The sequence below is a fragment of the Paenarthrobacter sp. TRD_SC_7 genome (assembly GCF_056156245.1).
The window spans coordinates 2,891,823-3,007,165 of sequence record NZ_CM149587.1 but is presented as its reverse complement, the minus strand read 5'-3'; the positions used below and the strand labels follow the sequence as shown (position 1 = coordinate 3,007,165).

General features: G+C 61.8%; 87 protein-coding genes, 1 tRNA gene and 3 pseudogenes (2 of these 91 cut by a window edge). 57 read left to right on the top strand and 34 right to left on the bottom strand.

From position 1 onward, the window contains the following. The 7 genes from trpC to pyk form a co-directional block, all read left to right on the top strand. A protein-coding gene (gene trpC, locus AC0J5Z_RS14520; RefSeq protein WP_475033440.1) for an indole-3-glycerol phosphate synthase TrpC crosses the window boundary here: on the top strand, nucleotides 1-764 show its 3' portion. 55 nt of this gene lie to the left of the window's left edge; only the last 764 of its 819 coding nucleotides appear in the window; its start codon lies off the left edge, out of view; its stop codon occupies nucleotides 762-764. Between the two features lie 114 nt (nucleotides 765-878). Beyond that, entirely contained in the window at nucleotides 879-2,255 is a 1,377-nt protein-coding gene (gene trpB, locus AC0J5Z_RS14515) for a tryptophan synthase subunit beta (RefSeq protein WP_475033438.1), read from the top strand. Beyond that, nucleotides 2,255-3,067 carry a tryptophan synthase subunit alpha gene (gene trpA / locus AC0J5Z_RS14510; protein ID WP_475033436.1) on the top strand — a complete coding sequence of 271 codons (813 nt, stop codon included), beginning with the start codon at nucleotides 2,255-2,257 and terminating at the stop codon, nucleotides 3,065-3,067. The genes trpB and trpA overlap by 1 nt, the downstream gene beginning before the upstream one ends. A 21-nt stretch (nucleotides 3,068-3,088) precedes the next feature. After that, entirely contained in the window at nucleotides 3,089-4,243 is a 1,155-nt protein-coding gene (lgt, locus tag AC0J5Z_RS14505) for a prolipoprotein diacylglyceryl transferase (RefSeq protein ID WP_475033434.1), read from the top strand. A 259-nt stretch (nucleotides 4,244-4,502) separates the two neighbouring features. Next, nucleotides 4,503-9,116, top strand: coding sequence for a glutamate synthase large subunit (gene gltB, locus AC0J5Z_RS14500; RefSeq protein WP_475033430.1), 4,614 nt, complete (start codon nucleotides 4,503-4,505; stop codon nucleotides 9,114-9,116). Next, nucleotides 9,109-10,566, top strand: coding sequence for a glutamate synthase subunit beta (locus tag AC0J5Z_RS14495; protein WP_475033427.1), 1,458 nt, complete (start codon nucleotides 9,109-9,111; stop codon nucleotides 10,564-10,566). Before gltB ends, AC0J5Z_RS14495 begins: the two co-directional genes overlap by 8 nt. Nucleotides 10,567-10,621: 55 nt before the next feature. Beyond that, on the top strand, nucleotides 10,622-12,115 hold the full coding sequence (pyk, locus tag AC0J5Z_RS14490) for a pyruvate kinase (RefSeq protein ID WP_475033425.1): 1,494 nt from the start codon (nucleotides 10,622-10,624) through the stop codon (nucleotides 12,113-12,115). 125 nt (nucleotides 12,116-12,240) lie between these two features. Here the strand turns inward: pyk and AC0J5Z_RS14485 are convergent, their stop codons facing one another. Beyond that, complete coding sequence (locus AC0J5Z_RS14485) at nucleotides 12,241-12,846, bottom strand: ANTAR domain-containing response regulator (RefSeq protein WP_011774540.1); 606 nt, start codon at nucleotides 12,844-12,846, stop codon at nucleotides 12,241-12,243. 198 nt (nucleotides 12,847-13,044) lie between these two features. On the opposite strand from AC0J5Z_RS14485, the gene AC0J5Z_RS14480 reads away from it, so the two are divergent. The 5 genes from AC0J5Z_RS14480 (at nucleotide 13,045) to AC0J5Z_RS14460 (ending at nucleotide 21,602) form a co-directional block, all read left to right on the top strand. After that, a tRNA-Leu gene (locus tag AC0J5Z_RS14480) sits at nucleotides 13,045-13,126 on the top strand. 1,081 nt (nucleotides 13,127-14,207) lie between these two features. Continuing rightward, the gene (locus AC0J5Z_RS14475) at nucleotides 14,208-14,882 is read left to right on the top strand and encodes a hypothetical protein (protein ID WP_475033423.1); all 675 of its coding nucleotides are present in this window, start codon (nucleotides 14,208-14,210) and stop codon (nucleotides 14,880-14,882) included. A gap of 245 nt (nucleotides 14,883-15,127) precedes the next feature. Next, the gene (locus AC0J5Z_RS14470; protein WP_089593717.1) at nucleotides 15,128-15,409 is read left to right on the top strand and encodes a pyrophosphorylase; all 282 of its coding nucleotides are present in this window, start codon (nucleotides 15,128-15,130) and stop codon (nucleotides 15,407-15,409) included. A 136-nt stretch (nucleotides 15,410-15,545) separates the two neighbouring features. Further along, entirely contained in the window at nucleotides 15,546-21,197 is a 5,652-nt protein-coding gene (locus AC0J5Z_RS14465) for a DUF6531 domain-containing protein (RefSeq protein WP_475033421.1), read from the top strand. 24 nt (nucleotides 21,198-21,221) lie between these two features. Continuing rightward, the gene (locus AC0J5Z_RS14460; protein ID WP_475033418.1) at nucleotides 21,222-21,602 is read left to right on the top strand and encodes a hypothetical protein; all 381 of its coding nucleotides are present in this window, start codon (nucleotides 21,222-21,224) and stop codon (nucleotides 21,600-21,602) included. A 1,343-nt stretch (nucleotides 21,603-22,945) separates the two neighbouring features. Here the strand turns inward: AC0J5Z_RS14460 and AC0J5Z_RS14455 are convergent. Genes AC0J5Z_RS14455 through AC0J5Z_RS14440 form a run of 4 tightly spaced genes read right to left on the bottom strand, consistent with a single transcriptional unit; the run spans nucleotide 22,946 to nucleotide 27,288 of the window. Next, on the bottom strand, nucleotides 22,946-24,328 hold the full coding sequence (locus tag AC0J5Z_RS14455) for an MFS transporter (protein ID WP_475033416.1): 1,383 nt from the start codon (nucleotides 24,326-24,328) through the stop codon (nucleotides 22,946-22,948). Nucleotides 24,329-24,371: 43 nt separating this feature from the next. Beyond that, nucleotides 24,372-25,610, bottom strand: coding sequence for an NAD(P)/FAD-dependent oxidoreductase (locus tag AC0J5Z_RS14450; protein ID WP_475033414.1), 1,239 nt, complete (start codon nucleotides 25,608-25,610; stop codon nucleotides 24,372-24,374). 3 nt (nucleotides 25,611-25,613) lie between these two features. Next, complete coding sequence (locus AC0J5Z_RS14445; protein ID WP_475033412.1) at nucleotides 25,614-25,937, bottom strand: 2Fe-2S iron-sulfur cluster-binding protein; 324 nt, start codon at nucleotides 25,935-25,937, stop codon at nucleotides 25,614-25,616. A gap of 34 nt (nucleotides 25,938-25,971) precedes the next feature. Next, nucleotides 25,972-27,288 (bottom strand): cytochrome P450, encoded by a 1,317-nt coding sequence (locus AC0J5Z_RS14440; protein ID WP_475033409.1) that lies wholly within the window; start codon nucleotides 27,286-27,288, stop codon nucleotides 25,972-25,974. A gap of 114 nt (nucleotides 27,289-27,402) precedes the next feature. Between AC0J5Z_RS14440 and AC0J5Z_RS14435 the strand changes: the two genes are divergently transcribed. Beyond that, a complete protein-coding gene (locus AC0J5Z_RS14435; RefSeq protein ID WP_475033406.1) occupies nucleotides 27,403-28,335 on the top strand; it encodes a LysR substrate-binding domain-containing protein in 933 nt (310 codons plus the stop codon). Nucleotides 28,336-28,543: 208 nt separating this feature from the next. Here the strand turns inward: AC0J5Z_RS14435 and AC0J5Z_RS14430 are convergent, their stop codons facing one another. Continuing rightward, nucleotides 28,544-29,305, bottom strand: a complete 762-nt coding sequence (locus tag AC0J5Z_RS14430) for a DeoR/GlpR family DNA-binding transcription regulator (protein WP_475033402.1) — start codon at nucleotides 29,303-29,305, stop codon at nucleotides 28,544-28,546. A gap of 47 nt (nucleotides 29,306-29,352) precedes the next feature. Here AC0J5Z_RS14430 and AC0J5Z_RS14425 point away from each other — a divergent pair, with 47 nt between their 5' ends. The 3 genes and pseudogenes from AC0J5Z_RS14425 (at nucleotide 29,353) to AC0J5Z_RS14415 (ending at nucleotide 31,366) form a co-directional block, all read left to right on the top strand. Continuing rightward, nucleotides 29,353-29,745: a DUF4406 domain-containing protein gene (locus AC0J5Z_RS14425; RefSeq protein ID WP_475033400.1), complete on the top strand. Its 393-nt coding sequence runs from the start codon at nucleotides 29,353-29,355 to the stop codon at nucleotides 29,743-29,745. Beyond that, on the top strand, nucleotides 29,742-30,422 hold the full coding sequence (locus tag AC0J5Z_RS14420) for an NUDIX domain-containing protein (RefSeq protein WP_475033398.1): 681 nt from the start codon (nucleotides 29,742-29,744) through the stop codon (nucleotides 30,420-30,422). The genes AC0J5Z_RS14425 and AC0J5Z_RS14420 overlap by 4 nt, the downstream gene beginning before the upstream one ends. Next, nucleotides 30,395-31,366 (top strand): annotated as a pseudogene (locus tag AC0J5Z_RS14415) (PhzF family phenazine biosynthesis protein). The gene AC0J5Z_RS14420 and the pseudogene AC0J5Z_RS14415 overlap by 28 nt, the downstream one beginning before the upstream one ends. Nucleotides 31,367-32,315: 949 nt before the next feature. On the opposite strand, the gene AC0J5Z_RS14410 reads toward AC0J5Z_RS14415, so the two are convergent. Together AC0J5Z_RS14410 and AC0J5Z_RS14405 are read right to left on the bottom strand one after the other, a co-directional pair. After that, a complete protein-coding gene (locus AC0J5Z_RS14410; RefSeq protein WP_475033394.1) occupies nucleotides 32,316-33,833 on the bottom strand; it encodes an aldehyde dehydrogenase family protein in 1,518 nt (505 codons plus the stop codon). A 67-nt stretch (nucleotides 33,834-33,900) separates the two neighbouring features. Next, nucleotides 33,901-34,992 carry a zinc-binding dehydrogenase gene (locus tag AC0J5Z_RS14405; protein WP_475033392.1) on the bottom strand — a complete coding sequence of 364 codons (1,092 nt, stop codon included), beginning with the start codon at nucleotides 34,990-34,992 and terminating at the stop codon, nucleotides 33,901-33,903. Nucleotides 34,993-35,320: 328 nt separating this feature from the next. Between AC0J5Z_RS14405 and AC0J5Z_RS14400 the strand changes: the two genes are divergently transcribed. After that, complete coding sequence (locus AC0J5Z_RS14400; RefSeq protein ID WP_475033390.1) at nucleotides 35,321-36,919, top strand: sigma-54-dependent Fis family transcriptional regulator; 1,599 nt, start codon at nucleotides 35,321-35,323, stop codon at nucleotides 36,917-36,919. A gap of 145 nt (nucleotides 36,920-37,064) precedes the next feature. Here the strand turns inward: AC0J5Z_RS14400 and AC0J5Z_RS14395 are convergent, their stop codons facing one another. From AC0J5Z_RS14395 to AC0J5Z_RS14370, 6 genes are all read right to left on the bottom strand, one after another. Next, nucleotides 37,065-37,655, bottom strand: a complete 591-nt coding sequence (locus AC0J5Z_RS14395; protein WP_475033388.1) for an adenylate kinase — start codon at nucleotides 37,653-37,655, stop codon at nucleotides 37,065-37,067. Between the two features lie 32 nt (nucleotides 37,656-37,687). Then, nucleotides 37,688-37,918, bottom strand: a complete 231-nt coding sequence (locus AC0J5Z_RS14390; RefSeq protein ID WP_475033386.1) for a hypothetical protein — start codon at nucleotides 37,916-37,918, stop codon at nucleotides 37,688-37,690. A gap of 142 nt (nucleotides 37,919-38,060) precedes the next feature. Next, complete coding sequence (locus AC0J5Z_RS14385; protein ID WP_475033384.1) at nucleotides 38,061-39,197, bottom strand: bifunctional 2-methylcitrate synthase/citrate synthase; 1,137 nt, start codon at nucleotides 39,195-39,197, stop codon at nucleotides 38,061-38,063. 31 nt (nucleotides 39,198-39,228) lie between these two features. Then, a complete protein-coding gene (gene prpB / locus AC0J5Z_RS14380) occupies nucleotides 39,229-40,134 on the bottom strand; it encodes a methylisocitrate lyase (RefSeq protein ID WP_475033382.1) in 906 nt (301 codons plus the stop codon). Beyond that, nucleotides 40,135-41,655, bottom strand: a complete 1,521-nt coding sequence (locus AC0J5Z_RS14375) for an MmgE/PrpD family protein (RefSeq protein ID WP_475033380.1) — start codon at nucleotides 41,653-41,655, stop codon at nucleotides 40,135-40,137. Nucleotides 41,656-41,695: 40 nt separating this feature from the next. Further along, nucleotides 41,696-42,352: a GntR family transcriptional regulator gene (locus AC0J5Z_RS14370; protein WP_475033377.1), complete on the bottom strand. Its 657-nt coding sequence runs from the start codon at nucleotides 42,350-42,352 to the stop codon at nucleotides 41,696-41,698. A 184-nt stretch (nucleotides 42,353-42,536) separates the two neighbouring features. Between AC0J5Z_RS14370 and AC0J5Z_RS14365 the strand changes: the two genes are divergently transcribed. Next, nucleotides 42,537-43,898, top strand: a complete 1,362-nt coding sequence (locus tag AC0J5Z_RS14365; RefSeq protein WP_475033373.1) for an MFS transporter — start codon at nucleotides 42,537-42,539, stop codon at nucleotides 43,896-43,898. 159 nt (nucleotides 43,899-44,057) lie between these two features. On the opposite strand, the gene AC0J5Z_RS14360 is transcribed toward AC0J5Z_RS14365, so the two are convergent. From AC0J5Z_RS14360 to AC0J5Z_RS14330, 7 genes and pseudogenes are all read right to left on the bottom strand, one after another. Further along, nucleotides 44,058-44,918 (bottom strand): helix-turn-helix transcriptional regulator, encoded by an 861-nt coding sequence (locus tag AC0J5Z_RS14360; RefSeq protein WP_475033372.1) that lies wholly within the window; start codon nucleotides 44,916-44,918, stop codon nucleotides 44,058-44,060. A 5-nt stretch (nucleotides 44,919-44,923) separates the two neighbouring features. Further along, nucleotides 44,924-45,350 (bottom strand): annotated as a pseudogene (locus tag AC0J5Z_RS14355) (enoyl-CoA hydratase-related protein); the annotation flags it as partial. Beyond that, nucleotides 45,329-46,336, bottom strand: a complete 1,008-nt coding sequence (gene mmsB / locus AC0J5Z_RS14350) for a 3-hydroxyisobutyrate dehydrogenase (RefSeq protein WP_475033367.1) — start codon at nucleotides 46,334-46,336, stop codon at nucleotides 45,329-45,331. The pseudogene AC0J5Z_RS14355 and the gene mmsB, both read right to left, overlap by 22 nt. A 47-nt stretch (nucleotides 46,337-46,383) precedes the next feature. After that, complete coding sequence (locus tag AC0J5Z_RS14345) at nucleotides 46,384-48,273, bottom strand: propionyl-CoA synthetase (RefSeq protein ID WP_475033365.1); 1,890 nt, start codon at nucleotides 48,271-48,273, stop codon at nucleotides 46,384-46,386. Between the two features lie 8 nt (nucleotides 48,274-48,281). Beyond that, nucleotides 48,282-49,382, bottom strand: coding sequence for an enoyl-CoA hydratase/isomerase family protein (locus AC0J5Z_RS14340; protein WP_475033361.1), 1,101 nt, complete (start codon nucleotides 49,380-49,382; stop codon nucleotides 48,282-48,284). 2 nt (nucleotides 49,383-49,384) lie between these two features. Continuing rightward, nucleotides 49,385-50,887: a CoA-acylating methylmalonate-semialdehyde dehydrogenase gene (locus tag AC0J5Z_RS14335; RefSeq protein WP_475033358.1), complete on the bottom strand. Its 1,503-nt coding sequence runs from the start codon at nucleotides 50,885-50,887 to the stop codon at nucleotides 49,385-49,387. A gap of 210 nt (nucleotides 50,888-51,097) precedes the next feature. Further along, nucleotides 51,098-52,003 carry a LysR family transcriptional regulator gene (locus tag AC0J5Z_RS14330; RefSeq protein ID WP_475033355.1) on the bottom strand — a complete coding sequence of 302 codons (906 nt, stop codon included), beginning with the start codon at nucleotides 52,001-52,003 and terminating at the stop codon, nucleotides 51,098-51,100. A 164-nt stretch (nucleotides 52,004-52,167) separates the two neighbouring features. Between AC0J5Z_RS14330 and AC0J5Z_RS14325 the strand changes: the two genes are divergently transcribed. Then, nucleotides 52,168-53,382, top strand: coding sequence for an acyl-CoA dehydrogenase family protein (locus AC0J5Z_RS14325; protein ID WP_475039708.1), 1,215 nt, complete (start codon nucleotides 52,168-52,170; stop codon nucleotides 53,380-53,382). A 366-nt stretch (nucleotides 53,383-53,748) separates the two neighbouring features. Here the strand turns inward: AC0J5Z_RS14325 and AC0J5Z_RS14320 are convergent, their stop codons facing one another. From AC0J5Z_RS14320 to AC0J5Z_RS14300, 5 genes are all read right to left on the bottom strand, one after another. Further along, the gene (locus AC0J5Z_RS14320) at nucleotides 53,749-54,684 is read right to left on the bottom strand and encodes a glycosyl hydrolase family 18 protein (protein WP_475033353.1); all 936 of its coding nucleotides are present in this window, start codon (nucleotides 54,682-54,684) and stop codon (nucleotides 53,749-53,751) included. Between the two features lie 106 nt (nucleotides 54,685-54,790). Continuing rightward, nucleotides 54,791-57,826, bottom strand: a complete 3,036-nt coding sequence (locus AC0J5Z_RS14315; protein ID WP_475033351.1) for an alpha-mannosidase — start codon at nucleotides 57,824-57,826, stop codon at nucleotides 54,791-54,793. 182 nt (nucleotides 57,827-58,008) lie between these two features. Beyond that, entirely contained in the window at nucleotides 58,009-58,929 is a 921-nt protein-coding gene (locus AC0J5Z_RS14310; RefSeq protein ID WP_475033349.1) for a carbohydrate ABC transporter permease, read from the bottom strand. Beyond that, entirely contained in the window at nucleotides 58,926-59,804 is an 879-nt protein-coding gene (locus AC0J5Z_RS14305) for a carbohydrate ABC transporter permease (protein WP_475033347.1), read from the bottom strand. Before AC0J5Z_RS14305 ends, AC0J5Z_RS14310 begins: the two co-directional genes overlap by 4 nt. A 15-nt stretch (nucleotides 59,805-59,819) precedes the next feature. Next, the gene (locus tag AC0J5Z_RS14300) at nucleotides 59,820-61,088 is read right to left on the bottom strand and encodes an ABC transporter substrate-binding protein (protein WP_475033345.1); all 1,269 of its coding nucleotides are present in this window, start codon (nucleotides 61,086-61,088) and stop codon (nucleotides 59,820-59,822) included. A gap of 215 nt (nucleotides 61,089-61,303) precedes the next feature. On the opposite strand from AC0J5Z_RS14300, the gene AC0J5Z_RS14295 reads away from it, so the two are divergent. The 3 genes from AC0J5Z_RS14295 to AC0J5Z_RS14285 all read left to right on the top strand — a co-directional run bounded on the left by AC0J5Z_RS14295 (nucleotide 61,304) and on the right by AC0J5Z_RS14285 (nucleotide 67,046). After that, on the top strand, nucleotides 61,304-62,341 hold the full coding sequence (locus AC0J5Z_RS14295; RefSeq protein WP_475033343.1) for a LacI family DNA-binding transcriptional regulator: 1,038 nt from the start codon (nucleotides 61,304-61,306) through the stop codon (nucleotides 62,339-62,341). Between the two features lie 210 nt (nucleotides 62,342-62,551). After that, a complete protein-coding gene (locus AC0J5Z_RS14290) occupies nucleotides 62,552-63,832 on the top strand; it encodes a glycoside hydrolase 5 family protein (RefSeq protein ID WP_475033340.1) in 1,281 nt (426 codons plus the stop codon). 124 nt (nucleotides 63,833-63,956) lie between these two features. Continuing rightward, entirely contained in the window at nucleotides 63,957-67,046 is a 3,090-nt protein-coding gene (locus AC0J5Z_RS14285) for a GH92 family glycosyl hydrolase (RefSeq protein WP_475033337.1), read from the top strand. A gap of 96 nt (nucleotides 67,047-67,142) precedes the next feature. Here the strand turns inward: AC0J5Z_RS14285 and AC0J5Z_RS14280 are convergent, their stop codons facing one another. Beyond that, the gene (locus AC0J5Z_RS14280) at nucleotides 67,143-67,556 is read right to left on the bottom strand and encodes an ROK family protein (RefSeq protein ID WP_475033333.1); all 414 of its coding nucleotides are present in this window, start codon (nucleotides 67,554-67,556) and stop codon (nucleotides 67,143-67,145) included. A gap of 280 nt (nucleotides 67,557-67,836) precedes the next feature. Between AC0J5Z_RS14280 and AC0J5Z_RS14275 the strand changes: the two genes are divergently transcribed. The 8 genes from AC0J5Z_RS14275 (at nucleotide 67,837) to AC0J5Z_RS14240 (ending at nucleotide 78,244) form a co-directional block, all read left to right on the top strand. After that, a complete protein-coding gene (locus tag AC0J5Z_RS14275; protein WP_475033331.1) occupies nucleotides 67,837-68,937 on the top strand; it encodes a ferredoxin reductase in 1,101 nt (366 codons plus the stop codon). Between the two features lie 13 nt (nucleotides 68,938-68,950). Further along, nucleotides 68,951-70,111 carry a fatty acid desaturase family protein gene (locus AC0J5Z_RS14270; protein ID WP_475033327.1) on the top strand — a complete coding sequence of 387 codons (1,161 nt, stop codon included), beginning with the start codon at nucleotides 68,951-68,953 and terminating at the stop codon, nucleotides 70,109-70,111. Between the two features lie 135 nt (nucleotides 70,112-70,246). Next, entirely contained in the window at nucleotides 70,247-70,447 is a 201-nt protein-coding gene (locus tag AC0J5Z_RS14265; RefSeq protein WP_475033325.1) for a hypothetical protein, read from the top strand. Nucleotides 70,448-70,462: 15 nt separating this feature from the next. Then, nucleotides 70,463-71,497 (top strand): AAA family ATPase, encoded by a 1,035-nt coding sequence (locus tag AC0J5Z_RS14260; protein WP_475033323.1) that lies wholly within the window; start codon nucleotides 70,463-70,465, stop codon nucleotides 71,495-71,497. 265 nt (nucleotides 71,498-71,762) lie between these two features. Beyond that, nucleotides 71,763-72,812, top strand: coding sequence for an iron ABC transporter substrate-binding protein (locus AC0J5Z_RS14255; RefSeq protein ID WP_475033321.1), 1,050 nt, complete (start codon nucleotides 71,763-71,765; stop codon nucleotides 72,810-72,812). A 4-nt stretch (nucleotides 72,813-72,816) separates the two neighbouring features. Then, a complete protein-coding gene (locus AC0J5Z_RS14250; RefSeq protein ID WP_475033319.1) occupies nucleotides 72,817-74,415 on the top strand; it encodes an ABC transporter permease in 1,599 nt (532 codons plus the stop codon). Beyond that, nucleotides 74,412-75,578 (top strand): ABC transporter ATP-binding protein, encoded by a 1,167-nt coding sequence (locus tag AC0J5Z_RS14245; protein ID WP_475033316.1) that lies wholly within the window; start codon nucleotides 74,412-74,414, stop codon nucleotides 75,576-75,578. Before AC0J5Z_RS14250 ends, AC0J5Z_RS14245 begins: the two co-directional genes overlap by 4 nt. A gap of 71 nt (nucleotides 75,579-75,649) precedes the next feature. Continuing rightward, nucleotides 75,650-78,244: an AMP-binding protein gene (locus AC0J5Z_RS14240; protein WP_475033313.1), complete on the top strand. Its 2,595-nt coding sequence runs from the start codon at nucleotides 75,650-75,652 to the stop codon at nucleotides 78,242-78,244. A gap of 41 nt (nucleotides 78,245-78,285) precedes the next feature. On the opposite strand, the gene AC0J5Z_RS14235 is transcribed toward AC0J5Z_RS14240, so the two are convergent. Both AC0J5Z_RS14235 and AC0J5Z_RS14230 read right to left on the bottom strand, forming a co-directional pair. Continuing rightward, nucleotides 78,286-79,326, bottom strand: a complete 1,041-nt coding sequence (locus tag AC0J5Z_RS14235; protein ID WP_475033310.1) for a DUF808 family protein — start codon at nucleotides 79,324-79,326, stop codon at nucleotides 78,286-78,288. A 174-nt stretch (nucleotides 79,327-79,500) separates the two neighbouring features. Beyond that, nucleotides 79,501-80,280: a type 1 glutamine amidotransferase domain-containing protein gene (locus AC0J5Z_RS14230; protein WP_475033308.1), complete on the bottom strand. Its 780-nt coding sequence runs from the start codon at nucleotides 80,278-80,280 to the stop codon at nucleotides 79,501-79,503. Nucleotides 80,281-80,385: 105 nt separating this feature from the next. On the opposite strand from AC0J5Z_RS14230, the gene AC0J5Z_RS14225 reads away from it, so the two are divergent. Next, the gene (locus AC0J5Z_RS14225; RefSeq protein ID WP_475033306.1) at nucleotides 80,386-80,517 is read left to right on the top strand and encodes a hypothetical protein; all 132 of its coding nucleotides are present in this window, start codon (nucleotides 80,386-80,388) and stop codon (nucleotides 80,515-80,517) included. A 66-nt stretch (nucleotides 80,518-80,583) separates the two neighbouring features. Here the strand turns inward: AC0J5Z_RS14225 and AC0J5Z_RS14220 are convergent, their stop codons facing one another. Next, nucleotides 80,584-81,240 carry an ATP-binding cassette domain-containing protein gene (locus tag AC0J5Z_RS14220; protein ID WP_475033304.1) on the bottom strand — a complete coding sequence of 219 codons (657 nt, stop codon included), beginning with the start codon at nucleotides 81,238-81,240 and terminating at the stop codon, nucleotides 80,584-80,586. A gap of 54 nt (nucleotides 81,241-81,294) precedes the next feature. On the opposite strand from AC0J5Z_RS14220, the gene aztB reads away from it, so the two are divergent. The 14 genes and pseudogenes from aztB to AC0J5Z_RS14150 all read left to right on the top strand — a co-directional run bounded on the left by aztB (nucleotide 81,295) and on the right by AC0J5Z_RS14150 (nucleotide 96,858). Further along, nucleotides 81,295-82,179 (top strand): zinc ABC transporter permease AztB, encoded by an 885-nt coding sequence (gene aztB, locus AC0J5Z_RS14215; protein ID WP_475033302.1) that lies wholly within the window; start codon nucleotides 81,295-81,297, stop codon nucleotides 82,177-82,179. A 2-nt stretch (nucleotides 82,180-82,181) separates the two neighbouring features. After that, entirely contained in the window at nucleotides 82,182-83,429 is a 1,248-nt protein-coding gene (locus AC0J5Z_RS14210; RefSeq protein ID WP_475033299.1) for an ABC transporter, read from the top strand. Continuing rightward, nucleotides 83,426-84,337 (top strand): zinc ABC transporter substrate-binding protein AztC, encoded by a 912-nt coding sequence (gene aztC / locus AC0J5Z_RS14205; protein WP_475033297.1) that lies wholly within the window; start codon nucleotides 83,426-83,428, stop codon nucleotides 84,335-84,337. The genes AC0J5Z_RS14210 and aztC overlap by 4 nt, the downstream gene beginning before the upstream one ends. Nucleotides 84,338-84,386: 49 nt before the next feature. Further along, nucleotides 84,387-85,616: a zinc metallochaperone AztD gene (gene aztD, locus AC0J5Z_RS14200; RefSeq protein ID WP_475033295.1), complete on the top strand. Its 1,230-nt coding sequence runs from the start codon at nucleotides 84,387-84,389 to the stop codon at nucleotides 85,614-85,616. Nucleotides 85,617-85,868: 252 nt separating this feature from the next. Further along, nucleotides 85,869-86,246: pseudogene (locus AC0J5Z_RS14195) on the top strand (ATP-binding cassette domain-containing protein); the annotation flags it as partial. A gap of 172 nt (nucleotides 86,247-86,418) precedes the next feature. Beyond that, entirely contained in the window at nucleotides 86,419-86,823 is a 405-nt protein-coding gene (locus AC0J5Z_RS14190; protein WP_475033290.1) for a tautomerase family protein, read from the top strand. A 160-nt stretch (nucleotides 86,824-86,983) separates the two neighbouring features. After that, on the top strand, nucleotides 86,984-88,018 hold the full coding sequence (iolC, locus tag AC0J5Z_RS14185; RefSeq protein WP_475033288.1) for a 5-dehydro-2-deoxygluconokinase: 1,035 nt from the start codon (nucleotides 86,984-86,986) through the stop codon (nucleotides 88,016-88,018). Then, nucleotides 88,015-88,977 carry a Cgl0159 family (beta/alpha)8-fold protein gene (locus tag AC0J5Z_RS14180; protein ID WP_475033285.1) on the top strand — a complete coding sequence of 321 codons (963 nt, stop codon included), beginning with the start codon at nucleotides 88,015-88,017 and terminating at the stop codon, nucleotides 88,975-88,977. Before iolC ends, AC0J5Z_RS14180 begins: the two co-directional genes overlap by 4 nt. Before the next feature lie 6 nt (nucleotides 88,978-88,983). Then, nucleotides 88,984-90,930, top strand: coding sequence for a 3D-(3,5/4)-trihydroxycyclohexane-1,2-dione acylhydrolase (decyclizing) (gene iolD / locus AC0J5Z_RS14175; RefSeq protein ID WP_475033281.1), 1,947 nt, complete (start codon nucleotides 88,984-88,986; stop codon nucleotides 90,928-90,930). A gap of 28 nt (nucleotides 90,931-90,958) precedes the next feature. Continuing rightward, nucleotides 90,959-92,470 carry a CoA-acylating methylmalonate-semialdehyde dehydrogenase gene (locus AC0J5Z_RS14170; RefSeq protein WP_475033279.1) on the top strand — a complete coding sequence of 504 codons (1,512 nt, stop codon included), beginning with the start codon at nucleotides 90,959-90,961 and terminating at the stop codon, nucleotides 92,468-92,470. A 36-nt stretch (nucleotides 92,471-92,506) separates the two neighbouring features. After that, nucleotides 92,507-93,424, top strand: a complete 918-nt coding sequence (locus AC0J5Z_RS14165; RefSeq protein WP_475033276.1) for a sugar phosphate isomerase/epimerase family protein — start codon at nucleotides 92,507-92,509, stop codon at nucleotides 93,422-93,424. 55 nt (nucleotides 93,425-93,479) lie between these two features. Next, entirely contained in the window at nucleotides 93,480-94,493 is a 1,014-nt protein-coding gene (locus tag AC0J5Z_RS14160) for a Gfo/Idh/MocA family protein (RefSeq protein WP_475033272.1), read from the top strand. Between the two features lie 12 nt (nucleotides 94,494-94,505). Next, the gene (locus tag AC0J5Z_RS14155; RefSeq protein WP_475033270.1) at nucleotides 94,506-95,378 is read left to right on the top strand and encodes a sugar phosphate isomerase/epimerase family protein; all 873 of its coding nucleotides are present in this window, start codon (nucleotides 94,506-94,508) and stop codon (nucleotides 95,376-95,378) included. Between the two features lie 25 nt (nucleotides 95,379-95,403). Next, a complete protein-coding gene (locus AC0J5Z_RS14150) occupies nucleotides 95,404-96,858 on the top strand; it encodes a sugar porter family MFS transporter (RefSeq protein ID WP_475033268.1) in 1,455 nt (484 codons plus the stop codon). Nucleotides 96,859-97,207: 349 nt separating this feature from the next. Here the strand turns inward: AC0J5Z_RS14150 and AC0J5Z_RS14145 are convergent, their stop codons facing one another. After that, nucleotides 97,208-98,227, bottom strand: a complete 1,020-nt coding sequence (locus AC0J5Z_RS14145) for a sugar phosphate isomerase/epimerase family protein (protein ID WP_475033266.1) — start codon at nucleotides 98,225-98,227, stop codon at nucleotides 97,208-97,210. Further along, nucleotides 98,224-99,402 (bottom strand): Gfo/Idh/MocA family protein, encoded by a 1,179-nt coding sequence (locus AC0J5Z_RS14140; protein WP_475033262.1) that lies wholly within the window; start codon nucleotides 99,400-99,402, stop codon nucleotides 98,224-98,226. The genes AC0J5Z_RS14145 and AC0J5Z_RS14140 overlap by 4 nt, the downstream gene beginning before the upstream one ends. Before the next feature lie 150 nt (nucleotides 99,403-99,552). Between AC0J5Z_RS14140 and AC0J5Z_RS14135 the strand changes: the two genes are divergently transcribed. The 7 genes from AC0J5Z_RS14135 to AC0J5Z_RS14105 all read left to right on the top strand — a co-directional run bounded on the left by AC0J5Z_RS14135 (nucleotide 99,553) and on the right by AC0J5Z_RS14105 (nucleotide 106,987). Further along, nucleotides 99,553-100,566, top strand: coding sequence for a LacI family DNA-binding transcriptional regulator (locus AC0J5Z_RS14135; RefSeq protein ID WP_475033260.1), 1,014 nt, complete (start codon nucleotides 99,553-99,555; stop codon nucleotides 100,564-100,566). A 144-nt stretch (nucleotides 100,567-100,710) separates the two neighbouring features. Continuing rightward, the gene (locus AC0J5Z_RS14130; RefSeq protein WP_475033257.1) at nucleotides 100,711-101,706 is read left to right on the top strand and encodes a substrate-binding domain-containing protein; all 996 of its coding nucleotides are present in this window, start codon (nucleotides 100,711-100,713) and stop codon (nucleotides 101,704-101,706) included. Between the two features lie 64 nt (nucleotides 101,707-101,770). Next, nucleotides 101,771-102,829, top strand: a complete 1,059-nt coding sequence (locus AC0J5Z_RS14125) for an ABC transporter permease (RefSeq protein ID WP_091467185.1) — start codon at nucleotides 101,771-101,773, stop codon at nucleotides 102,827-102,829. Nucleotides 102,830-102,841: 12 nt separating this feature from the next. Beyond that, nucleotides 102,842-103,768 carry an ATP-binding cassette domain-containing protein gene (locus tag AC0J5Z_RS14120; RefSeq protein WP_475033254.1) on the top strand — a complete coding sequence of 309 codons (927 nt, stop codon included), beginning with the start codon at nucleotides 102,842-102,844 and terminating at the stop codon, nucleotides 103,766-103,768. A 135-nt stretch (nucleotides 103,769-103,903) separates the two neighbouring features. Continuing rightward, nucleotides 103,904-104,902, top strand: coding sequence for a Gfo/Idh/MocA family oxidoreductase (locus tag AC0J5Z_RS14115; protein ID WP_475033252.1), 999 nt, complete (start codon nucleotides 103,904-103,906; stop codon nucleotides 104,900-104,902). Beyond that, nucleotides 104,899-105,960, top strand: coding sequence for a Gfo/Idh/MocA family protein (locus AC0J5Z_RS14110; protein ID WP_475033250.1), 1,062 nt, complete (start codon nucleotides 104,899-104,901; stop codon nucleotides 105,958-105,960). Before AC0J5Z_RS14115 ends, AC0J5Z_RS14110 begins: the two co-directional genes overlap by 4 nt. Further along, on the top strand, nucleotides 105,953-106,987 hold the full coding sequence (locus AC0J5Z_RS14105; RefSeq protein ID WP_475033247.1) for a Gfo/Idh/MocA family oxidoreductase: 1,035 nt from the start codon (nucleotides 105,953-105,955) through the stop codon (nucleotides 106,985-106,987). Before AC0J5Z_RS14110 ends, AC0J5Z_RS14105 begins: the two co-directional genes overlap by 8 nt. Before the next feature lie 70 nt (nucleotides 106,988-107,057). Here the strand turns inward: AC0J5Z_RS14105 and iolB are convergent, their stop codons facing one another. Next, entirely contained in the window at nucleotides 107,058-107,951 is an 894-nt protein-coding gene (gene iolB / locus AC0J5Z_RS14100; protein ID WP_475033243.1) for a 5-deoxy-glucuronate isomerase, read from the bottom strand. A gap of 19 nt (nucleotides 107,952-107,970) precedes the next feature. Then, complete coding sequence (locus AC0J5Z_RS14095; RefSeq protein WP_017199821.1) at nucleotides 107,971-108,711, bottom strand: GntR family transcriptional regulator; 741 nt, start codon at nucleotides 108,709-108,711, stop codon at nucleotides 107,971-107,973. A 168-nt stretch (nucleotides 108,712-108,879) separates the two neighbouring features. Between AC0J5Z_RS14095 and AC0J5Z_RS14090 the strand changes: the two genes are divergently transcribed. The 5 genes from AC0J5Z_RS14090 to AC0J5Z_RS14070 form a co-directional block, all read left to right on the top strand. Beyond that, nucleotides 108,880-109,305: a ChaB family protein gene (locus AC0J5Z_RS14090; protein ID WP_475033239.1), complete on the top strand. Its 426-nt coding sequence runs from the start codon at nucleotides 108,880-108,882 to the stop codon at nucleotides 109,303-109,305. Nucleotides 109,306-109,456: 151 nt separating this feature from the next. Continuing rightward, complete coding sequence (locus AC0J5Z_RS14085) at nucleotides 109,457-110,479, top strand: 3-oxoacyl-ACP synthase III (RefSeq protein WP_475033235.1); 1,023 nt, start codon at nucleotides 109,457-109,459, stop codon at nucleotides 110,477-110,479. Continuing rightward, nucleotides 110,473-113,169 carry an alpha/beta fold hydrolase gene (locus AC0J5Z_RS14080; protein ID WP_475033231.1) on the top strand — a complete coding sequence of 899 codons (2,697 nt, stop codon included), beginning with the start codon at nucleotides 110,473-110,475 and terminating at the stop codon, nucleotides 113,167-113,169. Before AC0J5Z_RS14085 ends, AC0J5Z_RS14080 begins: the two co-directional genes overlap by 7 nt. Continuing rightward, entirely contained in the window at nucleotides 113,166-114,146 is a 981-nt protein-coding gene (locus AC0J5Z_RS14075) for an NAD-dependent epimerase/dehydratase family protein (RefSeq protein WP_475033229.1), read from the top strand. Before AC0J5Z_RS14080 ends, AC0J5Z_RS14075 begins: the two co-directional genes overlap by 4 nt. Nucleotides 114,147-114,284: 138 nt before the next feature. Further along, nucleotides 114,285-115,343: the 5' portion of an APC family permease gene (locus AC0J5Z_RS14070; RefSeq protein WP_475033225.1), read on the top strand. The gene runs 435 nt beyond the window's last position; 1,059 of the gene's 1,494 nt are visible here — the first part of the coding sequence; it begins with the start codon at nucleotides 114,285-114,287; its stop codon lies off the right edge, out of view.

The window sequence follows — 115,343 nt, the reverse complement described above, 5'->3', positions numbered from 1 at the left end:
GCGGCCTTGTGTCCCTTGCGGAGTTGAAGGAGCGTGCCGCAAACGCTGCTCCCGCTCGTGATGCGTGGGCGGCCCTTGGCGGCACGTCATCCATCCGCAACGACCTCAAAGTCATCGCTGAAATCAAGCGCCGCAGCCCCTCCAAGGGTGATCTCGCATCCATCGTTGATCCCGCGTCGCTCGCGGTGCAGTACGCCGACGGTGGAGCTTCGGTCATCAGCGTCCTCACTGAACAGCGCCGGTTCGGCGGCTCGCTGGCAGACCTCGACGCGGTGCGCGCCGCCGTCGAAACGCCGTTGTTGCGCAAGGACTTCACCGTTGACGAGTACCAGATCTGGGAAGCCCGTGCCCATGGCGCCGACCTCATCCTCCTCATCGTCGCGGCATTGTCCGACTCGGAGCTTGCCGACTTCAGTGCGCTGAGCCATGAGCTCGGGATGAACGTGTTGGTGGAAACCCACACTGAGGATGAAATCGAGCGCGCAGTTGCGGCGCAGGCCAGGATCATTGGCATCAATGTCCGCAACCTCAAAACGCTCGACGTCGATCGTTCCGTTTTCGGATCGTTGGCCGGTCTCATTCCGGCTGAGTCCGTCATCGTGGCGGAATCCGGTGTCAGGGGTCCTGAGGACGTCTCGAGTTATGCCGCGGGTGGTGCCAACGCCATTCTGGTGGGGGAAGCGCTGGTCAGCGACTCCACGCCGCGCGAACGCATCACTGAATTCAAGGCAGCTGGAGCTGCCGCCATCGCCGTCAGGAACTGAGGCAGTAACTGAATCACGGCGAATAATTGCAAGGCAGCCCGGGCAGAAGCCTGCGGCTGCCTTGTGGCACGTGGAACTACCCAATGAACTAACTGGAACAGGACGGTGAGACTGATGGTCGACGCGCCAACAGCCGGCTCAGAAGAGAATGCGGCGGACGCATTCCTCCAAGGTGGCCCTTCGCTGCGGAACGCATCGGGGCCCTACTTTGGCAGCTATGGCGGACGCTGGATGCCCGAGTCGCTCATCGCCGCACTTGACGAAGTCCAGGACACTTTTGAGAAAGCCAAAGCTGACCCCGATTTCATCGCGCAGCTGAAGGACCTCAACAAGAACTACTCCGGCAGGCCTTCCCTGCTGACCGAAGCCAAGCGCTTCTCGGAGCACGCCGGGGGAGCACGTATTTTCCTCAAGCGCGAGGACCTGAACCACACTGGTTCCCACAAGATCAACAACGTCCTGGGCCAGGCACTCCTCGCGAAGCGGATGGGCAAGACCCGCGTTATTGCGGAGACGGGTGCGGGTCAGCACGGCGTGGCAAGCGCGACGGCCGCAGCACTGCTGGGCCTCGAGTGCGTGGTGTACATGGGTGCTGAGGATTGCCGTCGGCAGGCTTTGAACGTGGCCCGCATGCAGTTGCTCGGCGCCACGGTGGTTCCGGTGACCAATGGTTCCCAGACCCTCAAGGACGCCATCAACGATGCCCTCCGGGATTGGGTCTCCAACGTGGAGCACACCCATTACCTTCTGGGTACTGCGGCCGGTGCGCACCCGTTCCCCGCCATGGTCCGCTACTTCCACGAGGTTATCGGTGAAGAAGCGCGCAGCCAGATCCTGGAGCAAACGGGCCAGCTCCCCGATGCCATCGCTGCATGTATCGGTGGTGGCTCGAACGCGATCGGTTTGTTCCACGCTTTCCTTGATGACTCGTCCGTGAAGATCTTCGGCTTCGAAGCCGGCGGCGAAGGTGTAGAGACCGGCCGCCACGCTGCAGCCATCTCCCTGGGCCGTCCCGGCGTACTCCACGGTGCCCGCTCATACCTCATGCAGGACGAAGACGGCCAGACCATCGAATCCCACTCCATTTCGGCCGGCCTGGACTACCCGAGCGTCGGTCCGGAGCACTCGTACCTGGCCGACATTGGGCGTGTAACCTACGAGGCCGTTACTGACACGGAGGCCATGGACGCGTTCAGCCTCCTCTGCCGAACCGAAGGCATCATCCCCGCCATTGAGTCCTCGCACGCCTTGGCCGGTGCCATCAAGATCGGCAAGCGGCTCACCGAGGACAAGGCGACTCCCTCGGACGTCACGGTGATCGTGAACCTGTCCGGACGTGGCGACAAGGACGTGGAGACTGCCGCTGCCTGGTTCAACATGTTGGACGAGGAAGGGCACGTCAAGGGCACTACGCTGTCCACTCGAAAGCCAAAGGGACCGGCTGAGCGCACGTCAGAAGCAGCCGTGGATGTCAACGAGGACCAGAACTGATGACTGAAGAATTCGCCAGCAAATCCGCCGCCGCCATTGACCGCGCCAAAGCAGAAGGACGCGCCGCCTTGGTGGGCTACCTGCCCGCGGGCTACCCCACGGTCCAGGAGAGCATTGAGGCCGGCATTGCCCTTGCCCGCAACGGCGCTGACCTCATCGAAATCGGGATCCCGTACTCCGACCCCGTGATGGACGGCCCGGTCATCCAGGCCGCCACAACCGAAGCGATTTCCAAAGGATTCCGCGTCGCGAACGTTTTTGACGTCGTTGCGGGCATTACTGCTGCTACGGATGCGGCAGTTCTGGTCATGACGTACTGGAACCCGGTCATGCGCATGGGCGTCGACGAGTTCGCCCGGCGGCTGGCCGAAGCCGGGGGAGCAGGGCTCATCACCCCGGACCTGGTCCCTGACGAGGCTCATGAGTGGTTCGAAGCCTCAGACAGGTACGGCTTGGACCGGGTGTTCCTTGTGGCACCCTCGTCCACCCCGGAGCGACTGGACATGACGGTCAAGGCAAGCCGTGGATTCGTCTACGCAGTCTCGATCATGGGTGTCACCGGAACGCGCACCTCCGTCAGTAGCAGTGCCGAAGACGTCGTGGCCCGCGCCCATGCGGCCGGTGCCGAGCGGGTCTGCGTCGGTTTGGGCGTTTCCAACCCGGACCACGTCCGCGAGATCGCTGCCTATGCGGACGGCGTGATCGTCGGCACCGCTTTGGTGGCGGCCCTCCGCGATGGCGGCGTAGACGCCGTCGGACAACTCACCAAGAACCTCAGCGCCGGCCTGGGCCGCGCAGCTGCAGAAGCCTAGGAAAAGGAAACAGCGAAGCGAATGCAGACCGTCCTCCACGCTGCGGCAATGGTCCCCTTGAGTATCCCGAGCCCATCGTGGTCCGGTTTCGACATTCCGCTGCCGTGGGGGACGTTGCGCATCCACGCTTACGCCCTTTGCATCCTGGCGGGCATCATCGTTGGATTGTGGCTGACCTCTGCCCGTTGGAAGCGTCGCGGGACGCCTGAAGGCAGCCTTTGGGACATCGCCATCTGGGCGATTCCGTTCGGAATCATCGGCGGCCGCCTCTACCATGTGTTTTCTTCACCGGATGCGTACTTTGGTCCAGGTTTTGACGGCACAGGGGACCTCTCCCTGATTCCGCAAATTCAGCGTGGTGGTTTAGGTATTTGGGGTGCCGTGATCCTCGGTGCCGTCGGTGCGTGGATCGGCTGCCGGCGAGCCGGCGTCAAGTTGACCGCGTTCCTCGACGCAGCTGCTCCCGGACTCCTGTTGGCCCAAGCCATCGGCAGATTGGGTAACTGGTTCAACCAGGAACTTTTCGGTGCCCCAACCACACTGCCGTGGGGTCTCGAAATTGATCCGGCCAACGCGAACTTCCCGGCCGACATGGCGGCAGGCACCCTTTTCCACCCGACGTTCCTGTACGAGATGCTGTGGAACCTCGCGGGTGTGGCCATCCTGCTGCTGCTGGACAAGAAGTTCAACTTCCGCTGGGGCCGGCTCTTCTGGCTGTACGCCGTGTACTACACCCTCGGCCGCGTGTGGATTGAAGCGTTGCGTATTGACGATGCAGAACAGATCAGCCTCTTTGGTATCACTACCAGGCTCAATGTGTGGACCAGCATCTTCGTCTTTATTGCCGCGCTGGCGATCTTCTTCATCCTTGGCAGGCGGGGTCGCCCGGTGCCCGACACTCCCTATTTGCCGGGCCGGGAGCCGGAAAAGAAGACGGAAAGCGACCCCGTTGCGGTGACGAGCGTCACCAGTCATGATGTGGACGCATCTGTCTCAGATACTGGTTCGCGTGGTAATCTCCCAGATAACCAAAGCGATCCGGGCCACGTTGACGAGCCGCAGGAATCAGCAGGGGATGCGGGTAAGGACAGTAAGTCCAGCACGGGTTCCACATCTGCTGCCACTGCCGCAAGGAAGGCCCCCGGATCCACGCCGAAAGCAGACGACACCAAGTAGTCGCGTTCGGTAAAGGGGCAACAGAGTCACCGCTCGTAGGGCCCAGTCCACAGCGTCGTGGCACCCCGGAAACCGGATCGCAGCATACCGATGTTCACTGGTCAAGCCGGGGCCAGAGATCTGCGTAACTGTTCGTTGCGCTGGATCGGCTGGCCTACAATTCCAATTACTAGCGCTTTGTTGTGCCCGTCACAGGGCAGGCAAGGTGGGGCCAACGTTGTCCCTTCCATACGCACGATCTCGAGGAAGGACGTCTCCCATGACCCATCTTCATAACCCCGGTTGGTCCGAAAATATCGAACCTCAGGGTGCCATGTCTCCGTTCAAGCGCTTTGCTGCGCTCCCGGAGGCCCAGGGTCTTTACAACCCTGATAAGGAGAAGGACGCCTGCGGCCTGGCTATTATTGCCACGCTCCGCGGGGAACCGGGATACGACATCGTGGAAGCGGCACTGACTGCCCTCCGCAATCTCGAACACCGCGGCGCCGTGGGCGCCGATGAAGGTACCGGCGACGGTGCGGGCCTGCTCATGCAGGTTCCGGACGAGTTCTTCCGGGCCGTCACCGAATTCGAACTGCCTGCCCCTGGCCAGTATGTGGTTGGCACCGCCTTCCTTCCCGCTGAGTCCCGCGAAGCAGAGACCGCGAAAGCCGGCATTGAAGCACTAGCAGCTGACGAGGGCCTGACGGTCCTTGGCTGGCGTGAGGTTCCCGTTGTCGCCGACCTCGTAGGGGCTATGGCGCGGGCCTGTATGCCGTACTTCTCGCAGCCTTTCTTTGCCTCAGCCACCGGTGAGCAGCTTGAGCACAATGAGCTGGATTCCCGCGCCTGGCGTATCCGCAAGCGTGCCCAGAACAAGTTCGGCGTGTACTTCCCGTCGCTGTCCTCGCGCACCATTGTGTACAAGGGCATGCTGACCACCGCCCAGCTGGAACCGTTCTACCCGGACCTTTCGGACAAGCGCTTCAAGACGAAGCTGGCAATCGTCCACTCGCGCTTCTCCACCAACACGTTCCCGTCATGGCCATTGGCGCAGCCTTTTCGTACCATCGCGCACAACGGTGAGATCAACACCGTCAAGGGCAACCGCAACTGGATGCGTGCCCGCCAGTCGCAGCTGGCCAGCCCCCTTTTGGGCTCGGTTCCCGAAGAGCTGTACCCGATCTGCACCCCGGGAGCCTCGGACTCGGCTTCCTTCGACGAGGTAGCGGAGCTCCTCTGGCTGTCCGGCCGCCCCATCACGCACTCCATCATGATGATGATCCCGGAAGCGTGGGAGAACCACGCCACCATGGATCCCGCCCGCCGTGCGTTCTACGAGTACCACTCCCTGCTCATGGAGCCGTGGGATGGTCCTGCCGCTGTCTCCTTCACTGACGGCAACCTCGTCGGCGCAACGCTGGACCGCAATGGCCTGCGCCCGGGACGCTACTGGATTACCGAAGACGGCCTGATCATCTTCGCCTCCGAAGTTGGCGTGATCGAGGTGGAGCCTTCCAACGTGGTCAAGAAGGGCCGTGTTGCCCCAGGCAAGATGTTCCTGGTGGACACTGAAGCCGGCCGCATCATCGATGACGTCGAGGTCAAGGCGGAGGTCGCTGCTGCCAATCCTTGGGCCGAGTGGCTCAAGGACAACCTGATCGACATCAACGAGCTTCCCGAGCGCGAGCACGTGGTCCACACGGCTGCCTCCGTGAACATCCGTCAGCGCACCTTCGGTTACACCACTGAAGAACTGAAGATCCTGCTCGGCCCGATGTCCCGCACCGGTGCAGAGCCCTTGGGAGCCATGGGTTCTGACACGCCTGTTGCTGTGCTTTCCAAGCGTCCGCGACTGTTGTTCGACTACTTCGTGCAGTCCTTCGCCCAGGTCACCAACCCGCCGCTGGATGCCATCCGCGAAGAGTTGGTCACCTCCCTGAAGTGCGCCATCGGCCCCAACGGCAACCTTTTGGATGGCAAGCAGGTCCGCCAGCCGCAGATCTCGCTGCCGTTCCCCGTGATCAACAACGATCAACTCGCCAAGATCGCGAACATCGAAAGCCCCGACGGCGACCGCATCGCCATGAAGGTCCGCGGCCTTTACCGCCCCGAGGGTGGAGAAGCGGCACTCCGTGCACGCCTGACCGAGATCTGCGAGCAGGTCTCCGGTGCAATCAACCGTGGCGTGCAGTACGTTGTGCTGTCCGACCGTGACTCGAACGCGCAGTGGGCTCCGATCCCTTCGCTCCTTCTGGTCAGCGCAGTCCACCACCACCTGCTCCGCAGCGCCAACCGCACCAAGACCGCGCTTGTGGTGGAGGCCGGCGACGTCCGCGAGACGCACCACGTGGCAGTCCTCATCGGTTACGGTGCATCTGCCGTCAACCCGTACCTGGCCATGGAATCGGTGGAACAGCTGATCTCCAACGGCGATGTGGTGGGCGTAACTCCGGAAGACGGCGTTTACAACCTCATCAAGGGCCTTGGCAAGGGTGTCCTGAAGATTATGTCCAAAATGGGCATCTCCACTGTGGCTTCATACACGGGCGCACAAACTTTCGAGGCACTGGGCCTGTCCCAGGAACTCGTGGACGAATTCTTCTCCGGCACGCACTCCCAGTTGGGTGGCGTTGGCTTGGACGTCATTGCTGCCGAAGTTTCGGCGCGCCACCAGATGGCGTACCCGGAAGGTGGCATCGAGCACCCGCACCAGCCGCTCCTCGGCGGCGGCGAGTACCAGTGGCGCCGCGACGGCGAACCGCACCTCTTCAACCCGGAGACGGTGTTCCGGCTGCAGCACGCCACCCGCGAACGCCGCTACGACATTTTCAAGTCCTACACCAAGGGCATTGACGATCAGTCCGAGAACCTGATGACCCTCCGTGGCCTCCTCAAGTTCAAGGATGGCGTCCGCCCGGCCGTTCCGCTCGAGGAAGTGGAGCCGGTTTCCAGCATCGTCAAGCGTTTCTCCACGGGTGCCATGAGCTACGGCTCCATCTCCAAGGAAGCGCACGAGACTCTCGCTATTGCCATGAACCGTCTGGGCGCCAAGTCCAACACCGGTGAAGGTGGCGAGGACGTTGACCGCCTGCTGGATCCGGAACGCCGTTCTGCCATCAAGCAGATCGCTTCCGGCCGCTTCGGTGTCACCAGCCTGTACCTGACCAACGCCGACGACATCCAGATCAAGATGGCACAGGGCGCCAAGCCCGGCGAAGGTGGCCAGTTGATGGCCCAGAAGGTTTACCCCTGGGTAGCCCGGACGCGTCACTCCACCCCCGGCGTAGGGCTCATTTCCCCGCCCCCGCACCACGACATCTACTCGATCGAAGACCTCGCGCAGCTCATCTATGATGCCAAGCGTGCCAACCCTTCAGCTCGTGTACACGTGAAGCTGGTTTCGGAAGTCGGGATCGGCACGGTGGCGTCCGGCGTCACCAAGGCGAAGGCCGACGTCGTGCTTGTATCAGGTCACGACGGCGGTACCGGCGCCTCGCCGCTGAACTCGCTGAAGCACGCGGGCGTGCCCTGGGAGCTCGGCCTTGCCGAGACCCAGCAGACCCTCATGCTCAACGGTCTTCGTGACCGTGTGGTGGTCCAGGTTGATGGCCAGCTCAAGACCGGCCGTGACGTCGTCATTGCTGCCTTGCTGGGTGGCGAAGAGTACGGCTTTGCCACCGCCCCGCTGGTGGTTTCGGGCTGCATCATGATGCGTGTCTGCCACCTGGACACCTGCCCTGTGGGTGTTGCCACGCAGAACCCGGAACTCCGCTCCCGGTTCAACGGAAAGCCCGAGTTCGTGGTCAACTTCTTCGAGTTCCTCGCAGAAGAAGTCCGCGAAATTCTTGCCGAGCTCGGTTTCCGGAGCCTGGAAGAGGCAATCGGCCATGCCGAGGTCCTCGACACCCGCGAAGCTATCGATCACTGGAAGGCCGAAGGCCTGGACCTCGACCCCATCCTGCACGGGCTGGAGTTCGACGACGATGTGCCGCTGCGCAACATGACCGGCCAGAACCACGAGCTGGACAAGCACTTTGACCAGCGGCTGATCACCATGGCGCAGGAAGCGCTCAGCGACCGTATGCCCGTCAAGATCACCCTGGACGTCATCAACACGGACCGTTCCGTGGGGACGATGCTCGGCCACGTGGTGACCAAGACGTTCGGCACCGATGTCCTGGCGACGGACACCATCGACGTCACGTTGAACGGTACCGCGGGCCAGTCCCTTGGCGCCTTCCTGCCTGCCGGCATCACGCTGCGCATGTTCGGCGACTCCAACGACTACGTCGGCAAGGGTCTCTCCGGTGGACGCATCATAGTTCGGCCGGACCGCACCAACGTGTTCCAGGCGGAGCGCAACGTCATTGCCGGCAATGTCATTGGTTATGGCGCCACCAGCGGCGAAATGTTCCTGCGGGGCCAGGTTGGCGAACGCTTCCTCGTCCGCAACTCCGGTGCGACCGCCGTCGTCGAAGGCATTGGCGATCACGGTTGTGAATACATGACCGGTGGCCAGACGCTGATCATTGGCCGCACCGGCCGCAACTTCGGTGCCGGCATGTCCGGTGGTACCGCCTATGTGCTGGACCTGCAGCCTGAGCGCGTCAACAAGATGGCCCTCGATACCGGCGAACTCCAGCTCTTGGAGCTCGACGCCGAGGATCGCGACATTGTCCACGGCCTGCTGACCAAGCACGTGGAGGAAACCGAATCCGTCCTGGCCGGCCGTCTGCTCGAAAACTTCGACGACACCGCCGCCCGCATCACCAAAGTACTGCCGCGTGACTACGCCGCAGTCCTGCAAACCCGTCTCGACGCGATCGAAGAGGGCCTTGACCCCGATGGCGAAGAAGTATGGTCTCGAATCCTGGAGGTAACCGGTGGCTGATCCACGCGGATTTCTGAAAGTCCGGCAGCGCGAGACGCAGCCACGCCGTCCCGTTCCGGTCCGCATTATGGACTGGAAAGAAGTTTACGAAGCCCAGGAAAAGGGCGTCCTGAAGAGCCAGGCCGGACGCTGCATGGACTGCGGCGTTCCGTTCTGCCACCAGGGCTGCCCGCTGGGTAACCTCATTCCCGAGTGGAACGACCTCGTATGGCGGGACAAGGGCGAAGAAGCGATTGAGCGCCTTCACGCCACGAACAACTTCCCGGAGTTCACGGGCCGGCTGTGCCCTGCACCCTGCGAAGCGTCCTGCGTGCTGGGCATCAACCAGCCTGCCGTGACCATCAAGCAGGTTGAGGTCTCGATCATCGACCAGGCCTTCGACAACGACTGGGTCCAGCCCCTTCCGCCGACGCGCCTCACCGGCAAGACTGTCGCCGTCGTGGGTTCCGGCCCCGCCGGCTTGGCCGTTGCGCAGCAGCTGACGCGCGTTGGACACACTGTTGCCGTGTACGAACGCGACGACAAGATCGGCGGCCTGCTCCGCTACGGAATCCCCGACTTCAAGATGGAAAAGGAACAGGTTGACCGCCGCCTGGAGCAGATGAAGGCCGAAGGCACGCGCTTCCGGACCGGCGTCGCTGTTGGTACGGACGTGACCTGGGAGCAGTTGCGGCGCCGTTACGACGCCGTTGTAGTCGCCACCGGGGCTACGGTCCCGCGTGACCTGCCCATCCCGGGCCGTGACCTTGAGGGCGTCCACTACGCCATGGATTACCTGGTTCCGTCCAACCGCAAGGTGGCGGGGGAGAGCCCTGAGAACCACATCGATGCCCGCGGCAAGCATGTTGTCATTCTTGGCGGCGGCGATACCGGTGCTGACTGCATCGGCACCGCCCACCGCCACCAGGCTGCCTCGGTGACCACGCTCGCGATCGGCAAGCAGCCGCCCGCCGAACGTGCCGCCCACCAGCCGTGGCCGACTTTTCCCACCCTTTTCGAGGTCGCCAGCGCCCACGAAGAAGGCGGCGAGCGTACTTACCTGGCATCCACCGTTGAGTTTGTTGGAGAAAACGGCAAGCTCACCGGCGTCAAAGTTGCTGAAACCGAGTTCGTGGACGGCAAACGCCTGCCCAAGGCCGGTACAGAACGAGTCATTCCAGCTGACCTTGTGTTCCTGAGCCTGGGCTTTACCGGTGCCGAGCCGGCGGGCATCACAGAGCAGGTCAGTGCAGAATTCGACGGTCGGGGCAACGTTGCCCGCGACGGCTACTACATGACGAACACCGAGGGCGTGTTTGTTGCCGGCGATGCCGGGCGTGGCCAGTCTCTGATTGTGTGGGCCATTGCGGAAGGCCGTGCCTGCGCGGCCGCAGTGGACAAGTTCCTGATGGGAAGCACCATTCTCCCGGCACCGGTCGCCCCCACCGACCGGGCGATAGCGGTCTTATAGCGCCGGCAGGAACAATCTTTAACTCAATCAGCATGACACTACTTAGGGTAGGTATATGAGACGCGCGAAAATTGTGGCAACTTTCGGCCCGGCTATCTCCAGCTTCGACAACACCCTCGCGGTGCTGGAGGCCGGCGTCGACGTTGCTCGCATGAACATGAGCCACGGCGACTACTCCGTGCACGACAACACTTACGAGAACGTCCGCAAGGCTGCCGCCCAGCTCGGCAAGCCTGTGGCCATCATGGCCGACCTTCAGGGACCGAAGATCCGCCTGGGTCGCTTCGTTGACGGCCCCCACGACCTGGCCGTCGGCGACACGTTCACCATCACTACCGAAGACGTCCCTGGCACCAAGGACATCTGCTCCACCACGCTGAAGAGCCTCACCGAAGACGTCAACGTGGGCGACGCCCTGCTCATCGACGACGGCAAGGTGGCTCTGCGAGCCCTCCAGGTAGACGACGTCAAGGTTGTCACCACCGTCACGGTTGGTGGCAAGGTCTCCAATAACAAGGGCATCAACCTGCCCGGTGTTGCCGTCAACGTCCCCGCATTGAGCGAAAAGGACGAGGACGACCTCCGTTGGGCCCTCAAGCGCGGCGCCGACCTCATTGCCCTCTCGTTCGTGCGTGATGCCTCCGACATCAAGCGCGTCCACGAGATCATGGATGAAGAAGGCCGCCGTGTGCCGGTGATCGCCAAGATCGAAAAGCCGCAGGCCGTGGAGCAACTCCACGAAATCATCGACGCGTTCGACGCCATCATGGTCGCCCGTGGCGACCTCGGCGTTGAACTGCCGCTTGAAGAGGTGCCGATCGTCCAGAAGCGGGCCATCGAGCTGGCACGCCGTTGGGCCAAGCCGGTCATCGTGGCCACCCAGGTCCTCGAATCCATGATCGACAACCCGCGTCCGACGCGGGCCGAGGCTTCCGACTGTGCCAACGCAGTTCTCGACGGCGCCGACGCAGTCATGCTGTCCGGCGAAACCTCGGTGGGCCAGTACCCGATCGAAACCGTCAAGGTCATGGCACGGATCATCGAGTCCACTGAAGTGCATGGACTCGAGCGCGTTCCCCCGCTGGGCACCAAACCCAAGACCCGCGGTGGCGCCATCACCCGTGCCGCCGTCGAAATCGCGGACCAGCTGGACGCCAAGTTCATCTGTACCTTCACGCAGTCCGGTGACTCGGCACGACGTCTCTCGCGCCTGCGCCCGGTCAAGCCGGTCTTCGCCTTCACCCCGGTGGAGCACGTCTGGAACCAGCTCGCTCTCACCTGGGGCATTCAGCCGGTACTGGTCCCCACTGTGGGCCACACCGACGAAATGACCGCGCAGGTTGACCGCAGCCTCCTGGACATGAAGATCGTTGACGAAGGCGACCTCGTGGTCATCGCAGCCGGTTCCCCTCCAGGACAGGCCGGTTCGACGAACTCGCTGAAGGTCCACAAGGTGGGTGACCTCGCCGATACCTCCAAGACCGACGACGGTTCGCGCAAAGAACCTGTTGGCCCGTGGCCTGAGAAGAAGTCCAAGGCCAAGAGCTAAGTTTCCTGGTTTCCTGGGTGCGGGCCCCGCCGTTGGCGGGGCCCGCATTTTTGTTTCCTGGTGAGTACGACGGCGGCCGCGAACCTCGTGTGAGGTGCGCGGCCGCCGTCGTGCGTTGCTTTTTGTTAGTTGACCTGGTTGATGATGGTTTCGGCAACCTCACGCATGCTGAGGCGGCGGTCCATGGAGGTCTTCTGGATCCACCGGAAGGCTTCCGGCTCCGTCAGGCCCATCTTGGTGGTCAGGAGGCTCTTGGCGCGCTCTACAAGCTTGCGCGTGGCGAACTGCTCCTGAAGGTCGGAAACCTCGTTCTCGAGCGCCTTGATTTCCTCGTGGCGGGAAAGGGCGATCTCAATGGCCGGGATAAGGTCCGCGGGGGAGAACGGTTTGACGACGTACGCCATGGCACCGGCGTCGCGTGCGCGCTCCACCAATTCCTTCTGGCTGAAAGCGGTCAGTAGCACAACAGGTGCAATGCGCGCCTTGACGATCTTCTCAGCAGCCGAGATGCCGTCCATAACGGGCATCTTGACGTCCATGAGGACAAGGTCAGGCTTGAGTTCCTCGGCAAGCTGCACGGCTTTCTCGCCGTTATCTGCCTCGCCGACGACGTCGTACCCTTCGCCCTTCAGGATCTCGATAATGTCCAGGCGGATGAGGGTCTCATCCTCGGCTACGACAACGCGTCGGGCCGGCTGGGCTGTGGACGTGGACTCCGTCTGTTCGGTCACGGGATCTCCTTGAAAAGGTTCGGCGGGTTCATGTCCATCTTAGTGTGGACTCTTTGATGGCTGGTTTTTGTTGCATCAGCGCGCCCGGTTCTTTGAATCAGCCTATCTGCATGTAGAGTAGTTTCGCGTGCTGGGAAAGGATCGCGTTGCTCACAGAAATGAGGGCAGTCAGCGAGAGTTAACTTCCCGGTAATCCGCGCCCGAGTGGCGGAATTGGCAGACGCGCTGCACTCAAAATGCAGTATCGAAAGGTGTGTGGGTTCGAGTCCCACCTCGGGCACGGCATACCCCCTCGTCAGAGGGGGTTTTTGCTTTAACGTGTTTACATTCTGGTTGGCAGGTCCCTCTGACACTGGCCGCGGGGTGTGCCTGGCGCCGCGGGTCGCCTGTTTGGTTGTGGGGGAGCGGGTTCAGGGTCGTGGCTGGTTGGCCCTCCGCTGGCTGTGAGCTGGGGTTATGGGTTCCTTTCTTGGTTCGTTCGGTAGGTCGTGGTTGGCCTACCCGCCTTCATGGGTAGGGGTGGTGAGCGCAACATGACTTCGAGGTCCTGCGTCAAGGTTCTTGTTTTTTGGCTCGTTGCTGGAGTTCAGAGGCTTGACTCAGGAGAGCTTTGTCAGGCCAAAGGGGGTGTGGACATTGTCCACACTTAAATCTTCTTTATTGAGCCGGATCACGGGTATTTCCTTTCACTTGTTCGGCCTACGTCCACTCATCGCGTGTAAGGGGCCCGAGCGACATGGCGCCCGTTCGCAAGCGCACCATCTGCAGGGCCGCAGCGACGTGTGAGTCCAGCCGCCACGGGCGACCGGGTGCTTTGGGGAGGTCTCTTCGGTGTCCTCGACGCGTAACTACGACTAAATGGGGGAGTGCCCGGCGCGGATTGCGGTCCCTTCCAAGGTCGCCGAGCATTTGGAGTTCACACGCTTGTCGGGGCGTTCATGTCGAAGCCGACCAGTTTGCCGAAAGGGCCCCTTAGGTCGTTGTAACGAGGTTATTCGCGTTTTCTGCGAGTACGTCCACCTTTGGTAACGACAATTCAGAAGATGATATCCAGCACTAGCTGTGTGAAAGTCGAAGCGCCCCCTCATTCACCATTTTTGGATCCTGTTCCACCGCAGGCCGATCCTTCTACAACCGCGCCGGCTACAAAGTATTCGACGCAGCAACCTCGTTACGGCTCCCCTTCGGCAACCGTGCAACCCTGCACAGCAACAAGGCGGCGTACCCGTGCTGGTTCACGAAGACAATTATCTGAAAAGATCCGGCCCTCTGGTTATAGGACGTGTGACAAAGGGTTGTCGTATCCGGCCCGTAGTCTCTGGAGAGACCTTCCAATGATCATGTACGAGAGAGACCGGATTATGCCCCACGAATTCGCCCAGCAGCCCCACGCTACGCCACCCAACTATCCCAACCACGAGTCTGACGACGGACAGGAAGAGGGACCATTTTTCTTCCCTGACCTGGAGGGCGCCGCGTTGAGGTCCAAAGCGACAACCTTTGCCGTCATCGGAATTTTCTTTTTCGGCGTCATCTTTGGTCCCCTGGCGATCAGGAATGCCGCCAAGGCCGAGGCCCTGGGCGTGCGGGCTCCATTCGGGAGAATCTGTGGCTGGATTGTCCTTGTTGGGAACGGCCTGAACATTTGCCTCTTCATACTCGGAGCCGTTCTCGCCTTGTCCGGAGCCTTTGACCGTTCATCCGAATCGGTCGAGAGCAAAGTTGAATCCGTTGTCAAGGAAGCGCGCGATCTTCAGGGGGAGTTCCCGATGCAAGTGGACTCTGTCACCTCATTGACTGGAATCGAGGCCGAAGGCCATGCGATCCGTTACGACTACGTCGTCTCATCCAGTGTCGACCCGTCCACGGTCAGCGCAGACTCCCTACGCAGCATGGTCCTTCCGACCGTGTGTGCGGCCACATCGACGAAAGACATTCTTGATGCCGGTATCAAGATGAGGTACGCGTACACATTCGAGGGAAGCACCCAGAGTCTGGACTTCACCGTCACCAAGGCGGAGTGCGCAACTCTATGAGCAAGCGCGGGAGTATGACTTCGCGCGGCGCGACGGCAACCGAGTCAGTAGAGTGATCCCATGATTACTTCTCGGTAGCCGTATCCCACATCTACGGCAGGGAGCGATCAATGAAAATTGGCCCTTGCTTGACAGAAGTTATTACTCTGTTTGTTGGATTTATTCCTTGGTGTTGGTAGTTTGGGCAGCGTCTGGTCGCCGGGGTTTTCCGGTGTTGCGGTTGTTCTTATTGGGAGGAAAGTTCTATGTCGCGTGTGTTGTCTACTGAGCAGGCCAAGGCTGCTATTGGTCAGGTGCAGTCGATTATTACTGGTGGTTTCACGGATCAGATTTCGGCGTTGGATGCGCAGGGGCGTTTGTTGTCGGATCCGAATGTGTGGGATGGGCCGTTGGCTGCTGAGTTCCGTGGTTCGACGTGGCCGGAGACGAAGGCTGCGTTGGATAAGGCCAAGGAAGAGTTGGAGCAGTTGCGGGGTCAGTTGCAGAAGATCTCGCAGGATATTTTCTCTGCTGGTGGCGGGGCCTGATTCTGTTTGTTTGAGTGTGGGGGCCGGGTGATCGTGCCGCGTTAGTGCGGTGTGGTTGCCCGGCCGTTGCGCTGTGTTCGTGGGTTGTGGGTTGCTGGGTTTTGTTCGCGTTCTTGTTCTGTGGGGGGCTTTGGTTGTGACCGAGTTCGTTGAGATGCCGTTGTTGCCGGATTCCGATGCTGGCCATGGTGGCCGGTTTGTGTATGGGGTTGCCGAGTCGGTGAAGGGTGCTTTTGAGTCCGCAGCGTCGCGGGTTGATGAGCATTCGGGTTCGCGTGCTCCGTTGGTGACCGGGGCGGGGGAGGATTTCCGGGGGCATTTTTCGGAGGTGTTCGCGGCGAACGCGGCCACGGCGGCCAGGGACGCGTCGGGGTTGGCGGCGGCGTTGCGGACGGTGGCCGGGTATGTGGGCACCATGATCGAAAAGGCGCGGGAGGAGGATGACCGGCGGCGGCGGAATAACGAGTGGGTGCGGCGGCATAACAACCGGAATCTTTTCGAGCAGGGCGTGGACATGGTTTTTGGTGAGGAGGCCCGGCCGAACATGGAGCCGGGGAGTGCGCCGTCGTTCCCGTCCGAGTCCCCGGCGTCGGGGTCGCGGGAGACCCCGGGCCCGGGTGGCGGGTATGGGGGCGGGGTGTCTTCGGCGCGTCCGGAGTCGTTGCGGAGTTTCGCTGCCGGGTCCCGTGGCCTGGATGATGGGGTCGCGTCGGTGCCGGGGTCCTTGGAGGGGGAACTGTCGTCGTTCGCGGACCGGTGCGGGTGGGGCCGGTTGGATGCTGCGGGTGTGGTGACGGCGTTCCGGCAGTATTTGCGGGCTAATGAGAATGACGCGGCGTGGGCGGTGGTGGTCGCGGACGCGTTCGCTGCTGCCGGGGCTGAGGGGGCGGTCTCGACCCTGTCGGACGCTGCGGTGAACGAGGCGTTGGCAGCGGCGGGGGTCTCGGGGCACCGGACGGGCCTGGTCATTGATCCGCCCACGGCGGCCGGGGCGATGCCCACGAGCGGGTATGCGAATGATCCGGTGAACACGGCGACGGGGAATTTCATTGAACCCGAAACCGATCTGGGGTTCGCCGGGGCGTGCTCGGACCTGGTGCTGACGCGGATGTATAACTCGTTGGGCTCTGGCCTGGACACCCCCGGGGTGTTTGGTCCGGGGTGGGCGTCGGTGTTGGACCAGCACCTGGTCTTGTCGGATGAGGGTTGCCGCTGGGTGATGGCTGATGGCCGGGCGGTGGATTTCCCCCGTGAGGGTACCGGCTGGGCCCGTGCGGTCGGAGAGAACTTCTGGCTCACCCGGCACCCGGTCACGGCGCCGTGGTTGGCGGAGCTGTCCTCCGTCCCGGAGGGTGTCACTGAGGTGTTGGTGGTAACGGATAACCAGGGCGGTTGGTGGGCTTACACCACCGCCGGGGTGTGGCTCGGGACCGGGGCAGGCCCAGGCCGGACCGTCTCGGCCCACCGCCACACACCATCAGAGACCGTGTCCGGTGTTGTGGATCCCGGTAGCGCGGATGCCAGCGCGGACGCCACCGGTGAAGCGGTCGGGGGCGGGGCTGGTGTGGTGCACCGGTTGGTGCATGTGCGGGGCCGGTTCCTGGAGATCGATTATGTCGGTGGTGTGGTCGCGGTGGTCCGTGGTTCGGACGGGCGCCGGGTTCAATACGGCTACGATGCCGCGGGCCGTTTGGTCACGGTGGGCACGGAGACCGGTACGAGGGTGTATCGGTGGAACGAGCAGGGCCTGATCGCCTCGGTGGTCTCGGCTGCGGGTGTGGTGGAGGCCGAAAACAGCTATGACGAGCGTGGCCGTGTGGTTTTGCAGGTCACACAGCATGGGCGGCGGACGAGGTTCGCGTATTTGCCGGGCCGGGTCACGGTGGTTTCGGATGAGGACGGGTCCCGGTCGAATTCGTGGGTCGCCGATTCGAAGGGCCGTCTGGTGGGGGTGCTGGACGCGGAGGACCAGCGCCAGTCCATGGCGTATGACGGGCACGGGAACCTGGTGTCTTTGACCGAGCGTGACGGTGCGGTCACGGTCCACGGCTACGACACCCGCGGCCGGAAGATCCGCACGCTCACCCCGGAGGGCGCGGACCTGACCTACGGGTGGGACGGGCAGGACCGCATCACTACCCTGGTCACCGCGTCCGGTGCCGTGGTGACGTATGAGTACGCCGATGAGGTCTCGAGGGACCCGTCGGTGATCCTGGACCCGCTGGGTGGCCGGACCGAGCTTCAGTGGCGGGACGGGCTCCTGGAACGGGTCACGGACCCGGCCGGGGTCACGATCGGTTTTGAGTACGACGAGTTCGGGGACTTGATCGCAACCCGCAACGCCGCAGGAGACGTGGCGAGGATCATCCGGGACCAGGCCGGCAGACCGGTCACCGCGTACACCCCCTCGGGGGCCGCGACCCGGTTCAGTTATGACGGTGCCGGGGTGTTGGTCCGGCGGGTGGACCCGGACGGGGCGGTGTGGGCGTTCGAGCATGACCCCGCGGGACGGGTCACCGCAATGGTTGCCCCGGATGGGGGTCGGACCGTGTTCGAGTACGCCCCCAACGGTGAGCTGGTCCGGACCACCGACCCGCTGGGCCGGGTCGTGGAGCGGGTCTTTGATGAGCTTGGGAACCTCACTGGTGCGGTGTTGCCGGACGGGGCGAGGTGGGGGTTCACCCATGACAACCTCTCCCGGCTCGTGGGGATCACGGATCCTGCCGGTCATGACTGGGTGCGGGAGTACGACACGGTCGGCGCCCTCACGGGGGTTGTGGACCCGACCGGGGTCCGGACCGGAGCGGTCACCGACCGATCCAACGGGACGGCGTCCCTGACCGATGCGTTCGCCACGAATACTTACAGTTTTGATGAGTACGGCCGCCCCACGAAAGTGGAGGCCGCGGACGGGTCCGCGGAGCTGGTCAGCTATGACGCGGCGGGGAACCCGGTCGAGTTGGTCGATGGTGAGGGCGGGTTGACGGTCCTGGGCCGCGACATTGCCGGGAAGATCACCTCGATCACCTCCCCGGCCGGGGCGGTGACCCGCTTCGAATACGACCACTGCGGCCGCCCGTTCCGCAGTATTGACCCGGTCGGGGCGGTCACGGAACTGGCCTACGACCCCGATCAGCGCCTCACCTCCCGGACCCTGCCCACCGGCGAGGTCGAAACCTTCGCCTACGACGCGTGCGGGCGGTTGACCGCCCGGCACACCCCGGGGGACGGGACGGCCCGGTACGGGTACGACAAGGTTGGGCGGCTGAGCTTCGCCCAGGATTCCTGGTACGGGACCCGCCGCTTTGAATACAACGTGGCGGGGGAACTGACCGGGACCATCAACGGGGTCGGTGGCAGGACCCGGTTCGAGTACGACACCCGCGGCCGCCTGGTCCGGATCACCGACCCTCTGGGTGGGGTCACCACCCGCACCTACACGGCCACGGACCAGGTCGATAGTGTCACTGACCCGCTCGGGCGGGTCACCACCGCCACCTACGATCCCGCGGGGCGGCAACTGTCCCAAACGGACCCGGACGGGCACACCACCACCTGGACCTACGACCGTGCGGGCCGGGAAGCGACCACCTCGGTGGACGGGACACTGATCGCCGCCATCGAACGCGACGTTACCGGCCGCCGGGTCGTCATCACCGATCACACCGGCGGGGCCGGGTACGCGGTGGAGCACGAACTGTGCTTTGACCGGCGCGGGCTCCTCACCAGCCGCACCAACGGGAACGGGACCGGGACTGGGACGTTGTCGTGGGAGTACGACGGCGACGGGAACCGGACCGCGATCACCGACCCCACCGGGACCACCACCCGCTACACCCGCGACCCCGCCGGGCGGGTCGTGAAGGTCTCCAACCCGTTGCTCGGGGACGCGTCCTTCACCCACGACCCCTCCGGTCGGATCGTTTCGGCGACCGCCGGGAACTACACCCAGGAATGGGTGTACCGGAACGGGAACCTCGTAGAGCACACCCGCACCCACACCGGTAACCCGGGTGTGGCTGATGTGACCCTGATCGGTCGTGAGGATGGTGGGCGGATCACCGCGCTGACCCGGAACGGGGTCGTGACCCGGTACGGGTACGACACCGCCGGGCAACTGACCACCTCCACCACCACCACCATCACTGCCGAAACGGGAACGCCCGCTTCGGTGTCGGGTTCGGTGTTGGGGTGGGAGTACGACGCCGGTGGGCGGCTTCTCCGCGAAACCACCGGCACCGGGGCCCGCACCTACAGCTACGACGCCGCAGGCCAGCTCCTTACTGTCACGGAACCTGATGGTTCCGGGACTGAGTATGTGTATGACGGGCTGGGTCGCAGGGTCCGGGTGATCGGGGCGGACGGGTCCTGGACCGAATACGCCTGGGCCCCCACCGGGTACCTGGCCGGAACGGTCGAAAAGGACCCGGACGGGGCCGAACGCAACCGGCACCGGCTCCACGTCGACGCGCTCGGTGAACTCGCCACCGTGGACGGGACACCGTTGTGGTGGGACACCGCAGCACCCGTGCCGACCCTGGCCGGGATCAACACCACCCAGGTAGTGTCCCTGCCCGGCGGAGTCACAGGTATCGGGCAAGCGTGGACCGCGCCGGGCTGGCGTGCCGCCCGCCCCACCGACCAGCACGACCCCTGGGCCGTCCTCGGAACCCCCACCACCCCCACCCCAGACAGCCCTGCAGCTGCTAATGCGGGTGTGGGCGGTGTGTTGCCCGCCGGGGTCACCCTGACCGCCGGCGGCGGGATCGACATCGCCGGACTCGAATGGCTCGGGGCCAGGGCGTATGACCCCACCACCCGGGGCTTCCTCTCCACCGACCCCCTCGCCCCCGTCCTCGGAGCCGGCTGGGACGGCAACCCCTACGCCTACGCCGGAAACAACCCCCTCAACACCACTGACCCCACCGGCCTGCGACCCCTCACCGACGCCGACCTGAAAGCCTACGACGGCTCCTCCCGCGGCGCGTTCGCCGCAGCAGGAGACTGGCTCGGAGACAACTGGGAATACGTCGTCGGCGGCCTTGCCGTCGTGGGCGGGGCGGCGTTGATGTTCGTCCCCGGCGGCCAGATCGTCGGTATGGGATTGATGAGCTTCGGCGCCGACGTCGTCATCCAAAAAGCAACCACCGGCGAAGTCAACTGGGGTGAAGCTGCCGTCTCTGGTGTCGTCGGTATGGTTGGTGGCGGGGCCGGGATGATCGCCGGCAAAGTCGCGACTAAGGTAGCGACGAACCCGGTGGTTCGCGAAGCCATCGTCAACGGCGTCGACGGAACCGTCTCGAACGTTGCCGGCTACGCCACCGCGCCCGGCCCCCACACTGTCGCCGGATTCCTCAAATCCGGAGCCGAAGGCTTGGTCACTGGTGGAATCCCACTCAAAGGTGCCAACAAGGTTGACCTTCCGTCTCCAGCGATCAGCAAGCTTGGTGACTTGCCGCCAAGACCAATGCTAGTTATAGACTCGGCTAAGATGCCCAATATCGCTGAGAACATCCAGACTGCGATAGATGGCGGCCATCCGTCGACGCTCTCGCGTATCACGGACCGCGATATGATCCGAGCCAATAGAAAGTCGGCTACGCAAGGATTCGATGGACCAGGCAGCCCCGACGAGTACCCGTTTGCCTCGACGGCTCAAGGTGGTAGTGGCGCTCAGATCCGTGGCGTTCCCATCGCTGAGCAAAGAATTCAAGGCGGCGTTATGTCGAACTTTTATCAGAAAAATGGGATAGGAGACGGAGACTTCTTCGACGTTGAGGTTCGATAAGCTAAATAGCAGATGATCGATGGGATGAATATGTCAATTAATGCGGTAACGGTGATGCCTCTTGGCGCCCAAGTAGTTTTTTTTACTGAGCAAACAGAGAGCTTAGCTGAGTGGGAGACCGGTACCGAGGCTGCCGTCTCAAACTCCAATTCGATCCTTATCGCCACCCAAGAGGATCTCTTGGGAGATGTTGAGCTTCAGGTGAATGAGGGAGAGGGGCAACCCGAAGGGAAGACGTTAGCTTACGAGTGCGAGCTTGATCTAGGAGAGGGACAAGTCAAGTTCGGAAGTATTCTGTCGAGTCAGGTCGCCTCAGCCACTCTTCAGGCGATGGGGCGTCACCAAATTCAGGTCTACGTCGATCCGGCGGAAGCTCCATCTTCAGTTGAAGTCTGGATTCGGTGACTCAAACAGTACAGTTGCCTCTTTCGCCCCAAGCTGCATGGAGAACTTGCCATCACCAAAGCCAGTGGTCGTCTGGTCTCGGTTCGGCCCCGAGGGCTGAGTTTGAACAACTCTTAGCCCTTTGCTCTCAAAGATTTCCTTTACCGTCTTATGTATTGCTTCAGCCTGATCTTCTGAGATCGCACCGTGCGTACTGTCGAAGCTGAATTGAGCCCCTTTGAATGCCCAGAGGCAGATCGCAGACGTCCCCCTGTGTGTCTGGTGTGACTTTCGTCCAGTCGCCAGAGGCTAGAGCTTGAATTTGGGTGAAGATGTCGAGGTATTCCTTGCGGGCCTCTTCTGGTCCCATAGTTTGCTCCACGGTGCTGGTAGGGGAATCCGTGCCCGGAGTGGTCCCGCACCCTGTAAGGGCAGCGAGGACGGCAATGACAAGGCCTTGGATGAGAAATCTTCGCGAAGACATGGTGGTCATCGTTTCACGTTCGTGAGTTGGTCACTCAAGCCGAGGGCGATCTTGGCTTGGTTGCTGGTTGACTCGGTGCTGCGATCAAAGTACCCATAGATACCGTCCTGGCCACCGGTTTGTCCGTCATGGGTTTTCGTTGGCTGCTCGATGGTGCCATCGGGCGCGGTGGTGCCGTCCGTGCCGAAAGTGACGGCACCGAACCCGGAGTCGTCGGCGCTTTTACGTTGCCAGCCGAGCCCATGCCCGACTTCAGCTACATGGTCCCAGCCGTAGCTTCCCCGGTAAACGGCGCCGGGGCGGCCGAGGTGCGGGCTGTTAGTCGTTGGCAGGGGCTGTGGAGGTTGGCCGGGTCACGCGCTTGACGGCTGAGCATGGGCGGCCTGCCGTTTGCCGCACATAAGGGTCCATATGTCGCGCTGCCGACAGGGCAAGTCAGTGGTGTCGGGTTGCGTTCAGAGAATTCCTTGAGCATCTGTCAGTGAAAGAGGAATCGGGCCCTATTTTGAGGGCCCTCGGCCACCTGCCTGGCGTCAGGTTGAGGTGTGTCCTGACCCGACGGACCTGATAGCTCCGGTTATTCGAGGGCCCGTCAGAGACTTGGAGCCCGCCCCAAGGCTCTTGGATGCACCGCTTCAATTCCACCCTCTAGCTCACAGTTTCGCTCCGAAACTTGCCCGGCAAATGGGAAAGGACTGCTGCAACTTCGAGTTCCTCGGCCTCTTTGCAGAGATCGCCAAACACGACCTGGAGAACGCGCTCACGACTCGCATCACCGGAGATCCTCCGCGAAATGGCTCCAGGTACTGCAACCTTGCAAAGCCCTGCGGGCTCCCGTCATTGTGAGGAGAACCCGCAGGGCCTGGTGTGCTTGTAATTGCTAGAGGGTCGCTTTTTCGTAGGCCCGTTCCCGACGCTGGTCGAAGATTGTGGCTCCGACTTCTTGTTCGGCTTGGTTGTTGATGGAGAGGTCTATGCCTGGTCTGTCCCGCAGGATCAGGACCGCGATGATGGACAGTATGGTCATGCCGAGCAGGTACAGCGAAACCGCGGCGCTGCTTCCGGTGGATTGTATGAGTGCTTGGGCAATGGTCGGTGCGAATGCCCCTCCCAGGATGGCGCCTATCGCGTATGAGATGGATACGCCGGAGAAGCGGACTGACGCGGGGAATATTTCGCTATACCAGGCTGCCTGTGGCCCGTAGCTGAGTCCCAGACCGATGGTGAACAGGCCTAGCGCGAGGTAGAGCATGGGCAGTGAGCCGGTGTCGATGAGCCAGAACAGCGGGAATACCATGAGTGCCTGAGAGGCGAAGCCGATCAGGTAGGTGCGTTTGCGACCGATCTTGTCTGCGAGGTAGCCGGAGAGAAGTGTGAAGAGGAACCACATGGCAGCGGCGAACGTGATCGCAAGGAGTACGTCCGTGCGGTCCAGGCCTACCTGACTGGTGGCATAGCTGGGGATGAATCCTCCGGTAGCCATGTAGCCTGCTGCGTTGTTTCCTGCGAAGACGAGTGCGGCGAGCAGGACCAATAGCCAGTGTTTGCGGAACAGTTCGGCTGCCGGGATTTTCGTCTGCTGCTTTTTGGTGGCGATTTCCTGGAACACGGGGGATTCGTCGACGGCGCGCCGGACCATGTATCCGACGGCGATCAGAACGATGCTGAGCAGGAAGGGCACGCGCCAGCCCCATTCGATGAAGGCTGTTCCGGGGGAGACCCATCCGGTCATAACGGCTGTGACTCCGGAGGCCAGGAGCATGCCCAGCGGCACTCCGAGTTGGGGGAAGGCTCCGGCGCGGCCGCGGTGGTCCCGTGGGGCGTGCTCGACGGCCATGAGTACTGCGCCTCCCCATTCGCCGCCTGCTGAGATGCCTTGGAGGATTCTGAGCAGCAGCAACATGACGGGGGCCAGGATTCCTGCAGTTTCGTAGGTTGGCAGGATTCCGATGAGTGTGGTGGCGGCTCCCATCAGGATGAGGGTTAGGACTAGCATCGGACGACGGCCGATGCGGTCGCCAAAGTGTCCGGCTAGGAAGGCTCCGAGCGGGCGGAAGAGGAAACTTATCCCTACGGATGCGAATGCCAGCAGAAGCCCGATCGACTCACCCGCGGGGGCGAAGAACACTTGGGCAAAGACGAGTCCTGCGGCTGTGGCGTAGATGAAGAAGTCGTACCACTCGATGGTGGTTCCGACGATGGTGGCGAATGCCACGCGGCGTTGCGTATTTTTCGCCGCGGCGTCGGTTGCTGCACTGGGCATGGTTTCTCCTGCGTTGGGTGAAGGCGGTGTTTAGGGGAGAGCGCTAGGCGGGGTTTAGCAGTGCCTGCTTTGTATGTGCTTTCAGGCTGAAGCCTGGAGCCTGGGCTTCTTCGGGTGACAGTCCCAGGCCTGCGGACAGAAGTTTCCGGGCAGCCATATGGTCTGCTGCGGCATTTACGGATTCGACTGCTACGAGTTGGCCATCCCGGTGGCAGAGGACCGAGAATTTGCCTGCAGCGGGGTCGCCGATGAGTGTGGCCGTGTCATCGGCGCTGGACATTCCGGCCATTTGCAGGCGCAGTGTGCCTTGTGTTGACCAGAACCAGGGTGTTTCTTCGTAGTGGTCCGTTGCGCCTAGGACGACCTGTGCTGCGTGTCGCCCGTGCGCCGCAGCGTTTTGGACCGACTCGAGCCGGGTTCTGGTCCGGGTATGGGGGTTCGGGTAGTTTGCGCAGTCGCCGATGGCCAGAATCCGGGGGTCTGAAGTTCTCAGGGACTGGTCCACCACGATGCCGTTGTTTGTTTCCAGTCCGGACCTGGCGGCAATCTCGTCGTTGGGTATGACGCCCACACCGACAACAATGAGATCAGCCGGGTAACGCCGGTTTGTGGTGGAGTGGGCGGCACAGACCGCGCCATCAGGGCCAGCTTCAAAATGGCTGATGCCTTCACTGAGTCGAAGCTCGATACCGTTCTGTCGGTGCGCGTCGGTAAACCATTCGCTCATAGCAGGAGTCAGGGCCCGGGCCATGGGCCGGGGGGCATATTCCAGCACTGTCACGGAGCATCCGTGCACTCTAGCGGCTGCGGCGAATTCCAAGCCAATAAATCCTGCTCCAATGACAATGACGTCCCGGGCTTGGGTGAGAGCCGCGTGGAGGTCTTCTGCGTCCTGCAGCGTTTTCAGGCTGTGAATGCCTGTCGCTTCCGCTCCGGGGCAGGACAGTTTGCGGTTGCGGGAACCAGTGGCCAGGACAAGGTGGTCGTAGGGAAGCGCAGTCCCGTCTGAGATGGTGACGGCCTTGTTGTCCCGGTCGATGTCCGTTGCGGAGACACCGGTGCGCAGGTCAATGTCGTTGTCGGTGTAGAAGGAGGCCGGCCGGAGCGGCAGGGGCCCAGGGCGGCCACCCGGGGCCAGGTAGTCCTTTGACAGCGGCGGGCGCTGATATGGCAGACCCTCTTCGTCGGCGAGGATGGTGATGCTGTCGGTATATCCGCCGGCGCGGAGGGAGTCGGCCGCTTGAATGCCGGCTTGGCCGCCTCCGATGATGATGACCCCCATGGTTTAGACCTGGTCCGTGGGGACGTCGACGATGATTGCGTCGAGATGTGCACCGACGCTCACCTGGCATCCAAGGCGGGACTGGTTTGTCCGCTCTGCCGTGGTGCAGTCGAGCATTTCGTCTTCGTCCTCGCTGAGCTCGGGCAGTGCGTCCTCGAACTCGGGGCGCACATACACATGGCAGGTGGCGCACATGGCTTGGCCGCCGCATTCGCCGACAATTCCTTCAACGCCGTTGGCGACCGCGGCGCGCATGAGAGACGTCCTTTCCTCCACAGAGACGGTGTCGGATTTTCCGGTGGGTTGTACGAAGGTGATGGTTGGCATGGTTCTTCCTTGGAGTGCTTGGTTGGGGCTGGTTTCAGTTCCAGAGGACTGGCATTTTGGTCAGTCCGCGGAATACCCAGCCGGCGTCGATAGAGGGGTTATCAGGGTCCAGCCGCAGACTGGGCAGCCTGTCGAAGAGCGCGGGCATCGCCACTTGGGCCACCTGGGCGCGGGCGACCCAGGTTCCGGCGCAGAAGTGTGCGCCTCCACCGAAGCCAAGGTGCGGCTTCTTAGGGCGATGGATGTTGAACGTTTCCGGGTCAGTGAACACGGCAGGATCGCGGTTTGCGGCGCCGAGCACGACGCCCAGCCGTGCTCCGGCGGGGAGGCGCACACCCTGGAGGACTGTTTCGCGGGTCGTCTGGCGCGGGTACATCCCAATGGGCGCGACCCAGCGGACGGACTCTTCGAAAGCGACGGAGAACAATTTCGGGTTTGCCAGCACGTCGTCCAGTTGGTCCGGGTTGGCCAGCAGGGCCCAGACCGTTGTGGCCAGCACGTCGCGGGGCTCGTTGAGGCCGCCGCCGATGGTCATCTTGAGGTTGGCCTTGATGGACTCAAATGGAATGGGCATGGAGGCCAGCCCGGAAAGCAGCGATGGATCGGGGTTCTTGCGCAGGTACGGGATCATGTCCTCAATGGCCGCGTCTACCTCTTTGGACGATGCTTCACTCTTGGCCCACACGGAGGGGTCGTCGGCGTAGTTGCCGGTGCCATCGATCATCGTCTGGCTCCAGCGCTGGAAGTCCTCCTGGGAGGAGTTGTGGAAGCCACAGATCAGCCTGAGGTTCTCTGCCGCGTAGGGGGCGGCATAGTCCCAGACGAAATCAGCGCCCGGGCCCTTGGCGGCGAGCTCTTCCAGGTACTTGGTGTTGTTCTTTGCGAAAATCGACGCCCAATGATTCTTGATCATTCCGGGGCGCAGCGTGCTGCCGTAGGAGTCCCGGTCCACTTTGTGTTCCGGGTCGTCTTTGCGCAGCATTGAGTGGCCCATGGCCCGCTTCATCAGTGAACCGGATTCGTTGGCGGAAAACGTGTCCGCGTCCTGTTCAATGGTGTGGCAGGCAGCATAGCTAGTGACCATGTAGCGGTTCACTGCCGGCACCCAGTGCACTGGGGCCTCTTCACGCATGCGCCGGTAAATAGGGAACGGGTTGCGGTAGAGGTCGGGAATGGTTACCCAGTCTGCTACCGGGGCCTCAACGAATGCCTCAGCCGCTGGGGAATCCGTGGCGGCACCGTGGTCTGCTGGAACTGAGGCAAGCAGGGCATTCCGCTCCGCTGTATCCTCCGGGAGTGCCCCCGTGAACGGGCAGTGTGGGGCTTTGGGGGTTCCCTGGGTGATCATCATTGGTCTCCTGAAGTCGTGGGCAACTTTGCCTGAGACTCAGTGTGGAACAGAACACATCCCCGGTAAAGTACAAGTATCTGCGATATATCCACGGTTTTTGCGAGGAGGTAACGGGTGGCTCGATACACACTGCGGCAGCTCGAAATTTTTGTTAACGTGGCGGAACACGGAACCATGACGGCAGCTGCGGACACCCTGCTTATTTCGCAATCGGCAGTGGCAGGAGCAATCAACGCACTCGAGCGAGCATTCGGAGCACAGCTGACCATAAGGCGCAAAGCTCACGGCGTGGTACTTACTGCGGCTGGCCGATACGTCCTGGACCGCGCCAAAGGGCTGCTCCATGCGGCCACCGATTTGGAGCTTCACGCCGCAGACGCCGGAGCCGAGTTGCGTGGGTCCCTGACACTGGGCTGCTACGGGACACTGGCGCCTACCGTACTGGCCGCGCTCATCGACAACTACAGTAAGCGGCACCCCTACGTCGACCTCGACTTCTTCGTCGGCCCGCAATCAGACGTGCAGGAAGGGCTCAAGTCCGGAACCTTGGACCTGGCCATCGCCTACGACCTGTCACTGCCCAATGGACTGCGGAGCCAACGGCTCTTCGACACTTCGCCCGCCATCGTCTTGGCCGCGGACCACCCACTCGCCAGGCGCCCGACGCTGGGACTGGAGGATGTGGCTGACGAGCCGATGATTCTTTTGGACGTCAACCCAAGCCGCGAAAACACGATGATGATGTTCTCCAGCGCGGGTCTGGATCCCAACATCCGGTTCAGGACCTTGGACTACGAAGTGACCCGATCGCTGGTAGGACGCGGAATGGGCTATGCCATCCTCGTGCAGCAACCCGCCTCCAACCAATCCTATGAAGGGCGACCACTCGCAGTTCGACCCATAAACCCCGCAGTGCGCAGTGTCCCCGTTTCCATCTCCTGGCCAGCCGCTATCAAACAGTCTCAGAGCGTCGAAGCCATGATCACACTCGCGAGGCAGCTGTACACACCACCCGCCAACGCTGGTTCGGAACACGGAGACATCTGAACGCAAGGTTTGGAGATATTATCCGTCGGACAGCTCCCGGACCTTCCGCTGCACAGCTTCACGCAAGGATCGCGGATCGGATTCACTCTCCAACCGGCGCCCAGCCCGGGGCTCTTCCAAGCACCCTCTTTCGCGGGGGCAGTGAGGCCCAGGCTCGCCCGCCGGATCTCGCCAGCGTCAAGAAGCCGCGGGGACGCCGAGGCGGGCCTCAAGCGTTCGCGTCTATGAGGGTGGTGCCGTTCCTTTCGAGCTCGCTGAGGGTTGGGTCCTGGGGTGCACGGTCGGTGATGATTCCTGCGATCTCGTTCATGGGCAGGACCCTGTACCGGGAGGCAACGCCGATCTTTTCCGCGCTGGCCAGTACGTAGGTGTCGGCAGCCCTGCCGGCCAGTGCCCGCTTCATGGCGGCCTCGTCCACGTCGCCCGTGGTCAGCCCCTCTGTGGCATGCACGCCGGCCACGCCGAGAAGGAACAGGTCGGCCGAGATCGTCTGCGCGGCCTCGACAGCGGCAGCACCACAGGTGACGGCCGAATGTTTGAACAGGCGCCCTCCTAGGAGAAAAACGTCTATGCCTGCATGCGGCACGAGTTCGGCAGCGATCGTGGGACTGTGTGTTATGACCGTGCACGACAGGGAAGGCGCGAGAGCCCGGACAACCGCGAGGGTTGTGGTGCCGCCGTCGAGGATGACGGTACAGCCCGGATCGATGAGGCGGGCGGCACAGCGGGCCACCAGATTTTTGCTTTCGGGCTCAACTATGGCCCGGGCGGCGTAATCGGCGATTGCCGGCGAGACCGGCAAGGCGCCACCGTACACGCGCTGGCACAATCCAGCGGCGGCAAGTTCCCGCAGGTCGCGGCGGACACTGTCGCCGGACAGACCCAGCTCAGCGGCAATGTCCTTCGCGACGAGCTTGCCTTCCTCTGCGAGGCGGGTGAGGAGTAGGGCGTGGCGTTCTGCAGCAAGCATTCGCATTCCTTCCGAGTCTTTCATGTTTGTGCACTATTCTAGAGGCCATGAAGACTTCCATGATGATTCTGATCGCGGGCCCCTACCGTTCCGGCACTGGAGATGAACCGGAATTGCTACGCCGCAATCTCGCTCGGCTCGAGCAGGTAGCGTGGCCCATTTTCCAGGCAGGCCATTTACCGATGATCGGCGAGTGGGTTGCGCTGCCGGTCCTCAAGAGTGCCAGCGTGAACGACCTTTCTGACCCGCTCGCCGGTGAAGTCATGTACCCGACGGCCCAACGCCTGCTCGATCGATGCGACGCCGTCTTGCGGTTGGCTGGGGAGTCCCGGGGCGCCGACCAGGACGTCGCGATCGCCCACGCAAAGGGTCTACCTGTCTACTACCGCCTCGATGAGGTCCCCGGCGTCGACATGTCACACTCGGAAGTGTTCTCGTGACAGTAACGCAAGAGAATCCTCTTTCCCGGCAGCCTGGGACAGACGTCCCGGATGGCAGGGGCCGTACCGGCCTGGACAGCATCGGCATGGGTATGAACCGCAATCCGGATGTAGGTATCACCCGGGTCGAGGTGACGTCGGATGGGTGGCACGTCCTGCGTCGAACAACCTTCACTTATCGCCGGCGCGATGGGCGCCAGGTTGTCCAGCAGCGGGAAACCTACGACCGGGGCAATGGCGCCACGATTCTTCTCTACGATGCCGTCAGGGGAACCGTCCTGCTCACGCGGCAGTTTCGGCTGCCCGCCTATGTCAATGAGCACGTTGACGGGATGCTTATCGAAACAGCCGCCGGCCTCCTCGATGATGACGATCCAGAGGTGGCCATCCGCCGAGAAGCCAGCGAAGAACTCGGCGCCACCGTCGGGGGACTGCGGCATGTTTTCGACCTCTACATGAGCCCCGGGTCTGTCACCGAACGCGTCCATTTCTATGCCGCGCCCTACGGCCCGAGCGATCGGACAGCGGCCGGAGGCGGCGTGACGGAAGAAGGTGAAGACATCGAAGTGTTAGAGATTCCCTTTGATGAAGCACTTGCCATGACGGCCGATGGCAGGATCGTCGATGGTAAGACGGTCATTCTGCTCCAATGGGCAGCCATGAACCACCTCCTATGACCCGTCTCGCATGTCGAGCCTATTTTTTTCGCTTCGCCCTGCTGGTCTCCACACACCCGTTTTCACAACTCACCGAGGATATAGCAATGAATCAGACTCCCGACGTACTTCGTTATGCCGCCTTTGCCACCACGCCTGGCGGAGGCAACCCGGCCGGAGTGGTCATGGATGCGTCCCGTCTCGACGAGGTGCAGATGCAGGTCATCGCGGCCGATGTCGGGTATGCCGAAACGGCATTTATCACCGAGGCTGCCGTCAACGGAGACTCACGTCGAAACCGTGTGCGGTACTTCTCCCCGATTGCCGAAGTACCGTTCTGCGGCCATGCCACAATTGCCCTCGCGGTCGCGCTTTCGAGGCTTCACGGTACGGGAACCTTTATGTTCGATACGTCCGTGGGTCCGGTTTCGATCGAATCCACGGGCCAGGGGGCTCACATCACGGCATCCTTCACGAGCGTGGAACCCCGCGTGGCCGAGTTCCCAATAGGTGTTCTGGACACTCTGCTCGGGTTGCTCGGCGTGGGTCGGGACGAATAGCACCCCCAATATCCTCCCCTGCTCGCCTTTGCTGGAAACTGGCATCCGATGCTGGCCTTCGCTGCCCGAGAGACCTTTGATTCATTCGTGTTCGACCCGGAGACCATGCGCACCCTAATGGACTCCCAAGGCTGGGCCGGTACCGTAACGACGTTCTGCGAGATCGGTGCGGGCGAGTTCGACTCGCGCAATCTCTTCCCGGTAGGCGCCATCACTGAAGACCCAGCGACCGGTTCGGCTGCCGCCGCTTTCGGTGGATACCTCCGCCTGCTTTCGCTTGTGGAACCACCCAGCCGGGTGGTGGTGCACCAAGGCAGCCACGTCGGCCGCCCGAGCAGACTCACCGTTGATATTCCACAGCTCGGCGGGATCACAGTACGCGGAGAAGCCGTCGAAATCGCTTGAGCCGCTCGGGACTCCAACCTCGGTATGGTTTGGAGCGCCGAACATGGACGATACGTCGCCGGCATGTATCCGAACTCTAGAACCTTCGTTGCCAAGTGTTATTGCGCTTGCCGCGCTGGCAGTTACGTCTTTGTGCAGCGCCGGCGCAACCCGATAAAGCTGCGCCTTCTTCTCATGGTGCTGCAAGTACCACAACCAACGATAGGGGCAACGTTCCCAAACAGTTTGGTGATACGGCCGCTATCGGTTGCGATACCCCAGAGAACTCCGCAGCGCGATTCAAAGTGACGGGTATGGAGCCCTTCCGGTCGAAGCGGTCGACGGGAGTTGCGAGCTTGGGGGACCAACGGCCTGCGGTTGTTTGGTATGAGCTTGCCTACCTTATGGCCACCGGTCCCATCGGCATTGCCAAGCAAGAAGCTGGGAAGGCGTCCCTGGAATGTAAGGATCGGGAAGTCGCGCGGACATGGCAGGTGCGGTCTCGCACGAACTAGAAGGGTCACTGAACGTTTCCAACGTTGACTGGGGAGAGATTTCGCCGATACTGAGGACGGTGCTCTGAGGCTTTTGCTGACAATTTCTATGACGGAGATCCAGCCGACTCAGCATTTTACGTGGATATAACGGGTCTGGGTATCGGCAGCAATCGAAGCGAAACGGTTCGTGCTCACGCATGTCGCTACGAACACGACCCACGGCTCGATGTCCTCCGCAGCCGCCGTGAAGCCATGAACATCGGTGTAAATGTTCAGGCGGCCGTTGGTCTACGAACGTTGAGTTCAGCAGGACGGTCCGCAAGTGCTGCGGTCCACGCACCACCTGCGTGCCCATGCTGGACTTAAACAACGTGGACGAGCCGCTCCGGCTCGTCCACGTTGGGTAAACTGACGACCGCCTCATCCGCTTGCCCGGAGAGGCAGGGGGTGGTGGGTAACCCTCGACCGTGGCGTCAGAGCGCGATGGTCACCGACTTCACCTGGGTGTACAGATCGATGCTCTCGGGTCCAAGTTCCCGCCCCCACCCTGACTGGTGATATCCACCAAAGGGCAGTGCGCTGTCCAAGGCGTGGTAGGTATTGACCCAAACAGATCCTGCGTTCAGGCGGCTCGCCACACGGTGTGCCCGGCTTAGGTCCTGGGTCCACAGTGCGGCGGCGAGTCCGTACTCCGTGTCGTTGGCAGCCTGAATCACTTCCTCCTCCTCGGAGAATGGAATCGACACGGCGACCGGCCCGAAGATCTCTTGACGCACGATGGACATGTCCGGCGTCGTGTCGACGAAAACCGTCGGTTCCACGAAGTACCCCGAGTCTCCCCACCGATTGCCGCCCACCAGGGCTCGGGCGCCCTCGCGCTTGCCGGCGTCGAGGTAGCCCATCACCCTCTCCAACTGTTCCTCGGAGACCAGCGGGGTGATGTCAGACGCGGGGTCGTTGCCGGGTCCCATCGTGAGGGCCCGGACTTGTTCGGCCAGAGCGGCGTTGAACTCGTCATAGATGTCCTCATGGACATAGACGCGCGTGCCGGCCTCACAGGCCTGTCCCGAGTTCAGTGTGAATCCCTGGATTGTGCCGGTCACGGCGCTCGGGATGTCCGCATCCGCGAACACAATGTTCGGAGACTTGCCCCCCAGTTCCAGGGACACCTTCTTCAGATTGCCCCTGGCCGCTCCAACGATCTTCTTTCCGACTTCTGTTGACCCGGTGAACGCCACTTTATCCACGTTGGGGTGCCCGGACAGGACCGCGCCGGCGTCTCCGAAGCCGGTGACGATATTGACGACACCCGCCGGAACCCCGGCCTCCACAAGGACGCGACCCAGCAGAAGAGCGGTCAACGGAGTTTGTTCGGCCGGCTTGAGGACCACGGTGTTGCCGGTGGCCAGCGCGGGTGCGATCTTCCAGGCAGCCATCAGTAGCGGGAAGTTCCATGGGATGATCTGAGCGCAGACTCCCACGGGCTCCCTCCGCGTGTAGGAGTGGAACTCGCCTTCTGGCGGCGCCAACAGCATGGAAGGGTTGTTGGTCGCCCCCTGCAGCTTCGACGGCCAGCCGGCGTAGTACCGGAAACAATCCGCTGCGGACCGGACGTCGAAGGCCCCAGCGATGCCAATGGGCTTGCCGTTGTCGAGAGACTCCAGTTCTGCGAAGTCATCGGCGCGCTCCAAAATCAGCTGCGAGATCCGCCACAGCAAGTCCTCGCGCAGGTTCGGTCGCATCCGGACCCAGGAACCCTCATTGAAGGCCGCCCGTGCCGCGGCGACAGCGGCATCAATGTCCGCAGCCTCTCCCTGCGGCACCTCTGCAAGAACCTCGCCGCTAGCTGGATCATAGGTGGCGAAGGTCTTGCCGGAGACGGCATCTACCCACTCCCCATTGATCAGCATCTGCTGAGAACCTGTGAGGAACTCCTTCAATTGCGTGGAGGAAATGGTTGAAGTGGTGTCGGGATCAACGGTGATGCTCATGATCGTTCCTTCCTGGCTGACGCAGGGGTCAACCTGATGATGGTGATAAGGAGTGTGATGCCGGTGCTCAAAAAGATGTGATGACCGAGCGGATGACTTCACCCTTCTTCAACTTCTCGTATCCCTCGTTGACCTGGTTCAGACTGATCTCCTGGCTCACCAGGCTGTCCAGTTCGAACCGGCCTTGGACGTACATGTCGGCGTAGAGCGCGATGTCCCGCTTAACGTTCGAGGAACCCATCAGCACGGCGTGCAGTCGCCGCTGCGCGAACAGCGCGTCCAGGGACGCGTCGAAAGTCGTGGTCGCGCCGGGAGGTGCGATGCCGATGAGATACGCCGTCCCGCCAGGGCGTGTCATCTGTTGAACCTGTTTCTGTGTGGCCTCCAAACCAATTACTTCGAAGGCGTGGTCGACTCCGCCTGTCAATTCGCGGACGGCCGCGACGGGGTCGGTTTTCTTGGAGTTAATGAGGTCGGTAGCGCCGAACTTTAGAGAGGCCTGCAGCTTAGTGTCATCAATGTCCACCGCGATGATGTGCTTGGCACCGCAGAGACGGGCGCCGCTGATGGCATTGAGTCCGATGCCGCCCGTACCGACCACCGCCACCGTGTCACCCGGACGAACGTGGGCAGTGTTGATCATGGCACCGGCGCCGGTCACCACGGAGCAGCCGAGGAGGGCGGCCTGGGGAAACGGGATCTCTTTGTTCACCACGGCCAACTGGTTCTCATGGACGAGCACTTGCTCGGCGAAGCCACCGACGTGGACGGACTGGGCCACGGCAGTGCCGTCCGGGAGGGAGATACGAGGCTTCTGGTCTTGTGTGCGGGAGACGGCCGTGGGGTTCAGGCAGAGCGTGCTCCGACCGGACAGGCATTCGGCGCAGGCACCGCAGTAGGGAATCAAACAGGCCACCACATGGTCCCCCACCTGCATGCTCGTCACGCCTGGGCCGACGGAGCGCACCACACCGGAGATCTCGTGGCCACCGACGGCGGGCAGCGGCAGGCCGAAGTCGTTCTCGATCAGGTGGAGGTCGGAATGGCACAGCCCCGATGCCTTGACGTCGAGGAGTACCTCCCGTCCGATCGGATCATCGATCCGCACATCGTGGACGGTGAACCCCTGGCCCACCACGGTTGCTAATGATGCTTTCATAAACTTCCTTTCTCAGCCCTGGGCGCGCCACTACTGAATGTGACGCAGATCCCCTCGGAACTTCAGGCTAGGTGGGAAGCGGGTGCAGCAAGTGTGCAGATCTGGCACACTGCGGCCACCCTTGCTCCTTATTTGCCCGGATGGGATCTCTCTGATCAGGTCAGGGGCTCGCGGGCGGCGCCGCGCCGTTGTGTTAACAAGCGACCTGGGCTACTTTTGTGGGGCACCAGGAGCGACGGAGCTTCTGGGCAATGGAGGTACAGTGTCTCGACTCGCCGCGGAGAAGACAGACGTATTATCGGCTTGGAAACGGTCAAAACTGTACGGCGTGACCCCTCACCACGTCCCCGCCGTACCCCATCATCTGGCGGCAGGACAACCGGCCACTGCGCTGCTACGGGCGGCAGCGCCCGCGCTGAGCGCAGCGGGTGAAGACCTGTCCGGGCTCGAAGTGTCGTTGCTCCTGGCCAACCGCTCAGGACGCCTGGTCCAGACCGTCGGTGACAGGCAGTCGCACATCGGCGACCAGGTCAAAAGGCGAGGACTGTCCGTCGGCACTGACCTGACCGAAGAGACGGTGGGCTTCAATGGCGTGGGCACCGCTCTGGAGGTGAGTCGTGGCATTGCCGTCAATGGCAATGAGCACTTCATCGAGGCGTTCCGGACATTCTCCTGCTTCGGCGCTCCAATCGTCCATCCTGGGAGTGGACGCATCGAAGGTGTCCTCAATGTCACGGCGCTTGCGGACTCTACGCCCTCGCTGCTGGAGGGCTTTGCACGGAGCATGGTCCGCCAGATTGAACACCAGCTCATGCAGAATACGTACGCCGACGAATACCGGCTGATGACGGAGTTCCGACGAGCCTCCGGCCGAACGCGAGACGCCGTCTGCGCCTTCGGTGACGAGGTGGTGATGAGCAATCAGCAGGCGGAGAGCCTATTGGAGCACATCGACTACGACACTCTGCGGCGCATCGTTGCTGACGCCCGTCCGAATCATGCGACGACGACCTCACTGGAAATCAGCCCGGAGCGGATAGTGTCTGTCGAAACGCGTCTGGTCCCCTCAGGCGGAGCCATCCTGACGCTGCGCCCGCAGTGGCAGGGAACCATGAAAACCACCCGGGGCCGACCTCGACCGGATGGCTCGGGACACGTCTGGGGCTCCCGCTTGAGGTCGGTGCAAGGGAAAGCCGGCTCGGTGGCGGTGATCGGCGAACCCGGTTCCGGCAGGACCACAGCGGCACGGGAGATCGGCGCTTCCCACGAGCCCATCGTGATCGATGGTGTCGACGCCCAGCTTGACGGCACACAAGCGTGGTCTCAGCGGCTCCTCTCGTACACCCGCAGCAGCGCCGAGCTACTCATTATCGACAACATAGATCTGCTACCACCCCCGCAGCTGGCATTGATCCGCCAGCTCCTTACCAGCGACGCCGCCGGCCCTCAGATCATCATGACGTCCACCGCGGAGGCGGTGGCCAGCGACGTCTGCGTGCGGTCGGTGATCGCCCTGGCTGATAACACACTGGAGATGCCGCCACTGAGGGCGCGCGTCGCGGACTTCCCGGCTCTGCTCGACGCCCTCGCGCGAAGAATCTCCGGGGGCGCCTCCTACACCTTTTCCCCGGCCGCGTTACAGGCACTGGCCACACAGCCTTGGCCCGGGAATTTGGCCGAGCTCCACAGGGTCCTCACGCAGGTGCTGTCCGAGCGAAACGGCGGGAGGATCGCTGTTGCTGATCTTCCCGAGTCGCATCGAGGGGACAGGACGCAGCCCCTTCTCGGCCGGGACCGTGCTGAGCGTGCGGCGATCGTCGAGGCACTGGAGGCCGCCGCAGGCAACAAGATCCAGGCCGCCGCGGCCCTGGGCATTAGTCGCACGACGCTGTACCGCCGGCTGCGGGCCCTGAAGATCGCCCACTAGCGTCGGTCTCGACGGGTTGGCGTTTTGTGACTAAATGGCACAAGCCTCGGCCGTCAATACAACCGGGGCCAAGCACAGCTTGGACGGGTATCGTTGCTCAGTCGGGCCGCGGGTAGCGCCTTGTAGAGTGCAGAACGACGTGCTGTCACACCATCGACGGTGTGCCTGAACTGGCCGCTGTGATGGCGTGCAGCGCACGTTCCAGGACACCGCTGATGGAACCGGTGCCATTGGCTTTGACCAGGATGCCGCGCTCGGAGTAGCGCGAGACAACCCGTTCAGTTTGCTGGTGGTACAGCTCGAGTCGATGCTTGATGACTTGTTCTGTGTCGTCGGTCCGTCCCGATTCGGCCGCACGGGCCAGTAGACGGGATACGAGCTCGTCGTCGGGGACGACAAGCTGCAGTACGGCGCTGATTCCCGGTTTTTCGGCATTGAGAATACCATCCAGGTAGTCAGCTTGAGCCACTGTCCGCGGGTAACCGTCCAGGAGGAATCCTTGTTCGGCATCGTTTTCGCGCAGGCGCTCCCGGACCATCTCGTTCGTGATCGCGTCGGGCACGAAGTCCCCGCTGTCCATGAAGTTCTTGGCTTTTTGCCCTAACGGGGTCAAGTTCTTGACGTTCTCCCTGAAGATATCACCGGTGGATATCGCGGGGACTCCCAACTCTTCCGAGATGAGGGCAGCCTGCGTGCCCTTTCCGGAGCCCGGGGCGCCAATAATCAACAGTTTCATGTCAGTCGTCCTTAGGTGTGTGTTGATGGTGGTCAAGGGTGTGCTGTTTTCGGGACATCCCACTCATAGCGGGCGAAGACCTCCCTGCTGCCTGACTTTTCGACCATTTCCCGGAGCCATGGCCCCTCGGCTGAAAGCCAAATGATCGAGTCGTCGGGCATCACGGCATCCACGATGCCGCTTCGGACAAAGTGTCCACCCTGGCGGATTTCCACGTGCTGGCCCAGGAGTCGTCCCCAGTCCGGTTGTAGGTGCAAGTCCACGGGTTGGCTCCTCTTCATTAGGGGCTCAGGCTGCGAGGGCAGGATCAAAAGCGGGGGTGAGGCACCGAAACGTTGCGATAGATGTGATGATCCGGGTGATCATCCGGTGCCCCACCACCAGTTCAGGGGCTCGACGGCGACATCACAGTGAGCGTTGTTCCGCACCGTTGTATTCGCTCAGCGGGCGGATCAGTGAGTTCGAGGCCAGTTGTTCCATGATGTGGGCGGTCCAGCCGGTGATGCGGCTGGCGACGAAGAGCGGGGTGAACGTCTGGGTGTCGAAGCCCATGAGGTGGTAGGTGGGTCCGGCCGGGTAGTCGAGGTTGGGCTTGATGGCCTTGGCCTCGTCCATGGCCTGCTCGAGCCCGTTGTACAGGCCCAGGAGTTCGGGTCGTCCGTAGTGGGCGATCATCTTGTCCAGGGCGGCTTTCATGGTGGGCACGCGGGAGTCGCCGTGCTTGTAGACGCGGTGCCCGAAGCCCATGACCTTCTTCTTCTGGGCCAGGGCGTCTTCCATCCAGGCCCGGGCGCGGGTGGCGGCTTCCTCGAGGGATTCTTCGCTGCGGATGCCGATCTCGTCGAAGGTGTGCATCACGGCTTCGTTGGCTCCGCCGTGCAGCGGACCCTTCAGTGCGCCGATCGCCGCGGTGACGGCGGAGTGCAGGTCAGCGAGCGTGGAGGTGACGACGCGGGCGGTGAAGGTGGAGGCGTTGAAGGAGTGCTCCGCGTACAGGATCATCGAGACGTTGAACGCCTCCACCACCTCCGGAACCTGTTCTTCGCCGAAGGTCATCCACAGGAAATTCGCTGAGTAGCCCAAGTCATCCCTCGGCGGTACAAGATCCTGTGCGCGGCGGCGGCGCTGGTCGTAGGCCACCACGGCGGGCATGGCAGCCCACAGGTCGATGGCCTTCTTCATATTCGCTGCGGGGGAGGAATCTTCAGCCCTGGGATGCAAGGTCCCCAGAACGGAAACGGCCGTTCGACACACATCCATGGGGTGCGTAGTTTTGGGCAGTTCATCAATCACCCGCTGGAGGACTGGATTAAGCTCACGGCCGCTGCGCTCATGTCCCTGCAGTTCAACCAGCTGGGCTGTGCTCGGCAGTTCGCCGTTCCACAGGAGGTAGGCGACCTCTTCGAAGCTGCACTTGGCGGCCAGTTCCTGGACTGGATACCCGCGGTACAGCAGAGAGTTGGTGTCCGGGTTGACCTTCGAGACGGCGGTGTAGTCCACCACGACGCCGGCAAGGCCCCTGCGGATTTCTGATTCAGGCATGTTTGAACTCCTTTGTTCTGTGTCGAATGCGTTACCGGACGCCCGGTACTGCGAAGTTGAAAACGCCGGTATCGAATTGGTTGTATGCCTCGTAGTCGACGAGTTCGTAGAGCCGGGCACGAGTGAGCATTTCCCCGACCCGTACCTCTTGTGTGCCCAGCCGTTGGATTGTCTCGAGGGTTTCCTCTGCAGCGCGCATGGCAATGCGGAGGAGGGTGACGGGGTAGATGATCATGTTCACGCCGACGGTTTGGAGTTGGTTGACGGTGAAGAGTTCGCTTTTGCCGAATTCGGTCATGTTGGCGAGGATGGGCACGTCGACGGCGTCGCGGATGGCTTGGAACTCGTCCAGGTCGCGCATTGCTTCGGGGAAGATCGCGTCGGCGCCGGCGTCAACCAATGCTTTGGCGCGGTCTTGGGCTGCCTGGATTCCATCTGTGGCGCGGATGTCGGTGCGGGCCATGATGAGGAAGTTCGGGTCGCGGCGGGCGTCTGCTGCGGCGCGGATGCGTTTGGTGGCGGTGTCGATGTCGACGACGTTTTTGCCGTCCAGGTGGCCGCAGCGTTTGGGGTTGAACTGGTCTTCGATGTGGCAGCCGGCCAGGCCGGCGTTTTCGAGTTCCTGGATGGTCCGGGCCACGTTCATGGGTTCACCGAAGCCGGTGTCGGCGTCCACGAGGGAGGGCAGGTCGGTCATGCGGGCGATCTGCCCGGCCCGGGTGGCTACCTCGGTGAGGGTGGTCAGGCCGATGTCGGGCAAACCCAAGTCGTTGGCGAGGACGGCGCCGGAGATGTAGACCCCGGCGAAGCCCTTTTCCTCGATCAGCCGGGCGGAGAGGGGGTTGAACGCGCCCGGGAATTGCTGCACGGTCCCGGAGGCCAGCAGCTCCCTGAGGCGCAGCCTTTTCTGTTCGGGTGTGGTTGTGGAGTACAGCATTTAGAACAGTCCCTTCGGAGCTGCTTCGAGGTTGATGATGCCGGGGGCGGCGGTGATGTTCAGTTGGTCCAGTTCACCTGTCCCGAGTTCGGGGAGGCGTTCGACGGCGGTGAGGAACCGTTCGATTTCGGCGTCCTCGACGAGACCGGCGGCGAGGGTGCGGAACTTGTGGATGTACTGCTCCCGGGCGAAGGGCCGGGCACCGAGCGGGTGCGCGTCGGCGACAGCGATGTCATCGGTGATGACGGTGCCGTCGGTGAGGGTGATTTCGACGGTGCCGCCGAAGGCTTTCTCGGAGATGTCCAGGGAGTGGTAACGGCGGGTCCATTCCGGGTCCTCGACCGTGGTGACCTTCTGCCAGAGGTCCACGGTGTCCGGACGGGTAGCCCGTTCGGGGGCGTAAGAGTCCACGTGGTGCCAGGTACCGTCTTGGAGGGCGACGGTGAAGATGTACGGGATGGAGTGGTCCAGGGTTTCGCGGGACGCGGTGGGGGAGTATTTCTGGGGGTCGTTCGCGCCGGAGCCGATGACGTAGTGGGTGTGGTGGCTGGTTTTGATCAGCACGGAGGCCACGTTGGCGGGGTCGGTGGTTTCGGGGTGCTCGCGGTTGAGCTTGCGGGCGAGGTCGATCCAGGCCTGGGCCTGGTACTCGGCGGAGTGTTCCTTGGTGTAGGTGTCCAGGATGGCGCGCTTGGCCTCGCCGGGCAGGGGCAGGGGGACTTCGTAGGAAGCGTCCGGGCCGTCGAGCAGCCAGGCGATCACGCCGTCTTCGCCTTCGTAGATCGGCACGGGGGAGGTTTGGCCGCGCATGGAACGGTCCACGGCTTCGACGGCCATTTTGCCCGCGAACGCCGGTGCGTGGGCTTTCCAGGTGGAGATTTCGCCCTTGCGGGATTGCCGGGTGGCGGTAGTGGTGTGCAGGGCCTGGCCCACGGACTGGAAGATCGTCTCAACATCCAAACCCAACAACGTGCCGATCCCGGCCGCGGCCGAGGGGCCGAGGTGGGCGACGTGGTCGATTTTGTGCTGGTGCAGGCAAATGGCTTTGACCAGGTTCACCTGGATCTCGTACCCGGTGGCGATGGCACGGACCAGATCCTTGCCGTTGGAACCGACGTGCTGGGCGACGGCCAGGATCGGCGGGATGTTGTCCCCGGGGTGGGAGTAATCCGCAGCCAGGAACGTGTCATGGTAATCCAGTTCCCGCACCGCCACCCCGTTCGCCCAGGCAGCCCATTCGGGGGAGACCTGATCGGTGATACCGAACACGCGGGCGCCTTTGCCGTTCGCGGACGGGGCGTGGGTCAGGGCCTGGGCGCGGGCTGCGACAATCGGGGCCCGGTTCAGCGAGGCGATGGCGACGGAGGCGTTGTCGATGATCCGGTTGATCACCATGTCAGTGACCTCGGGCGTCACTTCGACGGGGTCGGCGGCGACCACGGCGATCTTGTGCGCCAACTGCTCCTCGCGGGGCAGGTTCTCTTCGGACTTGTAGACGCGGACGTGGTGGTTCTTGACCATGATGCTCCTTCTCGGCAGTGGTGTTTCCAGGCAGGTGACGCTAGGCAGGGTGTTTGAGGGCAGTGCTGTGGGTGGCTTTGACGTGGGTGAGGCTGCGGTGCAGGTGGACGGTGGTGGCCGCCTCGGCCAGCCGCGGGTTGCCCGCGGCGATGGCCTCCGCGATCGCGGCGTGCTCCGCTGCGGCGGCGTGGAGCCGTGCGGCGTCATCGGCCGCGAGCCTGCGGACCCGGACCAAATGGACCCGGAGGCTCCGCATCGCCTGGGCCAGGTAGGAATTGGAGACCGCAGCGTCAATCGCCTCATCCAGGCGGCCCACCAAGGCGTAGTACTCGTGCCGTGCCGGGTCGTCGTCCCGGAGCAGTTCAGGTGCCAGCAGCAGTTGGGTATGCAACTCGGCGAACACACCCGGCTCGCCGCGCTGGGCAGCCAGGGCAGCGGCCCTGACCTCAAGGGTTTCCCGCAGCTCGAACAACTCGTCGATGCTCTCCAGCGAAATATCGGTCACGACGACCCCGCGGCCCCCTGCCGCCGTCGTCAACCCCTCAGCAGTCAGCCGGCCCAACGCCTCCCGCACCGGCGTCCGGGACACCCCAAGACGCTCGGACTGCTCCACCTCCGCCAAGACGCTACCCGGCCGCAGGCGCCACTCAATGATGTCCTCACGAAGGGCCGCATAGGCCCGATCACTGGCACGCATGCCCACACTGTATACATGGATGCGACATAATGGCAATAACAAGAGCAATTGGCCGTCCTATGTATACATTGATGCAATATTCATGAGTACCTCCTTCGGGAGGTAGTTGGATGTCCTCGCTTCTCGCTAAGGTGCTCTGCATCACATTGTGAGAAAAACGAGCCGGACATCAAAGGAGATTCCCATGAGCTCAGCTTCATCCCATGCATACTCACCGCCTCACAGCCGCAAGACGCTCAGGAAAGTAGCGTTCGCCAGTGCGGCCGGCACCACGATCGAGTTCTACGACTTTTTCATCTACGGAACGGCAGCGGCCTTGGTCTTTCCGGTAGTTTTCTTTCCCGCCTTAGGTGCCGCCGCCGGGACTGTCGCATCTTTCGGCACCTTCGCCGTCGCGTTCATCGCGCGGCCGGTGGGGGCAATCATCTTCGGGCACTATGGCGACAGGATCGGACGCAAAAAGACGCTGATCACAACCCTGCTGATGATGGGGATCGCCACGGTGATGATCGGCCTGATCCCGGATGCCAGCACCATCGGCATTGCAGCGCCGATCCTGCTGGTGGTACTTCGATTCGTACAAGGCTTGGCTGTCGGCGGGGAATGGGCGGGGGCCACCCTGCTGACGGCCGAATACGCGCCCCAAGGCAAACGAGGACTGTTCGGCTCCTTCCCGCAGCTCGGTCCATCGGTGGCTTTCGCGCTGGCCAGCGGCACGTTCCTGGTTACCAGCCTCACCCTGGGCGATAAGTCCGAGGCATTTATCACCATCGGCTGGCGGGTGCCCTTTATTCTCAGCGCCGTCCTGGTTCTGGTGGGCTTCTGGGTGCGGACCAGCATCGAGGAAACCCCGGTGTTCAGGAATGCCAACCGCCCCGAAACGACTGCCAAGCTGCCCATCGTGGAATCCATCAAGGGCCAGCCCAAAGAAATTCTTTTGGCCGGCGGTTCCCTGACGCTGCTGTTTGCCCTCTTCTACATCGGAACGGCGTTCCTGACCAGCTACGCCACAAGTCCCACCGGTCTGCAGTTGAGCCGTCCAGTTGTCCTTACCACTGGAATCATCGCCTCAGTCTTCGTCGCCGCCGCTACGCTGGCCTCCGGCATTCTTTCCGATCGATTCGGTCGCAAAAAGGTCATCGCAGCGTCCTGCATTTTCGCTGTGCCGTGGTCCCTGGTGCTGTTCCCATTGCTGAACACGGGCACTGTTCTGGCCTTCGGCATAGGCCTCACGGTCACTCTTGTGATTTTCGCGATCGCCTACGGCCCGGCAGGTGCTCTCCTTCCCGAGCTGTTTGAGACAAAGTACCGCTACACCGGTGCCGGCATGGGCTACAACCTCGCCGGCGTCTTGGGCGGTGGAATTGTTCCGCTCGTCGCCGCACAGCTGATTACCAGCACAGGAGGCTGGGGCATCGGTGTTCTGCTCGCCGCGATTGGCGTGTTCAGCATCGCTTGCACCATGGCCCTGCCCAACAAGGAAAAGTCGGGACTTGAAGAACGTCCCGGTGCAACCCTGACGGAAGACCGTACGACGGTGGTATAGATATCCCACTGGACGAATCGGGGCTGCCGACACATAGGCGGCCCCGCATTCGTTGATGCTTGAATGCTTCACGGAGGTCCCGGGAACCAGGGGCCGAAACAGGAACGTCCTCCCGGGAATCCGGGAGGACTTAGGGACAGCCGTTTCGGCGACTAACTACTACGGCAGCAGACCGAGCCTCCGTGCCGCCGACACCGCTTCGAGCCGGTTACGTACCGAAAGCTTGGCCATGGCGTTTTGAAGGTAACTCTTCACGGTGACAGGCTTCAGACTCAGCCTGTCTGCCGTTTCGGCATAGGAGCAGCCCAGGGCAATCTGAGCCAGCACATCCAGTTCCCGTGGTGCCAGCCTCACGAGGGGCTCCTTCCCGCTGGCGGGTGACGGGGCCAAACGCGCGCCGATGCCATCGAGCTGCTGCGCCAGGTGTACATCCGTGACAATGCTGGCAAGTGACCGCAACTCAGCGTGTGCCTGCCGGACTTCCTCCAGCCAGTTGAGGTCGTACGCCAAGGATGGTTCGGCCTGGACATGGTTCATGACGGACACTCGCCGGTCCACCTCATCCCTGATGCGGAGTTCCGAAGCGATTGCCGTGGCCGCAGCCATGGCATTCTCCATGGCGCGCTCACCGAGGGGGGTGCTCTCGCGGCTTCCGACGTACAGCACGGAGCGCGGCTCGCCCCGTACTAGAACCGGGACCGCGGTCAGCGACCTAATGCCCTCGTCTTTGACCGCAGCATCGTATTCGTGGGTAATCCGATCGGAACCGATGTAGTCGGTCACAAGGTAGGGCTGGCGCTGACTGACAACCCGGCCACCCAGACCAGTGCCAGGAAAAACACTGACGTTGCGCAGGCTGGCCGTCGTCGTGCCGAGGAAATCCGAGAGCTGGAGGCTGTTGCCGGCCACCATTCCACCGAACAACACTGCAGGGCGGAATTGATGGGCCAGTTCGCGCATCGCAGCGCGGAGCAACTCACGGTCATCGGGGCGGTAATAGTCGTTAGGCTGCATGACCATACCCGCTACTGGTGTAGGAAGCTCGGCGGAAGCTTCTCAATAAAGGCGTGCATACCTTCTTTTTGGTCCGTCGTGGAAAACAGTGAGTGAAATACGCGTCTCTCAAAGCGGATGCCAGCTTCCAGACTTGTTTCAAAGACCATATTGACCGAATCCTTTGCCAAAGCGGCTGCGGGGGCCGAGAGATTGGAGATGGCGGTTGCTGTCTCCGGAGCCTGCGACATGAGTTGCGCCGCTGGCACAACCCGGCTCACCAAACCTGAACGTTCAGCTTCTTCTGCCCCAATCATACGACCAGTGAGTATCATGTCCATGGCCTGGAATGACACCCAAGTTGATCTCAGGCTGACCAAATTTGGCAGTATCGGCGTCCGCGTCCAGTTTTTCGGCTGCTGCAACGACGTCGTGCATCATGCCCAGGTTGAGGCGCCCGTTGCAGTGACCGTGGGCTGATCGGCGAAGTCTGATTCGGCTGCCTTGGCCCTAATGGCGTTGATGATTGCAGAAAAATCCTGTTCTGCACCCCCGCCGTCGGAAAACGCGCGATACATGTCGGCAGCCCTTCCCCCAAGCCCAACGTCCTGCAGGCCGACGTAAGCCTGCGCGTCGGCTGCCAGGTCCAAGTCTTTGGCCATGAGGGCACTCGCGAAACCAGGGCGGAAATCGCGGTTCGCCGGGCTGGCAGGCACAGGACCTGGTACGGGGCAGTTGGAGGTCAGCGCCCAGCACTGACCGGACGCATTTGCCATCACATCGAACAGTGCGTCGTTGCCAACCCCAAGTTGCTCACCCAAGACAAAGGCTTCGCTGACGGCGATCATAGTGATGCCCAAAATCATGTTATTGCAAATTTTGGCTGCCTGGCCGGCTCCGGGCCCGCCGCAGTACACCTTCCGTTTGCCCATGGTATCGAGCAGCGGGCCCGCTTGGGCAAAGTCAGAGGCAAGTCCTCCAACCATGAACGTCAATGTGCCGGCAGCGGCGCCGGCGACTCCGCCGGAAACAGGAGCCTCCAGGCACCGTTGGCCAGCCGAAGCCGCCAACTCGTGTGCGGACAGGGAATCTCCCACCGCAATGGTGGAGCAGTCAATAAAGAGGGTGCCGGGGGAGGCTGCCGACAACAGCCCGGCAGAATCAGCTGTCCCTGAGTAAAGTTCCAGAACATGGCGGCCCGCTGGGAGCATCGTGATGACCACATCGGCAGCCTCAACGGCCGATACCGCGGATTTCGCAATTCTGATCCCGTTGGTGCGGGCCTGATCGAGGGAGGAAGCTGCCAGGTCAAACCCGGTTACCTCATATCCGGCCTGTGCCAGATTGGCTGCCATTGGACCACCCATGTGGCCCAGTCCGATAAAGGCGATTCGTGTTGTCATAAGTTTTTCCTCGCGTTTCGATGAGTGCTTGTGGTCTCGCATTGGGGCAGAGCCCGTGACCCATCGGAAGGGTCTCCAAGCTCGATCGACTAATTGTTGGCGGGCTTACCTTGAAGTATTGGGCTAAGCGAAGTGAAGATTTCGGGATTCTCGATGGTCGCGGGCAGCGCTTCATCGCGCCCTTCGGCGATTGCGCGCATGCTGCGGCGCAGAATCTTCCCCGAGCGCGTCTTGGGGAGGCCGTCCACGACGTAGAGTTCGCGAAAGGCCGCAACCGGTCCGACCTCTGCGCGGACAGAGGCGATGATCTGTTCCCGCAAAGTGCCCTCCGCGATGCTGGCCCCGGCTTTCAAGACCACGAAGCCCCGAGCCACCTGTCCCTTCAACGGGTCCGGCACTCCGATGACCGCGCATTCGGCGACGGCCGGATGAGCAGCCAACACCGCTTCCAAGACCCCAGTGGACAAACGGTGGCCGGCAACGTTGATGACGTCATCAGTGCGGCCCATGACAAACACGTATCCGTCCACGTCGATCAGGCCGCTGTCGCCGGTGAGGTAGTACCCGTCAAACTGGCTTAAGTACGCCTTGCGATAGCGTTCCTTGTCTTTCCAAAGGGTGCTCAGCATGCCCGGGGGTTGCGGCAACTTGATACAAAGCATTCCCTCCGTGCCGGCCTCCACCGGATTGCCGACCGAGGAGAGCACTCGAATGTCGAACCCGGGAACAGGAACCGAGGGCGACCCCGGCTTGAGGGGCATAGGTTCCAGACCTCGGAGGTTCGCGCATGCAGGCCATCCGGTTTCCGTTTGCCACCAGTGATCGACCACCGGAACGCCCAGGATGGTGCCGGCCCACGAGTAAGTGTCTGGATCAAGCCTTTCGCCTGCGAGGAACAGGGTCTCCAGACTGCTGAGGTCGTACCCGGCCAAACACTTCCCCTCGGGGTCAACGCGTTTGATTGCCCGGATGGCCGTGGGTGCAGTGAGCAGTACTTTGACTTTGTACTTCTCGATGATGCGCCAGAACGCACCGGCGTCGGGAGTTCCAACAGGCTTTCCCTCGAACATGACAGTAGTGGCACCGCAAATGAGTGGCCCGTACACCGTGTAAGTGTGGCCGACCTGCCATCCGACATCTGAGGCCGCCCACATGGTCTCCCCTGGTTGAACGTTGTAGACGTTGGGCAGGGACCAGGCCAGTGCGACGGCGTGGCCGCCGTTGTCCCGGACTACACCTTTGGGTTTTCCGGTGGTTCCAGAGGTGTAAAGGATGTAGAGGGGATCGGTCGACATGACCGGTTGGCATTCGGCCGGTTCGGCAGCGGAAATGACTGCATTCCAATCGAATTCGCCTTCTCCCAGTTCCGACATCGACTGTTCACGTTGAAGGATGATCGTGGAATCGGGACGGTGGCGGGTCTTTTCCAATGCAGCCCGGATGATCGGGGTGTATTCCACAACACGGCCTGGCTCCAGTCCACAGGATGCAGCCACGATGACTGTTGGCTCGGCGTCGTCGATTCGCGAGGCAAGTTCAGGAGCGGCAAAACCTCCAAAGACCACGGAATGAATCGCGCCGAGCCGAGCACATGCCAGCATCGCAATGGCGGCTTCGGGCACCATCGGCATGTAGATCAGCACGCGGTCTCCGCGACCAACGCCCAAGTTGCGAAGGGCGCCTGCGAACCGGCTGACGCGGTCAAGGAGTTCGGTGTATGTATAGCGTTCTGTTCGGTTGGCCATGGCCGATTCCCAGACGAGGGCCAGCCGGTCACCTTTCCCTTGGGCCACGTGGCGGTCCAGCGCGTTGTAACACGTGTTGAGTACGCCGTCCGGGAACCAGGTGAAGAATGGAGCCTCGGAGTCGTCGAGCGCGCGATGGGGTTTTTCATACCAGTCGATCGCGTCGGCGGCTTCGAGCCAGAACGATCGGGGGTCGGCCATACTGCGTGAGTAAGCGTCAGCGTATGCAGACATGGAATGCTTCACACTCCTGAAAAAGTTGAAAATTGGTGGGTTGCTGGCTTCGGAGGCGTCAACTGGTTGCCAAGCCCGAGCTCACGCCGGCCGAGGGAGGCGAAGCATGCCGCAACCATCTCCTTGGTCACATCGGCCGTGGCTGTTGGGTTCCAGCGGGGACTCCGGTCTTTATCGATGACTTGTGCGCGAATGCCCTCTCGGAAGTCATTGCCTTCCAGAAGACGGAGAGCGATGCGGTATTCCATGTCCAGCGCTTCCTCAAGAGCCAGGTCCCGTGCCCGCGCAAGTCTTAGTGCCTGAAGTGTGACTTTGAGCGCCGTCGGTGACTTGGCCTCGATAGTGTCCGCTGCGTGGGCCGCTTTCGGTACAGATGCGGTCCGTAGACGACGCACGATTTCGCCGACGTCGTCGGTCGCGTACGCCTTGTCTATCCAGGTTCTCTCCGCCGCGAGGCTGGAGGGCGGCGGCTCCTGGACGAAGTAGGCGACGGCGTCGTCGGCGGCTTCCTCTGCCAGCGCCGTCGCAAGTGCGTCCAGCCTGTCGCTCGGAACGAAGTGATCAGCGAGGCCAAGGTGCAGGGCGTCGGCGCCGTCGAGGTGGGCACCTGTCAGGGCCGCATGTGTCCCTGACTCCCCGGGGGCTGCCGCGAGCAAGTAGGTGCCCCCGACGTCGGGAACGAAACCTATCGTTGTCTCCGGCATGCCCATCCGTGTTCGTTCGGTGATGATTCGGTGGGAGCCGTGGGCCGAGATGCCCACACCACCGCCAAGTACCAGACCGTCCATAAACGCCAGGTACGGTTTGGGGTAGCGGCCGATGAAGGAGTTGAGACGGTACTCCCTGGCCCAGAACTGCGCAGTGGCGCTGCCGCCGTCGTCGAGCATGTCTCGGTAGATCGCCACGATGTCGCCGCCGGCGCAGAAGCCGCGTTCCCCGGTTCCCCTCACCAGGACCGTCTTAACTGCGTCGTCTTCGGCCCATTCCCCAAGCTTGGCGAGCATGGCTTCCACCATCTGCGGGGTCAGCGCGTTGATGTTCCGCGGCCGGTTGAGCAAGATGGTGCCGAGCTGGCCTCGACGTTCGAAGAGGACTTGGTCGGTGGGCATGGTCAGCTTCCGGCAGGCATGACGAAGCTGGCGCCCCCGCGGATGCCCGACGGCCAACGGCTGGTGACAGTCTTGGTCTTGGTGTAGAACCGGAACGCATCCGGTCCATGCTGGTTAAGATCGCCAAAGCCCGACGACTTCCAGCCGCCAAAGGTGTAGTAGGCAATCGGGACCGGCAGCGGCACGTTGATGCCCACCATGCCGACTTCTACCCGGCTGGAAAAGTCGCGCGCCGCATCGCCGTCGCGTGTAAAGACCGCGACGCCGTTGCCGAACTCGTGCTCGTTGCACAAGCGCAGTGCTTCGTCGTAGTCCTCGGCACGGACAACGCTCAGCACGGGACCAAAGATCTCCTCTTTGTAGATGCTCATGTCGGGCGTCACGTGGTCGAACAGGGTGGGGCCCACCCAGAATCCCCCTTCGTAGCCCTCCACGGTGGGCCCGCGGCCGTCAACCACCAGTGTCGCTCCTGCGTCCTGGCCCGCGGAGATGTAGGACTCGATGCGTTCCTTCGCTGATCCAGCAATGACTGGACCGAAGTCGCTGTCCTTGTTCATGCTGTGGCCGACAGTGAGCTTGTTGATACGCTCTGTGAGCTTGGCAACAAGCGCGTCGGCCGTTTTTTCGCCCACCGGCACTGCGACTGATATCGCCATGCAGCGTTCGCCCGCGGAGCCGTAGGCCGCGCCGATCAAGGCGTCAGCTGTCATATCCAGATCGGCGTCCGGAAGGATCACCATGTGGTTCTTGGCGCCGCCGAAGCACTGGGCGCGCTTGCCCTGAGCGGCGGCGGTAGCGTAGATGTACTGGGCGATCGGTGTTGAGCCGACGAAGCCAATTGCCTTGACGCGCGGGTCCTCAAGGAGCGCATCCACGGCTTCCTTGTCGCCGTTGATCACATTGAACACGCCGTCCGGCAACCCTGCTTCGGTGAGTAGTTCCGCCAGACGAAGAGGAACGGAGGGATCGCGTTCGGAGGGTTTGAGGACGAAGGCGTTGCCGGCCGCCAACGCGGGTCCGGCCTGCCACAGTGGGATCATTGCCGGAAAATTGAATGGACTGATGCCTGCAACGACACCGAGCGGTTTCCGCAGAGAGTGGACGTCGATTCCCGTCCCGACACTGTCGGAGAACTCACCCTTCAACAAATGAGCAGCGGCTCCAGCTGAGAATTCCACGACCTCGAGGCCGCGCTGGATGTCCCCCTTCGCATCAGCAAAGGTCTTGCCGTGCTCGGAAGAGAGCAATTCCGCGAGCTCGTCCAAATGATCATTGACGAGTCCCACGAACTTCAGCAGGATTCTGCCGCGGCGCTGCGGATTCATGGCCGACCATTCCGCGTGGCCCTTTTCGGCGTTGGCCACAGATTCACCTACCTCTGCGGGGGTAGCAAGCGGGACACGTGACTTCACCTGGCCTGTGCAGGGGTCATAGACGTCGCTAAAGCGCTGGGACGTGCCTTCCGTGCGGGTTCCGCCAATGTAGTGCGTGAGTACGTTGACCATGTAGTGCTCCTTTGCTTGTGGATCACGCGGCCGAGGTTCTATTGGGCGGGGTGATCCATCATGTGGTCGAAGGTCAAGGGGTTCCAGCTGTCTGCTGAATCGCTGATTTAGCGTCCCACTGCCTCAACGGTGCAAACAAGGACAGTTAAAGCAGATGCCATGTGCATGCATGCACATGGCATCCGTGACGGGTTGGCCTTGTTGCGACCGCTAAGACAGCATCTCGTCCTGGCGGCTGCGGACTTCGGACAGAACTGCTTTGATGACGGCCTGGACCGCAGGGGAGCGAAGTGATTCTGGTCTGGCCGCGGCCCAGAAGCTCACCCGTCGTTCAAAATCGTGCGGCAGTACCGGGACGAAACCAGGCAGGCCATAGACCATGAAGGAGGGTAGGAGGCCGATTCCGCCGTTATGACGAACCGCTTCCAGCTGGGCAAAAAGGCTGGTCGCCTGAAAGTTGGCCGGAGTGTCTGTCAGGGTTTGCGAACGGTGCCCTATTTCGACAACTTGAAGAAGCGACTCCACGTAGGACACGAACCTGTGGCTTTGAAGCTCTGGAAGTGTTTGGGGCGTCCCGCGCTCTTTCAGGTAATTTGGGCTGGCATAAAGGCGGAGGACGTAGTCGGCAAGGAAGATTGTCTCGGTTCTCCCCGCCTCGACGATGCCGGCGACAATCTCAAGATCCACTCCCGACCTGTTCCGGCTGAGCTTGCGTGTAGCATTGAGCATTTCGATCCGGAGCAAGGGGTTTCTGCGCTGAAGCCGCACGAGCGCCGGCGTCACGAACATGGGTCCGAATACGTCGGGGGTGCTGATCCTGACCAAACCCGAGAGTGAATCGGCAGTACGATCCAAACTGGCCGCAAGGCCTCCCAAGCTTCGCTCAACGCCCTCTGCCGCAGCGACCGCCTGTCGTCCCAACTCGGTAAGCTCCCAACCATAGGGGGTGCGTTCCAGGGTGCGGCCGCCCAGACGTTTATCCAAGGCGATGATCCGCCTTGAGATGGTGGTGTGTGTGGTTTCCAGCGCTTCAGCGACCGCGTTGAATCTACCCAATCGGGCAACAGTGAGCAGGACGAGAAGATCATCTGCGCTTGGAAGTCCTTTAAAGTCCAACGTTTCGCCTCCTGTGCATCAACGCACACTATGTCTGCCTAAACAGGCTTTTAGTAGGACTTCCTAGTATCTACTAGAAAGTCCTACCATGAGTGCATGGTGCGTTTCTGCTGCCAGTAAGCCCAGTCAAGCTACTCCTGTCAAGGATGAAGGGACACATGCTCATGAAACTGGAAGAAAGAGTTCGCAACCTGCCCGACGAAGCGGCGCCAACCACACCGCCGCCTTTCCCTGATGGCGACATGATGCATATCTTGGATCTGCTCCCACCCGCCGAGCGTTCCCGGTTGTTGGACATCCGTAGATTTCTCCAGGAGGACGTCCGGGCAGCAACCATTGACTACTGGAACAGGGAGGAGTTCCCGTTCGAGCTATTGGCCAGGCTCGGAGCCTATGGCTTGGGAGGCTTGCAAACAGATGGAACGTCAGTCCTGTTTAAGGGACTCGTATATGTTGAGGTCGCACGGGCGGACGTCTCACTGTCAGCCCTGGTAGGCATTCACAACGAACTCATCGTGGGAATGATTAGTGCATTGGGATCGCAGGCCCAAAAAGACCGTTGGCTCCCTGGCCTGACCTCATTCCGGCAACTCGGCGCCTTTGCCCTCACGGAGCCGGACCATGGTTCGGATATCGCCGGCGGCGTTGAGACTACGGCCCGCCTTGAAGGCGGGGAGTGGGTCATCGATGGTGCAAAACACTGGATAGGCTCGGGAACCATTGCCGACTTCGCCTTGGTCTGGGCCCGGGATGTCGCGGACGGGCAGATTAAAGGCTTCATTGTTGAGACGGATCGCCCTGGATACTCAGCAACGAAAATCTGCAACAAGATAGGTTTGCGGATCATGCAAAACGCCCACATTGAACTGAAGTCAGTCCGGATTCCCGAAGCAAACCTCCTGCCGGGAGCGACCAACTTCTCCAAAGCAAACGACCTCTTGCGGGATTCCCGGGCATGGGTAGGGTGGCAGGCCGCTGGCATCCAACTCGCGGCGTTTGATATCGCCCGCGCCTACTCGTTGAAGCGAAAGCAGTTCGGTCGGGAACTCGCGAAGTTCCAATTGGTACAGCAACAGTTAGCCGAGATCATTGGGAACGCCACCGCATCCCTCGGATTAATGGCACACCTGGCGAGGATACAGACCGATGGAAAGCTGGAGATGGTCCAAGCTGCCATGAGCAAGGCAACCACCACTCGAATGGCAAGGGCTTCGGTAGCCATGGGCAGATCCCTGCTCGGCGGAAACGGGATAAGCAGCGACTATGAAATGGGCAAGCTGCTGGGGGACGCCGAAATCCTGTACACCTACGAGGGGACCTATGAGATCAATTCCCTCATTGTCGGCCGTGCCGTCACCGGCAAATCCGCATTCGTCTAACCCTGATCGGATCGCACTAGACGTAGCCGGCGGCATTCACGGTAAGCGTTAGACAGGCCAATGGCATTAGGGGCCTTATCAGGGCGGAGAGCGCTTCGGCGTCCGCATCCGTGTTTATGCCGCCGGCACCGACATGCAGGGTTGTCTGCTCCCCGTATGCCGTGAAACAGGCGTGCCAGATTGGTTTGGGCTTCGGCGACCGGGACGTTTTGTACGTTGACGCTGCCAACTGTGATGTCTGCCTTGACGGTGCCGTCGCGCCACATAAGACCGCGGGTCCTGGATCCGCCGATGTCAACACCGATGATAGTTTTTGTTGTCCCGGGGCCTGCTGGCACGCCTGTTTCCTTCCTCATTTTGCTTTGATTACGGCTTCATGGCGCGGCTGACATGTGCCGCCCATTTCCAAGGTGCACTCGTTCCTCCGGGCAGGGAGTTGAAATACTCCCAGGAGGCGACTCCGCCGAAGTGCGGGTAGGTGCGTGTCAGAGATTTTATCGTCTTTGTAAGTGTGGCCATGGGAACATATCCGGAGCATCCTTCCGTGGTGGTGTAGGTACCCGCGACCACCTTGCTGGCAGGAATTATTCCGCGATTGATGATTGCTTCATATCCCTCCGGGGAGGCCAGATTGCCCCATCCGCAGTAGAACTGTGTGTTGAACCAGCTGATGGAGCGGCCGTGGGTGGAGTAAAGTTCCTCGTAATTAAACCCGGACAAGTTCCCGCCACCGCTGAGGGCCGTGGCTACTGGGGCCATGGTGATGATGAAGCCCTCGCCGAAGTCGGCTTTAAGTGAGTCGATGAGGTGCCGGATGCCGGCAATGGACATGTCCTCTTCAACATCCAGGTCGATACCGTCCAGTTTGTACTTGGCGATCATCTCCCTCAGAGCCGGGTAGTAGGTATCGAAGGTTTCCGGTTCCAGTCTCTGATAGGTCCCTTGGGCGGCTCCGCCGAGCATTCCAAGAACTCTGACGCCCTTGAGCTTCATCTCCTCGAGTTCCTGCCACATCGGGTCGAACTTTGGGTCCGAGGGGACGTCGTCGTTTAGCCGGATGTCCCCGGGAGTGCTGTTGACGTGAATCGCGGCAACGATCATGTCCGTCAGACCGGTCTTCTTGTCGGTCAACGGCTTGGGGGAGACATAGCGATCGTCATGGTATTGCGTCTGGTAGTAAACCACCACGCGGTGCTCGTCGGCGGTGGCGGTTGCTGGCGGTGCCACCATGAGGCCCGCGGCGACCGCAACTGCTGCTGCGAGCGTGGCCAGCCGCCAACGGCTTCTAAAGTTTGCTTTCATGTGCATGCCTGTCCTTTGTTGTGTGGATAGTGCTCTCTGAAAACGCGAAGGCACGGTTTCGTCTTTCGGTCGAGGAGATACGTGTTCGCAGGTGCCCAACGCAGGATTATCCGGAGAGGCGGAACCGGAAGGTGCGCACCTCAAAAGCAGTAAGTGTCACCGGTATGTTCCCGCTGCTGTCGGCGGCAACGGTAGTGGCACTGTCGAGTTCTTCTTCCAGCAGGGTGACGGTTGATGCCTGGCAGAAGGGGGTGTGTACGGTCAATTTTCCGTGTGTCCGCCTCCCTTCGGACTCGTAGAGCCGAACTACCAGGTCCCCTGTCCGATCAGCTGCCAGCTTTACGCTTGATAACACGAGGCCCCTGCCGGTCACTGAGACAAGGGGAGTGAATCCGTGGTTTCCTTCCATCCGGCGTTCAGGCGTGTTGAGCAGGGCGCCTGCCTCCGTTGCGCTGGCGATGTCCGCACCGATGACAAGGCCGTAGCCGTGGGTCTGTCGGCCCTGGTCCGTTTCCGGGTCCGGGAATCGGGGGGCGCGCAGCAGTGACAGGCGAATGTTGGTTGTTACTCCGGTCTCGGCGGAATCGCGGGTGACGTCGAAGCCGTATGTTGAGTCGTTCACCAGCGCGGCTCCAAATCCGGGTTCCTCCGCGAGGATGAAGCGGTGCATGGAGGCCTCAAATTTCGCTGCTTCCCAACTTGTGTTGGTGTGGGTGACGCGCTTGTGATGGCCGAACTGAGTTTCGGCGATGGTGTGTTCGGCGCGGACATCCAAGGGGAAAGCAACTTTGAGGAATTTCTCGGTTTCGTGCCAATCCGTCACCTGGTTGATCTGAAGCACTCGTGATCCGGGCGCGAGGATGAGTTCCTGCCGAACGGAGGAGTTCGAAAAGCTACGCTCCACGACGACACGAGCGGTCCCATCGTTTCCGACGGACGCCGCGATAGCATCGGTGTCCCGAAGATCGGTGACGGTGTTGCGGTAGTACCGGTCGACGTCCCAGGCGTCCCACATATTGGGGAAGTCCTGGTGCAGCTGCAGCAGGTTTCCTTCGAGACCCGGCGCGATCACATTCCGCCCGCTCTTATGGTCAAAGGCGGAGGTGATGAGCCCCTGAGGGGAGATGGTTACAGTGACTAAATCGTTGGTCATGACGAAGCCGCCTTCGACCTCGGACACGTGCACAACACCTGAATCGGGGAAGTCCTCGATGGGAACCACAGCTCCGCCGCCTGCCGTGACACCGTCCCGGTTGAACGGAGCGCCGTTAAGAGCAACCGTGCGGTCTCCCTGTCCGATGAGTGCCCGCACTGCACGGACGATGATCTGCTCGGTTGCACGGCGGATGCGTTCGTACTCGGTAACAGCTTCGCGGTGGACCCAGGCGATGGAGGTGCCAGGGAGTATGTCATGGAATTGTTGCAGCAGGACTTGCTTCCACAGGGCGTCAATCTCGTCGTAGGGATACTCGAAGTCTGCCTGGACCGCAGCGGTGGACGCCCACAGCTCGGCCTCGACAAGCAGGTGCTCGCTGCGCCGGTTGCCTTGCTTTGTTTGATGCTGGGACGTGAGGGTCGCTCTGTGGAGCTCAAGGTAGAGTTCTCCTACCCAGACAGGCGGGTGGGTAAGTTGGTCCTTTGCGCGTTCGAAAAAGGCATCGGGGTGCTCCCATCGGACTTTCGCACTGCCTTCGAGGTTGGTGAGCCGACGGGCTTTTCCCGTCATTTCACGCGTCGTGCCCCCTCCGCCGTCGCCCCATCCCACGGGTGCGATGGATCCGGAGGCAAGACGGTTCTCGCGGAATTGATGCGAGGCCTTAGCAACCTCCTGTCCAGATAGCTGGGAGTTGTAGGTGTCCATGGAGGGAAAATGGCTGAAAACGCGGGAGCCGTCAATGCCTTCCCACAGGAAGGTGTGATGTGGGAATTTGTTCACTTGGTTCCATGAAATCTTCTGGGTGAAGAACCATTTGAAACCCGCGCGGCGCATCAGCTGTGGCAGCGCAGGTGAGTAGCCGAAGCTGTCCGGCAACCACACACCTTGGCTCTGAATGCCGAATTCTTCCTTGAAGAACTTCTGGCCGTACAGGAACTGTCGAACCAGGGACTCTCCAGACGGCATGACGGTGTCGCTTTCGACCCACATCCCGCCCAGCGGAAGGAATCGTCCGGCTGCGACGGCTTCCTTGACCCGTTTGTAGACTTCGGGGCGGTGTTCCTTGAGCCATGCGTATTGCTGTGCGCTGGACATGCCAAAGAGGAAATCCTCGTCCTGATCGATGAGTTCGGTCATCGACGACGCCGTGCGGGCCACTTTTCGGATGGTCTCGCGAACGGGCCACAGCCAGGCGGAATCAATGTGGGCGTGTCCGATGGCGGAGATCTCGTGGGCGCTTTCGTGAGCGCTCTTGCTCAGGACTTCGACCAGGGCGTCTCGGGCATCCTGAGCGGTCTCCGGTATGCGTTGGAGGTCGAGCCGGTCAAGGGCATCGTCCAATGCCTGCAGGATCTTCATCCGGCGTGGCCCTGCTGGCAGTTCGGCCTGAAGTTCGAGCAACACCTCGATATCGAGTCCCAGCTCGTGTACTTCGTGCTCGACCAGGGCGAGGTCCATCCGGCGCGTCGTATATAACTTTCGAGGGGACGATGTTTGGATGTCACCTTCACGGGTGGGCAGGAAAGGGTGGTAGTCGAGCAGCACCGGGTTGGCTGCGGCCTCAAGGAAGTACTCGATTGTTTCGCCACCGTGGGCGGCGCCGGAGACTTCAATCCACTGGTTTCTGGGGTTGAGCGACTTTACCGGGGTTCCGTCCGGGCGGTAGACAAGACCCTCGCATTGAAAACCTGGCATGTTTTTGTCAAACCCAAGGTCAACGATGGCTTCCACCTGCCGGCCTGCCCATTCAGGAGGGATCATGCCTTGCAACCGGAACCAGGTGGTGCCCCATGCCGCTCCCCATGGTTCGCCTACCTTGTAGGCCGTATAGTCCAGATCCATTGCTGCCGTGGCAGAAATGGGTTCTCCGGGTAGTTCGTTCCAATCGACGGTGAGCGGGACCGAGACCGAGTGGATGGCCGGGAGGATCCGCTCCTCCAGAACGCGCTTGGCGCGGCCGATGGTCAGTGGGATGTCGTCATGCATGAATGCCTTTCGCCCGGGTTAGCCCGGTTCACTTTTCAAGTAGTAGGTGTTTAGCCTCATGCGGTGGTGTTTTTAGCTCACGCATGGGTCTAAAGGTCAGATGCCTGTCCCTTGTCGGCACGCGTCTGAAGAGCAGGCCTGGGCAGGCCAATCGTGGGGGCGCTGTGTCGTTGATCCCACCCTCATCCTTTGATGGCTCCTTCTCCTACTCCCTTAAAGAACCACCGCTGCACGGCGGCGAAGACAACCGCGACCGGGATGAACGCAATCATCGTGCCGGCTGCGATCATTCGTTGGTCGGTGCCGAAGGTACTTGCCAGGTACTGCAGCCCAATGGTTAGGGTGAAGTTCTCGGGGTTCGTCAGGACGATGAGTGGCCAGAGGAAGTCATCCCATGCACCGATGAAGGTGAAGATGATGATCACCGCCAGCGTGCCCTTAACCGAGGGCAAACCTATGTAGCGCAATCGTTGCCAGACGTTGGCGCCGTCCATGATGGCCGCTTGGTCGATTTCCTCTGGCAGGGACCGGAATGCGTTGTACATGAGCAACACGTTCAGCGTTGCGATCATCCCCGGCAGGGCCACACCTAACAGAGTGTCCGCGAGGCCCAGATCCCGGATGGTGACGAACTGCGACACGATGGTAGCTTCGCCAGGCAGGATCAAGGTTGCGAGGAAAAGGCCGATCACTGTCTTCCGGAAGCGGAATTTCAAGCGGGCCATGGCGAAGCCTGCCAGAGTGGCACCCACCACATTCCCGGTGATGCACAGCGCGGCCACCACCAAGGAATTTCCGATGTAGCCAAGGACCGGAATGGCGTCAGAGACAGCACCATAGTTGGCCAGAGTGGGCTGCTCGGGGATGAACGACGGGGCCGCGGTGTAGATGTCTTCCCCGGAGTCTTTCAGGGAGGTGGAGAGTTGCCAGAGGAAAGGTCCGATGCAAATGAACAGGACGAACACCAACAGGGTGTAGCGGACTACTACCTCCTGCCAGGATGTGCTGTTGAAGCCGCGTCCGCGCCGACGCCTGGTCCGGGTTATCGTATCCGTCCCCTGCAGGGGCGGCGGTGCGGGCTTCTGAAGGCTTTGCAGGCTCATGATTCGTTCGTCTTCCTGTTGATCCTGGCAAGAACGAGCATGGGGACGATCGTTACGAAGAACAACACGATGCTCAGGGCGGAGGCGTAACCCAGGTCGCCGTAGAAGCCCCTGGCGTACTGCTGGATGAGCATGACGACGGACATGTCCTGGCCGCCGGGACCGCCCGTGGAGCCGGTGAGGATGTAAAGCTCGGAAAACACCCGCAGCGCTGAGATCGAGACCAGGATGCTGACAAGAACGATCGTGTTTCGCAAGCTGGGCAACGTGACGCTGAAGAACCGGCGCACCGCCCCTGCCCCGTCTACCGCCGCGGCCTCGTGCAGCTCATTAGGCACGTTGCCTAGGGCGGACACGTAAATGATCATGTAGTACCCCAGGCCTTTCCAGACCGTGAGGCTGATGGCGCTGAACAACACCAGCCAGCGGTCCGTCAGGAAGGGCAAAGGTCCTTGGAGGACACCCAGGCTGGTGGCCATATTGTTGATTAGTCCGCGGTCATCCAGCAGCCAGGTCCAGATGAGGCCGACGACCACTGCGGAAGCAATCACGGGGGTGTAGAAGGCCGTACGGAAAAAAGTGATGCCGGGCAGCTTCTTTTGGATCAGGATGGCAATCAGTAGCGGCCCGATAGTCAGCAGCGGCAGGCAGAGGATCATATAGATCCCGCTGTTGAGCAGGGCGTTAGCGAGCTGGCTGTCCTGAAGTAGGTCCTGATAGTTGCGGAGCCCCACGAACTCGCCGCCGCCCAGAGGCTTGCTGTTCGTGAATGACAGCCTGACGGTGTTCAGTGAAGGCCAGATACTGAAAACCAGCAGCCAGAGCAGCGCCGGTACTATCAGCACCCAGGGAGTGAGGAGACGGTGCGATTTCATGGTGTTTCCGCCCGCCTATCCACGGGCAAGCATCTTGTTGATCCGCTCGGCTGCGTCATCAAGGGCCTTCTTACTGGGCACGTCGCCCCGGATTGCCAAGGCGATCTGCTGGCTGAGGATGTCGCTCATGGCTTCATTGATTTCGTACGGTGTCAGGTTCTTTGCCGTGTCCAATGTCTTGAACGCCAAGACTTTGGCGTCGCTGGCGGGCGTGCCGTCGCTTTGGGAGAAATAGGGGTCGCTGGAGGATGACTTGGTGCTGGGGAAGATGTTCACCAGATGGGCGAACTTGCCCTGGTTCTCGGCGTTCGTCATCCATTGGGCCAGGGCCACAGCCGTAGGCAGGTTTTTGCTCTTGGCGTTTACGCCCATGCCCTGGACGTACAGGGGAGGCACGTCCAGCGACTGGGTGGCGATGACTTTGCCTTTAAGGCTTGGGTTGTCCTTTTCGAAACTGGGGATGCTGTTGCCGCCACCCGTGGTCCAGGCGACCTTGCCTTCCGTAAAGAGCTGGGAATTCCCCAAATAGTCGTTGTTGAGCACCGTAGGGGGCATGTAGCCAGCCTTGAAGGCGTCCCGGTACCGGTCCAGCAGGGCGGCGGCGTTGTCAGTGTTGAAAGCTACGCTCCGACCATCATCGGCGAGAACGCTGATCCCTGCGCGGGTGAAGTCCTCAATTCCAGGCTTTCGGCTGAGCAAGTACTCCTTGCCCTCTGATGCGTCGTGCATGATCTTTGCCTGGGCGAACAATTCGTCGGTGGTCCGGGGCGGTTTTGCAGGATCCAGACCGCTGGCGGCGAATTTCTCGGTGTTCCAGTAATTGACGTCCGTATTCAGGTACCAGGGATACCCGAAGGTGCCGTCCAGTCCCTTGTACTTGAAAGCATCCAACCCGCCCTGAACATACGTGTCCTCCAGAGTCTTGTCGACAATTGAAACGTCCAACAGCATGTTTTGGCGGGCCAGCGGCAGTGCGAAATCAGGCGGGATGTTCACGACGTCGGGAAGCGTGCCGGAGCTTGCCTGGGTGAGGACCTTTTCTGCGTATCCGTCGCCTGGCTGGTCCACGAGCGTGACCTTCGTGCCAGGATACTTGGCCTCAAAACCCTTGATGACCTCGTCAAGATAGGCGGTGAACTTGGGCGTCAGGGACCAGGTCTGCAGGCTGACTTCGCCGGTGATGGGGCCGGACGCCGGCTGCGCCGCCGGAGCCTGGCTGCCGCAGCCAGCCAATGCCAAGGACGCGGCAGCCAATACTGCCAGTCCGGGTACAAGTTTGCGCATATATACTCCTCAAAGGATGTCTTGCACATGGTGGAAGATTTTCGAATCGGCTATTTACTAAACCGATATAGTAGAAGATAACCAACCATTTCCATGAGTGCCTGTCAAGAGGGTCGCGACATCGGTCGTGCTTGCAGGTCGCGGCGGCGAGGCCGTCATGCGGGCTCCTGGCGCCGCTCGGAATTGCTGGCGACCAGAGGCAAGAGGAGGCAAGTATGTCCAGATCCAGGGCAACAATCGAAGATATTGCAAAGCAAGCCGGGGTATCGCGGGGCGCCGTCTCGTTCGCGCTGAATGGACGGCCCGGCGTGAGCGAAGCTACGCGTGCTCGCATCCTTCAGGTTGCCTCAGACCTCAATTGGTTTCCGCACAGCGCGGCCAAGGCCCTGAGCGGGTCGCGGACTGATGTCACCGGTTTAGTTATTGCTCGGCCAGCCAAAACCCTCAGCGTTGAACCCTTCTTTTCGATGCTCATCTCGGGCATCCAGGCCGGGCTCTCGAGCGCTGGAGTGGCTCTGCAGATGCAGATCGTGGAGGACTCGGAGGCCGAGATTGCGACCTACCGCCGCTGGTGGAACGAGCACCGCGTGGATGGGGTCATTCTCATCGACCTGCAGGAGAACGATCCCCGCATCCCTGTTCTCGAGGAGCTGTCAATTCCTGCTGTGGTGGTGGGCGGACCGGGCGAGCATGGACATCTTTCCAGCGTCTGGGCTGATGACAGGGCAGCCATGCTTTCCGTGGTCGAGTACCTGACGGCCATCGGCCATCGGCGACTGGGGCACATTAGTGGCCTTCCCAGCTTTCAACACACCCGACGCCGCATTCAGGCCTTGGCGGACTCCTCCGACCGGCTGGGCCTCGACGGGGCGGAATCCTTGGCCACGGACTTCAGTGATGCCGCAGGCGCCGCAGCCACCCGGCAGCTGCTGTCGCGCCCGGACCGGCCCACAGCGATCATCTATGACAATGACGTAATGGCCTTGGCGGGCTTGGGTATCGCCAGTGAAATGAACATCAACGTCCCCCGCGAGCTGTCGATCGTCTCCTTTGATGATTCCGTGCTGACCAAGCTGACCAACCCTTCGATCACTGCGCTTACACGGGACACGTTCGATTTCGGCCATCAAGTTTCCAAGGCGTTACTCAGGGTGATCGCTGAGCCGCAGCGAGTTGAGAATCTCCAGCTGCCGACACCCGTCCTGTCAGTCCGCTCCAGCACGGCGCCCCCGATAGGGGGGAAGGCCCGCTGAACGTAGCTGAGTCCGACGCGCGATATGACGCACGAACGCAAACTAAACCGAATTAGTTAAAGTCTAGGCAGAACTACATTTGAGCTTGTAGTGTTTTGTGCAGCCGCGTTCTCAGCCGAACTAAATCGGATTAGTTTTGTGGGGCTTGCATTCATCCCACAGCAGGACAGGACGGCGGGAACAATCGGACAGCTAAACAAGGCAGGGTGCATGACACAGCAGCAGACAAGATTCGGCGCGAACTACACGCCATCCCAGGGATGGTTCCATCACTGGCTGGACTTTGATCTGGACGCTGTCAAACGGGATCTTGACTCAATTGCCGGTCTGGGCCTGGACCACATACGTGTCTTCGCGCTATGGCCACACTTCCAGCCGAATCGTTCGCTCATCCGTGGTCGATCCCTGGATGACCTTCGTTGCATGGTCGATGCTGCCGGAGACCGAGGGCTCGACGTTTCGGTGGACGGATTGCAGGGGCATTTATCCAGCTTCGACTTCCTGCCCGCCTGGACCCAAACGTGGCACCAGAAGAACCTCTTTACCGACCCCGACGTACTGGAGGGGCAGGCCGCCTACCTGACTGCACTGGCAGCGGCAGTGGCAGATCGTCCCAACTTTCTGGGCATGAGTGTAGGCAACGAATTCAGCCAGTTTGGCTCAACGGCACACCCGCAGCAGAGCCAGACCAGCCCCGAAGAAGCCGGGCACTGGGTCCGCACGATGCTGGCCGCCTGCGCCGCGGGCGCTCCGGACGCGTGGCACCACCACTCCGAGTACGACGCCGCCTACTTCGACGGGCTGCACGGCTTTACCCCCGGCACGGCCGTCCCCTACGGATCCATGCCGACAGTCCACTCCTGGGTATTCAACAACACCGCGCAGATCTATGGCGGCATGAGCGAGCAGAGTCTCCGCCTGGCGGAGTACCTGATCGAACTGGCCCGCGCCTGGTCTTCGAACCCCGCCGGTCCCATTTGGCTCCAGGAAGTAGGTGCTCCCAGCCCGCACGTTACGGCCTCCGACGCTGCCGAATTCTCCCGGCGCACCCTCCAATACGCCCTGGACTGCGAAAACCTCTGGGGTGTCACCTGGTGGTGCTCACATGACGTGGACCGCGCACTGGTCGACTTCCCCGAGCTCGAATACAGTCTCGGGTTGCTCGCAAACAACCAGAGCATCAAACCACAGGGTGTTGCCGTGTCCGGCATAGCCCGGGAAAACAGGAAACACCCGACCACGGTGCAGCGGCGTTCCACCGCCTTGGTACTGGACGTGGGCGACGTAAAGACCGCTCCGGACCGGGCCCAGTGCGCACCCGGTGGCCAGTTCTTCGAAGCTTGGATGTCCCTGGCTCTGACCGGCGAACGCCCCGCGGTAGTGCTGGCCAGCAAGGCCCAGGATAGCGACCACCTGGCATCGCGGGGGATCACAACAGTCCTCCCCATGCACCCGTCCGGCAGCGTGGCAGTTCCTGGCGAACATGGATAATCCCTTTTCAGACATGGAAACGAACCAGCATAATCAACACAGCCAAGGGCAGGCACAGTTTGCCGGGCCGCCCACACTAAGGCGCCAAGGAGGCCCACCGACAGCCGTCGCTGCTAAACCCGGGGTGGGATTCACCTCCACAGAGGCTTTCCCGATCCACGTCCAGGCCGGGAGGGGTACGCATCGATTCGCCATCCCGTGTGAGCTCATCGGCCGTGTTGTCGGAACAGGGGAGGAACTGCAGTGGGCTGTTTTTCCGGAAGCGGTCAAGAGCTTCGAAGGATTGTGGGATTCGACGGCCGCCGCTGTTGATGTGCAGTTCGACGACGGCACATGGCTCAGTGAACTCGACGTAACTGACCAGTACAGCGGAAGGATTTCAGCCAGGGAACAGTACAAATCCAAACGACTTTGGGTGGACCAGTGGAACAGGCGAGCCGTTGAGCTTGCGCCCGCTGCCGGGAAGACAGTCCGCCAGGTCGTCGCGACGGTAGAAGCCTCACCCCGCGCCGATCTTTACGTCTACTTCGACGCAGTGGGCATACAAACCGAACCGGCTCAGCGTACGAACCCGCTGGAATTCGTCGTGACGACGAGGGGCACTCACTCCTCCGACCGGTTCTCGCGGGGAAACACAGCTCCCCTCGTGGCGGTTCCCCACGGCGGGGTTTTCGGACTGCCCATGACCGACGCCTCACGCGGCAACTGGCCTTACGCCTATCACGCACACAATCGGGACAGCGACAACCGCCCGACCATCCAGGCATTCGCGACATCACATATCCCCAGCCCTTGGATGGGGGACAGGGGTGTCTTCCAGGTGATGCCAAGCCCCCTGGCAGACCCGGATACCGACCCTGCCGGCCGCGCCTTGGGGTTTTCGCATACGGATGAACAATGTTCCCCACACCTCTATGCCGTCACACTGGAGGGCGGGATTACGGCGCAACTCACCGCTGGCGACTTCGCACTGGGTATGCGGTTTGATTTCCCTGCCGAGACCGCTTCGCTTGTCTTTGACCATCACGGCCTTGTTCGCGACGTCCGCGTTTATCGGTCAGGGGACGATACGGTCATTGAGGCACTGCTCGACGACCGAAAAGAAACCCCGCCTCACTACATCCACGTGCGGACACCGCACGTCATTGCGGACTGTCTATCTTATGGCGAGGGACGTCTTGGCGGGTACCTCACGGTCAAAACCGGAACCGGCGGCCGTGTCGATGTGATGCTGGGGATCTCGACGGTTGGCTTCGCGCAGGCGGAAGCCAATCTCCGCAGAGCCGGGGATTTCTCAACCATGCTCGCCGAAGCAATCCGTCGCTGGGAGGAGAAGCTAGGCACGTTGAAACTCGGGGGAGCATCAACGGACCAATTGATTTCGTTCTACTCCGGCCTTTACCGTTTGTTCCTTTACCCTAACCGGGCAGGTGAGCCCTCAGAGGCCGGGCAACTCCGTTACCGCTCTCCATACGGCAAGGTTCTCACCAACCCGATCCGTGCCGAGAGCGGCCCGGAGATCATGACGGGCCAATTCTCCACGACGAACGGCTTCTGGGACACCTACCGTACTGCCTGGCCTTTGCTTGGGCTGCTGACGCCGGAGGAAGCGGGCGAACTTGCCCAAGGGTTTGTTCAGCATTTCCTCGACGGCGGATGGACCCCGCGATGGAGCGCCCCCGGAGCTGAAGACATGATGACTGGTACAACGAGCGACACGGTCTTTGCTGACCTGCTCGTCAAGAACATTCCCGGCCTTGATCTCAAGACCGCGTACAGGAGCGCGGTGAAGAACGCCACCGTACCCGCAAATGACTCCCGTGTTGGACGGAAGGGACTAAGCCAGGGCCGGTTCTGCGGATACATTGACACGGACACCCCTGAGGGTCTGTCCTGGACGCTGGACAACGCCATCAATGATTGGGGCACCGCCCAGATGGCCCGCATGCTGCTCAACAGCGTTCCCTCAGCATCCGCTGAGGGCCGCCAATACCAGGCCGAATGCGAGTACTTCGCCCGACGCTCCTTGGCGTACAAGCTCGTTTTCGACCGGAAACGGGGATTCTTCATTGGTCGTCGCCGGGATGGATCATGGCGTGCGGACGAAGGGTTCGATCCCGCCGAGTGGGGACATGACTACACCGAGACAAATGCTTGGGGGACCGCCTTCACCGTTCCTCATGACGGTCTCGGGCTCACGGAATTGCACGGCGGCGAGCATGAGTTGGGCGCCGCGCTGGATAGGTTCTTCGACACACCCGAAACCGGAGACTTATCGAAGTGCGGTTCCTATGGCTTCGTCATCCACGAAATGACTGAGGCGCGGGACGTGCGGATGGGCATGCTTGGCCTGTCAAACCAGCCTGCCCACCACATCCCTTACATGTACATGTTTGCCGGTCGCCACGATGATGCCCACCGCCTTGTGCATGAAGCACTTGCGCGGCTCTTCGTCGGATCGGACATTGGTCAGGGATATCCAGGGGACGAGGACAACGGCGAAATGAGTGCATGGTATGTCTTTGCCTCACTTGGACTATACCCACTCGTTCCGGCCTCGGGGACGTACGTTCTCTTACCGCCCGCCGTCCACCGCGCGGAGCTCCATCCCACAAGCGGTAAACCGACGGTGATCGAAGTTGTCAATCCCGAAGAAGAGGGGATCTACGTCAGATCCGTACACGTCAATGGAGCCTTGTGGGAAGAGATCTCCATCCCACATGATGTGCTGGCCGCCGGCGCGCACATCCAGTTCGAACTCTCGCGGCAACCGTGTGGCTGGGCGGCAAATTCCCGGCCCACTTCGGTATCACCGCAACACGGTTTCACTGTTCCGCTCACCGACGCAACCGGTTCCGGCAGGGGCTACGTTATCCCGGACACCGCTGCGGTCCTCTTTGACGACATCGGGAAGACGTCGGTGACGTTGTCTGAAGGCGCATGCGTTGAGTACAGATTCAACGAACCTACAGCCGTGGAGCTCTACACCGTGACCGCCGCAGAAGCAGGCAGCGTCGGCTGGCGACTTGAGGTGGAGACCGTGGCCGGCGAGGTAGTCGAGATAGACAGGCGGGAAGACGAATGCTTCAACTGGGCAGGGCAAACACGCCCATTTGCTCCAGTCGGGAAAACCGCCCTGATTTCCGCAGTACGCCTTCTGCCAACGGGTGCGTACGCACTGATCCAGCTGGAGTTCTTCCCCGCCGCCCCCTAAGACCCCTCCAAGTGCCAGCGAGCCTGACCGTCGATGGTACCGGGGAGGCGCTCGCACCGTTCTTTGAGAATGCGTGCCCGCCGGGTTCAGTGGCCACTATGTCCGGGTGGATGCGTTTATGGCTGCGGTAATGCGGGCTGGGTCGAGGATTCTGTCCAGGGCGGTACAGGCGCTTCCTGTTATGCCGCCTGCTTTTTTGGCTTTCGTCGCTTCGATCTCGAGGCTGTCGGTTGCGAAGGGCTGGCATTCTGTGTAGATCGCTGACTGGACGCCGCTGATGAACGATTCGGCTTCGCTGAGATTCCCGCCAAGGATTACGCGTCGAGGGTTGAAGAAGTTAACGATTGAGGACAGAACGACTCCAGTGCGATTGCCCGCTTCACGCAACAGGTGGGTTGCGATGGGATGGCCGTTGGCGGCTAAACGGATAAGGTCGGGGGTATCTGTGACGGCCTCGCCCGCATCGCGAAGGACATTGACGATCGCTGCGCCGCCGGCGTCTGTGAACACCTAAGTGAGGGTTTGCATGGAATCCGGTGGAAGTATTACTGTCTAGCTACTGAAACCGGCATGGGCGACAGAGCCCGGGGAGGAGGAGCGCATCACCGCTGACCAATCCAAGCATCATGTCCCGTTCCCGTTGAAAGCCCCTCCCGAGGGGCTTTCCCTATGCCTGGTAACGGTGCACCCGCCAGAAGTATCGTAAGTATGCTTATAATATTTTGGTAATATGGACATTCCGGCCGATGCGGTCGGGGTCCTTGTTTTCAGTCGTTGCGAAGAGTAGCCCATGTTCAGTTTTCGGCCGCTGGCCCGCATCGCTTCGGTTTTGACCACACCGCTGGCGCCGGAAGATGTCCTGGCATTGTTCAATCCGGTCTATTCGGCTCGTCAGCTACGTGGAGTCGTCACTAAGGTTGTCCCGGAGACGGCAGATTCGGCAACTATTTTCTTCCGGCCCGGCAGGGGCTGGCGGGCCCACCTTGCTGGCCAGTGGGCGAGGGTCGGCGTCGAGCTCAACGGGGTGCGTCAGTGGCGTTCCTATTCACTAAGTGCGCCGGCAGGCGAGGACCCGGCTATTACCGTCACTGACGTTGGTTCTGTGTCCGGAGCCCTGGTTCGCGAGACGAAGGTTGGTGATGTCCTTTTCCTGGCTCCGCCTCAGGGCGATTTTGTCCTGCCTAAGCACCCCCGTTCCCTTCTGATGCTCACGGCTGGGAGCGGGATCACTCCTGTCATGTCAATGATTCGGACACTTGTCCCAAGCCGTCCCGACGCAGATGTCGTGCTGATCCATTCTTCTCGGGGGGAAGGCGACAGTATCTTTCGTGAGGAACTGGCTGAACTTGCTGATCAGTTTCCGAATTTCCGCCAGGTGCAGTGGCACACCCAGGGGCGTGGTCGTATGGACTTCACATCACCGGCCGTTCTTAATGAAATTTGCCCGGACTGGCGGGACAGGGCCGCATATGCGTGCGGCCCCGAGACTTTCCTGGATGATGCCGAGGCTATGTGGAATCAGGCAGCGCTGGCTGAGACCGCCACCTCGAGAGAGGAAGCCGTTAGTCGACAGGGGCAGGGTTCGCTCACTATTGAGCGGTTCAGTACCGAGCTTCTGGGCGGGGAAGGCAGTGAGGGTGGCTTGGTCACCTTTGAAGCTTCCGACCGTGAGGTGCTGGCCGATGGGGGTGTCCCCATCCTCGACGTCGGCGAGGACGCAGGGGTGCTGATGCCCAGTGGCTGTCGCATGGGTATCTGTCACAGCTGTCTTACCCCGTTGCTGTCAGGCAGCGTCCGCGACCTGCGAACCGGTGAAGTGCATGGCGCGCCCGGCGAACTCATCCAAACGTGTGTCTCGGCAGCCGTCGGGCCCGTCAACCTCGAAATCTGAGGAGTACAACCGCATGTCAGTAGTTTCAGCTAAAAGCCCGGCCACCGCCGTCGGGCCCAAGACCCGGCCTGGTGCCCTGGCCGAGGCGGGCAGGCCCACGGTGCGTCCACCGGCGGCCGCGCACTTGAGCGACGAGCAAGTGGCCCAACTGGGCCGCGAGCTCGATGCGCTCCGTGACGACATCCTGGCCAAGCGCGGCTCCAGCGATGCTGCGTACATCAGGCGCATGATCAAGATCCAGCGAGGATTGGAAGTCTCCGGTCGTGCCGCGTTGCTGGTCAGCAAAAACAAGGCGGCCTGGATCACCGGTACAGCTCTCCTCAGCGTTGCCAAGGTCCTTGAGAACATGGAACTGGGCCACAATATCCTCCATGGCCAGTGGGACTGGATGCGCGATCCGGACATCCACTCCACCACCTGGGAATGGGACTTCGTGACCCCGTCACGTTCGTGGCAGCACACCCACAACGATCTCCACCACCGCTGGACCAACGTCGTCGGCAAGGACCGCGACGTCGGGTACAACCTTCTGCGCATGGATCCCGACCAGGAATGGAAGCCCTTCAACCTGGGCAACCCCCTCTACAATGCCCTGCTCGCGCCCGTTTTCGAATGGGGCATAGCCATCTACGACCTGGAGATCCCCGAGTACAAGGAGGGCCTGAAATCCAGGGAGGCCATGAACAAGGACCTCAAGGCTCTGGGGCGCAAGGCCGTCAAACAGTTCGCCAAGGACTATGCAGCAACGCCGGCCCTGGCCATGCTTACAGGCTCCGGAAAGCAAGCCCTCTACGGCACCCTCGCTGCCAACGCCATCCGCAATGTCTGGGCCCACGCCGTCATTTTCTGCGGCCACTTCCCCGAAGGAACGGACACGTTCACCGAGGAAATGGTGGAAGGCGAAACCCGCGGCGACTGGTACGTACGTCAGATGATCGGATCCGCCAACATCTCAGGGCCACGTTTCATGCACCTTATGACCGGAAACCTCTCGCATCAGATCGAGCACCACCTCTTCCCCGACCTTCCCTCCAACCGCTACGCCGAGATTGCCCCCAAGGTCCGCGAAATCTGCAAACGCTACGACCTGAAGTACACCACAGGGCCGCTGCTGAAGCAGGTCGGCTCCGCTTGGGCCAAAGTCTTCAAGCTCGCCTTGCCACCAAAGCAGTAGAGGCGATGCCGCTTTCGCCCACTTGGCGCTGCGAACCAATCGAAGCGTAGGCACGGAACGCTAGGGCACCGCTTTGGTGGAACGGTAGCTCGCCTGCTTTTGGCTGCCAGTCACCTGTGGGTGAGTGGGCGGGCGATGGTCTCTCCGCAGTTCGCTGACCGGGATCAGGACCAGGCCGCAGTCGAAGGGGACTACGTAAATCAGGACCCGGCCCAGGTGGCACGGGAATTGGTAACGGCCCGCATTATCCAATGGAGCCTGCCTGTGCCACGTGAACACTACGACCACTGGGGAGTGGTTACTGGAGAGGCCAACCCAGCCCGCCAGGTGATCTAGTACTACAGTGGATGTATGGCTGCCGGCCGCAATCCGCTCGATGACCTGCGCGAAACCATCGGCCATCTGGTCGATCAGCTCAAGCTGCCTGGTTCAGAGCGCGTCGACGACCTGGTCGGCGATCTCATCGGTGCGAGGCCCGGGCCGGCCCGGCCGCTCTCCGAGGTGCAGGCTGAACTCGATGCGCTGGTCGGTCTGGAGACCGTGAAAGAACAGGTGCGGGCCCTCGTCGCATTGCTCCAGGTCCAGGCCCGCCGTAAAACGCACGGCCTGCCTGAGGTGGCAACATCACAGCATCTGGTGTTCCTCGGAAACCCGGGCACGGGCAAGACGACCGTAGCGCGGCTCCTGGCCGAGATGTACCGTGCGGTCGGTCTGTTGCAGAAAGGACACCTGGTCGAGGTCGACCGTTCGGGCCTGGTGGGGCAGTACGTCGGGGCGACCGCCATCAAGACGGACCGGGTAATCCGGCGTGCGCTGGACGGTGTCCTGTTCATCGACGAGGCGTACGCGCTGGCCCCGGAGGACGGCCGGATGGACTTCGGCCCTGAAGCGATCGAGATCCTGCTCAAGCGGATGGAGGATCACCGACACCGCTTGGTGGTGATCGTCGCCGGGTACCCGCGGCTGATGGAGTCCTTCTTGCTCTCCAACCCCGGGCTGCGCTCTCGGTTTGCCCGCGAGATCACGTTCCCCGACTACTCCGTCGACGAACTCCAGACGATTTTCCACCAGATGCTGGCCCAACACGAGTACACCCTGGAGCCTGGTGCGGACCAGATGTTGCGTCGCATCCTCACCGGGCTCCACGCTGGCGAGGACTCGGGCAACGCCCGGTTCGCCCGCACGCTGTTCGAGCAGGCGCTCAACCGCCAGGCGCTGCGGTTGTCGCTAGACGAGGAACAAAGTCTCGATGCGCTTGATCGTGAGGCCGTCATGAAGCTCACCGCGGACGACATCGTCGAGGCCGCGCTGGCCTTGGGTGAGGAGCCTGAGCCGGAAGCGACGCCGGAACCGGAACGGTCGCGCTGGTGGCACTGGCTGGCCTGACCGGATCTGCGGAGGTGCAAAGCGAATGCCGGTAATCCTGTCCGCGGTTTTTCAGCAAGCTGTCTCGTCGTAATCCGTCTCCACCCGGCAAGCTTCTTGACGGTAGTGGCGCAGCAGACCATCGCCGAAAATGCGATTTCTTCGTAACAAACGGGATCCACACCACAGAGGCTGAGTCTCGCATTGAATGCTTAGGCTTGGCTAACCTAAAGTTCTCGGAGGAGATAGTTCCCAATTCTTCATCTTCCCCAAGAAAGTAGTCCCCATGAAGTTCCGCAAGAACGCGCTGGCCGGAGTCGCACTCGCCGCCACCGCAACCCTCGGCCTCGCGGCCTGTGGCTCCAACGCCGGCACCGCGCCTGCCGCCTCCGAAACTGCTGCTTCAGGCGATGGCATCACGGTTTACAACGCCCAGCATGAGAGCCTGACCAAGGAATGGATCGAGGCCTTTACCAAGGAGACCGGCATCAAGGTCACCCTTCGCCAGGGTTCGGACACCGAGATGTCCAACCAGATCGTCCAGGAGGGTGCAGCGTCCCCGGCGGACGTTTTCCTGACGGAGAATTCCCCTGCAATGGCGCAGGTGGAAAACGCAGGCCTCTTCGCTGACGTGGAGAAGAGCACCATTGATCAGGTCCCGGCAGAGTTCCGTCCCTCCACGGGTAAGTGGACCGGCATAGCCGCCCGCTCCACGGTATTGGTCTATGACAAGAACAAAATCAGCGAAGAGAAGCTGCCCAAGTCGATGCTTGATCTGGCCGACCCCGAATGGAAAGGCAAGTGGGCTGCCTCGCCTACCGGCGCCGACTATCAGGCAATCGTTGCCGCCCTGCTCGAACTCAAGGGCGAGGCCGCTACTGAGGCCTGGCTTAAGGGCATGAAGGAAAACTTCAAGGCCTACAAGGGCAACGGCACCGCCATGAAGGCTGTCAACGCCGGAGAAGTCGACGCCGCACTGATCTACCACTACTACTATTACGGCGACCAGGCCAAGACCGGCGAGAACTCCAAGAACGTCACGCCGTACTACTTCAAGAACCAGGATCCCGGAGCGTTCCTCTCCATCTCCGGTGGCGGTGTCCTGAAGTCCTCCAAGAAGGCGGCCGACGCCCAGGCGTTCCTGAAGTTCATCACGGGCAAGCAAGGCCAGGAGATCCTCAAGACAGGAACCTCTTTCGAGTACGCCATCGCGTCGCAGGTTGATGCCAACGAGAAGCTGGTACCCATCAAGGACCTGCAGCCCCCTGCTGTTGACCCGGCCAAACTGAACTCCACCAAGGTCACCGAGCTGATGACCAAGGCAGGACTGCTGTAATTCCGTGAGCGTTCGACTTTCGGCTCCCGGCTCGCAGAGTTCGGAAAGCACGACGACGGCGGGTGGGGGCAAGCGCCCCCGCCCGCCTTTCGGCGTTTCCACCGTGTCCTTGCTGGCAGTGCTGATAGCACTGTTTTCGCTGGTGCCTTTGGGCTATGTCGTCTACATGACGGCAGCGACAGGCTGGGACACCGCCGTCGAACTCATTGTCCGACCGCGGGTCGGCGAGTTGCTGTTAAACACCATCATGCTGATGGTTATTACAGTTCCACTGTGCCTCATTCTTGGAGTCGGCGGTGCTTGGCTGGTGGAGCGAACCAGCCTCCGCGGGCACCGCTTGTGGGCCGTCGCGTTGGCGGCGCCCTTGGCAATCCCTGCGTTTGTGAACAGCTACTCATGGGTGTCCGCGGTTCCTTCGTTGGAGGGAGTTTGGTCTGGCGTGCTGATCGCGACGTTGTCCTATTTCCCGCTCGTCTACATTCCGGCAGCCGCCACTCTGGCGAGGCTGGACCCGGCTATGGAACAGTCCGCCGCTTCGATGGGTTTTGGCCCGTGGGCGGTGTTCTTCCGCGTGGTACTGCCGCAGCTTCGCATCGCAATGACCGGCGGTGCACTGCTGGTGGCGTTGCACCTCCTCGCGGAATATGGAGCCTTCGCCATGATCCGTTTCGATACCTTCACCACCGCGATCATGGTCCAGTTCCAGTCGACGTTCAATGGCACAGCAGGCAACATGCTGGCCAGCGTCCTGGTCTTCCTTTGCCTCATCCTGTTGCTCGCCGAGGTGAAGAGCCGCGGAACAGCCCGCTATGCCCGCATAGGTTCCGGTGCACAGGCCAAAGCCACCAGGATTCCGCTCGGCCGTTATCAGGCGCCGGCGCAACTGGGGTTGTTGAGTCTGACCGTCCTGGCTTTCGGGCTACCTGTGTGGTTGGTGTTGCGTTGGACCTTGGCTGGAGGGCCGGAGGTCTGGGCAGCGGACGAGTTCGTCCCGGCGCTCCTGCAAACCCTTATGTACGGGGCAGTGGGCGCTGCAGCTACCACGGTGGTGGCCTTCCCCCTGGCGTACCTGGCTGTTCGGCATCCGAGCTGGTTCAGTAAATTCCTTGAGCTCTCCAATTACGTGACCAGCTCACTGCCGGGGATCGTGGTCGGCCTTGCGTTCGTCACCGTCAGCATTCGCGCCATTCCAGGTCTCTACCAAACCGCGGGTGTCCTGATCGCTGCCTACGTGCTGCTTTTCGTGCCGCGGGCCTTGGTGAACCTCCGTTCCGGTCTGGCCCAAGCGCCCAAGGAGCTCGACGAGGCCGCCCAGTCCCTGGGTAAGGCTCCACTGGTGTCATTCTTCAAAGTCACCCTGCGGCTCACTGCCCCGGCCGCTGCCGGGGGAGCGGCCCTGGTTTTCCTCGCCATCGTCAATGAACTCACGGCAACGCTCCTGCTCGCGCCCAACGGCACCCGAACCTTGGCAACAGAGTTCTGGAGCAAGAGTAGCGAAATCGACTACACCGGCGCGGCACCGTATGCCTTGCTGATGATCCTGCTCTCGGCCCCCATGACGTACCTCCTCTTCCAACAGTCCAAGAAAGTGGCTGGACAGTGACTACTCATTCCTCCCCGGGTTTCGCGGCTCCGCGCGTTGCACCCTCTGTTGCACCAACAACGGACACTCACCTCGACATTGCCGGCGTCACCAAGAATTTTGGTCCGCAGACAGTGTTAAGGGGAATTGACCTCTCCGTATCCAAAGGGGGCACCACGGCTATTGTGGGTCCGTCAGGCTCGGGCAAGACCACGTTACTCAGGCTCATCGCCGGTTTTGAGAATCCTTCCGACGGCGCGATCAGCCTGAAGGGATCTCCCGTTGCGGGAAACGGGGTATGGGTTCCCGCGCACAAACGGCACGTGGGCTACGTTGCCCAGGACGGCGCCCTCTTCCCGCACCTGACCGTTGGGCAGAACATCTCCTTCGGTCTGGACGTTGGAAAGCTCGACGGCGGTCGGCGTGGCGTCCGGGCACGCGTGGAGGAACTGCTCACCATGGTTTCGCTCGATGCGTCCATGGCGAAGCGCCGGCCCCACCAGTTATCGGGCGGTCAGCAACAGCGGGTTGCCTTGGCCCGGGCGATGGCCCGCGAGCCCGAACTGATGCTGCTCGATGAGCCATTCTCAGCCCTTGACGCCGGTCTTCGCGTGGCGACGCGGAGAGCCATAGCCAAGGTTCTGAGCGAAGCAGGCGTGACCACTATCCTGGTCACCCATGATCAAGCCGAAGCCTTGTCCTTCGCGGATCAGGTAGCCATTATGCGTGATGGAAAGCTGGCCCAGATTGGCAACCCATTCGTCGTTTACACGCGCCCCGCGGACCGTGCCACCGCCGAGTTCCTTGGCGAGGCTGTCATCCTGGACGCCTGGATGGAAGGCTCCCTGGCTACATGCTCGCTGGGAGGTATCCCCGTCAGGCGCCCGCCCGCACAAGGTAAGGTCCAACTCATGCTCCGGCCGGAACAAATCCGCATCGCCCCGGATGGCCCCATCCGTGGCGTCGTAGTGGACACTGATTACTTCGGACCTGAAACCACCGTGCGCATCAAACTCGGTGCTTATGCTGCACCCGACGGAGGAAGCACGGGCAACGGCCACCGCTACCCAGGCGGCGGCGAAGTCATCACCATCAGGCATTGGAATGCATCCATCACCAAACCTGGAACGGAGCTCAGCCTCCGGGTGGTTGGTGAAGGCGTCGCGTTCACCGTGAGCGGTTAACGGAAGTCATATTTGGGCGCAGACCATTATCAAGTTGAGTTAGGTTAGCTTTACCTTGTTAAATCCCGGGTGTGACTATTCAGCCGGATTTGGCCGGAATCTCGTTCGCCGCCAACCTGGCCTCGTTCGGAGACCGTACCGCCATCAGCGTTGGGGAACGCTCAATTAGCTATCATGAGCTGGCCCAACTCGTAGGGGCGATGGCGCGCTCGTTCGGTCCCGCCCGGCGCCTGATCGCACTGGAAGCCGAGAACACCTTGTCGGCTCTGACGGTCTACCTCGCTGCGATGGCGTCTGGACATCCCCTGCTGATATTGCCCTCGGGTGGTGGCCAAGCCTCCGAAGCACTCATTGCCGCCTACGATCCCGACATCGTCGCCCGCTCAGCACAGGACGAATTCTTCCTGGACATCCGGAGGGACGAGACCCGACACGATTTACATCCTGAGTTGGCGCTCTTGGTCAGCACCTCCGGTTCCACCGGATCACCGAAACTTGTCCGTATCTCCGGCGCCTCCGTTCAGGCCAACGCGGCCGCTATCGCCGAGTACTTGCACCTGCGTCGAAGTGACACCGCAGCCACCACGCTTCCCCTCTCGTACTGCTACGGGATGAGCGTGGTCAACAGCCACTTGCTGGTGGGCGCATCTTTGGTACTGACAGACCTTTCGGTGGTGGATCCCTGTTTTTGGGACTTGGTCCGGTCCCGACACGTGACGTCATTTGCCGCCGTGCCGTACACGTTCGAGCTCCTTGACCGGGTCGGCTTCGAGCGCATGGACCTTCCGAGCCTGCGGTACATCACCCAGGCCGGCGGCCGCTTGGCGCCGGAAAAGGTCCGTTCATATGTTGAACTGGGCCAAAAACGCGGTTGGGACCTTTTTGTCATGTACGGACAGACTGAAGCCACGGCCCGCATGGCCTACCTGCCACCCGACCAAGCAGCCGAGCACCCGCACGCTATCGGAGTGCCCGTTCCCGGCGGGTCATTCCGGCTCGAACCAGTACCGGGGTTGGACGCCAGCGAACTGATATTCAGCGGTCCCAACGTCATGCTGGGCTATGCGGAGCGACCCGAGGATCTGGCTCTCGGCCGCGAAGTTACGGAGCTCCGTACCGGTGACCTTGCCCGTCAAGGCCCGGGCGGCCTCTATGAGATCGTTGGCCGGCGCAGCAGATTCGTCAAAATCGCTGGGCTCCGGATTGATCTGGGACAAGTAGAGCAGATACTTTCAGACCTCGGCCTTAGTGCCGCCGCTGCCGGCTCGGACGAGATGGTGGTGGCAGCTGTGGAAGGGGACCGTGACCTTGCGTTGGTCGCCAAAACACTGGCGCAGGACCTGGGGGTGCCGCGTGCCGCCGTCGAACTTCATCCTGTACCGTCCATTCCGAGGCTGGCCAACGGGAAACCTGACTACCCCGCCATCCAGGCATTGTCCCACCAGCCCGATTTGAATCGGCAACCAGAGACGGCGGCCGGTGCGGTTTCAGTGTCATCGACGGACACAGTACGGGAGATTTTCGAGGACGTCCTCGAATGCCAGGACGTCAAAGACTCCGACACGTTCGTTTCCTTGGGTGGTGACTCGCTTTCGTACGTGGCTGCTTCCGTCCGCCTGGAGCGCGCGCTCGGCTGCCTTCCCAGTGGTTGGCACTTGATGCCTGTCTGTGAGCTCACACCGGCCCCTTTGTCCGCTGATCGCCAGTCCGGCGCGGTGACCAGCAGAACGGGCACGGCCAGGACGTGGCGGGGACGGCTGTTCGCCCGAATGGAGACAGGCATTGTTCTGCGTGCTGTGGCAATAGTCTTCATTGTTTCCACGCACTTCAAGTTCTTCGACTGGGAAGGAACAGCCCATGTCCTGATGGCGCTGGCAGGCTATAATTTTGCCCGCTTCCAGTTGTCAGGTGCCCGCAAGGAGCGGTTGCTGAGGCAACTGCGGGCCGTTGCACGGATCGTGCTTCCAAGCGTCGTCGTAATCGCCGTCGCGTTTGCGCTCACGGACGAGTATGGCTGGCACAATGTGTTCTTGCTGAACTCTCTACTAGGCCCTCAGGGGTGGACGGATATGTCCCGCTTCTGGTTCGTTGAAGTGCTGGTCCATACCTTGCTCGGCTTGGCTGTGCTGCTCGCAATACCGGCGGTGGATCGTATCCAGCGCAGGTGGCCTTGGGGGTTCCCTCTGGCGTTGGCGGGCGTTGACTTACTGCAGCGCTTCGACGTCGTCGCACTGCCGTATCCCGGGCAGGGGCCCGTTCTGTGGCTCTTTGCACTGGGTTGGGCGGCTGCGGCCTCAAGCACCGTCCGGCAGCGAGCCGTGGTCACCGCTGTGGCCCTGGTGACGATTCCCGGTTCGTTTGCGAACGAATACCGCAGTGCCACCATCCTGGTTGGGTTCCTTATCCTGCTGTGGATCCCAACGCTGCCGGTGCCGCGCGGACTGCATCGAATCACAGCTCTGCTGGCCACGTCTTCACTGTATGTCTATGTCACGCACTGGCTGATTTACCCCTTGTTGGTGGAGGGGGACAAAGGCTTTGCCGTCCTTGCCTCCTTGGCCGTGGGTGTGGCCTACTGGGCTGCCGCCACTCGCGCCATGGCCAGCGCGGAGCGGTGGCTTCGAGTCCGCCGTCCGAGGGAGCATCACTGTCGAAACGCTTCCTGAGTGCCGCTAGGGATGACTCTAGCCGCGCCACCGTTTAACGATCATTGATGACGGTCCTGCTTGGAGCCTGGATCGTCGTTACGCTTTGCGGGCCGATGGCCTGCAATTGCGGCGCGGACATCGCCTTCTTGGTGTCCGTCCTTCTTCTTGCCAAACGGCAGCACCTTTAGCAGCGGGTGCAAGATGACCATGATGACCAGACCCCAAACGGCTCCGAGAATGGCTGAGCACAACGTGTTCACGAGCCAGGCAAGGAAGCCGCCCACCACAGGGATCCCGGCGAAGGGTGTCTCGAGTACATGAACCAGATCGTAAGGGCCGTGCCAGCCGAGGTCGTATGCACCCTGCAGCATGATGTGACCACCAACCCACAGCATGGCTATCGTCCCAATGAGGGTGATCGCGGCCAGTACGGCTGGCATTCCCTTGACCAGCATCCGCCCGAAGCGCTGAGAGCCCGCGGAGGCCTTGGTGGTCAGGTGCAGGCCGATGTCGTCCATCTTGACGATGAGTCCGACGGCGCCGTACACGATGACCGTGATCGCAATCGCTACGACGACGAGGATGAACGCTCGGACCCATAGAGACTCACTGGCTACCTCGTTCATCGCGATGACCATAATCTCGCAGGACAGGATGAAATCGGTGGTGATGGCGCCCTTGGTAACCTTGGCTTCCGCGTCAGGTCCGCGTTGGACGGCCGGCGCGTTCTCGGTGGCGGAATGGCCGCGAAGCTTGTGCCAAACCTTTTCGGCGCCCTCGTAGCAGAGGTAGGTGCCGCCCAGCATGAGGATGAACGGGATTACTCCCGGGATGAAGGCACTGACGAGCAGCAGCGCTGGCAGGATGATGACCAGTTTGTTTCGCAGCGAGCCCCAGAAGATGCGTTTGATCATCGGCAGCTCGCGTGACGGGTCCGCCCCGGATACGTATTGCGGCGTGACAGCGGCGTCGTCGATTACAACGCCGGCGGCCTTGGCCCCTGCCTTGGCGGCGCCTGCGGCGATGTCGTCCACTGACGCAGCTGCTATGCGGGCCAAGGCTGCGACGTCATCCAAAAGTGCTACGAGACCGCCGCTCACAGAACCACCCCGTCCTGCTTAAGGGCGGACAGCTGCATGTGAATACCTGGGTCGAGGCGCGTAATTGGCATGTTCGGAGTATACGACGGCGGGCAAAACCGTAGACGTGCGTGACGCACGGTAACCGGAACGGCCCCCCAGGATTGGGGGGCCGGGCGTCCCAGTGCCAGAGGACTAGTGTTCGGTGTCCGCCGCTGCCTTTTTCTTGGCGGTCTTTTCCGCGTCCTTCTCAGCGCGCAGGGCCTCCGCTTCGTGCTGCTCCTCGGCCTTTTCCTGGTGGATGACCTGGGCGAAGAGCTTCTCCATTTCCTTGGCTACGCCGGCTGCCGAGGCAGGATTCTGGCCGGTTACAAGTCGATCGTCCACCGCTATTTTCTCTTCAAAGACACCGGCGGAGACGTGATGCGCTCCCTGTTCCTCCAGCCGGTCTGCCAGGAAGAACGGAATGACCTTGTCCTTCCCGGCGGCCACTTCCTCGTCGTTGGTGAATGCGGCGACGTCCCGACCCTGAACGAGGCGGAACCCGTTCTCCAATTCCACATTCAGCAGTCCAGCCGGGCCGTGGCAAACCGCGCCCACCAAGCCTCCGCCGTCGTAGACGCTGGCTACCAAACGCTGTAATCCTTCGCTGTCCGGGAAGTCCCACATAGTGCCGTGTCCTCCCACGAGGTAGACGGCATCGTACTGCCCGGGATCAATGACGTCGACGCGGGCAGTGTTATAAAGCCCGGCGCGAGTGGCCTCATCCTTCGTGAAGGCAGCTTGGATGGGATCATCCATGTCAACCTCGTCGCTGGGAGGCTGGCCGCCCTTGATGGAGGCAAAATCGACGAAGTGACCCGAGTCTTTGAAGACCTTCCAGGGATGTGCGGCTTCGGCCACGTTGTAGCCGGTCTTCTTGCCCGTATCGCCGAGCTCGGACACGCTGGTCAGTACCATGAGGATTTTCTTCATGAAGTGCTCCTTTCGTCCAACGTCCACACTACGCCCCACCCTTTTCGGGCCTCTGACGGGCTGAAGATTCCGAATACTGTCCGTAGGCGCCCCTATGCTTGCCTCATGTCTACTGATGAAGAGAAGGACCCTCCCGTTCCTGCTGACGTTGAGGGCAAGATCCCGAAAAAAGTTCACGACGCCCCGGATGAAAAGTCACCGGAAGCATCCACCGACGAACCCGGCGAAGACTACTAGGGTAGCGCCAGCCATGGCGACCGGAGCACCGGTGATCCCGAAGGTCATCTGCACTGCGGTTCCCGGTTAGCTCACCCGCCGCCCGGCGATCAGCCTCACCACACAATCTGCGGCTGCAATTGATTCTTCATCATGGCTGACGCAGGCCACTGCTGCACCACGCGCTGCTTCTGCTGCGAGCATTGCCCTGGTGCGCTGGCGGCTCTCCAGATCCAGCCCCGCCGCGGGTTCATCGAGTAGGAAGATCCGTGCACGGCGCGCTATGCCTTGGGCCAGTAGCGCACGCTGTCGTTGGCCTCCGGATAAGGCATTGAACGGCGATGACGCGTGTTCTGTGAGCTGGACGCGAGCCAAGGCCTCGGCTACCCGCGCTTGTCGCTCCGCTGCTCCTATTTTGGGTGCCCGGCTTTTCGGTTCCCGGCCTGACAGATCGCCCCACGTGCCCATGGTCACCACGTCCCGAACGGTGAGGGGGAGAGCATCAGGGGTTGTCACCCGTTGAACAACCAAGGCCACGTCGTCCTTGCGGTCCACCGTCCCACGGGCAGCTTTACGAACCCCCGCAAGGATCTCGATGAGGGTCGATTTGCCTGCTCCATTGGGGCCGGCGATGGCCGTGACTTTGCCCCATTCGAGGTCGAGGTCAACGCCAACCAGGGCGGGGGCGGGGCCAAAGCTGAAGTGAAGGTTGCGGGCGCGAAGGGCGGATTCTGAAAAGATCACACTCGATTCTAATCGCTTTTGATAATGAATCTCAATATGCTTTACAGTGGCTGAGTGCATTGGCTAACTGAACCGTTTACCGCAGACTTCTTCCTCCGGGCCCTCGTCGGTGGCGCCTTCGTCGCGATCATCTGCGGTGTCGTTGGCACTTGGGTCATCATTCGAGGGATGGCCTTCCTTGGCGAAGCCATCGGTCACGGGATGCTGCCAGGTGTGGCGCTGGCAACAGTCGCAGGCGCTCCGGCCATAGCGGGCGGGGCCGTGAGCGCGGTCGTCATGAGCGCGATGATCAGCCTGCTGCAGCGCCGCGGCCGCTTGTCGTATGACACCAGCATCGGCCTCCTCTTCGTCTCCATGCTGTCGCTCGGGGTCATCATTGTGTCCCACTCACGCTCTTTTGCCACGGACGCAACCGCCATGCTGTTTGGTGACATCCTCGCCATGGACGAGGGCGACCTGCTGGGGCTGTTCCTGGCGGCGATTGCCACCATCTTGATCGCCGTCATCTTCCACCGCAGCTTCGTTGCCGCAGCCTTTGATACGCGCATCGCCCAAACATTGGGACTCCGTCCACATGTAGCCCAGCTGGCACTGGTGGGATTGGTAACCCTTGCTGTTGTCTCTTCCTACCAAGCTGTGGGCTCGCTGCTGGTAGTGGGACTCCTGCTCGCGCCGGCAGTTGCGGCCAGCCCGTGGACACGCAGCATTCCGGCCCGTATGGCGGTAGCAGCCACCTTCGGCATTGTGGCTGTGGCTCTTGGCCTGTTGTGTTCCTGGTATGCCGGCACAGCGGCCGGCGCGTCCATTGCCATGGCCGCCATCGCTTTGGCCGCCCTGTCCGCTATTGGTGGGCAGCTAAACACCGGACGCCGCACGCGGGCGGTCAAAACTTCTGAGCCGGAACCGGCCCCTGTCTTTGTATCCCTCACTGGAAAGTAGCCATGAACCTCCGTACAAAACCGGTGGCACTAGCCACGCTGGCACTGCTCTTGCTTGCGGGGTGTGGCAGCCCGTCCACTGCGCAGGCGCCGCAACCGGACGCGAGCGAATCGGCGTCGACCGGTGACGGACACGGGGCGATCACCGGAGTGGCCGAGGTCGCTGAACCGCAGCTTCACCTTGTGGCCATCGACGCCGAAGGCGAAGCCTCCATGCTGGACCTCCTGAACGGGGCACAGTCCCGGCTGGGGAAGGTCCGGCCTCCGGCTGATGTCAGCACCGACGGGCGTTACGTCTTTGCGGCCAGCAACACCGGTGTGGACATCGTGGACAGTGGCGCTTGGACCTGGGATCACGTGGATCACTTCCACTACTACCGGGGCGCAGCGAGGACTATTGGCAAGGTTGACGGTGAAGGTACTGCGACCATTGCCACAGGGCTGCTGTCGACGGCCGGTACGACGGGGATGTTCTTCCCAAACTCAGGGGAGGCCGTACTTCTGGATAATCCGGCGCTCGCCGGCGGGACCATTTCCGAGACCCTTCGCTTCAAGACCGAACCGCACGCAGGCTTGATCGCTCCGCTGGGCGAAGGGGCAGTCGTGACCGAATCCGACGATGCAGGAAAGGCCGCCCGCCTGCGAGCCATCGACGCCACCGGTAAGGAACTGGCCACCACCGACTGCCCCGCAGCGGCGGGAACTATCACCACCAGGGTGGGATTGGTGGTTGGCTGCTCGGATGGTGCGGTGATCGCCACCATGGAGGGGTCAACACCAACATTCGAAAAAGTTCCCTACCCGGACGGTGTCGCTGCCCCGGCCACCGAGTTCGACGGACGCAAGAGCAGGCCCACGATTGCTGGCCTCAGCACTGATTCCGGTGTCTGGCTCCTGAACACCCGCCAGCGCACGTGGGAATGGCTGCCGACGAGTACCCCCGTTGTCGCTGCCGCATCAGTCGACGACGCCGACCACCACGTGGTGGTCATCGGCGCCGACGGCACGGTTCAGGTATATGACGGATCATCCAAAGAACAGATTGCCAGCACGAAACCGCTGTTGGACGGATCACTGGCTGATCCAGCCTTCGCCGGCAATATTCAGCTCACAGTTGACGCCCAACGCGCCTACGTCAATGCGCCCGCCGAGGGCGTGGTCCATGAAATTGACTATGCCGATGACGCCCGGATTGCCCGGACCCTCGAGTTGCCTACGAAGCCGGTTCATTTCGTGGAGACCGGCCGATGAGGCGGGTGGCGATACTTGCCCTCACCGCGGTGGCCGGGCTGGTTCTGTCGGGTTGCTCCCAACCCGGGACGCCGGAGAAGCCGCAGGTAGTGGTGACAACCAACATCCTGGGCGACATCACGAAAGAGGTCCTCGGCGACCAGGCTGAAGTAACGACCCTCATGCAGCCCAACGCTGATCCGCACTCCTTCGAAATATCGGCCCAGCAAGCGGCCCTCATGAGTAATGCAGACCTTGTGGTTTCCAATGGCCTCGGCTTGGAGGAGGGGCTGCAGCAACACCTGGACAGGGCCGCGAAAGCCGGTGCCCCGGTAATGGCGGCAGGTGAGGTGATCGACGTCGTGCCTTACAGTTCCGGCGACGCGGAAGGGGCGCCCGACCCTCATTTCTGGACCGATCCGGGAGCCATGATCGACGTTGTTGACGCCGTTGAAGGTGCCGCACGCGATATTGAAGGAATCGATCCCGCCAGGCTTGCTGCCAGCACTGCGGCTTATCGGGACAAGCTCACCCACCTGGACACGGAAATGACGGTGGCCTTTGCTGCCATCCCCAAGGAACGCCGGGCCTTGGTCACAAACCACCATGTTTTTGGCTACCTTGCCAAACGCTACGACTTCCAGGTTGTTGGTGCGGTCATCCCCGGGGGGACCACTTTGGCGGCACCGAGTGCTGCTGACCTGCGCCAACTTAGCGAGGCCATCCGTGGTGCCGGCGTCCCCACGATTTTTGCGGACTCGTCCCAGCCGGACCGGCTGGTGCAAGTCCTCGCCAATGAAGCCGGCGTCGAGGTCCAGGTCGCGGAGCTCTTCACCGAATCCCTGACAGGACCCGACGGCGGCGCGGCAACCTACGTGGACATGATGCGCGCCAATACCAAGCGCATAGTCACCGGGCTCAAACCCTGATCACTTCACCCAGCACGCTTAACACCACAACAGAACGAGGAAACCTTACATGCTCCGCCAAAGAAGCACCCGCCTGGGCGGCATCGCACTGATTGCCGGGATGACGCTCCTGGCATCCGCCTGCGCCAACACGACACCGGGCAGCACCACTCCAGCGGGTACATCCGATACGCCCAGCGCATCCTCCACGGATTCGGCCGAAGCGCAGGGACGCGTCGCCATCTCCTACCCGGGAGGCATCAGCGTCTTGGATGGCAAAACATTGGAGGTCGTCAAGAAATTCGACTCCGAGGAGTTCACCAGGCTGAACGCTGCAGGGGATGACCGCCATGTCTTCGTGACCACCAAGGCGGGCTTCCAGCTGCTGGATACGGTGGAACCCAAGCTCACCGATCTGCGGGTTGACGCAACGGCTGCCGGCCACGTGGTCCGGCACGCCGGCAACACCGTCCTGTTCGACGACGGTACGGGCACCACCACCATCCTGAAGACCGACGACCTTGCCAAGGCTGAGGGGGCTTTGCCGGAGGCACAAACGTACAAGGCCGACTCTCCGCACCATGGCGTGTCCATTGTGCTTGAGGACGGGAAGCTTCTCACCACTCTTGGGGACAAGAGTTCACGCAGCGGCGCCGTGGCCCTCGAATCGCACGGCGACCACTGGGACAAAGTGGCCGAAAGCAAAGAATGCCCAGGCATCCATGGCGAAGGAACTGCAGCCGACGAGGCGGTGATCTTCGGCTGCGAGGACGGCGCGCTGCTTTACCACCACGGCACGTTCGAGAAGTTCACGGCACCGGACAAGTACGGCCGGATGGGCAACGCGTTCGTTTCCGAGACCAGCCCGATTGTGGTGGGAGACTACAAGACTGATCCTGACGCCGAAGGCTACCTTCTTAACTCTGTGGCGCTGATCGACACCGAAAAGCACACCTTCAACGTGGTCAAGCTCCCCGAAACTGTCCAGTACACCTTCCGGGATGTCGCCCGGGGACCCGGAGATCTTGCCTACATCCTCTCCACAGACGGCTCAATCCACGTGCTGGATCCAAAGGACGGGAAGATCGTCAACGAATTCCCCGTGATCCAAGCCTGGGAGGGCCCGGCCGATTGGCAGGACGCCCACCCAGCCATCGTTGTCAACGGCAACATCGGCTACGTCACCGAGCCGGCAGCGAACACTGTTCACTCAGTGGATTTGACCAGCGGGAAGGTCACGGCATCGTCCAAGCTTGACGTCGTGCCCAACGAGATCGCTATCACCCTCGGATCGCACTAAAGTCACAGCACGCTGACTTTTGACATTTGAAGTACAAACCAAGGGCAGGACCACCGATGGTGTTCCTGCCCTTGGTGCGTTGGGTCGCGCTCCTGCGCCCGTCGGTCGGGTTACCTGTTGCGGTGGTGTGCAGGAGCGGTTCCTTACGCGTGCCGAACTGCTTCGTCGGCGTTCGTTCGCTCGTCAGAGCTACATGATGCCAGTGGGAACCAGGAGTGCCCAGGCAAGTGCGGGTGCCACCAGTGCGATGAGGACCGGCGCCCGGGTCAATGCTCCGGAGGGCAATTGCAGCGGGTCACCATCGCCCGGGCGTTGCTGTTGGAACCCGAAGTACTCATCTGTGACGAAGCTACGTCTGCCCTGGACGCGCTGACCCAGCGGACCATCCTTGAACTGTTGCAGCGCCTGCACCGGGACCGCGGGCTGACCCTGATAATTATCACCCACGACATGGACGTGGTGAGGCACATGTGCCAGCGGGTAGCAGTCCTTTACCAAGGGCGCCTGGTGGAGCTCACCGACACGGACAAGTTCTTTACAGATCCGCAGCACCAGCACAGCCAAGACCTGGTTTCCGCCGCGATCCCGTGCCGTGGGCTGCACCTTAAGAAAATCAGGGCTGCGCTCTAGCGACTGCGGATAACTGCCTCAGTAGATACTCAGCACACCTAACCCCCTCGCCAGCCAGCGTGGGGGTTAGGCGTCGTTGGAGGCGAAGCCAAGCGCTCTCATGTCAGTGGCGTGTTCTTGAGTTTTCCACGAGCAATTTGTTAGTATGACAGGACAAACTTAAGGAGCAAAAATGCCGCTTGTTCGAATCGATGTCAATCATGGCCGCTCGCCTGAGGAGCTGACCGCGCTGAGCCGCGGGATCCACGATGCCATCCTCGCTGAATATGGGATTCCGGAGCGGGACTACTTCCATATCCTGACCGAACATCCGCACGGTCAGATAGTTGCGCAGGATGCGGGCTTGGGTTTTGAGCGGAGTCCCGGCGTTGTCATGATCCAGATCTTTACCCAAGGTGGACGAAGCCAGGAGGCCAAGAGCTCCCTTTTCCAAGCTATTGCGGAAGGTCTCGCGGAGGTAGGGATCCCGGGCGAGGATGTCTTTGTGGGCTACGTGGAGAACTCGCCGGGAGACTGGTCGTTCGGCTTTGGGCGCAGCCAATATGTCACCGGAGAACTCGCAGTCCCGCGCAAGTAAGGCGTTCCGTGTCATGTTGTAAATATGTCAGTACAAACCTTTGACAGGACATTGATTCTGGTGCAGAGTAGTCATGTGGCCCCGCTCACTGAGGGGTGGCAGGCATTGGGGCCCAGCGCTCAAAGGTTCAGAGTTCACAAGAGAAAGGTCAACGATTATCGTGACCCACGAACTGCTTACGATCGGGCGCATCAGCGTTGATATTTACCCGAACGACATTGGGGTGGATCTGGAGGACGTGACGTCCTTCGGCAAATACCTTGGAGGTTCGCCCTCCAATGTGGCCGTCGCCGCCGCACGACACGGGCGCCGCGCGGGAATCATCACCCGCACCGGCGACGACGCTTTCGGAAACTACCTTCACCGCGAATTGCACAAATTCAATGTGGACGATTCCTTCGTCTCCCCGGTCAAGGAGTACCCCACGGCCGTGACCTTCTGTGCGATCAAGCCGGCAACAGACGAGTTCCCGCTTTACTTCTACGGCCGTTTTCCCACCGCCCCGGACCTGCAGATCAAAGCGGAAGAGCTGGACTTGGAGGCGATCCGGGATGCCGGGATTTTCTGGTCCACCGTCACTGGGCTCTGCCAGGAGCCCAGCCGTGGTGCCCACATCAAAGCACATCAGGCCCGTCCGCGGACCGGCCTCAAAGAAGGCCAGTTCACCATACTGGACCTGGACTACCGTCCAATGTTCTGGGCCTCCGAAGAGGAAGCCCGAGCTGAGGTTGCCAAAGTCCTCCCGCACGTTACCGTCGCGATCGGCAACGACAAGGAATGCGCTGTCGCCGTAGGTGAGGGGACGCCTGATGAGCAGGCAGACCGACTGCTGGCTGCCGGCGTCGAGATTGCCGTGGTCAAGCTCGGACCGGAAGGCGTCATGGCCAAGACCCGCACGGAACGTGTCGTTTCGGCACCTGTACCGGTTAAAACCGTCAACGGCCTCGGTGCCGGCGACTCTTTCGGTGGCGCATTCTGCCACGGCCTGCTTTCCGGTTGGCCACTGTCTGAAGTCCTGGATTACGCGAACGCGTCCGGTGCAATCGTCGCCTCGCGCCTCTCTTGTGCAGATGCGATGCCGACGCCGGACGAAGTCACCTCGTTGCTCGCCGAACGCGGCCGACCCATCCCTGGTGCCACTCTGGCAGCCGCCGCACTCACAGCCGACACCTTCAGTGAAGGAGTAGTTCGTTGAGCCTCAATGACGATCCCCGCCGTTACGAGCACTTGAGCCGGATCCGGTTGGAGGACCCCGAGGCTGTCGCCCGCGCTGCAGCCACCCGCAGTCGCCATCCCGGCCTAAAACACAGCGCGCAGAACTTCATCGTCGCAGCCGACCACCCGGCACGGGGTTCCCTCGCCGTTGGTTCGCAACCGATGGCCATGGCCGATCGCAGGGACCTTTTGGACCGGCTGCAGATCGCGTTGGCGAACCCTGCCGTCGACGGCATCCTGGCCTCGCCGGACATCATGGACGACCTCCTGTTGTTGGGAGCTTTGGAAGGCAAGCTCGTCTTCGGCTCCATGAATCGCGGTGGCCTGGCAGGACTGGTTAACGAGTTCGACGACCGCTTCACGGGACATACCGCGGCTGCGCTGGAAGCCCTCGGCGCGGATGGCGGCAAGATGCTCACGCGCATCTGCCTGGGTGACCCTGACACTGTAGCCACCCTCGAGGCGACGGCGAAAGCCATTGATTCATTGGCCGAACGCAAACTCATCGCCATGGTGGAGCCGTTCCTTTCCGTCCGTGATGCACACGGAAAGGTCCGCAACGATCTCCGCGCTGACGCCGTGATCAAGTCCGTCGGCATTGCCGAAGGCCTCGGTTCCACCAGTGCTTACACCTGGATGAAACTGCCGGTCGTGGCAGAGATGGAACGCGTCATGGCGTCCACCACCATGCCTACCGTGCTGTTGGGCGGTGATCCCGACGGCAGCCAGGACGAAGTTTTCGCCAGCTGGCAGGCAGCGCTTGCCTTGCCCGGTGTTCGAGGCCTCACTGTGGGAAGGACACTGCTTTACCCGCACGACGACGATGTGGCGGGGGCTGTTGCAACCGCGGCCTCGTTGTTGAACAACTCTGCACCCTTGCCCGCCGCGGCGGATGAGCGAACCATGTCAGACCGTATTCCAGTGAAAGTATCGGAGTAGCTAGTAATGGGTACAGCAACCCGTCGGATGACCGTGGCGCAGGCTGTGGTCGAGTTCCTTTCCAAGCAGTACACCGTGGATTCCATCAGCGGTGTGGAGTATCGTGAACGGCTGATTCCAGGCACGTTCGGTATTTTCGGGCACGGCAATGTGGCCGGTGTGGGTCAGGCGTTAAAGCAGTACCAGGCCGCGGACCCTACGATCATGCCGTATTACCAGGGCCGCAATGAGCAGGCCCAGGTGCACCAGGCCGTGGGTTATGCCCGGCACACGCGTCGGCGCCAGACGTTCGCAATCAGCACCTCCATCGGCCCGGGTTCCTCGAACCTGCTGACTGGTGCTGCGCTGGCCACGACTAACCGCCTGCCGGTGCTGCTGCTGCCCAGCGACACGTTCGCCACCCGCGCTGCTGACCCCGTGTTGCAGCAATTGGAGCTCCCGTACGCATACGACATCACCGTCAATGATGCCTTCCGTCCGTTGTCCAAGTTCTTCGACCGGGTTTCCCGTCCGGAGCAGCTTTTCTCCGCGTTCCACCACGGACTGCGGGTCCTGACCGACCCTGCGGAGACCGGTGCTGTGACAATTTCCCTGCCGCAGGATGTCCAAGCCGAAGCCTTCGATGTCCCGGAAGAGTTCCTGGCCGAGCGGGAGTGGCGGATCCGTCGTCCCGAGGCCGAGGAAGATGATATCCGCCGCGCCGTTGAGGCGATCCGTGCAGCGAAGCGCCCGCTGATCATCGCCGGCGGTGGCGTTCTCTATGCATATGCCAACGAGGAACTCGCCAAGTTCGCCGAGCTGACCGGCATTCCGGTGGGCAACACGCAGGCAGGCGTTGGCGTCCTGCCGTGGGACCACAAGTTCTCCCTCGGTGCCATTGGTTCAACCGGCACGACGGCGGCCAATGCCATCGCTGCCGAAGCGGACTTCGTCATCGGGATTGGCACGCGCTACGAGGACTTCACCACCGCGTCCCGCACCGCGTTCCAGAACCCGGATGTGAAGTTCGTGAACATCAACGTCGCGCCGATCGATGCGTACAAGCACGGCACCACGCTGCCGATCGTTGCTGATGCCCGCAAGGCCCTGGTGAAGCTCAACCAAGCCTTGGGTGGCTACCGGGTGGGCGCTGACCTTGAAGAGAAGGTCGCAACGGAGAAGAAGCGCTGGAACGCCATCGTGGACGAGGCGTTCGAGACCCGCTTCACCCCGTTGCCGGCACAGAACGAGATCATCGGTGCCACCAACAAGGCTATGGATGACCAGGACGTGGTGATCTGCGCTGCGGGCTCCCTGCCCGGCGACCTGCACAAGATGTGGCGCGTCCGTGATGCCTTCGGCTACCACGTGGAATACGCGTACTCCTGCATGGGCTACGAGATCCCCGGCGGTCTTGGCGTCAAACGCGCAGCGCTGGCAGAAGCCGCAGCAGGCGGCCCGGAACGGGATGTCGTGGTCATGGTGGGGGACGGCTCCTACCTGATGATGCACACCGAACTGGTCACCGCCGTCGCTGAACGCATCAAGCTGATCGTGGTCCTCATCCAGAACCACGGCTACGCCTCCATCGGTTCACTTTCCGAGTCGCTCGGTTCCCAGCGCTTCGGGACTCAGTACCGCGTTCTGGACAAGGAACAGCACAGCTTCGACGCCGGTGAGAACCTGCCCATCGATCTCGCCACCAATGCCGAGTCTCTTGGCGCGAAGGTCATCCGGATCGAACCGGGGGAGCACGTCATCGAAGCCCTCGGCGCCGCGATCAAGGAAGCCAAGGCGGCCCCGGAAACCGGGCCGATCGTCATCCACGTCGAGTCCGATCCTCTGCTGGACGCCCCAAGCTCCGAGTCCTGGTGGGACGTTCCTGTCTCGCAGGTCTCCGATCTCGAATCCACGCGGCAGGCCTACAAGACGTACAGCGACCACAAGAACCGCCAGCGCAAGCTGCTCGGCTAGAACCCCACAGACCAAAGGAAGTCCGCACATGTCGACGACGACCACACTGACCACCATTCACCACTTCATCAACGGCGCTGAAACCACCGGCGAAGGCGACCGCACCCAACCCGTCTACAACCCGGCTACTGGCCAGGTTTCGGCGGAACTTCGGCTTGCCAACGACGCGGACCTCAACGCCACCGTTGCCGCGGCCCGTAAGGCGGCGGATTCGTGGGGTGACATTTCCCTGGCCAAGCGCACCGCAGTGCTGTTCAAGTTCCGTGAACTCGTTGCCGCGCACGTGGACGACCTTGCTGAGCTGATTACCGCCGAGCACGGCAAGGTCCTCTCCGATGCCAAGGGCGAGATTGGCCGCGGCCTGGAAGTGATCGAGTTCGCCTGCGGTATCCCGCAGCTGCTCAAGGGCGACTACTCGGATCAGGTCTCCACCGGCATCGATGTTTTCTCCTTCCGCGAACCCCTCGGCGTCGTTGCCGGCATCACGCCGTTCAACTTCCCTGTCATGGTGCCGCTGTGGATGGCTCCGATGGCCATCGCCACGGGCAACGCTTTTATCCTCAAGCCCTCCGAGCGTGACCCGTCCGCTCCGATGTTGCTGGCAAAGTTGTGGAAGCAGGCCGGCCTTCCTGATGGCGTGTTCCAGGTACTGCACGGCGGCAAGGAAACCGTGGATGGGCTGCTGACCCACCCGGACGTCGACGGGATCTCCTTTGTTGGTTCCACCCCGATTGCCCAGTATGTCCACGAGACCGCCACCAAGCACGGTAAGCGCGTCCAGGCATTGGGCGGTGCGAAGAACCACGCCATCGTGATGCCCGACGCCGACCTGGACAACGCCGCCGACCACCTCGCCGCTGCCGCTTTCGGCTCCGCGGGAGAGCGCTGCATGGCCATCTCCGTCGCCGTCGCCGTTGGCGATGCGGCGGATCTGATCGTGAAGAAGGTCGAAGAACGAGCCCTGGCCATCAAGGTCGCCAACGGCACCGAACCCGACGCCGAAATGGGCCCGGTCATCACCCCGGCCTCCAAGGAACGCATCGTCAAGATCGTCACCGAAGCCGAAACCGCCGGCGCGGCCATGGTGGTAGACGGCCGCGACCTGGTAGTCCCCGGCCACGAAGACGGCTTCTGGGTAGGCCCGACAGTGATCGACCACGTCAAGACCGAAATGACCGCGTACACCGAGGAGATCTTCGGACCTGTCCTGGTAGTGGTCCGTGTCGCCGACCTCGAAGAAGGCATCCGACTCATCAACTCAAACCCCTACGGCAACGGCACCGCGATCTTCACCTCCAACGGTGCGAACGCCCGGAAGTTCCAGCGCTCCGTGACCGTGGGCATGGTCGGCATCAACGTGCCACTGCCCGTTCCGGTGGCTTACCACTCCTTCGGGGGTTGGAAAAACTCCCTCTTCGGCGACAAGCACATCTACGGCCCCGAAGGCGTGTCCTTCTACACCCGAGGCAAAGTCATCACCTCACGCTGGCCCGAACCCACCCACGCCTCCGGCGCCTCCTACAACTTCCCCTCCAACTGAACTGTGCCCACCGCCACAAAGGAAGACAACGCTGTCATGACTGATGTTGAGAACAAGCTGATCATCGGCACCGCCCCTGATTCCTGGGGTGTCTGGTTTCCGGATGACCCCCAACAGACGCCGTGGGAACGGTTCCTTGATGAGGTTGCGGAGTCCGGCTACAAGTGGATCGAACTGGGTCCGTACGGCTACCTGCCGAACGACCCCTCCCGCTTGGCTGAGGAGCTGAAGCAGCGCGACCTCCAGGTCACCGCAGGGACGGTCTTCACGGCCTTCCACCGTGGTGCCAAGCAATACGACGAAGCATGGGAACCAGCTCGAAAGGTTGCCGAACTGACGGCAGCCATGGGCGGAGAACACATTGTGGTCATCCCGGCGATGTGGCGCGACGACGTCACCGGAGAAGCCGTGGAGAATGGCGAACTCTCGGACGAGCAGTGGGCGGACCTCTTCGCCGGCCACAATCGAATGGGCAAGGTCCTGTTGGAGGACTTCGGTTTGCACCAGCAGTTCCACTCGCATGCTGACTCGCACGTCGGTGCCCAACATGACATCGAAACGCTGTTGGCGGCCACCGATCCGCAGTACTTGAACCTGTGCCTGGACACGGGGCACGCCGAATACTGCGGCGCTTCCAGCCTGGAGCTCGTCAAGAACTACCCGGACCGTATCGGTTACCTGCACCTCAAACAGATCAACCCCGAGGTCCTCGCCGAGGTGAACGAGAAGAACATGACCTGGGCAGCCGCCAACCTCGCCGGCGTCATGACTGAGCCGCCGAACGGCCTCCCGGATCTCCGCGCGGTCATCGAAGCCGTAGAAGGCCTCAACCGGCCGATCTTCGGCATCGTGGAACAGGACATGTACCCGGTAGCGTTCGATGTGCCGATGCCCATCGCCAAGCGGACCCGGAACTACCTGCTTTCCTGCGGATCCCGCACCAGGGTCCAATAACGCCGTCCAGTAGCGCCGTCCAGTAGCAAACCATATTTCACGAAGGACAGATACAGTGACAAAGACTCTCCGCGTTGCCGTCATCGGCGCAGGCCGCATGGGTGCGGACCACATCAAGCGCCTCAGCACCCGTATCCACGGCGCTGAAGTGGCCGCCGTCGTCGACGTCGACCTTGCCCGCGCGCAAGCCGCCATTGAAGGAATCGACGGTGCCGTGGCGCTGGCCAGTGCCGACGAGGCGCTCAACAACGGCGACGTGAACGCCGTACTGATTGCCACACCGGGTTTCCTCCACGAGGAAATCCTCTACAAGGCCCTGGAGAAGGACTTCCCGATCCTGTGCGAGAAGCCGCTGACCCCTGACGCCGAAAGCGCATGGAAGGTCGTCCAGGCTGAGCAGGCATTGGGCCACAAACGCATCCAGGTTGGCTTCATGCGCCGCTTTGATGCCGAGTATTCGGCTTTGGGTGCGATCATCCGCAACAGCGAATTGGGGGAGCTGTTGATGTTGCACCACCAGCACCGGAACCCGAGCACGCCCGAGGGATTCACCAACGAGATGCTGATCAACGACTCCGTAGTTCATGAGTTCGATGCCATCCGCTACTTCACGGGTGAAGAAATCACCTCCGTCCAAGTCCGCCTGGGCAAGCCCACACGCAGTGCGCCGAACGGCCAGCATGACCCGCAGCACGTGCTGCTCGAAACGGAATCCGGTGTGCTGGCCGACGTCGAAATCTATGTCAACGCCAAATTCGGTTATCAGGTAGCCACGCAAGCGTCTTTTGAAGAGGGCATTGTGAGCATCGGCGGCGACAACGGCCCGTACATACAGTCCGCAGGCAAGTGGGGCGGTAACGTCACCCCAGGTTTCGAAGAGCGTTTCGGTGCTGCGTACGACGTCGAGGTGCAAGCTTGGGTGGATGCTGCCCTTCGCGGCGAAATCGGCGGTCCAACTGCCTGGGACGGTTACGCCACCGCGGCCTGCTGCGAGGCCGGCGTCGAAGCCCAGAAGTCGGGCGAAAAGGTCAAGGTTCAGCTGAACACCAAGCCGGACCTGTACAAGTAGGGGACATTCACCATGAAGATTGCACTGGATCCCACACCGTTCCACCACAGCCACAGCCTGCTGGAGTTCCCGCGCGTGGCAGCCGATCTCGGTTACAAGTACCTGCAGATGACCCCGCACGCGGATCTCATCCCGTTCTATAACCACCCAAAGGCCGACGATGAACTCATCGGAAAGCTGAAGGGGGCCTGTAAGGACGCCGGCGTCGAAATCGCCTCGGTCCTGCCGGTCCTGCGCTGGTCAGGACCCGACGAGGACGCCCGCGAAGCCGCAGTCCGTTACTGGAAGCGCGCCATCCAGATCACGGTAGACCTTGGTGTCCAGACCATGAACACCGAGTTCAGCGGCCGTCCGGAGAAAGCGGAGGAGTCTGAACGTGCGTTTTACCGCTCCATGGAGGAGCTGCTCCCGATCATCGAACGCGAGGGCCTGGACGTCCTCATTGATCCGCACCCGGACGACTTCGTGGAGGACGGCATGGCCGCTCTCCGTGTCATCAGGGGCGTGAACTCACCGAACATCGGCATGGTCTACGTCGCTTCGCACAGTTTCCACATGGGCAACAAGCCGTTGGAGATCATGCGGGCAGCAGGGGACAAGCTTCGCCTGGTGCACGTCTCGGACACCATGGATCACCACGCCTCCCACGGACTCCGCTACATCACCAACCCGCCCGGCAACGCCGTCCGCGTCCACCAGCATCTCAAGATCGGCGACGGCGACGTGAACTGGGACGAGTTCTTTGGCGGCCTGAAGGAGATCGGCTTCCTGGACAAGGAGAACACCGTGATGGTCTCGTCGGTCTTTGCCGAGGACGAGAACGCGGAAGATGTTTCCCGCTACCAGCTCAAGACGATGGTCGACTACATTGCCCGGACAAAGTAAGGGGCGGTAGCGAGAAAAGGAAGCCATGCCCAAGTCTTCTTCAATCGAGGCCTCTACTGGCCGGCTAGATACTCTTCCGGCACCGTCCGGGAAGCCGAGCAGACCGGAAAACCCCAAGAAATTCCTTCGCAAGGTGGCTTTGTTCTCTACCTTCGGCGGACTGCTGTTCGGCTATGACACCGGCGTGATCAATGGCGCCCTTCCTTTCATGCAGAAAGACCTTGGCCTCACGCCCTTGACCGAAGGACTGGTCACCTCCACGCTGCTCTTCGGCGCAGCGTTCGGCGCGATCAGCGCCGGACGGCTATCCGACCGCTTCGGCCGTCGCAAGACGATCATGGGCTTGTCCCTGATCTTCGTCCTTGCGACGGCGGGCTGTTCTTTGGCTCCGAGCACCGAGCTCCTGGTCCTTGCCCGCACCGTCCTGGGTCTCGCTGTCGGCGGTGCCTCGGTGATCGTTCCCGTCTACCTGGCCGAAATGTCGCCCGCGGCGCAGCGCGGCAGGATCGTCACGCAGAACGAACTCATGATCGTGACCGGACAGTTCCTGGCCTTCACGTTCAACGCCGTGCTGGGTAACCTCTTCCCGGAAGAAATGCACGTGTGGCGCTGGATGCTGGTGATCGCCACGCTTCCCGCCGTGATTCTGTGGTTCGGCATGCTGGTCCTGCCGGAGAGCCCCCGGTGGCTCGCGTCCTCCGGCCGCTTCAGCGAAGTTATGGAAGTTTTGCGGCGCACCCGCGCCGCCGGTGAAGTTTCCGAAGAGTTCGACGACGTCCGGCGGGCCGCACGCGAGGATTACCAATCCAAGATGGGCACGTTCAAGGACCTGACCGTCCCCTGGGTTCGCAAGATCTTCGCGGTGGGCTTGGGCCTTGCCGTGATCAACCAGATCAGCGGCGTGAACGCGATCATGTACTACGGCACGTCCATTCTGTCTTCGTCCGGCTTCGGCGATCAAGGTGCACTGCTGGCCAACGTGGTGAACGGCGTAACTTCCGTGGTGGCCGTGATCGTGGGCATGTGGATGATGACCAGGCTTCCCAGGAAAGCGATGCTGATCGGTGGCCTGTGCGGCACTGCTGTATCCCTAACAGCCATTTCGGTAATTTCATTCGCTGTACCGGAGGGGACACTCAGGGCCTACCTCGTGTTGTTGTTCATGGTGACGTTCCTTGCCTCCATGCAATCCTGCATTGGCACAGTCACTTGGCTGACGTTGTCCGAGATCTTCCCCATGCACGTTCGAGGCGTAGGAATGGGCATCTGCGTTTTTGTGCTGTGGATCTTCAATTTCCTGGTGGGCCTCTTCTTCCCGCAGTTGGTCTCCTCGATGGGAGTGTCAGCCACATTCTTAATCTTCGTGGCACTGCAGCTATGCGCCATAGTTTGGGTCAGGCGCACCGTTCCGGAGACCAAGGACAAGTCCCTTGAGGAACTGGAGCACCTTTTCAAGCAGAAGGCTGGAGTAGTGGCCTGACCAAGAGACTCGCGCTCCGCAGTCACCAGCAGAAACGCCCGACGCCGGCAGGCATCGGGCGTTTTCTGAACCATGGAGCAGTGACACTTCAGAGTGCGATCACAACATTTTCCAGCGCGCTGTTGCGGACGGCGTCCAAGACCTCCAGAGTACGGTTCCGAGACTGGCCTGCGTCCCGCCAAGAGAGCGCGTCGGCTTGAACGTCAGCCCGAAGCAATGTAGCTACCCTCGCTACCGTAGGCGCGGCAGGCCGCCGCTTGCACCCACTTCCAGGATGTCCGCGTCGCGGCGGCGATTGTGGTAGACGTTCAGGATAATCATTGGTCCCAAAAGGTCCGGACCGAGACGCCTAGGCCGTCGTGTTCAAAGAGCCCGCGAGCGCCGCGTCAGCGTCCAGCAGGACCTGGGCAGCTACCTGGAGGCCTTCGATGCGGCCCAAGGAGACGTCTTCGTGTTCGATGTTGACCAGCATGTCCGGGTCCACTTCATGCAGCGCGCGCAGGAACTCAGTCCAGAACGCGGTATCGTGCCCACGGCCCAGGGCCACGAAGTCCCATGCGGAATGCTTCGGCCATTCATTGGCCCACTCGTCGCCGCCAAGGTTTGTGCGGTTCTCATCCGGGGTGAGCCGACGAAAGCTGTTGTCCAGCACTCCGTAGAGAGCAGCGTTCCCAGGGTTGACGCGAACGTCTTTCGCCGCCGCCTGGAACACCAGTGGGCCGAGCTCACGGACTACCGCTACCGGATCCATCTGCTGCCAGAAGAGGTGCGAGGCATCCAGTTCGACCCCAACATGGGTGGCCCCGGTCAGTTCGATGAGCTTGTAGACATCAGCGGTGTTGAAGACGATGTTCTGCGGATGCAGTTCAAGGGCAACCTTGACGTCATGGTCGGCCGCGAGGCGGTCGGTTTCCTTCCAGAACTCCGCCGCGACAGCCCACTGGTAGTCCAATACGTCAAGTGCAGCAGAGTTCCAGGCGTTGACCACCCAGTTGACGGTGGTGGCACCGGGCTCGCCGCCGGGCAGCCCGGACATAGTGACTACCCGCTTTTGTCCCAGCCGATGCGCCAGTCGTATGGAGCGGCGGATATCTTCAGCATGCTTTTCGCCGATTTCGCGCTTAGGGTGCAGGGGATTGCCATTGCAGTTCAGGCCGGCGATCGAAACACCGGTCCCCTCAAAGAGGGCCAGGTATTCATCACGAGCCGCGTCGCTCTCCAGAATCTGATCCATGGTGGGTACATGGACCGCGGGCAGGAAGCCGCCGGTGTTGATCTCAATGCCGGTCAGTCCAAGGTCGGCGATTACCTTGAGTGCTTCCGGGAGTGGCCGGTCGTGCAGGATTGCGTTGTAGACGCCGAGTTTCATAGCGTGATCTTCTTCCCGTTGTTGAGGGCAGATTCGGTGACGGCAGCGAGCAGTTCCATGTTGCGTACGCCTTCGTCGAAGGTGGCGCAGCGAGGCAGGGATCTGTCTTCGCCAAGGCCTGAAACCTCCTCGAGGAACGCGCGGGCCTGGTAGCCGAACGCGTCGTTTTGGCCGAAACCCACCTCCGGAGCGTCCATGGCGAGGCCGCCAGTAATGTACGGGTGGCCCGGGCCGAGGATCACCTGGCGGTAGCCGTTCTGATTGCCGGATCCGTCATTGAGGAACAGTTGGATTTCCGATGGGCGGCGCTGGTCGAATTTGGCTGCGCCCTTTTCGCAGAACACCTCGAACTGCAGGCTATTGGCGTGTCCTGCCGCTACACGTGAGACTTCAAAACTTCCTGCACCATTTGCGAACTCTGCGTTGAATGCTGCGTAGTCGTCGTTCTCAACAGCTTCGAAGGTGTCGCTAACGGCCACGTGGTCATGGCCCATGACGGCGCTGAGCGGCAACGGACGCTTGTGGATCGCAGTGGTGAGCCGGCCGCCGCTGATGGACTTGATGTCACCGCACAGGAACTCGGAGACGTACGTCAGATGGCTTCCGACGTCGGCCAGCGCACCGGAGCCGGGGCCGCCTTTGTAGCGCCAGCTCATAGGCGCTTCGGGGCTGAAGCCGTAGTCGGTCCAGTACCGGCCGCTGAAGTGCAGGACATTTCCCAGGGTGCCGTTCTGGATAAGGTCGCGGATGTAGGCGATGCCCGGAGTGCGGCGGAAGGTGAAGCCGATGCGCGCGATGGAGCTGGCATTCCGGGCAGCCTCCGCCATGGCGCGGGCGTCTCCCAAAGAATCGCTAAGCGGCTTTTCGCACAGCACGTGCTTGCCGGCGGCCAAGAGGCCTTCAACCACTTCGCGGTGCAATGAGTTCGCAATGACCACGCTTACAACGTCAATATCGTCCGCTGCTGCAATTGCCTGCCATGAGGTGTCATTGCGTTGGTAGCCGAGGCGGCGGGCAGCCAACGATCCGAATTCAGCGTTCACGTCACCAATGGAGACCAAACGGATTTCCGGAAGCACCGGGCTGTAGAGGGTGGACGCAGTCCGGTAGGCCGCTGCATGGGCCTTGCCGGCCATGCCTGCGCCGATGACCGCGACGCCAAGGCTTTCAGCCATGATTTCTCCTTTGAAATTCTGCCGCGGCGGGGAGACTCGACGGCATTTTGTAGCGCTACAATTTTGTAAGCTGAATTCGAGCGTAGCCATGTCTATATGTCCTGTCAATCATTCATGATGATTAGGTAGCCACCTACGGAAGTTGGTCCCATGAGCACAAGTACGCCGCAGGCGCGGCGCCCAACGATTTACGATGTGGCAAAGCTTGCCGGCGTGTCGCCGTCGCTGGTCTCGCTGGTCCTCCAGAATCCCGCGAAAGTCAGTGACAAGCGCCGGGAGGCGGTCAAAACTGCCATCGCTGAGCTGGGATACCGCCCCAGCCGGGCGGCCACCACGCTGGCGAGCAGCCGGACCAAGAGCATCGGGCTCGTCATCGACGACTACCGTAACCTTTGGTTTGTTGACCTGCTGCGCGGACTGGAATCAGTGTTGACCGAACATGGCTATCAGGTCATGCTCGCCGATTCCCGCCCCGGGGAAAACCGCATCAAGGAGGCCGCTGACGGATTGCTGGCCATGCATGTGGATGGGTTGGTGATCGCAGCAGAACCTGGCGCCACGGCGCTGAGCGGCACGGAAGTTCCCACCGTGGTGGCGGGGTGGCGGAATGGAGTTCCGGACGACGCTGACCTCATCACCAACGACGACGACGGTGGCGGCGCAATGGCGGCAGACCACCTGCTGCACCTCGGGCACAGCAGGATCGGGCACCTTTCGGGCTCCGGCGGCGCTGCAGCCCACCGCAGGGACGGCTTCCGGGGCCGACTCCATCAAGCCGGTGTAGAACCGCTGATCGTGGGGGAGGAAGGCGGTACCACGGAGGAGGCAGGCTACGCTTCGGCCTGCTGGCTCCTTGATCACCACCCGGACATCACGGCGATTTTCGCTGCGAATGACACGATGGCGCTGGGCGCCTTTGGTGCGATCAAGGCCCGCGGCTTGTCGGTCCCAACGGATATCACGGTGATTGGCTATGACAATTCAGCGCTGGCGAAGTCCCGCTATCTTGAGCTGACGTCGGTGGACAACCGCAGCGATGTGGTGGGAGTGGATGTTGCAAAGGCATTGTTGGATCGCATCCAGGGTGCCGCGACGGGACCGCAGCGCAAGCTGATTGCACCCGTCCTGAAGGTTCGGGGCACCACGGCGGCACCCGGATCGTGAGGTCGAAATGTGGATGCCACGTACAAACATACTAATGTCAGGACAAACTATTGACATTTGTGAGTCGGGTCACCATGATCGAGGTAGCAGGCGATCCGGGAACGAGTCCCCGGACGCCCGAAGCTGACATCAAAGGAGATAACGGTGGCAAAATTCTCGTGGCGCAAAGCGGCAGTCGTCGCAGCAGTGGTTCCGTTGGTGGCCCTGAGCGCCTGTTCCAGCCAGGGCGGCAAACCTGCAGATTCCGGTGGGGGTGCAGGCGCTGGACAGGTAGCCGGCACAGACCGTATTAAGGTGGCCCTGATTACTCACGCAGCGGCAGGAGACACCTTCTGGGACATTGTCCGCAAGGGGGCAGAAGAAGCGTCAAACAAGGACAATGTAGAACTCCTGTACACCAGCGATCCCGAAGCAGGGCGCCAGGCCCAGCTCGTTCAACAGGCCATCGACCAGAAGGTTGACGGCATTGCTGTCACGGTGGCAACTCCGGATGCGTTGAAGGATGTATTGAAGAAAGCCACTGATGCGGGTATCCCCGTGGTGAGCCTCAATGCCGGTGAATCCGTTTCCAGCCAGCTCGGTGCTTTCACCCACTTCGGGTCCAACGAACAGCTTGCCGGCGAGGCAGTCGGCACCCGGCTCGCTGCCGAAGGATACAAGCACCCGGTTTGCGTCATCCAGCAGCAGGGCCACGTGGGCCTTGAGGCGCGCTGCGCCGGCGTAAAGGCCAAGGTGCCGGCAACGGAAATCCTCTACGTCGACGGCAAGGATATGACCGCTGTCCAGTCAACGGCCACGGCCAAACTTCAGGCGTCCAAAGATGCTGATGTGATCATCGGTCTCGGTGCTCCCATCACCCTTACCCTGCTCAAATCAGTTACTGATGCCGGCAGCTCGTCCAAGGTAGCCAGCTTCGACCTGAATGCCGAACTTGCCCAGAAGATCGTAGACGGCCAAGTGATCTTCACAGTCGACCAGCAGCCATGGCTTCAGGGCTACATGTCTGTTGATGCCCTGTGGCAGGCAAAGCGCGGCGGCTTTAAGATCGGCGGCGGCCAGCCCGTACTGACCGGTCCAACCATTGTGGACAAGGCCAACGCCTCCGACGTCCTCAAGTTCGCCCAGCAGGGCGTCCGCTAGATCCAGGCATCCGGCTGCGTGGCGGAAAACCGCCACGCAGCCTGACCAACAAGGAGTCATTCCTATGGCAAATACAACAACTCTGCCGCCGGCGGGGGCTTCTGCCCCTGGCGACGAACGGGTCGGACGCCGTAGTCCGGTCCAAAAGTTCCTGGCGAGGCCCGAAGTCGGTGCACTGGTCGGAGCAGTTGTCCTGTTCATCTTTTTCGCTTCTGTTTCCCAGACTTTTACGCAACCGAACGCCCTCGCGACTGTGCTCTACGGCTCATCGACCATAGGCATCATGGCGGTAGGGGTTTCACTGCTGATGATCGGTGGTGAGTTCGACCTTTCCACTGGTGTGGCCGTGATCTCATCCGCCCTGACTGCCTCGCTCTTCAGTTGGAACTTCTCGCTGAATGCCTGGGTTGGTGTCACGCTGGCACTGGTGGTCTCGCTCGGCATTGGATTCATCAACGGCTGGATTCTCGTCAAGACCAAACTCCCCAGCTTCATCGTCACCCTGGCGACCTTCCTCATGCTGACGGGCCTCAATCTGGCACTAACCCGCCTTATCGGCGGCAGCGTCTCCTCGCCGTCGATCTCCAAGTTGGACGGATTCGAATCGGCACGGGCGGTGTTCGCCTCCTCCATCAGCATCGGCGGCGTGGAAGTCAAAATCACAGTGTTCTTCTGGATCGTCCTCGTGGCAGTGGCATCGTGGATCCTGTTGCGCACCCGCGTGGGTAACTGGATCTTCGCCGTGGGCGGTGACGCCAATGCCGCCCGCGCAGTTGGCGTCCCTGTAACCAAGACCAAGATCGGCCTTTTCATGGCGGTTGGCTTCTGCGGCTGGATCCTGGGCATGCACAACCTCTTTGCCTTCGATGCCGTGCAGTCCGGTGAAGGTGTTGGAAACGAGTTCCTCTACATCATTGCTGCCGTCATCGGTGGCTGCCTCCTGACAGGCGGCTACGGCTCGGCCGTGGGTGGCGCTATTGGTGCCTTCATCTTTGGCATGGCCAACAAGGGCATCGTGTACGCGCAGTGGAACCCGGACTGGTTCAAGTTCTTCCTGGGCTTGATGCTGCTGCTCGCCACCATCGTCAACCTCATCGTCAAGCGCCGCGCGGAACTCAAGTAAGGGGCCCGGGAAATGAATGCCAAAGCGATCGACCAGGAAACGCTGCTTCAGAATGAGCGCGATCCCCTCACCCACACACCCGTCCACCTCCTCTCCCTGGAAGGGGTGGGCAAGCACTACGGCAATATCATCGCCCTGCGCGACGTGACTATGGCCGTGGACAACGGTCGCGTTACCTGCGTGCTTGGCGATAACGGCGCGGGTAAGTCAACGCTGATCAAGATCATCGCGGGCCTCCACCAGCACGACGAAGGCGTCCTGAACATCATGGGTGAGGAACGGAAATTCGGTTCCCCCCGCGATGCCCTGGACGCCGGCATTGCCACTGTCTATCAGGACCTTGCAGTGGTACCGCTGATGCCGATCTGGCGGAATTTCTTCCTCGGATCAGAGCTCACCAAGGGCTTCGGACCGTTCAAGTACATGGACGTCGAAAAGATGAAAGCCATCACGCTCAAGGAATTGGCCGAGATGGGCATCGACCTGCGCGATGTGGAGCAACCCATTGGACAGCTCTCCGGCGGTGAACGCCAGTGTGTCGCGATTGCCCGCGCCGTGTACTTCGGAGCGAAAGTCCTCATTCTGGACGAACCCACGGCGGCGCTGGGTGTGAAGCAGTCAGGCGTAGTCCTGCGCTATATCCTCCAGGCCCGCGACCGCGGCCTGGGCGTCATCTTTATCACCCACAACCCGCACCATGCCTTCCCGGTTGGGGACCGATTCCTGCTGCTCAAACGCGGCAAATCCATCGGCTACTACGACAAGAAGGACATCACCCTCGACGAACTCACCGCCCAGATGGCAGGCGGCGCCGAACTTGCTGAACTCGCACATGAGCTGGAGCAGTTGGGCGGCCACGGCGACGTGGTGAAAGAGGTCAAAGCGGAAGTTGCGGGCGTGACGGACGGCGTGAACTCCGGCGCTCCGAAGCACATCTAGCGGTCAGCGCAGGCCCAGTAGCATGCATCGGGCCAGTGGCGACATCGGGCGGGGTGCTCCGGATCTTGCCGGAGCACCCCGCCACGCTGCGCGCGCCATCGGCGCAGGAACACACATCGCAAAGAAGGGAACACCATGTCGATCCGGGTAGGTGTGATTGGCGCCGGAATCATGGGCGCGGACCACATCAGGAACCTCTCCACCACCATCGGCGGCGCCGAAGTCACCTTTGTGGCAGACCTCGACGTCGATCGTGCCGCCGCGGCGGCACCGCCCACCGCGCGTATTACCTCAGACCCATCGGAGCTGATCAATGCCAGCGAGGTGGACGCCGTCGTCGTTGCCTCGCATGATTCCACGCACGCCGGTCTCGTCCTTGAATGCTTCGAGGCAATGACCCCTGTGCTCTGCGAAAAGCCGCTGGCACCAACGCTCCTTGAAAGCCTGGAAGTAGTAGGGGCTGACGCGGACATCGTGGCCGCAACGGGCGTTTCGCTGCTCTCCCTCGGCTTCATGCGACGTTTCGATCCGGGCTATGTGGCTCTGCGGGAATCCGTGCGCGGGAGAAAGCAGGGCGAACCCCTGATGGTTCACTGTGTCAGCAGGAATGGCTCAGCGGCCCCAGGAACGACCGTAGAATCCGCCATCACCAATTCGGCTATCCACGAGCTGGACATCGTTCCCTGGCTTCTGGACTCGCCTATCACGGAAGTGTCATGGCAGGCCGGCAAGAGTACCCGCCGTGCCGAAGCCGGGTTGCAGGATCCATCCTTCATGACACTCCGCACGGCGGACGGGACACTCACCACGCTGGAGCTGTACCTCAACGCCCAGTACGGCTACACCACCCGCTGCGAGGTGGTCTCAGAACTGGGTACCACTTCCCTTCAGGAATCGTCCCTGCTGGGCATCGAACAGGACGGCGCCAGGCAGGGCCTGATCCCGGCCGACTGGCGCCCCCGCGTCGCCCCCGCGTACCGGCTTCAGCTGCAGGCTTGGATTTCTGCACTCGCTGGCGGAGAGCCGACGCCCCTTGCCGGCGCTCAGGACGGGCTCAACGCCTCCCTCGTCGCACAAGCCATGATCCAGTCGCTGCATAGCGACGGAACGTCTACGAAAGTCAGCTACTCGTGACCACATTAGGGCTCCCGCACTCCCGTGTGCCGGAATCCCGCGATGCGCCGAGCCTGCGCTGGGGCATTATGGGTCCCGGGTGGATTGCCGAACGGTTCACCGAATCCGTCCAGGCGCACACCGAACAGGTAATAGCCGCCGTCGGCTCCCGTTCCCTGAAGCGGTCCAAGGCGTTTGCGGAAGCGTTCGACATTCCCGCCGCCTACGGCAGCTATGAGGAGCTCGCGGCAGCCCCGGACGTAGACATCGTCTACGTGTGTACGCCCCATACCGCCCACCACGAGGCTGCGGTCCTTGCAATTGATGCAGGCAAGCACGTCCTCATCGAAAAGCCCATCGGACTCGATGCAGCCCAGGCACGGGACATCGCCGCGCGTGCCGAGGCTGCAGGTGTCTTCGCCGCGGAGGCCATGTGGACCTTCTTCCTGCCAAAATTCGATGTGATCCGGCAGATACTCGATGCCGGAACGCTGGGCACCATCACCACCGTGGTGGCGGAGTACGGTGAGCACTTTGATCCTTCGCATCGAATCTTTGATCCGGATTTGGCCGCTGGTCCGCTGCTTGACCTGGGCACGTACCCCCTGGCCCTGGCCACGGAGGTGTTGGGCAGTCCGCGCCAACTGTATGCAATCGGTCAGCCCCACGAGTCGGGGGTTAACGCCCAGTTGTCCGCCGTCATGCAGTTCGACGGCGGTGCACAGGCTGTCGTGAACACCCACATCCATAACTTCACGCCCACTGCCGCCACCATTGTTGGCTCAAAGGCCACCTTGGTAATCGACGGTCCCTTCAACATGCCCGGCGCATTCGAGATCAGGTTTCCCGACGGTTCCCGACTACGCCACGATGAACCAGCAGGCGGACACTTCGACGGCCTTCACTATGAGGCCGCGGCCGTGGCCCGGGCCATTGCCGCCGGCAGCACGCAAACCAGCGATCGGACGCTGGCGGCCTCCATCCGCACCCTGGAAGTAGCCGATGAGATCCGACGCCAGCTCGGCGTGGTGTTCCCGGTACCAGTCACACTTCTACCTTCAAAGGAAAATCATGAGTGATGTCATTCTTGGCTTGGTTGGCGTAGGACGCATCGGCGTCATGCACGCCAACAACATCGTCGCCCTCAAGGAAATGCTGAGTCGCAGGGGCGTCAATATCCGCTTGAAGCTGACCGATGTAGCCACGGAGCATGCACGTTCCGTCGCTGCTGGACTGGGTGCAGAGTTCGTGACTTCTGTAACGGAGCTGCTCGACTCCGGTGTGGATGGCTTGGTTGTTGCTACCGGAACGGCAACCCACCCGGAATTGATCCGCGCCGGAGTGGATGCCGGTGTTCCGGTGTTCTGCGAAAAGCCCGTGGCCATGAACGTATCCGATGCGCTGCCTGTGCTGGACTACATCAGCGAGAACAACGGCGTGGTGCAAATCGGCCACCAGCGGCGCTTCGATGCCGGCTATTTGGAGGCTAAGCGTACGTACCAATCCGGGGACTTGGGATGGATCCATTCCCTGCGCGCAGTCACCTGCGATATGACCCCACCACCGGTCGAGTTCCTGGCAACATCCGGGGGCCTGTTCCGGGACTGTTCGGTCCATGACTTCGACATCCTTCGCTGGCTGACTGGCCGCGAAATCGTTGAGGTCTATGCCAAGGGTTCCAACAACGGCGATCCCGCCATTGGGGACGTGGGCGACGTGGATACGGCTTTGGCTGTAGTCACTTTCGACGACGGCACGGTGGGCACGGTTTCTGCCAGCCGCTACAACGGGGCCGGTCACGATGTGCGGCTGGAGATCCAAGGCTCACATGGCTCGGTCATGGTGGGCTTGGATGAAAAGATCGCTTTGGCTTCGGCTGAAGCCGGGGTCTCCTTCCCTGAAGGTGAGCCGCACCAGACCTTCGCGGAGCGTTTTGACCAGGCGTATCGCTCCGAGATGGTCGCCTTTGTGGAGCTGGTGATGGGCGAACGTGAGAATCCCTGCACCCCGGAGGACGCGGTAGCGGCGTACCGTGTGGCAGATGCAGCCCAGGAATCGCTTGCGACAGGCGCGCCCGTGAGGGTCGCACTCAAGGTATCCAGCTGACGCTGCTGCCAAAAAGTGCCCCTTCTTCGAATCTGTTGGATTCGAAGAAGGGGCGTTTTCGTGCCTGGAGCTAGGCGCCGAACGGCAACCGGGGGTCGATGTTTTGGCCTTCCCAGCTCTGGCGTACCCAACCATGGTGGGGGTCGTCGCTGATCAGCCATTCGCGGACCGGACCCGGGCCTGCCATGACGTTGAGGTAGTACATGTCGTAGCCCGGCGCTGCCATGGCGGGACCGTGCCAGCCGTAGGGAACCAGGACTACGTCGCCGGTCCGAACTTCTGCGGAAACGTCGATGGGACGCTCATCGGAGGCGTAAACCCGCTGATAGCCGATTGCGTCGGCGTCTGCCGGCGCGCCGGAACCGGCGGCAACTTGGGTCTCGAAGTAGTAGATCTCCTCGAGGTGGGTTTCGCCGTCTTTTTCCTCGTCGTGCTTGTGCGGGGGATAGGAGGACCAGTTCCCGGCGGGGGTAATGACCTCGCACACGATAAAACGGTCGGCCTCCAGTGCTGCCGGTGTGCCGAAGTTGTGTACCTGCCGCGAACAGTTGCCGGCACCACGCAATTCCACGGGGGTCTCTGCGGCAGTGACCAGGCGGGTGGGGTAAGCGGTGTGCGCAGGAGCGGTTGCGATGGCGACTCGCCCGCCGTCGGCCGAGCTGATGGTGACCGACTTCCCGGTGCCCGAGTACAGGACGTCGCTGGGTCCGTGGAACACGGAAGACCGGCCCGCAAGCGCATGCTCAACGCCGTCGACGGTTACGGTGAAAGCGCCGTTGAGGGGCACTATGATGCGTTCCTCCCCAACAGCAGGAAGCTCGACGGCGGCGCCCGCCGCGATGGTGGCGACTTTGAGGCCGGTGTGTGCCCACCCGTCGACGGCAATTGCGGAATCGGAGGTACCGAGCGAGATGTCCCACACGCCGTCGGCGGCGGAACCCAGGGGGTAGACCCAATTGGTCATGGAAAGGAAGTCCTTTGTATTAGCGCTGTACGAGTGTCATTTCAAAACTGTAGGAATCGGCGCGGTAGACGTGGTGGCCCGTCTCCACATGGCGGCCGGTATCGTCCACGGCTGTACGTTCCATGGTGACCAGGGCGGAATTGACCTCGGTCTCAAGAAGGGGTGCTTGATAGTCATTGGCGATCATGGCGCCGATCCGCTGCGTGGCAAGGCGGAAGTTGACGCCGCCCCGGCGCAGAATCGAGTAAAGGCCCTCCGCTGCAAGCATGGCTTCGTCCATGGTGGCGATGTCATCACGCACCCAGTTCTCCATCAGGGCCAGCGGCTTGCCCCCCACCTTGCGCAGGCGGGTGAAGTGGTACACCTTGGAGCCGGCCGGTAGCTCAAGCGCCGCGAGGGTGGCGGCGTCGGCCTCCTCGTGGGAAAAGCTCAGCACGGTGGTGGTGGGCTTCTTGCCGTTGTTCGTGAGGTCGTCAAAGAGGCTGGAAAGTTCCAAGGGCCGGCGGACCTGACTGGATACCACCTGGGTTCCTACCCCGCGTTTGCGAACCAGGAGACCGGAGCGGACCAGTTCATCCATGGCCTTGCGCATGGTGGGCCGGGACAGGTTGAGCTGGGCAGCGAGGTCAATTTCGTTCTCCAGGCGACTACCGGGTTCCAGTACGCCGCTGTGGATGGCGGCCTCGATACCTTGAACCACTTGGTGGTAGAGAGGCACGGGAGAAGAACGGTCGATGTTGAGACCAAGTTTTGTAACCACTGGAATACCCCGGGTTTCAGGCTCAACCTCTTGCCTCCGGTGTGGATGCTCGGGTATGTAGCCATTTGTTCGCTTGATAGGACATACTTTCTCCCTCGATGGTAGCAGCCAACTTTCGATGGTCAAATGGTTTATGTCAGAGCACAAGCCGACGGAAGGATGAGTGCCATGCCCAAGACCGGAAAGAACGATCACGCCCGCAAGGACGAGTTGCCGTCCACCCTGCAGCGCTCGGAACAGAAAGCTCAGGATACTTTTGCCAAGACCTACGATTCGGCCATGGAGTCCTACGACAATGATCCGAGTCGGGCAGCCCGTACGGCATTCGCGGCTCTGAAGCACAGTTACGAAAAAGTTGGAGACCACTGGGAGCCCAAGGATGAGCGGGGCCCTTCCGACGACCGCGCGGAGGAAGGGGTGGATTCAAATAAGCCCACGGCCGGGGGAGTGGATGCCAATGCCTCCAAAGAGCACCTCTACCGGCGGGCTCGGGAACTGGACATCAAGGGCCGCTCGAAAATGGACAAGAATGAGCTGGTGGAAGCGCTGCAGAAGGCCAACGACGCCGCAACGCGAAAGGCTCGGGAAGGCTAGCCCCTCATCATCCCGCCCCGGTCCGGAGTCGGCCCAACGGACGCCAAATATGCAGGAACGGGTTGACACCGGCATAGTTAACGTCTCGGGGTTGCACTTTATGGGTACAGTCACCGCATGAAGGCAGGACAGAAACGAACAGGGGCTTAACTTGGCAGGGAATGCGACCTTCCGGCACAGCAACACCGCACTGCTCTCGGTGAGCAGCGTCGAGGCTCCGAGGATAGTGAGCTCCACGGATTTCGACCGGAGATTGGCTTCGACCCTGCAGCGGCTGAAGTTTCCACCGCGACTGCTTGAGCGCGTTGCGGGCATCACGCACCGCCGCTGGTGGGCCGCCGGGACATCCTTCGATGACGCTGCGGTGGAGGCGGGCGCAAAAGCCTTGGCTGAGGCCGGCGTCGAGGCCTCGGAAATCGGCTTGCTGATCAACACTTCGGTTACCAGGCGCAACCTCGAACCGTCCGTGGCGGTCAAGATCCACCACGAACTCGGCCTGCCGTCGTCTGCCATGAACTTCGACTTGGCCAACGCCTGCCTCGGATTCGTGAACGGCTTGATCCTGGCGGCCAACATGATCGATTCGGGCCAGATCAGGTATGCCGTCATCGTCAACGGCGAGGACGCGCAGGGCACACAGGAAGCTACGCTGGCGCGACTCCAGCGGCCGGAGACTACGCGTGAAGACTTCAACCGTGAGTTTGCCACGCTGACTCTTGGGTCCGGGGCTGCCGCGGCCGTCCTGGGCCCCGTTGACGAACACCCGGGGGCACACCGTCTTGTGGGTGGTGTCATGCGTGCCGGCACGGAACATCATGAACTGTGCGTTGGAGGTATCGATGGCATGACCACCGATACCAAGGGCTTGCTCGACGGCGGCCTGCAGCTTGTGGTCGACGCCTGGCATGAAGCCCAGCCTGAATGGGACTGGGCCAGCATGGATCGCTACGTCACACACCAGGTCAGTAACGCCTACACCCAGGCGATCATCAACGCCATCGACCTGGACCCGGACAAGGTTCCCATTACGTTCCCGCACTGGGGCAATGTGGGGCCGGCATCGCTCCCCATGACGCTCGCCGCCCAGGCACAGTCCTTGACCTCAGGTGACCGTGTCCTGTGTATGGGAGTGGGTTCCGGGCTGAACGCAGGAATGGTGGAAATCGTTTGGTAGCCACCAACTGGCCCGGCGTGGACCCGGAATGGTCCCGGACAATCCGGGTAAGGTCCACGTCGGAGGTGGACGCGCCGGGCGCTGTTCGCCGCTGGCACTTGCTGGATAACGGCGCCCAACTCACGCGCCGTGGCCTGACTCCGGCCGGTACCTTGCTGTGCGTGCATGGCAACCCCACTTGGTCCTATCTGTGGCGGACGCTGTTGAGCGCGGGAGCAGACCCGGCCCATCCGTGGCGCGTGGTTGCTGTGGACCAGCTGGACATGGGTTATTCAGAACGCACCGGAACATTTCGGCGCCTGGCTGACCGGATCAATGACCTCGGTGATCTTACAGATGCGCTTGGCCTGGAAGGGCCGGTTGTTACGGTGGGCCATGACTGGGGTGGCGTGATCAGCATGGGCTGGGCGCTGGAGCACCCTCAGCTCGTCACGGGTGTGGTGCTGACCAATACTGCAGTCCATCAACCCTCGGATTCGCCAATCCCGTCGGCACTGCGGCTCGCCTTGCACCCCGCCGTGCACCGGTGGGGCACCACGACGTCGGACGCCTTCCTGCGCGTGACGCACTCGCTGGCAAACCCGCCGCTGCCGGCCGACGTCGGCAGGGCCTTCATGGCCCCCTACCGCGGAGCCGGACGCCGGGCAGGGGTGGGGAATTTTGTTGCGGATATCCCCGCGAATGCGGACCATCCCAGCTTCCCGGCGCTGACCCGTGTAGCGGAAGGCCTGCGCGGGCTGAAGTTGCCGGTCCTGATGCTCTGGGGCCCCAAGGATCCGATATTTTCCGATCGGTACCTCAAAGATCTCATCGGCCGGCTTCCGCATGCTGACGTCCATCGCTTCGAAGGAGCAGGACACCTCTTGCCGGAGGACCGGGACATTGCCACGCCTGTTTTTGACTGGCTTGCTGTACATGGTGCCGTCATCAGTGGCGGCGATTCGCAAGTGGCCGTTGCTATTGACGGCGGAGAGCCGGTCAAGGATGTGGCCGGAGAGAAGGATCCAGCGTTCCGTCCACTGTGGGACTCGCTGCGCGAGCTGGCTGCTGGTCTGGGAAAGGACGACATCGCTGTGGCCGAAATGGCGCCCGACGGCAGCGTGAGTCGGGCGCTCAGTTGGCAGCAGCTGGACCGGAACATCCTTGACTTGGCCGATGGCCTGCGGGAAGTGGGTGTGGGACGTGGTAGCCGGGTGAGCCTGATGGTCCCGCCCGGCACCGAGCTCACCGTGGCCCTCTACGCCTGCCTGGAGTTGGGTGCGGTAGTAGTGGTGGCCGACGCCGGACTGGGAACCAAAGGCATGAGCCGCGCTGTGAAGGGCGCTACCGCCGATTTCCTCATTGGTATCGACAGGGCACTCGCAGCAGCCTCGGTGCTCGGTTGGCCGGGGCGGCGCATCAGCGTGCAGGACCTCCCCGCCACCCGCCGTCGAATCCTGGGGGTTGAGACCTCGCTCGCTGCCTTGGGGCGGCGTGGAGCCGGGCGCGGCCACGCGATGCCAAGGACGAGCGTGGACCCGGCTGCCCCCGCCGCTGTCCTGTTCACCTCCGGCTCCACTGGCCCCGCTAAGGGCGTGCTGTACACCCACGGGCAGCTGGCCGCGATGCGGAATACGGTTGCCGCGACTTTCGGGATTCGTCCCGGGGCCCGGCTCGTGGCGGGCTTCGCCCCCTTTGCCTTGCTGGGTCCGGCGCTCGGAGCGGTTTCGGTGACCCCTGCCATGGACGTTACTGCACCGCGCACCTTGACGGCCCGAGCACTGGCGGACGCCGTCGCTGCCATCGACGCTACCGTGGTCTTCGCCTCGCCCGCAGCGTTGCGTAATGTCATCGCTACCCGGGATGACCTGAGCGGGACTGGGCGCATTGCTCTTCAAAACATTGAGCTGCTCCTGTCCGCAGGCGCGCCCGTCCCTGAGTGGCTCCTGGCACAGGTGCAGCAGTTGATGCCCCAAGCGTCCCTGCATACTCCCTACGGGATGACGGAGGCGCTTCCAGTCACGGACATCAGCCTGGAGGAAATTCAAGCCGCGGAAGCCGACGCGGCTGCCGGGACCGTCCTGGGAGCCGGGAACGGGGTTTGCGTGGGGAAGTCGGTTCACGGAGCCGATCTGGCTGTTGTCCCGTTGGCGGTGGATGGAACCGCAACCGGACCGACCCTTGTGACCGAGGCGGGGGTCACCGGCGAAATTCTGGTCAGCGCGCCGCACGTCAAGGAAGCCTATGACAGGCTCTGGCTGACCCAACGGGAGAGTGCCGGCGTTACCGGATGGCACCGCACGGGCGACGTGGGACACTTCGACGCCGCTGGCCGACTTTGGGTGGAGGGACGCCTTGCCCATGTTGTGACGGCACCTGGGACAGTGGTGACGCCGGTCGGGGCAGAACAATCCATCGAACGTCTGGACGGCGTGCGGATGGCTGCCATCGCCGGTGTTGGCCCGTCGGGAACGCAGGCGGTTGTTGCAGTGGTGGAGACCGCGCCTCCTGTCCTTAAAGCCGGCCCCGCTGAGCCGGAACTGGCGGGGCGTGTCCGGTGCGCGGCCTCCCAGGCCGGCGTCGATGTCAGCGCCGTGCTCGTGGTCCCCGCGCAGCCCACCGACATCCGGCACAACGCCAAGATCGACAGGACCCGTCTGGCCCGCTGGGCTTCACGGGTGTTGGCCGGCGGACGTCCGGGGAAACCATGAGGGTGCTCGTCACCGGCGCCAGCGGGCTTCTCGGGGGAGAAGTGGCCCGGCAGCTGCTTCGCCAAGCCCATGCCGTAGCAACGTTTCAGCGCCGCCCGTCGGGGGTGGATGGCGCGGAGGACTTCCGCGGGTCCATTGACGATGATGCGGTGCTGCGCAGCGCAGTTGACGGGGCGGAGGGAATCATCCACCTCGCCGCCAAAGTGTCCATCACGGGGCGCGCGGCCGAGTTTGATGCGGTGAATGTGGAAGGAACCCGCCGGTTGCTCCATCTGGCCAGGGCGGCCGGGGTGCGGGACGTAGTGTATGTCTCGTCTCCCTCGGTGGCGCATTCCGGCGCAGCCATCGTGGGGTTGGGGGCGGAGCAGGCTGACCCACGCCATGCGCGCGGCGACTACGCCCGCACCAAGGCCGAGGCGGAATTGCTGGCCCTTGCAGAGGATCAACCTGGCTTCCGGGTGGCAGCAGTGCGCCCCCACATTGTGTGGGGCCCCGGGGACACCCAGTTGGTGGAACGTGTCCTGGCGCGCGCCAGCCGTGGCCGTCTGCCATTGCTCGACGACGGCGCAGCACTGATCGATACAACCTACGTGGACAACGCCGCGTCCGCCATCGTTGCTGCGCTGCACCGGATGGAGCACGTCCATGGCAGGGCCGTGGTGGTGAGCAATGGTGAGCCCCGGCCCATCGGCGAACTGCTGGCCGGCATTTGCTCAGCGGGTGGCGTGGCCCCGCCGTCGTGGTCTGTGCCGGGCGGTGCGGCAAGGGCAGTCGGAGCAATAGTGGAAAGACTCTGGACCTGGGCGGGGCGCAAAGAGGAACCGCCGATGACCAGGTTCCTCGCCGAACAGCTCTCCACCGCGCATTGGTTCGACCAGCGAGTGACCCGTGAACTCCTTGACTGGGCACCTGCTGTCTCGATTGATGAAGGACTGGCCAGGCTAGCCGAGTACTACCGTTCAAGTATCCGGCCGTAGGGAAACAGGCCGACTTCGGTAGAGCCGTTTTGCCATTTCGCCGTATCAGTGTTGCCAAACCCCAACCGCAGGACCAAAGTGAGATAAATCAGATCACTTACATGGTCCAAGGGGCCGTGTACGGGCCGGGGGTGGACCATGAGCACCACGTCAGACAACGCCTTGGAAGCAACGCCTGCAGGTGAGGAACCACAGCTCAAACGCGTGCTGGGACCCAAACTTCTCCTTCTCTTTATTGTAGGAGACATTCTGGGGGCAGGCGTTTACGCGGTCACCGGGACAATGGCCGGGACAGTTGGTGGCATCGTCTGGTTGCCTTTCCTCCTCGCCTTTATCGTCGCCACCCTCACCGCGTTTTCCTACCTTGAGTTGGTGACGCAATACCCGCAGGCAGCCGGGGCTGCCCTGTACACGCATAAGGCCTTCGGGATCCACTTCGTTACCTTCCTCGTGGCGTTCGCCGTTGTTTGCTCCGGCATCACCAGCGCCTCGACATCGGCCAATGTCCTTGCCCAGAACTTCTTTGGTGGCCTGGAAGTCAACGGCTGGATGGATGTGCCCGACCGCGGCGTGATAACCGCGGTGGCACTGGGCTTCATGTTGCTGCTGGCGGTGATCAACCTGCGCGGCGTCGGGGAGAGCGTTAAGTTCAACGTCATACTCACCGCCGTTGAGGTGCTTGCCCTGTGCATCGTGATCGGGGTGGGCTTCTTCGTGATGGCCCAGGGAACCGGCAATGTCCAGGAAGTCTTCGTATTTACCGATTATCAGGACAAGGGGCTGTTCCTGGCTGTTACCGCAGCCACGTCCATTGCCTTTTTTGCCATGGTGGGCTTCGAGGACTCCGTAAACATGGTTGAGGAAACCAGGAATCCGGAGCGGATTTTCCCGCGCACCATGTTGACTGGCCTCGGCATAGCAGTGATCCTCTACATGCTGGTGGCTGTGTCCGTGGTGAGTGTGCTGACCCCGGCGGAACTGGGTGAGATCAGGGAAGCCGAAGGAGCCGCGCTCCTGGAAGTGGTGCATAAGGGGTCACCGGATTTCCCCATCGACAAGATCTTTCCCTTCCTCGCCGTCTTCGCGGTAGCTAACACCGCGTTGATCAACATGTTGATGGCCAGCCGGCTTATTTATGGCATGGCACGCCAGCACGTTCTCCCGCGAGCGCTGGGACGGGTCTTGCCGGGTCGCAGG

Coding starts and splice junctions, on each gene's coding strand:
- trpB (WP_475033438.1), top strand. CDS start 879: ATGGTCGACGCGCCAACAGCCGGCTCAGAAGAGAATGCGGCGGACGCA.
- trpA (WP_475033436.1), top strand. CDS start 2,255: ATGACTGAAGAATTCGCCAGCAAATCCGCCGCCGCCATTGACCGCGCC.
- lgt (WP_475033434.1), top strand. CDS start 3,089: ATGCAGACCGTCCTCCACGCTGCGGCAATGGTCCCCTTGAGTATCCCG.
- gltB (WP_475033430.1), top strand. CDS start 4,503: ATGACCCATCTTCATAACCCCGGTTGGTCCGAAAATATCGAACCTCAG.
- pyk (WP_475033425.1), top strand. CDS start 10,622: ATGAGACGCGCGAAAATTGTGGCAACTTTCGGCCCGGCTATCTCCAGC.
- AC0J5Z_RS14475 (WP_475033423.1), top strand. CDS start 14,208: ATGCCCCACGAATTCGCCCAGCAGCCCCACGCTACGCCACCCAACTAT.
- AC0J5Z_RS14470 (WP_089593717.1), top strand. CDS start 15,128: ATGTCGCGTGTGTTGTCTACTGAGCAGGCCAAGGCTGCTATTGGTCAG.
- AC0J5Z_RS14460 (WP_475033418.1), top strand. CDS start 21,222: ATGAATATGTCAATTAATGCGGTAACGGTGATGCCTCTTGGCGCCCAA.
- AC0J5Z_RS14455 (WP_475033416.1), bottom strand. CDS start 24,328: ATGCCCAGTGCAGCAACCGACGCCGCGGCGAAAAATACGCAACGCCGC.
- AC0J5Z_RS14450 (WP_475033414.1), bottom strand. CDS start 25,610: ATGGGGGTCATCATCATCGGAGGCGGCCAAGCCGGCATTCAAGCGGCC.
- AC0J5Z_RS14445 (WP_475033412.1), bottom strand. CDS start 25,937: ATGCCAACCATCACCTTCGTACAACCCACCGGAAAATCCGACACCGTC.
- AC0J5Z_RS14440 (WP_475033409.1), bottom strand. CDS start 27,288: ATGATGATCACCCAGGGAACCCCCAAAGCCCCACACTGCCCGTTCACG.
- AC0J5Z_RS14430 (WP_475033402.1), bottom strand. CDS start 29,305: ATGCTTGCTGCAGAACGCCACGCCCTACTCCTCACCCGCCTCGCAGAG.
- AC0J5Z_RS14425 (WP_475033400.1), top strand. CDS start 29,353: ATGAAGACTTCCATGATGATTCTGATCGCGGGCCCCTACCGTTCCGGC.
- AC0J5Z_RS14410 (WP_475033394.1), bottom strand. CDS start 33,833: ATGAGCATCACCGTTGATCCCGACACCACTTCAACCATTTCCTCCACG.
- AC0J5Z_RS14405 (WP_475033392.1), bottom strand. CDS start 34,992: ATGAAAGCATCATTAGCAACCGTGGTGGGCCAGGGGTTCACCGTCCAC.
- AC0J5Z_RS14395 (WP_475033388.1), bottom strand. CDS start 37,655: ATGAAACTGTTGATTATTGGCGCCCCGGGCTCCGGAAAGGGCACGCAG.
- AC0J5Z_RS14385 (WP_475033384.1), bottom strand. CDS start 39,197: ATGCCTGAATCAGAAATCCGCAGGGGCCTTGCCGGCGTCGTGGTGGAC.
- prpB (WP_475033382.1), bottom strand. CDS start 40,134: ATGCTGTACTCCACAACCACACCCGAACAGAAAAGGCTGCGCCTCAGG.
- AC0J5Z_RS14375 (WP_475033380.1), bottom strand. CDS start 41,655: ATGGTCAAGAACCACCACGTCCGCGTCTACAAGTCCGAAGAGAACCTG.
- AC0J5Z_RS14370 (WP_475033377.1), bottom strand. CDS start 42,352: ATGCGTGCCAGTGATCGGGCCTATGCGGCCCTTCGTGAGGACATCATT.
- AC0J5Z_RS14365 (WP_475033373.1), top strand. CDS start 42,537: ATGAGCTCAGCTTCATCCCATGCATACTCACCGCCTCACAGCCGCAAG.
- AC0J5Z_RS14360 (WP_475033372.1), bottom strand. CDS start 44,918: ATGGTCATGCAGCCTAACGACTATTACCGCCCCGATGACCGTGAGTTG.
- mmsB (WP_475033367.1), bottom strand. CDS start 46,336: ATGCGAGACCACAAGCACTCATCGAAACGCGAGGAAAAACTTATGACA.
- AC0J5Z_RS14345 (WP_475033365.1), bottom strand. CDS start 48,273: ATGTCTGCATACGCTGACGCTTACTCACGCAGTATGGCCGACCCCCGA.
- AC0J5Z_RS14340 (WP_475033361.1), bottom strand. CDS start 49,382: ATGCCCACCGACCAAGTCCTCTTCGAACGTCGAGGCCAGCTCGGCACC.
- AC0J5Z_RS14335 (WP_475033358.1), bottom strand. CDS start 50,887: ATGGTCAACGTACTCACGCACTACATTGGCGGAACCCGCACGGAAGGC.
- AC0J5Z_RS14325 (WP_475039708.1), top strand. CDS start 52,168: ATGAAACTGGAAGAAAGAGTTCGCAACCTGCCCGACGAAGCGGCGCCA.
- AC0J5Z_RS14320 (WP_475033353.1), bottom strand. CDS start 54,684: ATGAAAGCAAACTTTAGAAGCCGTTGGCGGCTGGCCACGCTCGCAGCA.
- AC0J5Z_RS14315 (WP_475033351.1), bottom strand. CDS start 57,826: ATGCATGACGACATCCCACTGACCATCGGCCGCGCCAAGCGCGTTCTG.
- AC0J5Z_RS14310 (WP_475033349.1), bottom strand. CDS start 58,929: ATGAGCCTGCAAAGCCTTCAGAAGCCCGCACCGCCGCCCCTGCAGGGG.
- AC0J5Z_RS14305 (WP_475033347.1), bottom strand. CDS start 59,804: ATGAAATCGCACCGTCTCCTCACTCCCTGGGTGCTGATAGTACCGGCG.
- AC0J5Z_RS14300 (WP_475033345.1), bottom strand. CDS start 61,088: ATGCGCAAACTTGTACCCGGACTGGCAGTATTGGCTGCCGCGTCCTTG.
- AC0J5Z_RS14295 (WP_475033343.1), top strand. CDS start 61,304: ATGTCCAGATCCAGGGCAACAATCGAAGATATTGCAAAGCAAGCCGGG.
- AC0J5Z_RS14290 (WP_475033340.1), top strand. CDS start 62,552: ATGACACAGCAGCAGACAAGATTCGGCGCGAACTACACGCCATCCCAG.
- AC0J5Z_RS14275 (WP_475033331.1), top strand. CDS start 67,837: ATGTTCAGTTTTCGGCCGCTGGCCCGCATCGCTTCGGTTTTGACCACA.
- AC0J5Z_RS14270 (WP_475033327.1), top strand. CDS start 68,951: ATGTCAGTAGTTTCAGCTAAAAGCCCGGCCACCGCCGTCGGGCCCAAG.
- AC0J5Z_RS14265 (WP_475033325.1), top strand. CDS start 70,247: ATGGTCTCTCCGCAGTTCGCTGACCGGGATCAGGACCAGGCCGCAGTC.
- AC0J5Z_RS14260 (WP_475033323.1), top strand. CDS start 70,463: ATGGCTGCCGGCCGCAATCCGCTCGATGACCTGCGCGAAACCATCGGC.
- AC0J5Z_RS14255 (WP_475033321.1), top strand. CDS start 71,763: ATGAAGTTCCGCAAGAACGCGCTGGCCGGAGTCGCACTCGCCGCCACC.
- AC0J5Z_RS14230 (WP_475033308.1), bottom strand. CDS start 80,280: ATGAAGAAAATCCTCATGGTACTGACCAGCGTGTCCGAGCTCGGCGAT.
- AC0J5Z_RS14225 (WP_475033306.1), top strand. CDS start 80,386: ATGTCTACTGATGAAGAGAAGGACCCTCCCGTTCCTGCTGACGTTGAG.
- AC0J5Z_RS14210 (WP_475033299.1), top strand. CDS start 82,182: ATGAACCTCCGTACAAAACCGGTGGCACTAGCCACGCTGGCACTGCTC.
- aztC (WP_475033297.1), top strand. CDS start 83,426: ATGAGGCGGGTGGCGATACTTGCCCTCACCGCGGTGGCCGGGCTGGTT.
- aztD (WP_475033295.1), top strand. CDS start 84,387: ATGCTCCGCCAAAGAAGCACCCGCCTGGGCGGCATCGCACTGATTGCC.
- AC0J5Z_RS14190 (WP_475033290.1), top strand. CDS start 86,419: ATGCCGCTTGTTCGAATCGATGTCAATCATGGCCGCTCGCCTGAGGAG.
- iolD (WP_475033281.1), top strand. CDS start 88,984: ATGGGTACAGCAACCCGTCGGATGACCGTGGCGCAGGCTGTGGTCGAG.
- AC0J5Z_RS14170 (WP_475033279.1), top strand. CDS start 90,959: ATGTCGACGACGACCACACTGACCACCATTCACCACTTCATCAACGGC.
- AC0J5Z_RS14165 (WP_475033276.1), top strand. CDS start 92,507: ATGACTGATGTTGAGAACAAGCTGATCATCGGCACCGCCCCTGATTCC.
- AC0J5Z_RS14155 (WP_475033270.1), top strand. CDS start 94,506: ATGAAGATTGCACTGGATCCCACACCGTTCCACCACAGCCACAGCCTG.
- AC0J5Z_RS14150 (WP_475033268.1), top strand. CDS start 95,404: ATGCCCAAGTCTTCTTCAATCGAGGCCTCTACTGGCCGGCTAGATACT.
- AC0J5Z_RS14145 (WP_475033266.1), bottom strand. CDS start 98,227: ATGAAACTCGGCGTCTACAACGCAATCCTGCACGACCGGCCACTCCCG.
- AC0J5Z_RS14140 (WP_475033262.1), bottom strand. CDS start 99,402: ATGGCTGAAAGCCTTGGCGTCGCGGTCATCGGCGCAGGCATGGCCGGC.
- AC0J5Z_RS14135 (WP_475033260.1), top strand. CDS start 99,553: ATGAGCACAAGTACGCCGCAGGCGCGGCGCCCAACGATTTACGATGTG.
- AC0J5Z_RS14125 (WP_091467185.1), top strand. CDS start 101,771: ATGGCAAATACAACAACTCTGCCGCCGGCGGGGGCTTCTGCCCCTGGC.
- AC0J5Z_RS14120 (WP_475033254.1), top strand. CDS start 102,842: ATGAATGCCAAAGCGATCGACCAGGAAACGCTGCTTCAGAATGAGCGC.
- AC0J5Z_RS14115 (WP_475033252.1), top strand. CDS start 103,904: ATGTCGATCCGGGTAGGTGTGATTGGCGCCGGAATCATGGGCGCGGAC.
- AC0J5Z_RS14105 (WP_475033247.1), top strand. CDS start 105,953: ATGAGTGATGTCATTCTTGGCTTGGTTGGCGTAGGACGCATCGGCGTC.
- iolB (WP_475033243.1), bottom strand. CDS start 107,951: ATGACCAATTGGGTCTACCCCCTGGGTTCCGCCGCCGACGGCGTGTGG.
- AC0J5Z_RS14090 (WP_475033239.1), top strand. CDS start 108,880: ATGCCCAAGACCGGAAAGAACGATCACGCCCGCAAGGACGAGTTGCCG.
- AC0J5Z_RS14075 (WP_475033229.1), top strand. CDS start 113,166: ATGAGGGTGCTCGTCACCGGCGCCAGCGGGCTTCTCGGGGGAGAAGTG.